The sequence below is a fragment of the Amycolatopsis sp. CA-161197 genome (genome assembly GCF_050942255.1).
GTDB lineage: Bacteria > Actinomycetota > Actinomycetes > Mycobacteriales > Pseudonocardiaceae > Amycolatopsis.
This window is the reverse complement of record NZ_CP192059.1, coordinates 5,853,188-5,967,062: the sequence shown is the minus strand read 5'-3', so window position 1 is coordinate 5,967,062 and position 113,875 is coordinate 5,853,188. Positions and strand designations below refer to the sequence as shown.

105 protein-coding genes, 4 tRNA genes and 6 pseudogenes (1 of these 115 only partly in view) are annotated in these 113,875 nt (G+C 70.8%); 78 read left to right on the top strand and 37 right to left on the bottom strand.

Annotated features, from left to right (window positions below):
- Positions 1–19: 19 nt before the first annotated feature.
- Positions 20–1,636 (top strand): FAD-dependent oxidoreductase, encoded by a 1,617-nt coding sequence (locus ACQPXB_RS27855; protein ID WP_432844961.1) that lies wholly within the window; start codon positions 20–22, stop codon positions 1,634–1,636.
- A gap of 209 nt (positions 1,637–1,845) precedes the next feature.
- Here ACQPXB_RS27855 and ACQPXB_RS27850 read toward each other — a convergent pair whose 3' ends face one another.
- On the bottom strand, positions 1,846–2,037 hold the full coding sequence (locus tag ACQPXB_RS27850) for a hypothetical protein (RefSeq protein ID WP_432844960.1): 192 nt from the start codon (positions 2,035–2,037) through the stop codon (positions 1,846–1,848).
- Positions 2,038–2,473: 436 nt separating this feature from the next.
- On the opposite strand from ACQPXB_RS27850, the gene ACQPXB_RS27845 reads away from it, so the two are divergent.
- From ACQPXB_RS27845 to ACQPXB_RS27795, 11 genes and pseudogenes are all read left to right on the top strand, one after another.
- A complete protein-coding gene (locus ACQPXB_RS27845) occupies positions 2,474–3,313 on the top strand; it encodes a hypothetical protein (protein WP_432844959.1) in 840 nt (279 codons plus the stop codon).
- Between the two features lie 232 nt (positions 3,314–3,545).
- The gene (locus ACQPXB_RS27840; RefSeq protein ID WP_432844958.1) at positions 3,546–4,448 is read left to right on the top strand and encodes a methylenetetrahydrofolate reductase; all 903 of its coding nucleotides are present in this window, start codon (positions 3,546–3,548) and stop codon (positions 4,446–4,448) included.
- A 63-nt stretch (positions 4,449–4,511) separates the two neighbouring features.
- On the top strand, positions 4,512–5,870 hold the full coding sequence (locus ACQPXB_RS27835) for an aminomethyl transferase family protein (protein WP_432844957.1): 1,359 nt from the start codon (positions 4,512–4,514) through the stop codon (positions 5,868–5,870).
- 70 nt (positions 5,871–5,940) lie between these two features.
- On the top strand, positions 5,941–6,618 hold the full coding sequence (locus ACQPXB_RS27830; protein WP_432844956.1) for a cyclodeaminase/cyclohydrolase family protein: 678 nt from the start codon (positions 5,941–5,943) through the stop codon (positions 6,616–6,618).
- Positions 6,609–7,550 carry a bifunctional 5,10-methylenetetrahydrofolate dehydrogenase/5,10-methenyltetrahydrofolate cyclohydrolase gene (locus ACQPXB_RS27825; RefSeq protein ID WP_432844955.1) on the top strand — a complete coding sequence of 314 codons (942 nt, stop codon included), beginning with the start codon at positions 6,609–6,611 and terminating at the stop codon, positions 7,548–7,550. Before ACQPXB_RS27830 ends, ACQPXB_RS27825 begins: the two co-directional genes overlap by 10 nt.
- A 21-nt stretch (positions 7,551–7,571) precedes the next feature.
- Positions 7,572–7,829 (top strand): annotated as a pseudogene (locus ACQPXB_RS27820) (YciI family protein); the annotation flags it as partial.
- Positions 7,830–7,864: 35 nt separating this feature from the next.
- Positions 7,865–8,770, top strand: a complete 906-nt coding sequence (gene purU / locus ACQPXB_RS27815; RefSeq protein ID WP_432844954.1) for a formyltetrahydrofolate deformylase — start codon at positions 7,865–7,867, stop codon at positions 8,768–8,770.
- Positions 8,771–9,089: 319 nt separating this feature from the next.
- Complete coding sequence (gene folP / locus ACQPXB_RS27810; protein ID WP_432856813.1) at positions 9,090–9,896, top strand: dihydropteroate synthase; 807 nt, start codon at positions 9,090–9,092, stop codon at positions 9,894–9,896.
- A gap of 540 nt (positions 9,897–10,436) precedes the next feature.
- A complete protein-coding gene (locus tag ACQPXB_RS27805) occupies positions 10,437–10,718 on the top strand; it encodes a transposase (protein ID WP_432844953.1) in 282 nt (93 codons plus the stop codon).
- 294 nt (positions 10,719–11,012) lie between these two features.
- The gene (locus ACQPXB_RS27800) at positions 11,013–12,278 is read left to right on the top strand and encodes an IS110 family transposase (RefSeq protein ID WP_432844952.1); all 1,266 of its coding nucleotides are present in this window, start codon (positions 11,013–11,015) and stop codon (positions 12,276–12,278) included.
- A gap of 62 nt (positions 12,279–12,340) precedes the next feature.
- Positions 12,341–13,240, top strand: a complete 900-nt coding sequence (locus ACQPXB_RS27795) for an IS3 family transposase (RefSeq protein ID WP_432844951.1) — start codon at positions 12,341–12,343, stop codon at positions 13,238–13,240.
- Positions 13,241–14,060: 820 nt separating this feature from the next.
- Here ACQPXB_RS27795 and ACQPXB_RS27790 read toward each other — a convergent pair.
- Complete coding sequence (locus ACQPXB_RS27790) at positions 14,061–14,243, bottom strand: hypothetical protein (protein ID WP_432844950.1); 183 nt, start codon at positions 14,241–14,243, stop codon at positions 14,061–14,063.
- Positions 14,244–14,649: 406 nt separating this feature from the next.
- On the opposite strand from ACQPXB_RS27790, the gene ACQPXB_RS27785 reads away from it, so the two are divergent.
- Both ACQPXB_RS27785 and ACQPXB_RS27780 read left to right on the top strand, forming a co-directional pair.
- Positions 14,650–15,033, top strand: coding sequence for a cupin domain-containing protein (locus tag ACQPXB_RS27785; protein WP_432844949.1), 384 nt, complete (start codon positions 14,650–14,652; stop codon positions 15,031–15,033).
- A 421-nt stretch (positions 15,034–15,454) separates the two neighbouring features.
- Positions 15,455–16,024 carry a DUF5134 domain-containing protein gene (locus ACQPXB_RS27780; RefSeq protein WP_432844948.1) on the top strand — a complete coding sequence of 190 codons (570 nt, stop codon included), beginning with the start codon at positions 15,455–15,457 and terminating at the stop codon, positions 16,022–16,024.
- A 546-nt stretch (positions 16,025–16,570) separates the two neighbouring features.
- Here the strand turns inward: ACQPXB_RS27780 and ACQPXB_RS27775 are convergent.
- Together ACQPXB_RS27775 and ACQPXB_RS27770 are read right to left on the bottom strand one after the other, a co-directional pair.
- On the bottom strand, positions 16,571–16,669 hold the full coding sequence (locus tag ACQPXB_RS27775) for a hypothetical protein (protein WP_432844947.1): 99 nt from the start codon (positions 16,667–16,669) through the stop codon (positions 16,571–16,573).
- 26 nt (positions 16,670–16,695) lie between these two features.
- The gene (locus ACQPXB_RS27770) at positions 16,696–16,827 is read right to left on the bottom strand and encodes a hypothetical protein (RefSeq protein WP_432844946.1); all 132 of its coding nucleotides are present in this window, start codon (positions 16,825–16,827) and stop codon (positions 16,696–16,698) included.
- A 744-nt stretch (positions 16,828–17,571) separates the two neighbouring features.
- On the opposite strand from ACQPXB_RS27770, the gene ACQPXB_RS27765 reads away from it, so the two are divergent.
- The 3 genes and pseudogenes from ACQPXB_RS27765 to ACQPXB_RS27755 all read left to right on the top strand — a co-directional run bounded on the left by ACQPXB_RS27765 (position 17,572) and on the right by ACQPXB_RS27755 (position 20,482).
- Entirely contained in the window at positions 17,572–18,120 is a 549-nt protein-coding gene (locus ACQPXB_RS27765) for a hypothetical protein (RefSeq protein ID WP_432844945.1), read from the top strand.
- A gap of 712 nt (positions 18,121–18,832) precedes the next feature.
- Positions 18,833–19,611 (top strand): annotated as a pseudogene (locus ACQPXB_RS27760) (transposase family protein).
- 433 nt (positions 19,612–20,044) lie between these two features.
- Positions 20,045–20,482, top strand: coding sequence for a pyridoxamine 5'-phosphate oxidase family protein (locus ACQPXB_RS27755; RefSeq protein WP_432844944.1), 438 nt, complete (start codon positions 20,045–20,047; stop codon positions 20,480–20,482).
- Between the two features lie 86 nt (positions 20,483–20,568).
- On the opposite strand, the gene ACQPXB_RS27750 is transcribed toward ACQPXB_RS27755, so the two are convergent.
- The 4 genes from ACQPXB_RS27750 to ACQPXB_RS27735 all read right to left on the bottom strand — a co-directional run bounded on the left by ACQPXB_RS27750 (position 20,569) and on the right by ACQPXB_RS27735 (position 21,979).
- Positions 20,569–20,835 (bottom strand): hypothetical protein, encoded by a 267-nt coding sequence (locus tag ACQPXB_RS27750; RefSeq protein ID WP_432844943.1) that lies wholly within the window; start codon positions 20,833–20,835, stop codon positions 20,569–20,571.
- 19 nt (positions 20,836–20,854) lie between these two features.
- Positions 20,855–21,100 (bottom strand): GAP family protein, encoded by a 246-nt coding sequence (locus ACQPXB_RS27745; protein WP_432844942.1) that lies wholly within the window; start codon positions 21,098–21,100, stop codon positions 20,855–20,857.
- A 66-nt stretch (positions 21,101–21,166) separates the two neighbouring features.
- On the bottom strand, positions 21,167–21,487 hold the full coding sequence (locus ACQPXB_RS27740; RefSeq protein WP_432844941.1) for a hypothetical protein: 321 nt from the start codon (positions 21,485–21,487) through the stop codon (positions 21,167–21,169).
- Positions 21,488–21,613: 126 nt separating this feature from the next.
- Positions 21,614–21,979 (bottom strand): MFS transporter, encoded by a 366-nt coding sequence (locus ACQPXB_RS27735; RefSeq protein WP_432844940.1) that lies wholly within the window; start codon positions 21,977–21,979, stop codon positions 21,614–21,616.
- Between the two features lie 29 nt (positions 21,980–22,008).
- Between ACQPXB_RS27735 and ACQPXB_RS27730 the strand changes: the two are divergent.
- From ACQPXB_RS27730 to ACQPXB_RS27710, 5 genes and pseudogenes are all read left to right on the top strand, one after another.
- A pseudogene (locus ACQPXB_RS27730) lies at positions 22,009–22,221 on the top strand (hypothetical protein); the annotation flags it as partial.
- Between the two features lie 194 nt (positions 22,222–22,415).
- Positions 22,416–23,639, top strand: a complete 1,224-nt coding sequence (locus ACQPXB_RS27725) for a PucR family transcriptional regulator (protein WP_432844939.1) — start codon at positions 22,416–22,418, stop codon at positions 23,637–23,639.
- Between the two features lie 165 nt (positions 23,640–23,804).
- The gene (locus tag ACQPXB_RS27720; protein ID WP_432844938.1) at positions 23,805–26,135 is read left to right on the top strand and encodes a molybdopterin cofactor-binding domain-containing protein; all 2,331 of its coding nucleotides are present in this window, start codon (positions 23,805–23,807) and stop codon (positions 26,133–26,135) included.
- A gap of 9 nt (positions 26,136–26,144) precedes the next feature.
- Positions 26,145–26,621, top strand: a complete 477-nt coding sequence (locus ACQPXB_RS27715; protein WP_432844937.1) for a (2Fe-2S)-binding protein — start codon at positions 26,145–26,147, stop codon at positions 26,619–26,621.
- 451 nt (positions 26,622–27,072) lie between these two features.
- A pseudogene (locus ACQPXB_RS27710) lies at positions 27,073–28,277 on the top strand (IS110 family transposase).
- On the opposite strand, the gene ACQPXB_RS27705 reads toward ACQPXB_RS27710, so the two are convergent.
- Complete coding sequence (locus ACQPXB_RS27705; protein WP_432856810.1) at positions 28,235–28,468, bottom strand: hypothetical protein; 234 nt, start codon at positions 28,466–28,468, stop codon at positions 28,235–28,237. The pseudogene ACQPXB_RS27710 and the gene ACQPXB_RS27705 sit on opposite strands and share 43 nt — an antisense overlap.
- A gap of 576 nt (positions 28,469–29,044) precedes the next feature.
- Between ACQPXB_RS27705 and ACQPXB_RS27700 the strand changes: the two genes are divergently transcribed.
- Positions 29,045–29,695: an integrase gene (locus tag ACQPXB_RS27700; protein ID WP_432844936.1), complete on the top strand. Its 651-nt coding sequence runs from the start codon at positions 29,045–29,047 to the stop codon at positions 29,693–29,695.
- Positions 29,696–29,744: 49 nt separating this feature from the next.
- Here ACQPXB_RS27700 and ACQPXB_RS27695 read toward each other — a convergent pair.
- The 4 genes from ACQPXB_RS27695 to ACQPXB_RS27680 form a co-directional block, all read right to left on the bottom strand.
- A tRNA-Val gene (locus ACQPXB_RS27695) sits at positions 29,745–29,819 on the bottom strand.
- Between the two features lies 1 nt (position 29,820).
- Positions 29,821–29,891, bottom strand: a tRNA-Cys gene (locus tag ACQPXB_RS27690).
- A gap of 25 nt (positions 29,892–29,916) precedes the next feature.
- Positions 29,917–29,989, bottom strand: a tRNA-Gly gene (locus ACQPXB_RS27685).
- A 127-nt stretch (positions 29,990–30,116) separates the two neighbouring features.
- Positions 30,117–30,542, bottom strand: a complete 426-nt coding sequence (locus tag ACQPXB_RS27680) for an SsgA family sporulation/cell division regulator (RefSeq protein ID WP_005159130.1) — start codon at positions 30,540–30,542, stop codon at positions 30,117–30,119.
- Between the two features lie 385 nt (positions 30,543–30,927).
- Here ACQPXB_RS27680 and ACQPXB_RS27675 point away from each other — a divergent pair.
- The 10 genes and pseudogenes from ACQPXB_RS27675 to ACQPXB_RS27630 all read left to right on the top strand — a co-directional run bounded on the left by ACQPXB_RS27675 (position 30,928) and on the right by ACQPXB_RS27630 (position 41,007).
- Positions 30,928–31,002: transfer RNA gene (locus tag ACQPXB_RS27675), tRNA-Val, on the top strand.
- A 994-nt stretch (positions 31,003–31,996) separates the two neighbouring features.
- On the top strand, positions 31,997–33,574 hold the full coding sequence (locus ACQPXB_RS27670; protein ID WP_432856807.1) for a sugar transferase: 1,578 nt from the start codon (positions 31,997–31,999) through the stop codon (positions 33,572–33,574).
- A gap of 179 nt (positions 33,575–33,753) precedes the next feature.
- Positions 33,754–35,781 carry a threonine--tRNA ligase gene (gene thrS, locus ACQPXB_RS27665; protein WP_432844935.1) on the top strand — a complete coding sequence of 676 codons (2,028 nt, stop codon included), beginning with the start codon at positions 33,754–33,756 and terminating at the stop codon, positions 35,779–35,781.
- Positions 35,778–36,326, top strand: a complete 549-nt coding sequence (locus tag ACQPXB_RS27660; RefSeq protein WP_366576903.1) for an HIT family protein — start codon at positions 35,778–35,780, stop codon at positions 36,324–36,326. Before thrS ends, ACQPXB_RS27660 begins: the two co-directional genes overlap by 4 nt.
- A 167-nt stretch (positions 36,327–36,493) precedes the next feature.
- Positions 36,494–37,024, top strand: a complete 531-nt coding sequence (locus tag ACQPXB_RS27655; protein ID WP_432844934.1) for a MarR family winged helix-turn-helix transcriptional regulator — start codon at positions 36,494–36,496, stop codon at positions 37,022–37,024.
- A gap of 100 nt (positions 37,025–37,124) precedes the next feature.
- A pseudogene (gene pgsA / locus ACQPXB_RS27650) lies at positions 37,125–37,733 on the top strand (phosphatidylinositol phosphate synthase); the annotation flags it as partial.
- A gap of 161 nt (positions 37,734–37,894) precedes the next feature.
- Complete coding sequence (locus ACQPXB_RS27645) at positions 37,895–38,812, top strand: phosphatidylinositol mannoside acyltransferase (protein ID WP_366576899.1); 918 nt, start codon at positions 37,895–37,897, stop codon at positions 38,810–38,812.
- A 16-nt stretch (positions 38,813–38,828) separates the two neighbouring features.
- Positions 38,829–39,974, top strand: a complete 1,146-nt coding sequence (locus ACQPXB_RS27640) for a glycosyltransferase family 4 protein (RefSeq protein ID WP_366577009.1) — start codon at positions 38,829–38,831, stop codon at positions 39,972–39,974.
- Positions 39,971–40,459, top strand: coding sequence for an NUDIX hydrolase (locus ACQPXB_RS27635; protein ID WP_366576897.1), 489 nt, complete (start codon positions 39,971–39,973; stop codon positions 40,457–40,459). Before ACQPXB_RS27640 ends, ACQPXB_RS27635 begins: the two co-directional genes overlap by 4 nt.
- A gap of 35 nt (positions 40,460–40,494) precedes the next feature.
- Entirely contained in the window at positions 40,495–41,007 is a 513-nt protein-coding gene (locus ACQPXB_RS27630) for an XdhC family protein (RefSeq protein WP_366576895.1), read from the top strand.
- Between the two features lie 18 nt (positions 41,008–41,025).
- On the opposite strand, the gene ACQPXB_RS27625 is transcribed toward ACQPXB_RS27630, so the two are convergent.
- Positions 41,026–43,137 carry an elongation factor G-like protein EF-G2 gene (locus ACQPXB_RS27625; RefSeq protein ID WP_366576893.1) on the bottom strand — a complete coding sequence of 704 codons (2,112 nt, stop codon included), beginning with the start codon at positions 43,135–43,137 and terminating at the stop codon, positions 41,026–41,028.
- Between the two features lie 144 nt (positions 43,138–43,281).
- On the opposite strand from ACQPXB_RS27625, the gene ACQPXB_RS27620 reads away from it, so the two are divergent.
- Both ACQPXB_RS27620 and ACQPXB_RS27615 read left to right on the top strand, forming a co-directional pair.
- Positions 43,282–44,721 (top strand): FAD-binding oxidoreductase, encoded by a 1,440-nt coding sequence (locus ACQPXB_RS27620; RefSeq protein ID WP_432844933.1) that lies wholly within the window; start codon positions 43,282–43,284, stop codon positions 44,719–44,721.
- 59 nt (positions 44,722–44,780) lie between these two features.
- Entirely contained in the window at positions 44,781–45,746 is a 966-nt protein-coding gene (locus ACQPXB_RS27615) for a DUF5937 family protein (protein WP_432844932.1), read from the top strand.
- Between the two features lie 4 nt (positions 45,747–45,750).
- Here the strand turns inward: ACQPXB_RS27615 and ACQPXB_RS27610 are convergent, their stop codons facing one another.
- Entirely contained in the window at positions 45,751–46,071 is a 321-nt protein-coding gene (locus ACQPXB_RS27610; RefSeq protein ID WP_366576887.1) for an AzlD domain-containing protein, read from the bottom strand.
- Positions 46,071–46,766 (bottom strand): AzlC family ABC transporter permease, encoded by a 696-nt coding sequence (locus tag ACQPXB_RS27605; RefSeq protein WP_432844931.1) that lies wholly within the window; start codon positions 46,764–46,766, stop codon positions 46,071–46,073. Before ACQPXB_RS27605 ends, ACQPXB_RS27610 begins: the two co-directional genes overlap by 1 nt.
- A 70-nt stretch (positions 46,767–46,836) precedes the next feature.
- Here ACQPXB_RS27605 and ACQPXB_RS27600 point away from each other — a divergent pair, with 70 nt between their 5' ends.
- Positions 46,837–47,400, top strand: coding sequence for a helix-turn-helix domain-containing protein (locus ACQPXB_RS27600; protein ID WP_366577007.1), 564 nt, complete (start codon positions 46,837–46,839; stop codon positions 47,398–47,400).
- A 40-nt stretch (positions 47,401–47,440) separates the two neighbouring features.
- On the opposite strand, the gene pdxS is transcribed toward ACQPXB_RS27600, so the two are convergent.
- Positions 47,441–48,355, bottom strand: coding sequence for a pyridoxal 5'-phosphate synthase lyase subunit PdxS (gene pdxS, locus ACQPXB_RS27595; protein WP_366576883.1), 915 nt, complete (start codon positions 48,353–48,355; stop codon positions 47,441–47,443).
- 453 nt (positions 48,356–48,808) lie between these two features.
- On the opposite strand from pdxS, the gene pdxT reads away from it, so the two are divergent.
- The 3 genes from pdxT (at position 48,809) to ACQPXB_RS27580 (ending at position 51,004) form a co-directional block, all read left to right on the top strand.
- Positions 48,809–49,453: a pyridoxal 5'-phosphate synthase glutaminase subunit PdxT gene (gene pdxT / locus ACQPXB_RS27590; RefSeq protein WP_366576881.1), complete on the top strand. Its 645-nt coding sequence runs from the start codon at positions 48,809–48,811 to the stop codon at positions 49,451–49,453.
- A gap of 60 nt (positions 49,454–49,513) precedes the next feature.
- Positions 49,514–50,269: a YebC/PmpR family DNA-binding transcriptional regulator gene (locus ACQPXB_RS27585; protein WP_360604005.1), complete on the top strand. Its 756-nt coding sequence runs from the start codon at positions 49,514–49,516 to the stop codon at positions 50,267–50,269.
- A gap of 213 nt (positions 50,270–50,482) precedes the next feature.
- On the top strand, positions 50,483–51,004 hold the full coding sequence (locus ACQPXB_RS27580) for a DUF4262 domain-containing protein (protein WP_360604007.1): 522 nt from the start codon (positions 50,483–50,485) through the stop codon (positions 51,002–51,004).
- Positions 51,005–51,038: 34 nt separating this feature from the next.
- Here ACQPXB_RS27580 and ACQPXB_RS27575 read toward each other — a convergent pair.
- A pseudogene (locus ACQPXB_RS27575) lies at positions 51,039–51,484 on the bottom strand (cupin domain-containing protein).
- A gap of 74 nt (positions 51,485–51,558) precedes the next feature.
- Here ACQPXB_RS27575 and ruvC point away from each other — a divergent pair.
- From ruvC to ACQPXB_RS27535, 8 genes are all read left to right on the top strand, one after another.
- Positions 51,559–52,200, top strand: coding sequence for a crossover junction endodeoxyribonuclease RuvC (ruvC, locus tag ACQPXB_RS27570; RefSeq protein ID WP_255638075.1), 642 nt, complete (start codon positions 51,559–51,561; stop codon positions 52,198–52,200).
- Positions 52,197–52,793, top strand: a complete 597-nt coding sequence (ruvA, locus tag ACQPXB_RS27565; RefSeq protein ID WP_366576876.1) for a Holliday junction branch migration protein RuvA — start codon at positions 52,197–52,199, stop codon at positions 52,791–52,793. Before ruvC ends, ruvA begins: the two co-directional genes overlap by 4 nt.
- A gap of 3 nt (positions 52,794–52,796) precedes the next feature.
- Entirely contained in the window at positions 52,797–53,879 is a 1,083-nt protein-coding gene (gene ruvB / locus ACQPXB_RS27560) for a Holliday junction branch migration DNA helicase RuvB (RefSeq protein WP_386944992.1), read from the top strand.
- Between the two features lie 155 nt (positions 53,880–54,034).
- Positions 54,035–54,463 (top strand): preprotein translocase subunit YajC, encoded by a 429-nt coding sequence (gene yajC, locus ACQPXB_RS27555; RefSeq protein WP_386944994.1) that lies wholly within the window; start codon positions 54,035–54,037, stop codon positions 54,461–54,463.
- Positions 54,464–54,668: 205 nt separating this feature from the next.
- Positions 54,669–56,423 (top strand): protein translocase subunit SecD, encoded by a 1,755-nt coding sequence (gene secD, locus ACQPXB_RS27550; protein ID WP_432844930.1) that lies wholly within the window; start codon positions 54,669–54,671, stop codon positions 56,421–56,423.
- A gap of 1 nt (position 56,424) precedes the next feature.
- Complete coding sequence (gene secF, locus ACQPXB_RS27545; protein ID WP_386944996.1) at positions 56,425–57,693, top strand: protein translocase subunit SecF; 1,269 nt, start codon at positions 56,425–56,427, stop codon at positions 57,691–57,693.
- A gap of 5 nt (positions 57,694–57,698) precedes the next feature.
- On the top strand, positions 57,699–58,217 hold the full coding sequence (locus tag ACQPXB_RS27540) for an adenine phosphoribosyltransferase (protein WP_386944998.1): 519 nt from the start codon (positions 57,699–57,701) through the stop codon (positions 58,215–58,217).
- Positions 58,218–58,395: 178 nt separating this feature from the next.
- Positions 58,396–60,759: a RelA/SpoT family protein gene (locus ACQPXB_RS27535; RefSeq protein WP_432844929.1), complete on the top strand. Its 2,364-nt coding sequence runs from the start codon at positions 58,396–58,398 to the stop codon at positions 60,757–60,759.
- Here ACQPXB_RS27535 and ACQPXB_RS27530 read toward each other — a convergent pair.
- Positions 60,735–61,598 carry an alpha/beta fold hydrolase gene (locus ACQPXB_RS27530; RefSeq protein ID WP_432844928.1) on the bottom strand — a complete coding sequence of 288 codons (864 nt, stop codon included), beginning with the start codon at positions 61,596–61,598 and terminating at the stop codon, positions 60,735–60,737. The two genes, ACQPXB_RS27535 and ACQPXB_RS27530, sit on opposite strands and share 25 nt — an antisense overlap.
- Positions 61,599–61,671: 73 nt before the next feature.
- Between ACQPXB_RS27530 and ACQPXB_RS27525 the strand changes: the two genes are divergently transcribed.
- Positions 61,672–62,451 carry an enoyl-CoA hydratase/isomerase family protein gene (locus ACQPXB_RS27525; protein ID WP_366576865.1) on the top strand — a complete coding sequence of 260 codons (780 nt, stop codon included), beginning with the start codon at positions 61,672–61,674 and terminating at the stop codon, positions 62,449–62,451.
- A gap of 27 nt (positions 62,452–62,478) precedes the next feature.
- Here the strand turns inward: ACQPXB_RS27525 and ACQPXB_RS27520 are convergent, their stop codons facing one another.
- Together ACQPXB_RS27520 and ACQPXB_RS27515 are read right to left on the bottom strand one after the other, a co-directional pair.
- A complete protein-coding gene (locus tag ACQPXB_RS27520; protein WP_432844927.1) occupies positions 62,479–63,264 on the bottom strand; it encodes an aminotransferase class IV in 786 nt (261 codons plus the stop codon).
- Between the two features lie 18 nt (positions 63,265–63,282).
- Positions 63,283–64,170: a peptidylprolyl isomerase gene (locus ACQPXB_RS27515; protein ID WP_366576862.1), complete on the bottom strand. Its 888-nt coding sequence runs from the start codon at positions 64,168–64,170 to the stop codon at positions 63,283–63,285.
- Positions 64,171–64,316: 146 nt separating this feature from the next.
- Here ACQPXB_RS27515 and ACQPXB_RS27510 point away from each other — a divergent pair, with 146 nt between their 5' ends.
- Both ACQPXB_RS27510 and ACQPXB_RS27505 read left to right on the top strand, forming a co-directional pair.
- The gene (locus ACQPXB_RS27510) at positions 64,317–64,892 is read left to right on the top strand and encodes an MBL fold metallo-hydrolase (RefSeq protein WP_432844926.1); all 576 of its coding nucleotides are present in this window, start codon (positions 64,317–64,319) and stop codon (positions 64,890–64,892) included.
- Positions 64,893–64,897: 5 nt separating this feature from the next.
- Positions 64,898–65,554, top strand: a complete 657-nt coding sequence (locus tag ACQPXB_RS27505) for a hypothetical protein (RefSeq protein WP_366576858.1) — start codon at positions 64,898–64,900, stop codon at positions 65,552–65,554.
- Here ACQPXB_RS27505 and ACQPXB_RS27500 read toward each other — a convergent pair.
- The 3 genes from ACQPXB_RS27500 to ACQPXB_RS27490 form a co-directional block, all read right to left on the bottom strand.
- A complete protein-coding gene (locus ACQPXB_RS27500; RefSeq protein WP_366576856.1) occupies positions 65,526–65,813 on the bottom strand; it encodes a hypothetical protein in 288 nt (95 codons plus the stop codon). The two genes, ACQPXB_RS27505 and ACQPXB_RS27500, sit on opposite strands and share 29 nt — an antisense overlap.
- 100 nt (positions 65,814–65,913) lie before the next feature.
- Complete coding sequence (locus tag ACQPXB_RS27495) at positions 65,914–67,233, bottom strand: YibE/F family protein (protein WP_432856805.1); 1,320 nt, start codon at positions 67,231–67,233, stop codon at positions 65,914–65,916.
- 973 nt (positions 67,234–68,206) lie between these two features.
- Complete coding sequence (locus tag ACQPXB_RS27490; protein ID WP_432844925.1) at positions 68,207–69,184, bottom strand: GlxA family transcriptional regulator; 978 nt, start codon at positions 69,182–69,184, stop codon at positions 68,207–68,209.
- 98 nt (positions 69,185–69,282) lie between these two features.
- On the opposite strand from ACQPXB_RS27490, the gene ACQPXB_RS27485 reads away from it, so the two are divergent.
- From ACQPXB_RS27485 to ACQPXB_RS27465, 5 genes are all read left to right on the top strand, one after another.
- Positions 69,283–69,984, top strand: coding sequence for a DJ-1/PfpI family protein (locus ACQPXB_RS27485; RefSeq protein ID WP_432844924.1), 702 nt, complete (start codon positions 69,283–69,285; stop codon positions 69,982–69,984).
- 756 nt (positions 69,985–70,740) lie between these two features.
- The gene (locus ACQPXB_RS27480) at positions 70,741–73,701 is read left to right on the top strand and encodes a BTAD domain-containing putative transcriptional regulator (protein WP_432844923.1); all 2,961 of its coding nucleotides are present in this window, start codon (positions 70,741–70,743) and stop codon (positions 73,699–73,701) included.
- A 98-nt stretch (positions 73,702–73,799) separates the two neighbouring features.
- Positions 73,800–74,306 carry a hypothetical protein gene (locus ACQPXB_RS27475; protein ID WP_386945014.1) on the top strand — a complete coding sequence of 169 codons (507 nt, stop codon included), beginning with the start codon at positions 73,800–73,802 and terminating at the stop codon, positions 74,304–74,306.
- A 186-nt stretch (positions 74,307–74,492) separates the two neighbouring features.
- On the top strand, positions 74,493–74,843 hold the full coding sequence (locus tag ACQPXB_RS27470) for an STAS domain-containing protein (RefSeq protein WP_366576846.1): 351 nt from the start codon (positions 74,493–74,495) through the stop codon (positions 74,841–74,843).
- 112 nt (positions 74,844–74,955) lie between these two features.
- Positions 74,956–75,354 carry an SPW repeat protein gene (locus ACQPXB_RS27465; protein WP_366576844.1) on the top strand — a complete coding sequence of 133 codons (399 nt, stop codon included), beginning with the start codon at positions 74,956–74,958 and terminating at the stop codon, positions 75,352–75,354.
- On the opposite strand, the gene ACQPXB_RS27460 is transcribed toward ACQPXB_RS27465, so the two are convergent.
- Both ACQPXB_RS27460 and ACQPXB_RS27455 read right to left on the bottom strand, forming a co-directional pair.
- Positions 75,338–76,771, bottom strand: a complete 1,434-nt coding sequence (locus ACQPXB_RS27460; RefSeq protein ID WP_432844922.1) for a DNA polymerase ligase N-terminal domain-containing protein — start codon at positions 76,769–76,771, stop codon at positions 75,338–75,340. The genes ACQPXB_RS27465 and ACQPXB_RS27460 overlap by 17 nt on opposite strands.
- 50 nt (positions 76,772–76,821) lie before the next feature.
- Positions 76,822–77,571 (bottom strand): SRPBCC family protein, encoded by a 750-nt coding sequence (locus ACQPXB_RS27455; RefSeq protein WP_432844921.1) that lies wholly within the window; start codon positions 77,569–77,571, stop codon positions 76,822–76,824.
- Between the two features lie 120 nt (positions 77,572–77,691).
- On the opposite strand from ACQPXB_RS27455, the gene ACQPXB_RS27450 reads away from it, so the two are divergent.
- Complete coding sequence (locus tag ACQPXB_RS27450; protein WP_432844920.1) at positions 77,692–79,440, top strand: pyruvate dehydrogenase; 1,749 nt, start codon at positions 77,692–77,694, stop codon at positions 79,438–79,440.
- Positions 79,441–79,522: 82 nt separating this feature from the next.
- Here ACQPXB_RS27450 and ACQPXB_RS27445 read toward each other — a convergent pair whose 3' ends face one another.
- From ACQPXB_RS27445 to ACQPXB_RS27435, 3 genes are all read right to left on the bottom strand, one after another.
- Positions 79,523–81,424, bottom strand: a complete 1,902-nt coding sequence (locus ACQPXB_RS27445; RefSeq protein WP_432856802.1) for an ABC transporter ATP-binding protein — start codon at positions 81,422–81,424, stop codon at positions 79,523–79,525.
- A 104-nt stretch (positions 81,425–81,528) separates the two neighbouring features.
- Positions 81,529–83,262 carry an ABC transporter ATP-binding protein gene (locus tag ACQPXB_RS27440; protein WP_432844919.1) on the bottom strand — a complete coding sequence of 578 codons (1,734 nt, stop codon included), beginning with the start codon at positions 83,260–83,262 and terminating at the stop codon, positions 81,529–81,531.
- Between the two features lie 123 nt (positions 83,263–83,385).
- On the bottom strand, positions 83,386–84,039 hold the full coding sequence (locus ACQPXB_RS27435; RefSeq protein ID WP_386945022.1) for a TetR/AcrR family transcriptional regulator: 654 nt from the start codon (positions 84,037–84,039) through the stop codon (positions 83,386–83,388).
- A gap of 237 nt (positions 84,040–84,276) precedes the next feature.
- Between ACQPXB_RS27435 and ACQPXB_RS27430 the strand changes: the two genes are divergently transcribed.
- Together ACQPXB_RS27430 and ACQPXB_RS27425 are read left to right on the top strand one after the other, a co-directional pair.
- Positions 84,277–85,167, top strand: coding sequence for a Ku protein (locus ACQPXB_RS27430; protein ID WP_366576834.1), 891 nt, complete (start codon positions 84,277–84,279; stop codon positions 85,165–85,167).
- A gap of 187 nt (positions 85,168–85,354) precedes the next feature.
- Positions 85,355–85,567, top strand: coding sequence for a hypothetical protein (locus ACQPXB_RS27425; protein WP_285966505.1), 213 nt, complete (start codon positions 85,355–85,357; stop codon positions 85,565–85,567).
- 254 nt (positions 85,568–85,821) lie between these two features.
- On the opposite strand, the gene ahcY is transcribed toward ACQPXB_RS27425, so the two are convergent.
- The 5 genes from ahcY to ACQPXB_RS27400 all read right to left on the bottom strand — a co-directional run bounded on the left by ahcY (position 85,822) and on the right by ACQPXB_RS27400 (position 89,912).
- Positions 85,822–87,297 carry an adenosylhomocysteinase gene (gene ahcY, locus ACQPXB_RS27420; protein ID WP_432844918.1) on the bottom strand — a complete coding sequence of 492 codons (1,476 nt, stop codon included), beginning with the start codon at positions 87,295–87,297 and terminating at the stop codon, positions 85,822–85,824.
- Between the two features lie 95 nt (positions 87,298–87,392).
- Positions 87,393–87,521, bottom strand: a complete 129-nt coding sequence (locus tag ACQPXB_RS27415) for a hypothetical protein (protein WP_366576829.1) — start codon at positions 87,519–87,521, stop codon at positions 87,393–87,395.
- Positions 87,522–87,685: 164 nt separating this feature from the next.
- Complete coding sequence (locus tag ACQPXB_RS27410; RefSeq protein ID WP_366576827.1) at positions 87,686–88,459, bottom strand: GAF and ANTAR domain-containing protein; 774 nt, start codon at positions 88,457–88,459, stop codon at positions 87,686–87,688.
- A gap of 73 nt (positions 88,460–88,532) precedes the next feature.
- Positions 88,533–89,579 (bottom strand): DNA polymerase IV, encoded by a 1,047-nt coding sequence (locus tag ACQPXB_RS27405; RefSeq protein ID WP_432844917.1) that lies wholly within the window; start codon positions 89,577–89,579, stop codon positions 88,533–88,535.
- A 63-nt stretch (positions 89,580–89,642) separates the two neighbouring features.
- Positions 89,643–89,912, bottom strand: coding sequence for a DUF3040 domain-containing protein (locus ACQPXB_RS27400; RefSeq protein ID WP_366576823.1), 270 nt, complete (start codon positions 89,910–89,912; stop codon positions 89,643–89,645).
- Positions 89,913–90,380: 468 nt separating this feature from the next.
- On the opposite strand from ACQPXB_RS27400, the gene ACQPXB_RS27395 reads away from it, so the two are divergent.
- The 3 genes from ACQPXB_RS27395 (at position 90,381) to ACQPXB_RS27385 (ending at position 93,843) form a co-directional block, all read left to right on the top strand.
- Complete coding sequence (locus ACQPXB_RS27395; RefSeq protein ID WP_432844916.1) at positions 90,381–92,195, top strand: serine/threonine-protein kinase; 1,815 nt, start codon at positions 90,381–90,383, stop codon at positions 92,193–92,195.
- On the top strand, positions 92,192–93,025 hold the full coding sequence (locus ACQPXB_RS27390) for an FHA domain-containing protein (RefSeq protein WP_366576819.1): 834 nt from the start codon (positions 92,192–92,194) through the stop codon (positions 93,023–93,025). Before ACQPXB_RS27395 ends, ACQPXB_RS27390 begins: the two co-directional genes overlap by 4 nt.
- A gap of 68 nt (positions 93,026–93,093) precedes the next feature.
- A complete protein-coding gene (locus ACQPXB_RS27385; RefSeq protein ID WP_432844915.1) occupies positions 93,094–93,843 on the top strand; it encodes an FHA domain-containing protein in 750 nt (249 codons plus the stop codon).
- Between the two features lie 16 nt (positions 93,844–93,859).
- Here ACQPXB_RS27385 and ACQPXB_RS27380 read toward each other — a convergent pair whose 3' ends face one another.
- Complete coding sequence (locus ACQPXB_RS27380; protein WP_432844914.1) at positions 93,860–94,339, bottom strand: MarR family winged helix-turn-helix transcriptional regulator; 480 nt, start codon at positions 94,337–94,339, stop codon at positions 93,860–93,862.
- Between the two features lie 98 nt (positions 94,340–94,437).
- Here ACQPXB_RS27380 and ACQPXB_RS27375 point away from each other — a divergent pair, with 98 nt between their 5' ends.
- A complete protein-coding gene (locus ACQPXB_RS27375; protein ID WP_366576814.1) occupies positions 94,438–95,073 on the top strand; it encodes a GTP cyclohydrolase II in 636 nt (211 codons plus the stop codon).
- A 27-nt stretch (positions 95,074–95,100) separates the two neighbouring features.
- Here ACQPXB_RS27375 and ACQPXB_RS27370 read toward each other — a convergent pair whose 3' ends face one another.
- Entirely contained in the window at positions 95,101–96,084 is a 984-nt protein-coding gene (locus ACQPXB_RS27370) for a LacI family DNA-binding transcriptional regulator (RefSeq protein ID WP_432844913.1), read from the bottom strand.
- 164 nt (positions 96,085–96,248) lie between these two features.
- On the opposite strand from ACQPXB_RS27370, the gene ACQPXB_RS27365 reads away from it, so the two are divergent.
- The 5 genes from ACQPXB_RS27365 to ACQPXB_RS27345 all read left to right on the top strand — a co-directional run bounded on the left by ACQPXB_RS27365 (position 96,249) and on the right by ACQPXB_RS27345 (position 101,430).
- Entirely contained in the window at positions 96,249–97,013 is a 765-nt protein-coding gene (locus tag ACQPXB_RS27365; RefSeq protein WP_432844912.1) for a sulfite exporter TauE/SafE family protein, read from the top strand.
- A gap of 84 nt (positions 97,014–97,097) precedes the next feature.
- Positions 97,098–99,362 (top strand): xanthine dehydrogenase family protein molybdopterin-binding subunit, encoded by a 2,265-nt coding sequence (locus ACQPXB_RS27360; RefSeq protein WP_366576809.1) that lies wholly within the window; start codon positions 97,098–97,100, stop codon positions 99,360–99,362.
- Between the two features lies 1 nt (position 99,363).
- A complete protein-coding gene (locus ACQPXB_RS27355; protein ID WP_432844911.1) occupies positions 99,364–99,834 on the top strand; it encodes a (2Fe-2S)-binding protein in 471 nt (156 codons plus the stop codon).
- Positions 99,831–100,646, top strand: coding sequence for an FAD binding domain-containing protein (locus ACQPXB_RS27350; RefSeq protein WP_432844910.1), 816 nt, complete (start codon positions 99,831–99,833; stop codon positions 100,644–100,646). The genes ACQPXB_RS27355 and ACQPXB_RS27350 overlap by 4 nt, the downstream gene beginning before the upstream one ends.
- An 85-nt stretch (positions 100,647–100,731) precedes the next feature.
- Complete coding sequence (locus ACQPXB_RS27345) at positions 100,732–101,430, top strand: flavin reductase family protein (RefSeq protein ID WP_432844909.1); 699 nt, start codon at positions 100,732–100,734, stop codon at positions 101,428–101,430.
- Between the two features lie 21 nt (positions 101,431–101,451).
- Here the strand turns inward: ACQPXB_RS27345 and ACQPXB_RS27340 are convergent, their stop codons facing one another.
- On the bottom strand, positions 101,452–102,402 hold the full coding sequence (locus ACQPXB_RS27340) for a hypothetical protein (protein ID WP_366576802.1): 951 nt from the start codon (positions 102,400–102,402) through the stop codon (positions 101,452–101,454).
- A gap of 183 nt (positions 102,403–102,585) precedes the next feature.
- On the opposite strand from ACQPXB_RS27340, the gene ACQPXB_RS27335 reads away from it, so the two are divergent.
- From ACQPXB_RS27335 to ACQPXB_RS27285, 11 genes are all read left to right on the top strand, one after another.
- The gene (locus ACQPXB_RS27335) at positions 102,586–103,077 is read left to right on the top strand and encodes a winged helix-turn-helix transcriptional regulator (RefSeq protein WP_432844908.1); all 492 of its coding nucleotides are present in this window, start codon (positions 102,586–102,588) and stop codon (positions 103,075–103,077) included.
- Between the two features lie 103 nt (positions 103,078–103,180).
- Positions 103,181–104,398, top strand: coding sequence for an MFS transporter (locus tag ACQPXB_RS27330; RefSeq protein ID WP_432844907.1), 1,218 nt, complete (start codon positions 103,181–103,183; stop codon positions 104,396–104,398).
- Positions 104,399–104,452: 54 nt separating this feature from the next.
- Positions 104,453–104,956 carry a DUF302 domain-containing protein gene (locus ACQPXB_RS27325; RefSeq protein WP_432844906.1) on the top strand — a complete coding sequence of 168 codons (504 nt, stop codon included), beginning with the start codon at positions 104,453–104,455 and terminating at the stop codon, positions 104,954–104,956.
- Between the two features lie 32 nt (positions 104,957–104,988).
- A complete protein-coding gene (locus tag ACQPXB_RS27320) occupies positions 104,989–105,495 on the top strand; it encodes a DinB family protein (protein WP_432844905.1) in 507 nt (168 codons plus the stop codon).
- Positions 105,496–105,578: 83 nt separating this feature from the next.
- The gene (locus tag ACQPXB_RS27315) at positions 105,579–106,508 is read left to right on the top strand and encodes a 2-dehydropantoate 2-reductase (RefSeq protein WP_432844904.1); all 930 of its coding nucleotides are present in this window, start codon (positions 105,579–105,581) and stop codon (positions 106,506–106,508) included.
- A 302-nt stretch (positions 106,509–106,810) separates the two neighbouring features.
- Positions 106,811–107,659, top strand: coding sequence for an ESX secretion-associated protein EspG (locus tag ACQPXB_RS27310; RefSeq protein ID WP_366576792.1), 849 nt, complete (start codon positions 106,811–106,813; stop codon positions 107,657–107,659).
- A gap of 29 nt (positions 107,660–107,688) precedes the next feature.
- Positions 107,689–108,105: a hypothetical protein gene (locus tag ACQPXB_RS27305; RefSeq protein WP_386945038.1), complete on the top strand. Its 417-nt coding sequence runs from the start codon at positions 107,689–107,691 to the stop codon at positions 108,103–108,105.
- A 10-nt stretch (positions 108,106–108,115) separates the two neighbouring features.
- Positions 108,116–110,056: a hypothetical protein gene (locus ACQPXB_RS27300; protein ID WP_432844903.1), complete on the top strand. Its 1,941-nt coding sequence runs from the start codon at positions 108,116–108,118 to the stop codon at positions 110,054–110,056.
- Positions 110,057–110,063: 7 nt separating this feature from the next.
- Complete coding sequence (locus ACQPXB_RS27295; RefSeq protein ID WP_432844902.1) at positions 110,064–110,648, top strand: type VII secretion target; 585 nt, start codon at positions 110,064–110,066, stop codon at positions 110,646–110,648.
- An 84-nt stretch (positions 110,649–110,732) separates the two neighbouring features.
- The gene (locus ACQPXB_RS27290; protein WP_432844901.1) at positions 110,733–111,314 is read left to right on the top strand and encodes a YbaB/EbfC family nucleoid-associated protein; all 582 of its coding nucleotides are present in this window, start codon (positions 110,733–110,735) and stop codon (positions 111,312–111,314) included.
- 232 nt (positions 111,315–111,546) lie between these two features.
- Positions 111,547–113,875: the 5' end (the start) of an RHS repeat-associated core domain-containing protein gene (locus tag ACQPXB_RS27285; protein ID WP_432844900.1), read on the top strand. Its footprint extends 2,687 nt past the window's final position; only the first 2,329 of its 5,016 coding nucleotides appear in the window; its start codon is at positions 111,547–111,549; its stop codon lies beyond the right edge, outside the window.

The window sequence follows — 113,875 nt, the reverse complement described above, 5'->3', positions numbered from 1 at the left end:
GTGACCGAAAGGAATTCCCATGCACGACCACAACGACGTGGCTATCGTCGGGGCAGGCCCCGTGGGGCTGATCGCCGCACACGAGTTGGCCCGCCGTGGCGTCTCGCTCCGCCTTTTCGACAAGCGACCCGGCCCCTCGCATACGACGCGGGCCTTCACCCTGCACGCGCGCACGATGGAGATGTTCGAGCACATCGGTGTCGCACACCGCATCGAGGAAGTCGCGCTGCCGTGTCCCGGCAACGTGTACCACTTCGAAGGAATGAGCGAGGACGAGAAGCCGCGCACGGATTTCCGCAGCCTGCCGACACGTTACCCGTTCTACTACAAGATCAATCAGAATGACTTCGAGCAAGTGCTGCGCGAACACCTTTGCGCCCACTACGGCATCCGACCGGAGTACGGCCAGGAGTTCACCGGCCTGACACAGGACGCGGACGGCGTGACGCTGTCGATCGTGGACAAGGCGTCCGGTGAGACGATCACCCATCGCAGCGCCTGGGTGATCGGCAGCGACGGCGCACACAGCCGCGTCCGGCAGAGCACCGGAATCGACTTCGTCGGGGACCGGGTCGGGGTCATGGCCATGATGGACGTCGAGATCGAGGACTTCGACTACGACGAGTCCTGGGTGAACTACTTCATCGGTGAGTCACTGTTCATGCTGGTCACCAAGCTGCCTGGAAAGCTATGGCGGGTTTACCTCAGCGACGCCGGCGCGATGACCAAGGCGGACGACCCGCGCGAATCGTTCCAGACGGTAGCCGACAAGATCGGAATCGGCATGCGGATCGGGGAACCGCACTGGGCCACGCAGTGGGAGATCCTCAACAGTGCCGCCACCAGCTACCGAGCCGGCCGGGTCCTTCTCTGTGGCGACGCCTCCCACGTGCACTCGCCGGCGGGCGGACAGGGCATGAACGGTTGCATGCAGGACGCGTTCAATCTCGCATGGAAGCTGGCAGCGGTGGTTGACGACGCGGCCCCGGATTCCCTCCTGGACACTTACGAGGCCGAACGGCGGCCCATCGGCGCCCAGATCACCGCCGGCGCCAAATCCACCCACGACATCGTGATGGCCTTCGGGCAGGGCCTCGAGGACCGGATCGCATTGACCCGCGAGCCAGGTTGGCAGCGACGCACCGTCGAGCTGATCTCCGGCCTGTCGCACAACTACCGCGACACCGTGACCGGCCCTGACGTCGAGCCCGTAGCCGGTCCTCAGGCCGGAGATCGCGCACCCGACGCCCAGCTCGTGGTCGAGCCCCGCAAGCGGCTGTTCGACCTGTTCCGGCACTGCGGGTTCACCATGCTGTTCGTGCCACGGCCCGGCGATCCGGAGGACCTCGCACACGCCGCGCGGGTCGCCGAACAGATGCGGGGCGCGTTCGGTGACCGGGTGTCGTCCGTGCTGGTCTCCGCCGACCGCATCGCGGGCTTCGACGAGGATCACCGCATCCCGGACCAGCTGGGCGAGCTGGCCCAGCGATATGCGGTCGGCGAGGGTGAGGCTCGGGCCATCCTGGTGCGTCCGGACATGTATGTGGGCGGGCACTGCCGCCTCGAGGACGCGGAGTCGCTCTTCGAGCTGATCTCTGGCTGGCTGATGCCGCGGACGGCCACGCCCGCGAGCTGACCGGACCCAGAAGGAACGCATGCCGGATCTCACCGCGCAGGTGCTCGGCACGACGGCCGGCGTGGCGCGTCCGCGCGGTGCCCGACGCGCCGGTGAGATATCAGCACATGTTCGTCCGGTAGGCCGTGCTCACCGAGCCCGTGTTGGGTCCCGTGATCGACATCTGCACGGGTGAGCACCTCTGCACGCCACACCGGCAGGACTTCGTGCTACTTGCCGCCATCCTCGGCGTCACGAGGTCGGTCGACGAGCTCACCCGGCGCAGTGACACCGAGGCAGCAGCCCCTGCAGTCGCCCTCCTCAAAACTCGGCACGCCGGGACGCCGGCGCGCCTGTCCGACCTTGATTGCCGCCTCGACCGGCTCCACGGCTCCGCTCGTCACTGCGGCTTCGACGCTCACGGTGTCCGCCTTGGACGCAGGCTGTTGGACGCCGAGCTTCCGCACGGTCGCGGCGCGGGCCGCGCGCTGAGCGGATCCACACTGCACATGCCGAAGTCGGCGACATTGCGAGAGTCGTCACGCCACGGAGGTGGCCACAGCCCATGTGACAATTCGGTCCAGTGGCCGCTGGCCTACTCCCATTCTCTGCAGCGGTCTGAGTCCGGGTCTCGAACAGGCCCGGAACTACGCGACGATGGCGTGCTCACCGACCGCATCATCACCCCAGACGGCCTCGACACAGCCGAGGAGGTCGCGGTGCTCAGTTTTCTTCGCGGTACGCGACGCGCACCTCCCACCTTGATCGGCGCACGGACGACGTCATCACCCACAACATGCACCAGCAGACCTCTCGGGAGAAACCCATGCCCCGCAACAGTTGTCCGGAAACGGAACGATGAAATCCGCGCTGTCCGCTTCCTCACACGTCGTCGCAGGCTTTCTCCGGGCCAAGAACGCGCACGATCCACACGCGACGCACGGGTACTTCCACAGCGATCGCTGTGCCTTCACCGACGCCACCCTCGGTATGCAGTTCCTGGGAAATACCGCAGTGCGAACGCTGTGGGAGCAGTTGTTGCCCCCGCTGCCGGCCGGGGCTCACTCCCGCGCCACCCGCATCGTCGGCGGGCTTTCGAGTTTCATCGTCTTCGTGACCAATAGCCCGGAGATGTTCGGCTCCGAGATCCGGTCCGTGGCAGCTGTCGACGTCGAAGACAACCGGGTCGTCCGATGGGTCGACTACTGGGACGGGCGAACGATGGACGCAGGGCGGATCGATGAGCTGCGTGCTCCCACCGAGGCCTTCCCCACCTCGTTCGGTGAGGCCTTGGTCGTTTCCCGGCCCCAGTCCGCCATCGACATTGCCGCTCGCCATCTGGCGGCGGCGTTGGCGGGCGGTGCCAGTGGTGCTGCGGCGTCGATGATGGCACCGGACGCATTCTTCGAAGACCTCACCCTACGTGTAGCCCTTCGTGGATCGGCCGCCATCGAGCGGTTCCTCGACCGGGCGCTGCCCGACTTGCCCTGGGGAACCGGGGCCCGCCTGCGCCACGTGACGGGTGAAGGCCATGCCGGAGGGTTCGAGTGGATCGGCGACCGCACAGCACCGAACGGGGTGGCCTGCATCGACGTTGACGAATCGGGCCGGATCACCCGACTGACGACGATGTGGGACGGAACGCAACTGCACGTCGGCACCCTCTCCAGCCTGGTCTTGGCAGCCACGACGCCCTGATACCAGGAGCCGAACCCCGCATCGGCGGCCAAAGCCACTTTCGTGACATTTTCGTCACCGCGTCGTCGACACATCGCTGGTGATAAGTCCTAGGGGAGATCTTTCCTATCCTCGATATTTGTTGACACAGAAATGAGATGACCAGTACGTTGAGACCACGCCGGACGCTGAGATGAGGCGCCAGTCGCAACCGGTCAGGTCGAAGTCGGCTCGGACGAGAGGTCTGGCCGGCATGGCGGTTACCAAGCACATCAGAACCTTCATTGACGAAGGGTTTCACGTGACGAATCACGGTTCCCCAGTGTCGGGCCGGTCGATCGGCGCCGCACTCATCCGGTCGGCCAACATCGAGATCATCCCCCTCAAGGGGGCCGAAGCGAAGCTTCGCGCCCTGCCCGTAGGTTCCGGGGTGACGATCACGTGCTCTCCGAAATTCGGCCTCGAGCGAACACTGCACCACGTCGAGAGTGCTGCCGAAGCCGGCTTCCATGTGATCCCGCATCTCGCGGCCCGGCAGGTCACCGATCGGGCCGAACTCGAGCAATTCGTACGCCGCGTGGAGAAGGCGGGTGTGACTGACCTCTACGTGATCGGGGGCGACGCCGACCGCCCAGCCGGGCGCTACTCGGCGGCCCTCGAGGTGCTTCGGGACCTGGCTGACATCGACCACTCGCTCACGAGGGTCGGCGTTGGTTGCTATCCCGAAGGGCACCCCAAGATCGACGACTCGGTGCTGATCGAGGCGCTGCTGGCCAAACAGGGCTATGCCGATTACATGGTCAGCCAACTGTGCTTCGATCCCAACGCCCTGGTGAGTTGGCTGGGCACCGTCCGTGCTGCCGGCGTGCATTTGCCGTTACGGATCGGTTTGGCTGCCCCGATGAGCGTGCGCAAGCTCGCAGAACTGTCCTTCAAGATCGGCGTCGGACAGTCACTGCGTTTCCTCACCAAACAACGCGGCGTCGTCGGGAACCTGATTCTGGGGACCAACTCCTACCGGCCCGAGGATCTCCTTGAGGCAATCGAACCGGAACTCCTCGCCGACCCGCACCAAATCGAGGGCCTCCACCTGTTCTCGTTCAATCAGATCGAGGCGACCGCTGCCTGGCAGCGACAGGTTGTCGACGCAGCCTGAACATGCGCAAACGAATTTCCCAACGCGAGTTGGCAGTGTCGGCAACAAGGAAGGAGCGACCAGATGAGCACGCTGAACCTCGAACAGGTGATTCAGCAGGCCGGCGGCGATGTGGTCGAGATGCTGCGCAATGCGCAGATCGGCAACTTCGCAATTCCGCTGCGGCCCGAGTACACCAACTGGCGGGACGAGCAGGAGGCCTGGGCCACGACGGCGGTGCTGTTCGATCAGTCGTTCCACATGACCGACGTGTACTTCACCGGAACTGATGTCAAGCGGCTGTTCTCGGAGTCGGCGGTCAACAAATTCGACAATTTCGGACGCAACCGGGCCAAGCAGTTCGTGGGGGTGAACGAAGAGGGCTATCTGATCGGCGACTCGATCTTATTCGGGCTGGAGGAGAATCGGTATTCCCTGGTCGGAACCGGCGTGGCCGGGAACTGGATGGCCTACCGTGCGCAGACCGGAGACTACGATGTCGAGGTAGAGTTCGATCTCGCCTCTGCGGTCAACGACAAACCACGACGGATCTTCCGTTTCCAGCTTCAGGGACCCAATGCTCTGAAGGTCGTGGAAAGGGCGCACGGCGGGCCGCTGCCCACGATCAAGTTCTTCTCCATGGGGGAGTTCAGTATCGCGGGGGTACCGATCCGCGCACTCAACCACACGATGGTGGGACATCCCGGGCTCGAGCACACCGGGCTGGAGATGACCGGGCCCTACGAGCAGGGCCCGGTGGTGTGGGCGGCGCTGATCGAGGCGGGGATCGAGTTCGGCCTGTGTCAAGGGGGTGGCCTGGCCTACCCCACCACCGCGGTGGAGACCGGGTGGCTGCCCTTGCCGGTGCCGGCGATCTACACCGGCGATGCGATGAAGGGCTACCGGGAGTTCCTCAGCGCGGCGACTCTGGAGGCCAACTACGCGATCGCGGGCAGCTACGTGCGACCGAGCATCGAGGAGTACTACGTCACGCCCTACGACCTGGGCTACGACCGGTTGATCCGGTTCGACCACGAGTTCATCGGCCGTGACGCCCTTCGCGAGCTTGCCGACCGGCCGCACCGGCGGAAGGTGTGGTTGCGCTGGAACGCCGAGGACTGCGGGCAGGTGCTGGCCCAGAGCCTGTTCGGCGGAAAGGATCGAACGAAGTACCTCGCTCAGCCCTTCAACGAGTACGGCGTTTCCCAGAACGACACGGTGACCATCGGCGGCCGACCCGCCGGTGTGTCGACCTCCTGCTCCTACACTGTCAACATCGGTACGTTCGCGTCCATCGGCCTGATCGATGAGGCCCACGCCCAGGACGGGACCGAGGTCATTCTCACCTGGGGCGAGCCGGACGGTGGTGCTCGCAGGCCCAACGTCGAGCGGCACGTCCAGGCCGAGATCCGAGCGACGGTCAGCACGATACCCCTGACCTGAGCCGAACCGGATCCGCGAGCAGAGGTCGTTGTCCGGATCGACTGCCGTTACAGCGCAGGAAAGATGTGCCATGTCCGAGACTTCACGTAACAGAACAACGACGACTGAACTCACGTCGCGCTCCAGTGCTCAACTCACAGGTGAGCACACCGCCGGAGTGCGGGAGTTCGTCGCAGCGGTCGGCGCTCACGCACCGGCTCCGGGCGGCGGCGCTGCGGCGGCGGTCGTTGCCGCACTGGCGGCGGCGCTGGACGAGATGGCGGCGCGATACACCTTCGGCCACGGATCGGGGACGTTGTCGTTCTCGGACGTGGTTTCACGCGCGGCGCTCCTGCGTGAGCGCGCGCTGCTCCTGGCCGACGAGGATGCGCACGCCTACGAGCGCTACGTCGCCATCCGCCGTCTGGCCAACACCGACTCGGCACGTGATCGCGAGGAGAGGGCGAGGGCTGCGGAGGATGCCGCCGCGGTACCGGGCGAACTGGCAAACCTCGCGCTCGAGGTGACTGATCTGAGTGAGCGGCTCATGGAGGCGGGGAATCCGCGCCTTCGCTCGGATGCCTGCATAGCGGTGTTGCTCTCGGCAGCCGTCGCGGGCAGCGCGGCAGTCCTCGTTACCCAGAACCTCAGCGCCGACCGTGGCGACAAACGAATCACCGAGGCACGTCGGTGGGCCCAGGCGGCAGCCAAAGCTGCATTCCGGGTCAGCAACGGTCTCGGACTCATCGAGGAGGGTGAGTGGCGGTGACTGCCGAGATCATCGACGGGGTCAAGATCGCGGCCGAGTTGGAGGAGCAACTGCGCCGCGAGGTGGCCGCGCTCCCAGGTGGTCGGCTGGACGGGGCCCTGGCAACCGTGTCCGTGGGCGAGACCTTCCAGTCCACCGCATACCAGCGCAGGCTCCAGCGGCTCGCCCGCCGGCTCGACCTGCCCTACGAGCACCACGGTCTCCCCGCCGCCGCGACCGAGCAGTCGCTCATGGACACGATCGCGGTGCTGGGTGACGACCCGAAGGTGGCCGGGATCCTTCTGCTGAGACCGCTGCCCGCGCACATTCGCGAATCGTCGGTGTTCGCCGCGCTGCTTCCGGAGAAGGATGTCGAGGCTGTGCACCCGGAGAACGCGGGCATGCTCGCTCTCGGGACCCCCCGCTTCGTCCCCTCAACCGCAGCGTCCGCGTATCACGTCCTCGACACGTGGCTCGATCGCGTCGGCGAGGATCGGGTCCGCTTCTACGAGAACGCGACCATCGTTGTCGTCGGGCGCTCAAACAATGTCGGCAAACCCGCGGTGTCCCTGGCCTACCAGCGGCATGCCGCGGTGACCTCGATCGACGAATGGTCCGGCCGAGGCAGCCGGCTCGGCTTCCACACCCGGCGGGCCGACGTCCTGATCGTCGCTGCGGGCGTGCCTGGGCTCATCGGTGCCGAACACGTCCGTGAAGGTGCCATCGTCCTCGACATCGGGATCAACCCCGCTCCCTCGAAACACAGCAGCGACGTGCGCATCGTCGGCGACGTGGCCTTCGCCGAGGTGCTGGACCGGGCACGGGCCATCACCCCCGTTCCCGGCGGCATCGGCCCGGTCACCGACGTGCGGCTATTCCAGAATGTCGTCCTCGCTCAGCACAACCGCGTACCAGGCCCGACGTGTCAGGACCCGGTTCGGACACCTCGATGAGCGCGCGTCTCGGCGACCACACAACAATGGCTGGCCGGGCTCGAACCGCAGGGACGGTTGATCGCCGCCGGTCCGCTTCTCGACGACGACCACCGGTCGTCCGGGTCCGGAGTTGTCTTCGTCGGAGCTGCATCGCGGTACGAGGCGGCGCACCTGCTCGACCAGGATCCCTTTAACGCCTGCGGCCCGCGGACCTACCGGCTGAACCCGTGGCGGATCAACGAAGGCGTCCTGCGGGCGACCGTCACCCTGTCCGACGGCTCAGCCGACCTGACCTGACTTACACGACCGCACTCGCGGAAGGAACGAGCGCCATGACGACGACGTCAACACCGCACCCCCCGGCGGCGCCGATCTCCACTCGGACCGACGACCTCATCCTGACCTTGTCGTGTGCGGACCGGCCGGGGTTGGTCTTCGACATCTCCCGGCTCCTCGTCGACCAACGCGGCGATATCGTCGAAAGCCAGCAGTTCAGCGATCGGGTCTCATCCAGGTTCTTCATGCGGCTGCGCTTCGGATCGATCGATGGGTCACCGCTCGACCGCGAGACGCTGTCCAAGGGTCTGCAAGCGCTCGCGCGCCACACCGACATGAGCTGGCGAGTCTCCGCCGCGGCGAACCGGCCGCGAGTGCTGATCATGGTGAGCAAGTACGGCCACTGCCTCAACGACCTGCTCTTCCGGACAGCCAACGGGGACCTACCCATCGATGTCGCCGCGGTCGTCTCGAACCACCCTGACCTCGGCGCCCTGGCCGACAACTACAACGTCCCGTTTCACCACGTGCCTGTCACGTCCAGCGGCAAGCCAGCTGCCGAGGCACGACTGCTCGACCTCGTCGATGACCTGGACATCGACCTGGTCGTCCTCGCCCGGTACATGCAGATCCTGTCGACGGAGCTGTGCAAGCGTATCGAGGGCCGGGCGATCAACATCCACCACTCGATGCTGCCCAGCTTCAAAGGCGCCCGGCCCTACTTTCAGGCCAAAGACCGTGGGGTCAAGTTGGTCGGAGCGACTGCTCACTATGTCACTGCCGACCTTGACGAGGGCCCGATCATCGAGCAGGAGGTCGCCCGAGTCGACCACACACTGACCGCAGAGGACGTTACCGCACTCGGGCGTGACAACGAATGCCTGGCCCTGGCTCGTGCGGTGCGCTGGCACGCGGAGAACCGGGTCCTGCTCGACGGGCATCGCACGGTCGTCTTCCGATGAGGAACTGCGACAACCCGCTTTTCGCCCTCGCCTCAGCTGAGGAGTACCTGAACAGTCCACTGTTCACGGTGACCGTGTGCGGGACACCGGCTCCGTGCGCGATGCCGTCCGCCTCCCTCGCCGCCGCGCTGCCCAGCGTACGGGCGGCGGGGCTCATCGCCGCTCCAGCAGGCGTCCTTCCGGCTGCCATGGTCCCAGCCGGAGCCGACGGGCCGTGCGAGGGCCTCTCTGCGGAGCCGGGGTAGCGGTGAACCCCGAGCAGTTCGGGCGGCTCGGCGCCTTCACCGGCGCAATCGGGAGGTCGAGGCGATGCCTGGTGATGGGCATTCTCAACGTCACACCCGACTCCTTTTCCGACGGTGGTCGATACTCGTCCACCAAGGCTGCGGTCGAGCACGGGCTCGCGATGGCCGCCGACGGTGCCGACATCATCGACGTGGGCGGTGAGTCCACCCGCCCAGGGGCCAGACGCATCGCGGTCGACACCGAGCTGGCCCGGGTCTTGCCAGTGGTGCGCGACCTCTCGCGCTGCGGTATCACGGTCAGCATCGACACGACCCGCGCAGTCGTGGCGGACGCGGCAGCCAGAGCGGGAGCCTCAATGGTCAACGACGTCAGCGGGGGACTGGCCGACCCCGCTATGGCCGAATGCATCGCCGCTGCCGGGCTTCCCTACGTCGCGATGCACTGGCGCGCCCCCAGCCGCACCATGGCACAGCGCGCTTTCTACCGCGATGTGGTGACTGAGGTGGTCGGAGAGCTCCGCGCCCGCGTCGAAACTCTCGTCACCGCGGGAGTCAAACCGAACCGAATCATCCTTGATCCCGGCCTCGGATTCGCCAAGACCGCCACGCACAACTGGCAGCTACTCGGCCGCATCGAGGAACTCATAGCCTTGGGGCATCCCGTCCTCGTCGGCGCGTCTCGCAAGTCCTTCCTCGGCGAGCTGCTCGGAGGGAGGGCGGCGGCCCCACCGGCTGCTCGGGAGGCGGCGACGATGGCGACCTCAGCGCTCGCTGCCGCTGCAGGTGCCTTCTGCGTCCGGGTCCACGATGTCGCGACCTCACTCGATGCTGTCCGAGTCGCCGACGCCTGGGCAGCCGCCTCCGGGGCCAACCGCTCATGAGCCATGAGCCCTATTGCTGCAGTACTGAACGGGCGGGACAAAGTAGTGACCGCGCAGCAGCCTGCACTCGGACGCCGGGCAAGAGCTGGAATCGGCAGCCGATCGGCAAAGGGCGTCTTCTCCCACTTCCGTCGCTGATTTCGGGACTGTCCGCGTCACCCGAAGTTCGACCTCAAACCTTCGAGGCGGCATCACCTTCATACCGGCAACCGTGCGAGCGACTTGCAAGATCGACGGTCCCCGCAGTCCGGTCAGCCGCGCGATCTCAGCACCGAACGACTCCAACCCTGGCGAATGCTTGATCACCGACAACACTCGTGCCGAAATCATCGAGTAGTTAAAAGTCGACACAGTTGATCGTAGAGCAGTCGGGGCGGAGGTATATACGAAAAGTTCGAGGCAAAACTGGTACGCAGGTGGGCGGGCCGTGGAGGTCCGGGACGTGGCGAACCGGACGCCCGCGGTGGTCCGTGGTGGACATGCGCACAGATTGAGCTTCCCCCAAGATCGTGGAGGCATGGACTATGAGGATCATGTGTCATGTCCGAGAAGAGGCGGAAGTTCGAGCGGGAGTTCCGTGAAGGAGCTGTCCGGATCGTCCGCCAGACGAACAAGCCGATCGCTCAAGTAGCTGCTGACCTGGGGATTCATGCCGGAACTCTGGCGAACTGGGTCGAGCAGGACAAGATCGACCGTGGCGAGTGTGAAGGCCTGAGCGGCGACGAGCGGGCTGAACTGGCTCGGCTTCGGGCGGAGAACGCCGAGCTGCGGATGGAGCGCGATGTCCTAATAGGTCTTGTCGGTGGACGGGCCGCCTGGTGATGTCTTAGCCCGTTGAGGCTTTGCTTGAGACCGGCGCGTATCGGCGTGTCTGGCCCGTCCTCGGCGGTGTGGTGATCAAGGGTTCGGTCATGGTTCGAGCCGCTTGCAGGGTGACGTCCTTGATGTGCTGGGCCGGTGAGCCCTCTGCTGAGAACGACGACGTCCCTGCGGGGTGCTGGGGTCGTGAACGGCTCTATCGGAGGTCAGGCCCTCGAGCCTTGCTATTAGGTCGCCGCACGTTCTCACCGGTGCTCGGACCGGACGGTGATTTCCCTTGCTGTGTAAGGAGATTCGGTGTCGGTGTTCTGCGGCGTGGACTGGGCCGAAGGTCATCACGATGTTGCGCTGGTGGACGGGGAGGGCAGGCTGGTTGCGAAGCGGCGGATCAACGAGACGCCGGAGGGGTTCGCGGAGTTCACCGCGATGCTGGCCGAGGCCGGCGACTGCGCGGAGCAGCCGATCCCGGTCGCGATCGAGACCCCGCGCGGCCTGCTGGTAGCCGCGTTACGCGCCGCCGGGAGGGCGGTCTATCCGATCAACCCGCTGGCGGTGGCCCGATATCGGGAGCGCACCTCGATGTCAGGAAAGAAGAGCGACCACCACGATGCAATGGCCCTGGCCAACATCCTGCGCACCGACGCGCATCTGCACCGCCAGCTGCCCGACGACACCGACCTGGCCCGGTCGATCAGCGTGCTCGCGCGGGCGCACCAGGACGCGGTGTGGCGACGCACCAAGCTGGTGCAGGAACTGCGGGCCCGGCTGCGCGAGTACCACCCCGGGTTTCTGGCCGCGTTCGGGCCGGGCTCAGGCGCGGGATCGGGGATGTCCACCACCCAGCTGGCCAGCAACGACGCCCGGGCCGTGCTCGCGCTCGCGCCCAGCCCGGCCGAGGCGCAGCGCGCGTCGACCGAGCGAGTCGAGACGGCGCTGCGCCGCGGCGGCCGACAGCGCAATATCCCGGCCCGAGCCGCCGCGATCGTGGCGGCGTTGCGTGTCCCGCAGTTGCGCCACGACCGGCTGGTCGAGCAGGCGTTGCGCGTCGAAGCCCTGGCGCTGCTGGACGTGTTGAACGCCGTGTGCCAGTCGATCGAGCAACTCGCTGCCGCGGTCACCGAGGCATTCCGCCAGCACCCGGACTACACGATCATCACCAGTTTTCCCGGCCTGGCCGACATCAGCGGCGCGATCGTGCTCGCGGAAGTCGGTGATGACCGTGCCCGGTTTGCCGACGACCGGGCGTTGCAGGCGTTCGCCGGCTCGGCGCCGGTCACCCGCGCCTCGGGCAAGTCCCGCAGTGTCGTGCGACGACGGACCAAGAACAACCGGCTCGCCGCGGTGGGATTCTCGTGGGCGTTCACCGCAGCCGCGCGACCGTCCCCGGCCCGCGAGCATTACCTGCGTCGCCGTGAGCGCGGTGATGGGCACCCCGCCGCGCTGCGGCACTTGTTCAACCGCATGCTCGGCCAGCTCCACCACTGCCTGCAGACCGGCCAGACCTATGACCCCGTGAAAGCCTTCCCGCACCGCCCGACACACGTTGAGCCCCTAGCCGCTTGACAAGTTGGCGACATCGGAGGTCTCAAGCGATCCGTGGTCGGGTGGGTGAAGGAGGCGACGCGGTGAGCCTGGCCGCGTTCATCGCCGACCAGAGGACCAGCCACGACGTGCCGCACGCTGTCGCTTGCCGGGCTCTGACCGTGTCGGAATCGTGGTTCTACAAGTGGAACTCTCGTCGACACCAGCAGACGCCGACGCTGGCCGAACAGCGGCGGACGGAGGTCGACGCGGCCGTCGCGGAGGCGTTCGAGACCGCCTACGGCTTGCATGGGTCACCGCGTATTCACGCTGATGTACGCGCTGCGGGGTGGGTGGTGAGTGAGAAGACGATGGCGAACTCGATGGCCCGCCAAGGCCTGGTCGCCCGAGCGAAGAAGCGGCGGAAGAATCTGACTCGGCCGGACAAGCGGGCGGTGCCGTTCCCGGATCTGGTGAAGCGGGACTTCACCGCGTCAGCGCCGAACACGAAGTGGGTCGGCGATATGACCGAAATCCCGACCGGCGAGGGCAAGCTCTACCTGTCGACGGCGATCGATCTGTTCTCCCGCCGGCTGCTCGGCTACGCCACCAGCGTCCATCCGGACGCTGAACTCGCAGGTGAGACCATCAAAATGGCCGTCGTCGCCCGCGGCGGAAGAGAACGGCTGGCCGGTGTGATCTTCCACTCCGACCGCGGTTCTACTCACACCGCGCACGATTTCACTGTGCTCTGCAACAAGGTCGGTATTCGACAGTCGATGGGCAGGACCGGGTCATGTTTCGACAACGCCGCGGCTGAGTCGTTTTTCTCAACCTTGGAACACGAAGTCCTCTCCCATCATCATTTCAGAACCCGGAAAGAAGCGCAACAGACTATTGTTGTATGGGTCGTCGACTTCTACAATCGACGACGTCGCCACAGTTCCTGTGACATGCAGTCCCCGATCGACTACGAGACCGCTGCGGCCGACCGAGCCGCATAGAGGAGCCCTCCACGGTTCGGGGGGAAGCTCAGGGACTCCACGAAACCAGGGGCAGACCAATGCCTCCATCGACCCGGGGCGGGACAGTGTACGGGTTGTTCCCCGGGCAGGGTGGTGCGTTTGTATGCCCGGGGCTGGCAGCCGGCCAGCCCGAGTTCGCGGAGGGACAGGGCTTCTGACCTGCGGTTTCGGCTGGTGCGCGCTACTAGGATTGAACCAGTGACCTCTTCCGTGCCAGGGGAGTGTGACGCGCGTTTTGACCTGGCGAAACGCCTATCGTCGCAGGTCGTTGGGGCCCGTTGGTCCCCGGAGGGTCGCGTTCGGCGCTATCGCGGCGGGTTCCCTCGCCGAGGAATCGCCAGATGGCGGGGTGTGTCGTGTGCCGCCTGGCGGTCTGAGCGCTCTTTGGTTGTGGCCCGTTCCGAGGTCGGGCAGGGGCTCCGAGTATCGAGGTCGACGTGAAGATCGTGTTGATGCGAGTGCTTCGCGTCCGCGTCCGCTGTGACTCGTGCGGCCGGCGAGTCCGGGTTTAGCGCTGGCAAGACTGCGGAAGCCCACGCGCTAAGGTTATCGACCGCGAGTAGGCGGCGCTTTGTGTGCTGGTGCAGCCTTGCGCAGCCGTACCAGACTGCCACCGCGTGTGGGTGTTCGTGTTCGTGGTGGCGGCCGGGACCGAACAGTAGGCCAGCAAGCCGGGGGCGCGCCAGCTGCGGACCATGCGGCCGATCACAGCCGGGCCAGTACCGTCGCGGTCGGCGTGTCCAGCTCGGCCAGGCCACGGGGGACGCGCTCCCTTGGACACGTCGCCTGGTCGGCGTCTTCACCGGAAATCCCGCGACGCCGAGGCGAGGCTTTTCAGGTCGAGTGGCGTGACATGGTCGGCGACCAGCGACACGGTGCCCTGCCCGACCTGGGCTATCCCGCGCGCGAACAGCGCGGAGTTGTTCAGCCACGCCTGACGCGCCGAGCCCCATGATCCGACCGAGACCACGACGTTGCACACCCAGGTCTCGTCCTCGAGGTTGAGGAAGGTGATCCCGCCGGCGGTGGCGGGCCGTTGTTTGGGGGTGACCGCGCCGCCGACCTTGATCCGCGTGCCGTCGGGGACGTCGAGCAGCGCACCGGCGGGGGGGGATGGCGCCGAGCTGGTCGAGGTGGGCGCGCAGGAATTGGATGGGATGGCGGTCGGCGCTGATGCCGTTGGCCCACAGGTCCGCCGAGACGTTCGACACAGGGTCGCGATTTAGTGAGCTGTCACATCCGGAGGGGCTACCTCGTCTCCCTGACGAGACGGAAACGGGACCTTCACCGCTGAGGTCTGTGTTGCCGAGTTCGGAACGTGGTGAAGTCTCGATGAAGACAACAGATAGATTCAGTTGAAGAGGACGAAAATGCCTACTGTCACCAACATGCTCCAGAAGGATCTGCTGGAAATTGTGCCGCCGTCCATCGCGGCGGGTTCCTCCGCGATGATCCGGATCCTGGAGCTGCCGCCGGGGGACCCTGGTATCGCTCCCCACCGTCACTCCGGCCCGGTTTTCGGCTACATGCTCGAGGGCGAGATGCTGTTCGAGCTCGAGGGTGAGGCGCCTTATCCGGTCAAGGCTGGCGAGGCGTTCTGGGAACCGGGTGGTGATGTCATCCACTACACGATCGCAAACCTGCTCCCCGACAAGACGACTCGCCTCGTCGTCGTCGCGATGATGACCCCTGGGGTCCCGATGCTCACCATGGTCAGCGATGAGGAGCTCGCGGCCAAGGCAAGCGAACGGATTCCGGCACCGGGCCGGTAGTCCTGCAGCCTGACCGATCGGCATGGCCGATCGCAGGCAGAGCCAGCTGCCAGGTCGGGGTCCGCAGGTCGGTGGCTGCGCCGCTCCAGGTGGCCGGTTGGCCGCGGCCGCTGGAGTTCGCGATGCAGCTGGCGACGTCCGGTACGCGGGCAGGCCGAGCAGCTGGAGATCGGCGAAGCCTTGAGCGCGGCGACGAACTCGTCGTTGCGGTGGGACCCGTGGTCTGGGACCCGTGGTCGCGGCACGCGGGGACGCATTCGGGCTCGGTCGCTTTCGCCCCCGTTTGTTCACCCTGCGCGCTGAGCCTGGCGCGGTAAGAAGAGGCGTTCGGAGTAGTTGTTGTGGGGCACCGGGTTTCACCTTTTGTTGGCTGGTGCCTGGAGCGAGAGCATGTCCCGCCCCCCCTGTCGGCTGGCTCGCCGTGAACGGGCCGCTGCTGCTCGCGTGGCTGCTCACAGGGGTGTTCGCGCTGCTGACGCTGTCGTGCGTGCTGCGGCTCGTGCGACTCGACTACGCACGGCTGGGCCAGGACCTGCGCCAAGCCGACCTGGCCGAGCTACTGCTCGTGGTCGCCATGGTGGCGATGGTCTCGCCCATCGGCGGTCCGATTCCCGCAGCGGGCTGGCAGGCGGTGCTCGTGCTCACGGCGGCCTGGTTCGGGTTCGCCTGGTGGCGCGGGCGCGGCCAGGCGCCCACCGCCGGCTGCGGGCACCACGCGATCTCGGCCGCGGCGATGCTGTACATGGTGACCGCGATGCCCCACGACGGCATGGTGCACGGACCGTGGCTCACGATGCCCACGATGGCAACCGGGCCCGCGTTGCCGCTGGTCGCGATCGTCAGCGCGGGTTACTTCCTCGTCGACGCCGCGCGGTCGGGGGTCGCGGCTGTCCGGACTCGAGGGGTGGGCGCGCCGGGGTTGACGTCGCGGAAGGTGTACCGCGCAGTGATGGGTGCGGGTATGGGATACGTACTGCTGGCCGCCACGTAACCGTCTGTTGCCGGACGCGGCGTCAGCCGATGTGCCGTACTTCGCCGTAGTGCGGGGGGATTCAGGTCGGTCACCTGCCGCACCTTCACCCACGCGTCGCTCCGCCCGGGCCGGTACCGGGACTCCAGCAGCTTGGCCGCGCCCTCCTCGATCCCACGCCGGTGACCTGCGGAGGCATCCACGCCAGCATGACATCGCGGGCTGCGGCGCTCGGCACCGGTTCGGGTTGCCGGACATCCCGCGGAAAATCCAACGGAATAGCCACTGACCAGCGCGAACGCGGCCATTTTGAGCTTGTGCACTTTCGTCGACGGCAGGCGGCGTCGTAGAACACCTGGTCATCCTGCCCACCCTCGAGCCCAGGTGAGGCACAAACGATCGTTTCCGAGACCCAACCCGTCGTTGCCAGCCAATGACTGGCGACGACGGTAAGACGGCCAGCCAGCGCAGATTCAGCATCCGGGCCGTGTGAACGCGCTCGCCGGGCCGTGGCCACGGCGAGAACGCGGCGTTTCCGGTGCCCTGCCCGATCAGCCGGCTCAGGGATCACCCCGCTGATCCGGCAGGTCCCCCGGCCTCGGCGCTGCGCCGACCCACCAGCAACCACAGCAGTGGCCCGAGAAACGGCGCACAGAACGCAAACACGACCCAAACGAGTCTTATGCCGCCGGTTAGCGGGCTGTCGAGATGCTGATGAGCGCGGCCACGAAAAGGATCAAGGGGAGCAGGATCAGCGCTGCGATTCCGACAGCCGTGGCGATGTGCGCGCCGTCGGTTGCGGCCAGTGCGGTGGGGAACTTCATTGGTTCCTTTCTCTGGTCCTCGATCCGCGGTGTCCTCCACGCAGTCACGACCTGGGCCCAAGGCATCGTCGGCACACTTCAAAATCGGTTGCGGAGTCGCGGCCCAGCCGAGGGGGAGGGTCGCGGCCGTGGCCCAGCGCCGGACATCCGCGGTCGGCCTCCCCCAGGTGAGCGATCATGACCTTGAGTTACCCCGCCGCCGAGCGCCTCAAGCGTGGTTTGTCACCGTCTACCCGGACCGTGCAAGCTCGCCGACCGCGATCTTCGCGCCGTTCGTTTCGTTCGCAGGTACGGCTTCAGCGTTTCCGCAACCCGAGTACTTCCTGACGCTGGGTGACTCGCCGGCGGTCGGTTTCTCATCGCCCAGCGGCGCGGGCTGGGCCGACCGAACTGGGCTGCCCGGGCGACTACGTCGATGCTTGCCCGGCGGCAGCTGCCACGGCACGACTTCGCAGGTCAGCGCCGCTGAGCGGTTCCTCGCCGCCCAACGCGGTCACACACGGATGGTCACGCTCGTGCTCGGCGCGAACGACGTCGAGGACTGCGCGACGGCGACCGGGATCGACCTCGCTTGCATACAGCAGGGGATCGCGGCCGTGCGGAAGGACCTGCCCGTGATCGTCAGCCGTGTCCACTGGGCTGATCCGCGCGCCAAGGTCGTAGGGCTGAACCTCTACGACCCGTTCCTCGCGTTCTTCCGTGCAGGGCCCGGCGGACCAGGACCTCGCTCGGCAGTCCGTGCACTTGCCGCAGCAGGTGAACGCGGTGCTCGGCGGAATCTACTCGCAGGCCCGGGTGCCGGTGGCCGCCGTGGAGTCGGCGTTCCACGCCACGGACTTCACACCGGCGTCGGCGCCGCTGAACGTGACCACGATCTGCGCCGGCAAGTTCATGGGCCGAGCTCATCCTGACGACGCTGCGGACCTCAACGGAACCTTCGATCTTGTCCTCCAAGTCGTCAACCGGTGTGCGCGAATGGAACCGTCCGACACCACACTGCAGATCGTCGAGTTGCTGCTCGACGCCGGGGATGCGGCTGTCGCCGCGGCGATCCGGGAGGTTGCGGCGGTGCTGAGGGGTGCGATGCCGGAACCGCCGGCGGATCCGGACGCTTTGTTGACGTCGGAGCAGGTGGGGGAGTTGCTGCAGTTGTCGCCGAGGACGTTGAAGGACCAGACGGCTGCGAAGCTGGTGTCGTTGTTCCCGCATCTGCGGTCTCGATGGGGGCCCGGGTCTGGGGCCATCGCCGGATCACCGCCGTCTGACACTGAAGCCCCGCCCCTCTGGGATTGAACCAGTGACCTCTTCCGTGTCAGGGAAGTGCGACACGCGGTTTGCGCTGGTGAAATGCGTGTTGTCGTAGGTCACAGGCCCGCGTTGCTCCCCGAAGGGGCGGTTTCGCCGCCGCTGCTTCGGGTTATCGTCGCCGCGAAAGCGCCAGGTTGTCCGGACGCGGTGTGACAGGGCGTGCCCCGGGATTTTCTCCCGACTACGTGCTCCGTCAGGCCCGACCGTCCGCGGTCCCGTGTGGGCGGTGTCCGTCGCCGATGACCTGTGCGGCATCTCCAGCGGATACGTTAGTCGGTTGAGCCAGGGGGACGCCGAAGTGCCATGCTGCCGCACGCCTTCTGAACGCCTTGGAAGGCGCGGCGGCACCAGGGGCTCGCGGGGTAGGCGTCGCAGGTGCGCTGTTCGACTGGCGAAGCCTGCTCCAGCAGGAAGTTCGCGACTCGCCGTGGATCGGCGGGTGTTTGGTTCGGGTCCAAGCGGGGCCAGGGCGCAGGCCTGGGCACTGCCACTCACGGGTAGGGCGAAGTAGGGGCTACGAAAGTTCCGCGGTCCAGTGCTGGTTCGTCACGGGTCACCCGTCACCAGCCCTCGTCGCCGGGCGGATAGCCGATCAAAAGGTCACGATTTGGTAATGCTGTCGTTCGTCTGACGCTGGCTAAGGGCTGTCTCGTAACCCGCTGTGAGTCGGTTGGGTGTGTTGGTTGATCATGGTGTGGTGCAGGTGATCTCGGCGTCGCGGTCGGAGTGGATTGCCCCGTTTACGGGGTTGGAGCCGGGGCAGTTCCGGAAGTTGGTGCGGGTCGTGGCGAACCGTGGTGGTGACGAGATCGCTGATGGCCGTCCTGGCGTCAGTGGCGGCTTGATCTGGCTGATCGTGTGTTGCTGGTGGCGACGTACTGGCGGACGAACCTGACGATGCGCCAGATCGGACCATTGTTCGGCGTGTCGCATTCCGCGGCACGCCGGGTGATCGACACGATTGGCCCGCTGCTGGCGCTGGCCCCTGTCCGCAAGCGGCGGATCGACTCGGTCGCGATCGTGGACAGGACCTTGGTGCCGACGCGGGATCACCGGCTGGCGGCGCCGTCGAAGAACTACCGGTACTCGGCGAATGTGCAGGTCGCGATCGACGCGGACACCCGGTTGGTGATCGCCACCGGCAATGTCCATCCGGGCAACCGCAACGACTGCACCGTCTACCGCGACTCCGGTATCGAGCAGGAACTGGCGGGGCGCCCGGTGATGGCCGACGGTGGCTATCAAGGCAACCCGGCCGTGATCACGCCCTACCGCAAACCCCATGACGGCAGCGATCTCCCGGGCTGGCAGGAAGACCTCAACGCCGGCCATCGCAAGATCCGTGCCCGCGTCGAACACGCCCTGGCGCGGATGAAGTGCTGGAAAATCCTGCGCGACTATCGCCGCGCCGCCAGCACACTCAACGCCACGGTCTCCGGCATCGCGCATCTGCACAACATCCTCCTCGTCGACTGATCCGCAACACCAGTCCCGCCAACCACAAGAGTAGTTACGAGACATCCCTTAGTGGATCAGCCGTGGATGCGCATCGCCGCTTGGGTGATGGAAGTTGATCGCTCCTGGTACCTGGTTGCCAAGGACGATCAAGCTATCTCGCCTGGTTACGAGCGGTTTGGGGCCCCTGTCGCACACATGCACCGTCGGAGTGGCCGGCTCGCACGTGATCAAGCCGACCGCGCGGAGTTTCGTGCCCCTGAAGTTCGAGGCGCTGAGATCACCCGACGATTCCAACAATGCGTCGGCGCGCGGCCGGCTCTCGCCGCCAGCCGACCTGACCTGGGCGCGGACGACTGTCCCGAGAGTGAAGGACTTCTTGCCCTGACTCCGCCGCTTGCAGCTGGGCACACTCGACGGTAATCCATTGTTCCGCAGACTACTGGGATCAGCGATGACCGAGTTGCGCCCCTTGGGCACACGGGAATGCCTCGACCTGCTGTCGACTCAGCCGGTGGGCCGGCTGGTGTTTTCCGAGAACGCGCTGCCCGCCATCCGGCCGGTCAACTTCTTCGTGCACGAGGGAAACATCATCGTCCGGAGCAGCCGCACGGGGTCGATCGCCACGCTCTGCGACGACTTAGTCGCGTTCGAGGTGGACAGCATCGACCCCACCACGCGTACCGGATGGAGTGTTGTCGTACTCGGCAAGGCGAATCCGGTCACCGAAATCGACGAACTGGTGGCGCTGGCCGAACCCCGCTACCGGCCGTGGCCCGGTGGAGAACGTTCACACTTCCTGCGGATCCCGATAGAAGTCATCAACGGGCGAATGTTCCAAGTGCCGGATGGCGGCGCGGCTCAGCGCTGCCGGAGGGGGAGCCAGGAATAGGTTTTCACGTCGCGGAATCCTCGGCCCCGCTGGTGAGCAGTTCGTCCGTGTGCTCATTGTTACTGCTTTCGGATAGTCGGCGACGATCACTCGTGTTGCTCCTTATCGGTGTTGGCGCTGGTCGGGTCGTGGGCCGCGACGGTTCGCGTGCCCGCGGTGACGGTGAGAATCACGGCAAGGCCGAGGAACCCGCCGCCGAGGGTGGCGGCGGCCGCGATCGCGCCGACGATGAGGAGGCCGGCGGCGTCGCCGAGTTCGCGGCCGACCTCGGCGGCGCCCATGGTCTGGCCCAGGCGTTTGGTCGGGGTGGCGGCGGCCAGGTGCGCGAACCCGAGCGGGGTGGCCAGCCCCACGTCTGGGACCGGCTGTCGATTACACGAGGTGGGCGATGCCCGAGCCGATGAGGAAGATGCCGTAGCCGGCCGCCACGACGACGATGATGGTGCGGCCGTGTCGTGCCAGCCACGCGTTCACGGCGGTGACCCAGCGGATCGTCGTCTCCGGCCAGATGGCGTGGGCGATGATCGGTATCTCGATCAGCAGCATGTAGATCACGGCGACGAGGATGATGCTCAGCGACGCGTTGTTGGTGAACAGCAACGCGGCGCTTTGCACCAAGCCAGCAAAGCCTGAACGCGGGCGACGTACGCGACCGGCGCAGCACTGAGCATGATCGGACTGAGGCTACTGACGAATAACCCCGTACCGGCGCCGGCGAGGAATGCGCCGGCGATCGAGCGGGAGAGGGGTACTCATTGCAACCGTGAGCTGGCCTGCGCCGACCACGACCAGCGCAACCAGTCCGACCAGGCCAGGACGGGCGCCAGCGCCACGCTTGCTGACCAGCAGCGTCGAGGTGATGGTGCCGAAGCTCTGCGCGCCGACCAATACACCGGTGAAGCTCGGCTTCCAGGAGTGTTCGCGGGCGAGCAGCGGAATGAGGATGCTCGCGAACGGCAGGAGGAGCCCGGCAGCTCCAGCGACGAGAAGCAGCGCCGAGCGCACTGCCAGGTCGTCAGCGCCAGCCGCACGCCCTCCGCGGCTTCCCGCAGTATGTGCTTGCGCTCCTCGAGTGGGCCTGGTGCGAATCGTGGACGATCCGAATCAGAACGACCAGCACAATCGCGAACGTCAGCGCATCGGCGCCCGCCGCAGCGGGTGCCCGGCAAAGGCGGCCAAGACTCCGCCGAGCGGCGCACCGACCATCGACACCAACTGGGTCCCGTTCTGGCGCAACGCCAAGGCCCGCACGAGCTGATAGCCGGCCACCAGCAGCCGCGGCATCGATCCCTGCGAGGGAACATATAAGGCGCCGTTCGTGCCGATGATCAGCGCCGCAACGATCAACAAGACCGGCGGCGTGCCCACCCAGTTCGCCGTGATCGCAACAGCCACCGACACGACCAGCATGACGGAGTCGCCAACGATCATCACCCGCCGCGCCCCGACGCGGTCACCCACAGCGCCGCCCACCAACAGCAAGATCGTCCGGGGCAACGACAGCGCTTCACCAAGCTGAACCTCCGCCGGTGCGCAAGATCCCGGTGCTCGTCGGGGGCGGCGGCGAACAGAAAACCCTGCGCCTGGTGGCCCGACACGCGGACATCTGGCACTGGTTCTCCTCCGGCGCGGAATTCGCCCGCAAGAAGCAAATCCTGGCCGACCACTTCGCCGCGATCGGACGCGACCGAAACCGCCCTGCTGGAGCGAGGCGTCACCACTTTTCACCACCGAGGTGACGGCCCCGAGTTCGACTTGTCCGCGGCCCGTGTCTGGGCGGCGTGGCGGGACAGGCTGGGCTGACGCCGTCGAGTGACGGCGTACCGGATCTGCGGTCGGTGAACCGCTGGCTGATACTTGGTGGGGCCCGTCCGCGGGCCACGCGCCGGGATTGTCACGGCGTGTGCGGGGTCGTCGAGCGGCGATACGAGTGGTGGATCGGAGAGGGGCGGGCGAGGTGCAGGCGGCGGCGCACTCTCTGGCCGGCAGCGTGCTGGGCAGGGTGAACGACCTGACCGACGAACTCGTCCGCGTCATCAACGAGCAGAACCCGGGCTACCAGCAGCTCCACGTCGTGCCCGAAGCCGACCTTTGGCAGTCGTGCCACGACAACCTCGAGCGTGTGCTGCAGCTGCTCAGCCAGGGTTGCGACGGGGCGGACCGCGTCGCACAGTTCTACGACGCCGCACGGGCGACCGGGCAGCGGCGGGCGCAACAGCGGCTGCCGCTGGACGACTTGCTGCGATCGTTCCGCATCGGCGGGCGGATGGTCTGGCAGGCGCTGATCGCGCAGGCCCGCGCGGAGCACGTGACGGACACCGACGATCTGCTCGACCTCGCGACCCTGGTCTGGGAACTGGTGGACGCGCTCTCGTCCCAGGTCGCGGCGGCCTACCACGTGGCCGAGCGGGCACTGGTCCGCGCCGACGAGCAACGCCGCGCGGCACTTTGGGAAGGTCTCCTGCAAGGCCGGGCTTCCGATGCGGCATTCGCCTACGAGGCAAGCCGGATCATCCGGCTGCCCGTGGAGGGGCCGTACATGGCTGTCGCGGCGGAGGGCCGGTTCGCCACGAGCGACCTCACCGAGACACTCGGGCGCAAGCTTGACGACTCGGGCCTGCGGTCGGCGTGGCAGGTTCGTGCGAACGCTCTCGTGGGCTTGGTGTCTCTGCCGGGGTGCGACACCGCGGAGCTGATGAAGGCTCTTCCCGCCGTCCGCGGGGCGGTGGGTGTCTCGCTGGTGGTCGATGGACTGGCCGAAGTGCACACCGCGTACCGGCAAGCGGTGCTCGCGTTGCGGACCGTCCCGCACGGTAAGCCGGCAGTCGTCTGCCTCGCCGAACGGCTGCCGGAAGCGCTGTTGCTCAGCTCGCCGGAGCTCACCGGCTCCCTGGTGCAGCAGTGGCTGCGCGGCCTGCTGGACCTGCCCGATGAGGAGCGGCGGATCCTCCTGCAGACGCTCGCGTCCTGGGTCGAGACCGGCGGATCGGCCACCCGGGCGGCGCAAGATCTACACTGCCACCGCAACACGGTGCTCAACCGCGTGCGCCGGATCGAAGCGCTGACCGGGCGCTGTCTGCCGGGTGGTGAAATCCCGATCGAGCTGGCCCTGGTCGTGCGCGCCCTCCCTTTTCTGCCGTCCCGTCGGCGATCGTGACTCCCTTCGCATTGTGCACTGCGCCCAACGACATTGCGGCAAACGTAGGCACGCGGTGCATGGTCGCGGCGAGGGATGTTGTGTAACACTGCGGCCCAATCCGAACACTCCCCGCATTCTCCGAGCACTTCTCCGACACCGTCGTTCGAGAGGAACCCGCAGTCCATGGCACAGCAGGACCACGACGCCCGGCCCACGCCGGACGCGCCGCGGCACATCGACCGGCGCCGTTTCCTGGGCTTCGTGCTGGCGGCACCGACGCTCGCCGTCGCCGCGCAGATCACCCAGGCCGGAGTAGCGCCGCAGGCGGCCGACGCCGCGCTTCCGTCCCTCCCACAGCCCGAGGACCTCTTCGACCTCGGTGACCTGCAGAACCTCGCCGCCGCACCCACGTCCGGCCTGATCAGCGTCCAGATCGGGACGGACGGGCGCGCGTCGTTCGCGGTGCCACGGACCGAGGTGGGCCAGGGCATGACCACCGCGGTGGCGATGATGGTGGCCGAAGAGCTCGACATTCCGCTGTCGAAGGTCGACGTCACGCTCGCCGACGCCCGCCCGGAGCTGCTGATGAACCAGCTCACGGGCGGCTCCAACTCGATGCGGAGCATCTTCACCCCGGTCCGCACCGTCTCGGCGATCGCCCGGGCCCGGCTGGTCTCGGCGGCCGCCGCTCAGTGGGGGGTGTCCGAGTCGGAGCTGCGCACCGCCGACGGGATGGTCCACCACACCAGCGGCAAGCAGGCGTCGTACGGCTCGCTCGCGAAGGCCGCCGCCGCCGTGAAGACCACCAGCGCCACGGCGGAGCTCAAGTCGCGGGCGGACTTCAAGGTGCTCGGCACCGCGCAGAACCGCATCGACGCCTACGAAGCCGTGACCGGGCGCAAGAAGTACACCCTCGATCACGACGTCCCCGGCGCTCTGCCGACGATGGTCGCCCGGCCGCCCACGATCAACGGCACGGTTCGCTCGATCCAGAACGAGGCCGACGTCAAGGCAATGCCCGGCGTCACCGACATCGCGGCGATCTCCCACGGCGTGGCCGTGCGGGCCGAGACGTTCGGGCAGTGCATCGACGCCATCCGCGCGCTGAAGGTGGACTGGGGTCCTGGCACCGTCGACGGTGAATCCGACGCGACTGTGCTGAAGAAGCTCAAGGCCGCGCAGCTGCCGCTGGTCGTGCCGGGAGTGCTGACGCAGTCATTCGACGCGGAGTTCACCTTCGCGTTCGCCAGCAACAGCCCGCTCGAGACCGGCTCGGCGATTGCCGACGTCCGTTCGGACCGCGCCGAGATCTGGTCGTGCTTGAAGGTGCCGATCGTCGCGCAGCAGCAGATCGCGCAGGCGGTGGGTCTGCCACAGAGCGCCGTTACCGTGCACGTGACCCAGGGCGGCGGCTCGTTTGGCCGGCACCTGTTCCACGACGCGGCGCTCGAAGCCGCCGAGGCGTCGAAGAAGATGGGCAAAGCGGTCAAGCTCATGTGGTCGCGCACCGACGACTTCCGGCAGGGCCGAGTGCACCCCATGTGCGTTTCGCGGGTGCGCGCCACCTACGCCCTCGGCAACGTGGTGAGCTTCGAGCAGCGGCACACCAGCGTTCAGACGGAGTTCAGCCACGGCCTCGGCGAGATGCTCACCTCCACCACGGCGAAGCTGCCAATCGCGGGCAACCTGAGCTTCGCGGAGTCGATCTTCGAGCTGACGCAGTCTTCGCCCTACAACTTCGGCGTGACCACGCAGCTGCTCAACGAGATCCCGTTGAAGTTCAACACCGGCAGCATGCGCAACATCTACTCGCCGAACGTGGTGACAGCCGAAGAGCTGGTGGTCGACCAGCTGGCGAAGAAGATGGGCAAGGACCCGGTGCAGTTCCGGCGCGAGTTCCTCAAGGACGCCCGGCTGCGCGCGGTGCTCGACAAGGCCGTCCAGGTCGGTGCGTGGGGCCGGTCGATGCCGACGGGCACCGCCCAGGGCATCGCGTTGCACTCGGAGTACAAGGGCGCCGTGGCGGTGCTGGTGGAGATCGACTGCCGCCCGGAGACGGTGAACCGGAAGGTCCGCGAGGCGGTGACCGGGCCGCGCGTGACCAAGGCGCTCGTCGTGGTCGATCCCGGGTTCGCGATCAACCCGCGTGGCCTCGAAGCGCAGATGATCGGCGGCCTCAACGACGGCATCGCAATGTGCCTGACCTCCAGCCTCCACATCAAGGACGGCATCCCGCTCGAAGGCAGCTGGGACAACTACTTCTACACGCGCGAGTGGAACACCCCCGTCGAGACGCAGGTCGTGATCATGCCGAACACCTCGGACACCCCGAGCGGCGCCGGGGAACTGGCGGTCGCGCCGTCGTTCGCCGCCGTCGCGTGTGCCTATGCCCGTGCCACCGGGAAGATGCCGACCTCGTTCCCGATCAACCACGGCACGCTCTCGTTCGAGCCGCTGCCGTTGGACCCTTCCACGCCGCCTTCCCCCGTCGACGGTCTCGACTACGCCTACTAGGAGTTCTCCGTGCCACAACATACCTTCAAGCTCAACGGTGAGCAGGTCACGGTCGAAGCCGAGGACACCGAACGGCTCCTGTGGGTGCTGCGCGACCGCCTCGGTGTGAAAGGCCCGAAGTACGGCTGTGGGCTCGACGTGTGCAAGGCGTGCACGAGCCACATCAACGGCAAGGCCTTCAACCCATGCTCGGTGCCTGTTTCGAAAATCGCGCCCACTGACGAGATCACGACGATCGAAGGCCTGCCCGCCACTGTCGGCAAGGACCTGCACCCGATGCAGGAAGCGTGGCTGCAGCAGGACGTCGCCCAGTGCGGCTACTGCCAGCCCGGGCAGATCATGGCCGCGGTGGCCAAAGTCCGCCAGGCCCGCGCAGCCGGCCGCGGCCTCACCGACGACGACCTCGACGACATCCGCAACATCTGCCGGTGCGGCACTTACGCCCGGATTCGGGAGGCCATTGTGGATGGTGCGAAGAACATGTGAGCGCCGTTCTGAGCGTGTCGCCGGTTGGCCGGCGACACGCTCCGGCGGACCGAAGCTCGCACCGTTGTGACGATCGGCGTGGCCGACGCGACCTCACCTCGGCGTCGGCCTGTGAGGAACGGCGCGCACGTGCGTTCGTCGGCCCCGGATCACAGCCACTGGGCCTGCCAACCGTCGCCGGGGTGCCCCGACAGCCAGTCCGGGACGACGCATGCTCCCCCGCTACCTTCTTCGTAGCTCCTGATCAAGGAGTTCGTGGTCGCCGGGCCCGGCATGACTTAGTCCCCCAGCCGAACCCATGATCCGGCGGGTGGTGTCACCGGGTTTGATCGCATCGAGGGACCGCTGAATAGGGACACGGCCACCAACTGGTAGGTCTCGTCGTAACGTGGGTGCCGGCCATCGATGCCCAACCCGGTGACCACGTCGCGGCGAACGAACGGCATGGTGGATGAGCAGCAGTTTGGGGGTGTTCCTCGGCCTGGATGTCGGCAAAGGTGACCACCACGCGGTCGGCCTGGACCCGGACGGGAAGCGGCTGCACGACGGGCCGATGCCCAACACCGAACCCAAGCTGCGGGCCTTGTTCGACAAGCTCGCCCAGCACGGACCGCTGCCGGTCGTGGTCGACTAGCCGGCCACGATCGGGGCGCTGCCGGTCGCGGTCGCTCGTGCGGCTGGTCATCAGGTGGCCTACCTGCCCGGGCTGGCAATGCGCCGCATCGCCGATCGCTACCCGGGCCGGGCGAAGACCGATGCCCGGGACGCGTTCATCATCGCCGACGCCGCCTGCTCGCTGCCCCACACGCTGCGTCCGGTCGACGTCGGCGACGAAGCCTTGGCCGAGCTGGCGGTGCTGGTCGGGTTCGACAACGACCTGGCCGGCGAGGCCACCCGGATCGCCAACCGGATCCGCGGCCTGCTCACCGGCATCCACCCCGCCCTGGAGCGCGCTATCGGACCCAGGATCAGTCACCCGGCCGTGCTGGAAATCCTCTCCCGCTGCGGCGGATCGGCCGGCATCGCCAAAGCGGGCCGCCGCAAACTCACCGCGATCGCCAAGGTCCACGCGCCCCGCATGGGCGACACACTCGTCGACGCGATCATGACCGCTCTCGACGAGCAAACGGTCACCGTTCCAGGCGCCGCAGCCGCAGACACCGTGCTGCCCCGGCTCGCGGACAGCCTGAAAACCGTGCTTCAGCAACGCAAAACCGTCGCCGAGCAGGTCGAGGGGATACTCGATGCGCACCCTCTTGCCAGGGTCCTGATCTCGATGCCCGGCATCGGGGCCAGGACCGCAGCCCGCATCCTCCTCGAAGTCGGCGACGCCTCCAACTTCGCCAGCTCCGGGCACTTGGCCGCCTACGCGGGCATCGCCCCCGTCACCCGCAGTTCTGGGTCTTCGATCAAGGGCGAGCATCCAGCGCGGACTGGCAACCGCAAACTCAAACGCGCCTTTTTCCTCGCCGCGTTCGCCGCCCTGGCAGATCCGACCAGCAGGACCTACTACGACCGCAAACGCGCCGAGGCAAGAAACACAACGCCGCCCTCATCTGCCTCGCCCGCCGCCGCTGCGACGTCCTCTACGCCATGCTCCGCAACAGCACCCACTACCGCCACCCCCAACCAGCACCAGTCCCGGTCGCGGCTTGACAACCACATAGGGACACCCCCCGCCGGATGTGCACCACTCGCGCGCGGCGGTGGCCTGCTGGCCACTCGGCACCATGCCCGGTGCGGATCCCCAGATCCCGGCCGGCTTCTGCGAAGCAGACGGCGCCGGACATGCCGTTGTGGTCGGTCAGCACGACGGCGTCCAGGTCCAGCTGCACCGCTTCTTCCACGAGCGCTTCGGGGGACGAGACGCCGTCGAGGAACGAGAAGTAGGAGTGCGTGTGCAGCTCGGAGTAGGGCACGCGGTCGGCCCCGACTTCTGTAGCGGGGTGGCGCCGCAGGCCGTCGGGCGGGCGGTAGCCGTTGCGTTACGCGACCACGCTGGCGAGTCCCCGCCATCCCCCTGCACCGACGGCGCGGCGCGACCCGACGCCAGGCGCTCGATCTCCCGCCACGGCCCGCAGGGTTGTTGAACGCGGCCATGCGCAGCTCCCCGCACCTCTTCGCCAGGAGCAGCTTGCTCGAACAAGTGTTCGACTTGCGCCTCTGACGTGCACTGATCGCAACATGATCGTCGTCAATGCTCGGCCAGGCGGCCGCGTAGACCTCGGCGGGGCGAGTTGTCCACAGCTCGCCGAACGGCCTGTCTCCGCACTGCTAGACGTCGCAGTGTCGAGGACATGGAGCCGACCTTCATTCTGCATGCCGGACTGCTAGCCGCCGTCGTGCCTGTACGCCGACCCTCGCGTCCCGGACCATGAGCGCTCCTTCCTAGCCGTGTGGTGGCTTGACCAGCATTTCCAGCTGTGGGCCCTGAGATCGGTGGGAAGGTCTACAAGGGCGACCGGAAGAGTGATCGCGATCGCTCACCGGGCCGGCAGCGGCCTCCCGCACGGCGCGGGAACGCCCGGCCGAAGAAGGGGCGGACGAAAACACCGGCGGGTACTCGCTTCGTGGCGCTGCCGCCCGGGATCGCGGTGTTGTACGAGGAGCTGATGGACAGCCATCGGCATCCCTTTGTGTTGTCCACGCCGGAGGGGCACCCTTGGCGGCGGTCTAATTTCCGGTTCCGGTTCTGGCGGCCGGCGTGGGACGGGGTCGAGCTGGACGACGCTGGGGCGGGGGAGCGGCGACCGCCGATTCTGCCCATGTTCACCTTCCACGAAGGCCGGCACACCCACGCCACGTGGCTGACTGAGGACGGGATCCCGGAGGTCGCGCGGCGCGCCCGGCTGGGCCAGAAGATGAAGGGCGTCGCGCGGGTCTACGACCATGTGACCCCGGCGATGGTGAACGAGATCCTGGACGCGCTAGAGGAGCGATGGCTGCGGTCGCTGGCTTCTCTGTACCCGGGGGAGCGGGCCAAGCTGGTGTCCTGGTTCCCGCACCTAAGGTCCCGGCGGGGGCTGGACCCGGGTTCTGGGCCGATCGCCATTTCATCGCCATCTGACGACTGAAGCCCCGCCCCTCCGGGGAGGGACAGGGCTTCTGACCTGCGGTTTTAGCTGGTGCGCGATACTGGGATTGAACCAGTGACCTCTTCCGTGTCAGGGAAGCGCTCTCCCGCTGAGCTAATCGCGCGAGGTGGAGACGGGATTCGAACCCGTGTACACGGCTTTGCAGGCCGTTGCCTCGCCTCTCGGCCACTCCACCGTGCAAGGCCTCGAAGAGCCTTTCGAGCGGACGACGGGATTCGAACCCGCGACCCTCACCTTGGCAAGGTGATGCGCTACCAGCTGCGCTACGTCCGCACTCTCCGCGGGTCCTGAGTGCCTGGTCAGTGGCCTGGCACCCCGTCGCCGTGGTGTGAGAGAACCATATCGGACCCCGAAAACCGCCCCGTCACCGGGGGGCCATCTGCCGGTTGCGGGGCTGTGATCAGGCGAGATCGTTGGGGATGAGGTGGGTCAGGGCGTCGTCGACGTCGACCCACAGGTGTTCGTTGCCGGGGAGCACCACGTCGTACGTGCGGTCGAGGAAGTCGGCGAGCTCCTGGGCGGAGGCCTCGAACATGGCGTGCCCGGAGGGGGAGTTGAGCTCGATGAGCACGGACTCGGGGTCTTCGACCGACGGGCGGATCCGCACGTCGCCGTCGCCGGCGTCGGCGAGGAGGCCGTCGGCGAGGAGGTCGCGGGCGTAGACCCACTCGACCCAGCCCGCGCGGCCGGTGCGGAAGGCGGCGACGACCGCGTAGGGGTCGCGAGTGTCGTAGCGCAGTTCAACCTTGACCGGAACCGCCGGGGTCCGCGGCGCCAGCAGGTCGAAGACCGCCGTCGAGCGGAGCGTCACGTGATCGTTGCGCATCGTCCTACCCTTCGTCTCCCTTCCCGGCCCGGACGACCGAGGACGACGATGAGACGCTCCGGGAAGCCGATTCCGTCGCGGGTTCTCCGGAGATCACCCGTCCGTGGTCGGCAGTACCGTTCCGTCCGTCGTCGCCCGCGCCGCGCAGCCTTCCGCGGGCGCCCGCTGGGCAGCCACACGTACATACTGCGCGGTTCGACCGCCGCGCGATAGCACCGTCGCACGGATGTCGAAGCCGGGCGCGAGCGGCCCCACCGCGGCACAACCCTGGCTAGCTCGGGGTTGTTCGCTCCGTATTCGCTGGTAGACGGAGGGTGTTCGGCGCCAACCACCCGTTTGCAGGCCCTCGAAAGTCGTGTTGTAGAGTTGTCTTTACTCCACGAGCGGGCGATTAGCTCAGGGGGAGAGCGCTTCGTTCACACCGAAGAGGTCACTGGTTCGATCCCAGTATCGCCCACCACATCGAGGCTCCGGATCTCACGATCCGGGGCCTCGACTGTTTTTCGCGCAAGAATCTTCGCAGGTCAGCACCTCGCGACGGCCCGGACCGGCGCGGCGTCCGGGGGGATCCGGCCCGACCTGGTCGATCACGGCTCCACAACGGTCTCGGCACGGCTTCCTGACCTGCAATTTGCAGGTCGCACGCGGACAAATGACCTTCGCCGTACGGCTCGCGTCGGTTTTGTGGCACGAGGACTCCGTGAGGCACTTTGAGTGTGATCCTGAGCACTTTCTCGATCATGTCAGGATTCGAACCACCCGAACGGCCGCACGCAGTTCGCCGCAACTCCGGCCGCGGGCCGGCGGCGCGGTCCGCCGACGTTCGAAGGTTTCCGTCCGGGGCGCGGCCGTTCCGGTGAATCTGCCGCGCTTCCGAGGCGCCCCCACAGCCTCTGGTATCGGCGGGCCCGGTTCGGCAAGACGGGTGAACGCGGCGATTCCGCGGTGGGAGCACGGCGTGATCGGTGCGCCGGCCCGCGCACCCCGGGGGAGTATGGCGCCCGGCCGGCGCCTCACGTGCGACGAAAACCCGACGCCGTGACACCGCGAAGCAGAATGTCACCGCCGGCGCGATCCGATCCGCCGAGCCTTCGGGGAAATCCACTGTGGACGCGTCCGGACCGGAGTGTCCACAGTGGAACATCCCGGTGGCCGGGACGCCCCGCCCCGCCGCGGACAGTGGTGGAACATTGACTACATTCCGTAGTTATCGGTGGGTTGCCACTTATTACTCATCGTCATCATCCTGTTATCTTCAAGCCATTCATTTGCGTGAAGCAGCCGCAGGATGTGGCTGGAAATCCTTGTAACGAGTCCCGGATAGCCGCCGATACCTTGGCGTGTGTCGCTCCTTTGGTGGCTGAATCGGGTAAGGTCATGATCACGCTCCGAGATCAAACTCGTTCACTCAGCGTGCCGGCGGAGACCTTCGAACCATGCTCCTGGGAGGTCTGATGGAAGAGTCGGTGCGGCCCACATCCACGGTCAGCGGACCGCCGCCGCACATCGACCTCCAGGCGATGCCGGAGATCCCCGCACCCGCCGGCGCGAGGACCGGGAAAACCGCGACCGCGCACCCCGTGCCGGCCGTGAACGCACCGGGGCCCGCGCCCGTCGAGTCGACCACGGCGAAATCGCATCCCGCTTCGTGGGAGAAGCGTTACCGCGCCTGGGTCATCGCCAGTGACATCGTCGCCGCCTTCGTGGTGATCGGCGTCAGCGCCTTCGTGATCGACCGCGTGGCGCCGCAGGACATGCACGCGTTCGGCACAGCACTGGCGGTGCTGTGCGCGCTGCCGGTCAGCCGCGCGTGGAGCCCGCGCGTGCTCGGCGAAGGTCCCGAGGAGTACCGGACGCTCGGCCGCGGCCTCATCACCGCCGCCGTGCTGGTGGCGCTCGGCGGCCTGCTCTTCCGCGCGCTCGACGTGCAGCCGTGGGTGTTCATCGTGGTGCCCGTGATCGCGCTCTTCGCCTTCCCGCAGCGGTACCTGCTGCGCCAGGTCCTGCACCGCCAGCGCCGACGCGGCCTGTGCCTGCTGCCCGTGATGGCGGCCGGCAGCCCCGGGACGGTGGCCGACCTCATCGCCCGCACGAAGACCGAGGCGCACGTCGGCTGGCGCGTGGAAGCGGTCTGCACGGTCGACGGCGGGGGCGCCGGCTCCGGCAGCGGCGAGATCGACGGCGTGCCCGTGGTCGGCCGGCTCGAGGAGCTCTCCCGCCACGTGCGCCGCGGCGGCTACCGCGTCGTCGCCATCACCGCCGACCAGTACTGGACGCCGAAGCGGCTCCAGCGCCTCGCGTGGGACCTCGAAGGCACCGCCGCGGAGCTGGTCGTGGCGCCGGTGCTGATGGAGGTCGCGGGGCCGCGGCTCAACGTCTCCGGTGTGCTCGGCATGCCCCTGCTGCGGGTCACGGCGCCGCGGTTCACCGGTGGCCGCCGGCTCGTGAAGGAGGCCGTCGACCGCTGTGGCGCGGCGTTCCTGCTGACGCTGTTCTCCCCGCTGCTGCTGGCGATCGCGCTCGCCGTGAAGCTCGGCGACCGAGGCCCGGTGATCTACAAGCAGCGCCGCGTCGGCAAGGACGGCGAGAACTTCACGATGCTGAAGTTCCGCACGATGGTCCCCGACGCCGACAAGATCCGGCAGAACCTCGAAGAGGCCAACGAAGGCGCCGGGCCGCTGTTCAAGATGAAGCGCGACCCGCGCGTGACCCGCGTCGGCGGGCTGCTGCGCCGCTACTCGCTCGACGAGCTGCCCCAGCTGTTCAACGTGCTCTACGGACGCATGTCGCTCGTCGGGCCCCGGCCGCCGCTGCCGGAGGAGACGCGCCAGTACGCGCCCGACGCCCGCCGCCGCCTGCTCGTGAAGCCCGGCCTCACCGGCCTGTGGCAGGTCAGCGGCCGCAGCGACCTTTCCTGGGCCGACAGCATCCGGCTCGACCTGCGCTACGTCGAGGACTGGTCGCTCGCGCTGGACCTGGTGATCCTGTGGAAGACCTTCCGGGCCGTCGTCGGCGGGGACGGCGCCTACTGAGCCGGGCCACGCCCTGCGGAGCGGCCGCCGACCACCCGGTCGGCGGCCGCTTCCGCGGTGCAGGGAGACGAGCCCGGCCGGGCCGTCGCGGTTAGCGCCGACACGCGTGAGGCGCCCGCGGGCCGACGACTAGCATCGACCGGAGTCATCCCCGTCACTTGCCCCAGAAGGAGCCGATCGTGTCGCATCCGCCGTCAGCCGCCGCCGTCCCCGCCGAGCGCGTGGTGGTCCCGGCGGGTACTACGGCGGGAGCCGCGGTCCGCGAGGCCGGGCTGCCGACCAAGGGCCCGGACACGATCGTCGTGGTGCGCGACGCCGAGGGCAAGCTGCGCGACCTCGCGTGGGCGCCGGAGGCCGACGCCGAGGTGGAGCCCGTCGCGGCCAACACCGAGGACGGCCGCAGCGTGATCCGCCACTCGGCCGCCCACGTGCTGGCCCAGGCCGTGCAGCAGGAGTTCCCTGACGCGAAGCTCGGCATCGGGCCGCCGGTCAAGGACGGCTTCTACTACGACTTCGCCGTCGACAAGCCCTTCACCCCGGAAGACCTGCAGGCGCTGGAGAAGCGTATGAAGCAGATCGTGAAGGGTGCCCAGCAGTTCTCGCGCCGCGTGTTCGACTCCGTCGACGAGGCCAAGAAGGAGCTGGCGAACGAGCCGTTCAAGCTCGAGCTGGTCGACCTCAAGTCCGAAGTGGACACCGACGAGGTGATGGAGGTCGGTGGCGGCGAGCTGACGATCTACGACAACCTCGACCCGCGCACCAAGGAGCGCGTGTGGAGCGACCTCTGCCGCGGCCCGCACGTGCCCACCACCAAGTTCATCCCCGCGTTCAAGCTCACCCGCGTGGCCGCCGCCTACTGGCGCGGCAGCGAGAAGAACCCGCAGCTGCAGCGGATCTACGGCACCGCGTGGGAGTCGAGCGAGGCGCAGGACGCGTACCTGGAGCGCATCGCCGAGGCCGAGCGCCGCGACCACCGCCGCCTCGGTGCCGAGCTCGACCTGTTCTCCTTCCCGGAGGAGATCGGTTCCGGCCTGCCGGTGTTCCATCCCAAGGGCGGCATCATCCGCCGCGAGCTGGAGAACTACTCGCGCCGCCGCCACGAGGAGGCCGGCTACGAGTTCGTGAACACGCCCCACATCTCCAAGGGCGAGCTGTTCCACACCTCCGGCCACCTGCCCTACTACGCCGACACGATGTTCCCGCCGGTCAAGTTCGAGGACGAGGACTACTACCTCAAGGCCATGAACTGCCCGATGCACAACCTGATCTTCCGCTCGCGCGGGCGGTCGTACCGGGAGCTGCCGCTGCGGCTGTTCGAGTTCGGCACGGTGTACCGCTACGAGAAGTCCGGTGTGGTCCACGGCCTCACCCGCGTGCGCGGCCTGACGATGGACGACTCGCACATCTACTGCACCAAGGAGCAGATGCCCGGCGAGCTGCGCTCGCTGCTGAAGTTCGTGCTCGACCTGCTGGCCGACTACGGGCTGTCGGACTTCTACCTGGAGCTGTCCACCCGCGGTGACTCCGAGAAGTTCATCGGTGAGGACTGGGAGTGGGAAGAGGCCACGGAGACGCTGCGGCAGGCCGCGATCGACTCCGGCCTCGAGCTCGTGCCCGACCCGGGCGGCGCCGCCTTCTACGGCCCGAAGATCTCCGTGCAGGCGCGCGACGCCATCGGCCGGACCTGGCAGATGTCCACGATCCAGCTGGACTTCAACCAGAACAAGCGCTTCAACCTCGAGTACACCGCCTCCGACGGCTCGCGCCAGCGCCCGGTGATGATCCACCGCGCGCTGTTCGGCTCGATCGAGCGGTTCTTCGGTGTGCTGACCGAGCACTACGCCGGCGCGTTCCCCGCGTGGCTCTCGCCGGTGCAGGTCGTGGGCATCCCGATCACCGCCGACCAGGTCGAGTTCCTCGACGGGGTGCAGAAGGCGTTGCGCGCCAAGGGGATCCGGGCCGAGGTCGACGCGAGCGACGACCGCATGCAGAAGAAGATCCGCACCCACACCACGCAGAAGGTGCCGTTCCTGCTCCTGGCGGGCGCGAAGGACGCCGAGGCGGGCGCGGTGTCGTTCCGCTTCCGCGACGGCGGCCAGATCAACGGCGTGTCCGTGGACACCGCCGTCGACGCCATCGCCGAGTGGGTGGCCGGCCGGGAGAACGCCTCGCCGAGCGCGGAGGCCGTGGAGAAGATCCTGCGGTGAGCGACGCGGACGGTCCCGAGATCGTCGAGCAGGACGGAGTGGGGGTCCCGGACGCGTTGCAGCGACTGTGGACCCCGCACCGGATGGCCTACATCAAGGGGCAGGAGAAGCCGGACGACGACGAGTCCGACGGCTGCCCGTTCTGCCGCATCCCCAGCCTCGACGACGAAGCGGCCCTGATCCTGGCGCGCGGCGAGACGGTGTACGCGGTGCTGAACCTGTACCCGTACAACCCCGGTCACCTCATGGTGGTGCCCTACCGCCACGTGGCCGACTACACCGACCTGACCGAGGCCGAAACGCGCGAGCTGGCCGAGTTCACGCAGCACGCCATGCGCGTGGTGCGTGAGGTGTCGGCAGCGCACGGGTTCAACATCGGCATGAACCAGGGCGTGATCGCCGGCGCGGGCATCGCGGCGCACCTGCACCAGCACCTGGTGCCGCGCTGGGGCGGCGACGCCAACTTCATGCCGGTGATCGGGCACACGAAGGTGCTGCCGCAGCTGCTCGGCGAGACGAGGAAACTCCTGGCCGACGCGTGGTGAAGACCACGGGGCGCGCGAGTGTACCGACGCGGTCTGTGCCGATCATTACTCACCCGACCACAGTCACGGCCGAATGGCTTCGTAGCAACGGTTACGTGCCGCCAGGGGGTCGGCCTACCTTTGGCCGGATGAGTAATTGAGCACTCAATCAGGGGTAGCATGGAGGTATGTCCGAACCTCGCTGGCTTTCCGAAGACGAGCAACGCGTCTGGCGTGATTTCTCCCAGGCCGCCGCGCTGTTGCAAGCGCACCTCGAAGGCCAGCTGCAACACGACTCGGGCATGCCGCACACGTACTACGAGGTCCTGGTCGCGCTGTCGGAGGCCGACGGGCGCCGACAGCGGATGAGCGAGCTCGCCGAAGCGCGCGGCTCCTCGCGCAGTCGGCTGTCCCACGCCGTGGCGCGCCTGGAGGGCAAGGGCTGGGTGCGGCGCGAGTCGTGCCCCACCGACAAGCGCGGCGCGTGGGCGGTGCTCACCGACGCGGGGTTCGCGGCGCTCGAAGCGGCCGCCCCCGGCCACGTCGAGGCCGTGCGCGAGAGCCTCTTCGACCGGCTGACACCGGAGCAGGCGCACCAGCTGGGCGAGATCAGCTCGGCGATCCTCGGCGGTCTGCGGCCCCAGTGCGCGGCCGCGATCGCCGCCGAGGGGGCGGGCGAATTCGTGGCCCCGGTCGTCGAACTGCCGAAATCAGGCTGATCGCCCGGCGGGTCGCGGGGCGGGACGTCGGGCCCGTGACGGCGGGTCGATAGGCTTTCGTGGCCCACCCACCCCCGAGCCAGGTGCACCAGACGACGAGATGCTCAACATTTTCGCCCGTGCCTCAGTATCCCGCGTCACCGATCCGATCGGTCGGACGCTGGTCCGTGCCGGACTGACTCCGAACGCGATGACCGTGATCGGCACCGCGGGTGCCGTGGCGTGCGCGCTGGTCTTCTTCCCGCAGGGACTCCTGCTGTGGGGAACCTTCACCGTGTGGGGGTTCGCCATGCTCGACCTCCTCGACGGCGCGATGGCCAGGGCCCGCGGCTACGGCACCCCGTTCGGAGCCGTCCTCGACGCCACGTGCGACCGCCTGGTGGACGGCGCGCTGTTCGCCGCCATCGCGTGGTGGTGCTTCGTGGTCGACCACAACAACCGCGCGGCGGCGGCCGCCCTGATCTGCCTGGTGCTCGCCCAGGTCATCTCCTACGTGAAAGCCCGCGCCGACGCATCGGGCCTCGAAGCCGACGGCGGGCTCGTCGAGCGGGCCGAGCGGCTGATCATCGCGCTCGTCGGCACCGGCCTGCACGGTCTCGGCGTGCCCTACACGGTGGAGATCACGCTCTGGCTGCTCGCCGTGCTGTCGGTGATCACGCTGCTGCAGCGCGGTGCCGCCGTCGCGAAGGCCGCGCGAGCCGTGGCCGAGCAAGCGAAGCAGACCGCGCAGGCCGGCCAGGCCACGCAGACCGAGGAACCCACCCGCGCCGAGCAACCCGCGCAGGCCGAGAAACCCACCCAGGCCGGGCAAGCCGCCGCGCCGGCCGAGCAGGCCACGACCGGCGACGTGCAGACGGGCGGGGCGCAGCCGTGAGCGCGCTGTCCCAGCGGCTCGGCGAGTTCGGCTACACGGCGGGCTGGCAGCTCGCCCGCCGGATGCCCGAGCCGATGGGGACGGCGGTGTTCGCGCTGGGCGCCGACCTCGCCACCCGCCGCGGCGGCGGGGGCGTGCGGCAGCTGCGCGCCAACCTCGCGCGGGTCGTGCCGCAGGCCGACGAGACGGAGCTCGACGAGCTCGTCCGCCGGGCCATGCGGTCGTACTCGCGGTACTGGTACGAGACGTTCCGGCTCCCGTCGATGGACCGCGCCGAGGTGATCTCCAAGGTCGGGGCCGCGATCACGGGGGTCGAGAACATCGACGCCGCCCTCGCCGAGGGCAACGGCGCGGTGATCGCGCTGCCGCACAGCGGGAACTGGGACGCGATCGGGGTGTGGCTGGCCGACCGGCTCGGCGGGTTCACCACGGTCGTCGAACGCCTGAAGCCCGAGTCGCTGTTCAACCGGTTCGTGGCCTACCGCGAGGCGCTCGGGTTCGAGATCGTGCCGCTCACCGGCGACAGCGCGGCGATGCGCCTGCTGCTGAAACGCCTGCGCGAGAACAAAGTCGTGTGCCTCGTCGGCGACCGCGACCTCACCGCGAGCGGGGTCCCCGTGCGGTTCTTCGGCGAGCGCACGCGCATGCCCGCGGGCCCGGCGCGGCTCGCCGCCACGACCGGGGCGGCGCTGCTGCCCGTCGGCTCGTGGTTCAGCGAGGACGGCTGGCAGGTCCGCGTGCACCCGCGCATCCGCGTCACCGCGCGCGCCGAGGTCCCCGCGGCCACCCAGGCGCTGGCCGACGCGTTCGCCGGCGACATCGCGGCGCACCCGGCCGACTGGCACATGCTGCAGAAGATCTGGCTCGCCGACCTCGAGGCCGGCGAACGCGCCAGCCTCGAAGAAGTGGGCTGACCCGGTGGTGGGCGGGCTGAAGATCGGGATCGTGTGCCCCTACTCGTTCGACGTGCCGGGCGGGGTGCAGGGCCACGTGATCGACCTCGCGCGGGCGCTCATCGCGCGGGGACACCACGTGTCCGTGCTGGCGCCGGCCGACGAGGACGCCGTGCTGCCCGACTTCGTGCACCCGGCGGGCAAGGCGCTCGGCATCCCGTACAACGGCTCGGTCGCACGGCTGCAGTTCGGGCCCGTCTCCTACGCACGGGTGCGCCGCTGGATCCGCGACAACGGGTTCGACGTGCTGCACCTGCACGAACCGGCCGCGCCCAGCCTGTCGCTGCTGGCCCTGAAGGTGGCCGACGGGCCGATCGTCGCCACCTTCCACACGGCGACCACGCGCTCGCGCACGCTGGCGGCATTCCAGCCCGTGCTGCGGCCGCTGCTGGAGAAGATCACCGCGCGCATCGCGGTGTCGGCGCTGGCCCGGCGGGTGCAGGTCGAGCACGCCGGCGGCGACGCGGTGGAGATCCCCAACGGCGTCGACGCCGAATTCTTCGCCCGCGCCACGCCGCTGGAGGGCTACCCGCGCGCGGGCGGCACGGTCGGGTTCGTCGGCCGGTTCACCGAACCCCGCAAGGGCATGGACGTGCTGCTGGAGGCGTCGCGCCGGTTGCTGCCGGAGTTCGAGGACCTGCGGCTGCTCGTGGTCGGCCGCGGCGACCCGGACCAGCTGCGGCGCATGGCCGGGCCCGAGCTGTGGCCGCACGTCGAGCTGCTCGGCCAGGTCGACGACGCCACGAAGGCCCGCGCGCTGCGCAGCGTCGACGTGTACTGCGCGCCGAACACCGGCGGCGAGAGCTTCGGCATGATCCTCACCGAGGCCATGGCCGCGGGCACGCCCGTGCTGGCCAGCGGGCTCGACTCGTTCCGCCGCGTGCTCGACGACGGCAAGGCCGGGCAGCTCGCGGCGACCGGTGACGCCGGCGCGCTCGCCGACGGCCTGCGCGAGCTGCTCGGCGACCCGGCGCGGCGCGCGTCGCTGGCCGCGGCGGCGGGGGAGCGCGTGACGGGGTACGACTGGTCGGTCGTCGTCACCCAAGTGCTGCGCGTGTACGAGACCGCGATCGCCGCCGACCCGAGGCTGGTCGTCCCCGCGGAACGGGAGTTCGCGCGGTGAGCTGGCTCGCGTGGCTGATCCCCGTGCTGGCCGCGATCGTGGTGCTGGGCGGGCTGTTCCTCGTCGCGACGGCCAACCGCCTCGACCGCCTCCACGTGCGCATGGACGCCGGCTGGGCCGCGCTCGACGCGGCGCTGGCGCGGCGGGCGGTGGTCGCGCGGGCCGTCGCCGCGCTGCTGGACGGCACCGGTCCCGGCCTGCACGCCGCGGCCGAGCGGGCCGAACGCGCGGCCCGCGCCGAACGCGAGGCCGACGAAAACGAGCTGACCCTGAGGCTCGGCGCGATCGACCGGACAGCGCTGCCGCCGGCGCTGGCCGAGGAGCTCACCGACGCCGAGCACCGCGTGGTCATCGCGCGCCGCGTGCACAACGACGCCGTGCGCGACACGCTCGCGCTGCGGCGCCGGCGGAAAGTGCGGTATTTCAAGCTCGCCGGGACGGCGCCGCTGCCGGAGTACTTCGAGTTCGCCGAACCCGACGTGTGACCGGAGTTCGGGGTGACGGCGGCAGACTGAGCCGCATGACCGTCGAACCGGATGCCTGCGCCGTCGCCCACGGTGCTCCCGAAGCGAACCCCGACGCGCGGACGCTGGTCGCCGTGTTCGCGTCGCCGGTGGCCCGGTACCTGCTGAGCTACGCCGCCGACCTGGGCTACCACACCGTGCTGTTCGAGCCGGACGCCGCGCGCGCCACCGACGTGCAGTCCGCGTGCGACATCCGCACCTCGATGCCGTCGGTCGACAAGACCGCGGACGTCGTGGTGACCGACCACCACCGCACCGAGCTGGGCCCGGTGCTGCGCGACGCGCTCGCCGAGGAGGCCCGCTGGGTCGGCGTGCTCGGCAACCCGCGGCACGAAGGCCCGCACGTGGCGGCCCTGACGGCGCTGGGCGTGCCGGCCCCGGACATCGCGCGGGTGCACCGCCCCGTGGGGCTGAACATCGGCTCGCGCAAGCCGGCGGAGATCGCCATCGCCGTGCTGGCCGGCCTCATCGCCGACCGCAACGGCAAGCCGGGCGGCTTCGAGTTCTGACCGGTGTGACCACCGGGTTCACAGGGGCATCGCCGCTCCTTCCGGCAGCGGTTCGAACCGGGCGTGGACGCGGGTGAACGTGGCCGTGCCCGAGCTCAGTGAGCGCAGGTCGATCGCGTAGCGCAGGAGCTCCGCGGCGGGCACCTCGGCGTTGATGACCGTGCGGCCGCCCTCGCCCGACTCGGTGCCGAGCACGCGCCCCCGCCGCGACGACAGATCGCCCAGCACGGTGCCCAGGTGCTCGTCCGGGAGCGTGATGGCGACGGTGTCGAGGGGTTCCAGCAACGTGATCCGGCTGGCCGCCGCGGCTTCCCGCAGCGCGAGCGCCCCGGCGGTCTGGAACGCCGCGTCCGACGAGTCGACGCTGTGGGCCTTGCCGTCCACGAGCGTCACGCGCACGTCGACGACCGGGTGCCCGTCCATGAGCCCGCGCTTGAGCTGCGCGCGCACGCCCTTCTCGACACTCGGGATGAACTGGTGCGGCACCGAGCCGCCGACGACCTTGTCGACGAACTCGAACCCACTGCCGCGCGGCAACGGTTCCACCTCGATGTCGCACACGGCGAACTGGCCGTGGCCGCCGGACTGCTTCACGTGGCGGCCGTGGCCGCGGGCGGGTTTGCCGAACGTGGCGCGCAGGCTGATGCGCACCGGTTCGGTGTCCACGTCGGCGCCGCCGGCACGCAGCCGCGACAGGACGACGTCGGCGTGCGCCTCACCCATGCACCAGAGCACGAGCTGGCCGGTTTCGGCGTTGCGGTCGAGCCGCAGCGTCGGGTCTCCGGCCACCAGCCGCGAAAGGTTGCGGGAGAGCGTGTCCTCGTCGCTGCGGGTCTTGGCGATGATGGCGACGGGCAGGAGCGGCTCGGGCATGCGCCACGGTTTCATCACCAGCGGGTCGTCCGGCGACGAGACGGTGTCGCCCGTTTCGGCCGAGCCGACCTTGGTCAGCGCGCACAGGTCGCCCGCCACGCAGTAGGGAACTTCGCGCAGCGCGGATCCGAGCGGTGAATAGAGGTGCGCCACGCGTTCGTCGGCGTCGTGGTCCTCGTGCCCGCGCTCGGCGAGGCCGTGCCCGGACACGTGCACGGCGTTCTCCGGCCGCAGCGTCCCCGAGAACACTCGGACGAGCGACACGCGGCCGACATAGGAGTCCACGGCCGTGCGCACGACCTCCGCGGCGAGCGGCCCCGCGGGGTCGGCCGTCAGGTCGCCGTGCGGGCCGCCGTCGGGAGTCGTCACGCCCGGCAGCGTGTGTTCCAGCGGCGACGGGAACGCGCGCACGATCCCGTCGAGCACCTCCGCGAGCCCGATGCCGCTGGTGGCGCACACGGGGATGACGGGGTGGAACGACCCGCGCGCCACCGCCGTCTCGAGGTCGGCGATGAGCGTGTCCTCGGAGATCTCCTCGCCGCCGAGGTAACGCTCCATGAGGGTCTCGTCCTCGCTCTCGGCGATGATGCCCTCGATGAGCTCGTTGCGGGCGTCCTCGAGGCCGGCGAGGTCGGCCGGATCGGGCTCGCCGATCCGCGGCGGGTAGCCGGCGGAGTAGTCGAAGTAGCGCTGGGTGATGAGACCGACCAGCCCGTCGCGAGCCGGGAGGTACAGCGGCAGCACGCCCGCACCGAACGCGGCCTGGCAGGCGGCGATCTCCGCGAGTGCGTCGGCCCGGTGGTGGTCGAGGCGGGAGACGATCACGGCCCGGGGCATCCCGACCGACGCGCACTCCTCCCACACGGCGACCGTCGCGGCGTCGACGCCTTCGGCCGCGCACACCACGAACAGCGCGGCGTCCGCGGCGCGCAGCCCCGCGCGCAGCTCGCCGACGAAATCGGCGTAGCCCGGGGTGTCGATGAGGTTGATCTTGTGGCCCTGGTGCAGCACCGGGGCCACCGACAGCCCGACGGACCGCTGCTGGCGCACGGCGGCCGGGTCGTGGTCGCACACCGTGGTGCCCTCGACGACCGAGCCGGCGCGCGGGACGGTGCCCGACGCCGCGAGCAACGCTTCGGTCAAGGTGGTCTTCCCGGACCCCGAGGGCCCCACCAGCACAACGTTGCGTACTCGGGCGGGGTCGGCCACAGCGACGGCGGCCCCGGTGTCGGTACTCCTGCTCTGTTTGTCGGCCATGGCGACTCCTCGGCGAACGGCTGGTGTACGCGATGTGTCCTCGATCACACACCCGCTACCCTGCGCAGGGCAAGGCAGGGCCGGGGGGACCACGCGTTTGCTCCCCGGTGTGTTCCGGCTTCGGGCCGGGTGGCGGGGGACGGGATGACGATCAGCAGGCGCACGTTCCTGTGGGCGTCCGGGGCGGCGGTACCGGTGGCGGCGGGCCTGGGGGCCACCACGGCGGACCGGTGGGCGGCCCTGCGGCGACGGCTTTCGGGGACGTTGCTCGTACCCGGCGACGCGGGGTACGAGGCCGCTCGTCACGGTTATTTCACGCTGTACGACCACCATCCGGCCGCGATCGCCGGTTGCGTGAGCGAGGCGGACGTGCAGGCGTGCGTGGACTTCGCCGCGCAGCACGCCATCCCGGTGGCCGCGCGCTCGGGCGGGCACAGCTACGTCGGATACTCCACTGTGGACGGCGGACTGGTGGTGGACGTCGGGCGGCTCGCCGGGATCCGCGTCCTCGACCACGGACGGGCCGTGGTGGGGGCGGGTGCGCGGCTGGGCCCGGTGTACCAGGCGCTGGGGACCGCGGGGCGGGCGCTGGCCGCGGGCACGTGCCCGACCGTCGGCATCGCCGGGCTGACGCTCGGCGGGGGAGTCGGGGTGCTGGGCCGCAAGCTCGGGCTCACGTGCGACCAGCTCGAGTCGGCGCGGGTCGTGACGGCCGACGGCGTGGCGCGCACGGTGTCGGCGCACCAGGACGCGGACCTGTTCTGGGCGTTGCGCGGCGGCGGGGGCGGCAACTTCGGCATCGTCACGTCGTTCACCTTCCGGACCGCCCAGGCGCCGGCCCTCACGTCCTTCAGCCTGCAGTTCCCGCCCGAGACGGCCGCGACGCTGCTCGCCGAATGGCAGGACTGGCAGCCGCGGATGCCCGACGAGCTCTGGTCCGACCTCGGGCTCGGCGCCACGGCGGCGAACTTCGGCGGCTGCTTCGTGGGTCCGCGCAGCCGGCTGAAGCCGATCCTCGACGATTTCGTCCGCCGGGTCGGCGCGGCGCCGCTGAAACGGGAGGAGCCGGAGACGGATTTCCTCGGCGCGATGCGGTACTTCGCCGGTTGCCCGGACCTCGCGGGTTCGGGGTGCGGCCCCGGCTGGGGTGGTGGCACGGGCAAGATCGGGACCGCCGCGTACGTCGCGACGTCACTGATGCTGATGCGCCCGGCGCAGGACCCGGCCGCGGTCCTGGAACTGCTGAGCGAGGACCCGGATTCTTACACGATCGTGGACGGTGGCGGCGGCGCGATCGCGCGCGGCGACTCGGCTTTCCCGCACCGCCGGGCGCTCGCGAGCTTCCAGTTCACCCACGGGCTGGAGCACGCGACCGAGGCCGCGGCAAGGCGCGCGATCGGGCGAATTCGCGACGGGCTCGGGCCGGAATTCGGCACCACCGGTTACGTCAACTACCTCGATCCGGAAATGCCGGAGTGGGGCCAGGCCTATTACGGCGGCAACCTGCCCCGGCTGCGCGCAGTGGCCCGGCGCTACGACCCGGACCGCGTGTTCTCCTTCCCCCAAGGGGTAGCCCCGGCCTGACTGTCCACAACGGATCGTTTTACACTTCTCCGATTCCCGTTTTTTCGAGGAGGAGGAACGTGCTTGAGCTGGCGTGGTCGGCGGACGAACTCGCGCGAACGAGGCTCGCGTTCTCCCCGCTGTGGGAAATCGTGGCGAGCGTCCGGGTGCTGGCCCGCCCGGGCGAGCACGCGCTGCACCTGCCGTGGGTGCGCAAGGCGTCGGGCGCGCTGGCCGACGCGGGGATCGACGTCACGCCACTCGCCGATCTCGTCGCCGGCCGCTCGGTGCCGCGGTTCCTCACGCCCGCACCGGCTTCGCCCGTGCCGCAGCTGGCCGACGAGCTCGCGGACCTGCGCGACGTCGCCCCGCGCGCGGTGCGGCGCGAGCTGGAGGCGATGGACCCGCCGCGCTCGGCCGCGCTGACCCGCCTGCACCGCGACCCGGAGGCCGGGCTCGACCGGCTCGCGGGGCTGATGGAGCGGTACTGGGCGGTGGCGCTGGCGCCCGCGTGGCCACGCATGCGGGCGCTGCTGGAAGGCGACGTGCTGCACCGGTCGCGGCTGCTCGCCGCCGGCGCGGCGGAGGACCTGTTCCACGACCTCGCGCCCGCCGTCCACTGGGCCGAGGGCGCGCTGATCGTCGCCCAGCGGCTCGTCCCCGCCACGGGCGCGCCGCACGGCCACGGGCTCGTGCTGGCGCCGTCGGTGTTCGTCTGGCCGCGCGTGATCTCACGAACCCACGCGGGCCGGCAGCCCGTGCTGCGCTATCCGGCCCGCGGCGTCGCCGGCCTGTGGGAAGCCGGTGGTACCTCGTCGTCGGCCGCCCTGCGCGGAGTGCTCGGCCGCAGCCGCAGCACGCTCCTCACCTCGCTGACCACGGCGGCGGACCTCGGCGAGCTGGCGCGCCGCACGGGCCTGAAGCAGGGCGTCGTCGCGAAGCACCTCCAGCTCCTGCGTGCCGCGGGCTTGATCGCCACGGCCCCCGACGGCGTCCACTCGCGAACGGTCGCCGCCGACGCCGTGGTGACCGCGGCCGACGACTGAGGGCTCAGGGCACCCCGGCCAGCCGCAGCAGCGCCGCCGTCGCCGCGGCGGCCACGACCACGGCCACGAACGGGGCCTTGCGCCACGCGAGCACCCCGCCGACCAGCACCCCGGCCGGGCGGGCGATGCCGGCGAACGCGTGCCCTTCCGTCAGCGCGCTCGTCGCGACGAGCGCGGCCAGCAGGACGACGGCCGAGAGCGCCATGAGCCGCTGGGCACGGGGGGAGAGGTGCACGCGCGTGCGCAGCACCGGCCCGGCGAAGCGGAAGGCGAACGTGCCCGCCGCGAGGACCACGGTGGCGATCAGGAGCTCGACGCCGTCCATCAGTGGGCTCCTTCCAGCGTCTTCGGTTCCTTGGCCGCCACGCCGACGAGTACGCCGGCCAGCGCCAGCAGCACCGGCAGGCCCGCGGGCAGGAACGGGGTGGCCGCCAGGGCGACCACCACGCCCACGGCGACGGGCAGCCGCGTGGCGCGGTCGCGCAACGACGGCAGGACGAGGGCCAGCAGCACGGCCGGGAACGCGGCGTCCAGGCCGAACGCGGCGGTGTCACTGATGGCGGTGCCCGCGAACGCACCCGCGACGCAGCCGGCGTTCCACGCGACGAACAGGCCCGCGCCGCACGCCCAGTAGGCGGCACGCCGGCGCCCCGAATCGCGCTGGGCCAGGGCGAAGGCCACCGACTCGTCGATCATCAGGTGGCTGCCGGCGATGCGGGCGGCCCACTTCGGGCCGAACACGTCGCCGATCGCGAAGCCGAACGGCAGGTGCCGCGCGTTCACCAGCAGGCCCGCGACCACGGCGGCCAGCGGGTTGCCGCCGCCGGCGATGATGCCCACCAGCATGAACTGCGACGCGCCGGCGAAGACCAGCAGCGACAGCAGCATCGGAGCCCACAGCGGGAACCCCAAGCCCACCGCGATGGCGCCGTAGGAGACGCCCACGAGGCCGTCGGCCAGGCAGACGAGCGCGATGTCCCGGGTCAGCTCCCGGTCGAGTGTTCGCCAAATCGAACGCATAGTGTCTTATGCTGAACACAGAACCGGGTGTTCGTCAAGGCGAACGGAAAGACTGATGGAGCGAACACAGATGTCGCAGGAGACCGGCGGCGCGCCGCTGGAGATCATCGCCGCGTCGCTGCGGCGCGAGCGCACCCGCGCGGGCCTGTCGCTCACCGAGGTCGCGCGCCGCGCCGGCCTGGCGAAGTCGACGCTGTCGCAGCTGGAGTCGGGCTCGGGCAACCCGAGCGTCGAGACGCTGTGGGCCCTCGGCGTGGCGCTCGACGTGCCGTTCTCCCGGCTCGTGGAACCCGAACGGCCCCAGGTCCGCGTGATCCGCGCGGGCAAGGGGCCGACGGTGTTCGCCGAGCACGCCGACTACGCGTGCACGCTGCTGTCCGCGTGCCCGCCGTCGGCGCGCCGGGACCTGTACGTGATCCGCGCGGAGCCGGGCACTCCGCGCAGGTCGGACCCGCACATGAACGGCGTGGTCGAGCACATCGTGATCTGCGCCGGGCGGGCCCGCGTCGGCGTGCGCGACGACCCGGTCGAGCTCCTGCCCGGCGACTACATCTGCTACCCCGGGGACGTGCCGCACATCTTCGAGGCGCTGGAGCCCGGCACGTTCGGGGTGGAGATCTCCGAGTACTCGTGAGAAGCGGTACCCGGGAACCCCGCGGTGAAAAACCCGGGGCCTACCAGCCGCGCTCGGCGAGGCGGTGCGGCTCCGGCAGCTCCTCGACGTTGATGCCGACCATCGCCTCGCCCAGGCCGCGCGAGACCTTGGCCAGCACGTCGGGGTCGTCGTAGAACGTCGTCGCCTTGACGATGGCCTCGGCGCGCTGCGCGGGGTTGCCGGACTTGAAGATGCCCGAGCCGACGAACACGCCCTCGGCGCCGAGCTGCATCATCATCGCCGCGTCGGCCGGGGTCGCGATGCCGCCCGCGGTGAACAGCACCACCGGCAGCTTGCCGTTCTGCGCGACCTCCTTGACCAGCTCGTACGGCGCCTGCAGCTCCTTCGCCGCGACGAACAGCTCGTCCTCAGGCAGCGAGGACAGCTTGCGGATCTCGGCGCGGATCTGGCGCATGTGGGTGGTGGCGTTGGAGACGTCGCCGGTGCCGGCCTCGCCCTTGGAGCGGATCATCGCCGCGCCCTCGGTGATCCGGCGCAGCGCCTCGCCCAGGTTGGTCGCACCGCAGACGAAGGGGACGGTGAAGGCCCACTTGTCGATGTGGTTGGCGTAGTCGGCGGGCGTGAGCACCTCGGACTCGTCGATGTAGTCGACGCCGAGCGACTGCAGCACCTGCGCCTCGACGAAGTGGCCGATGCGGGCCTTCGCCATGACCGGGATCGAGACGGTCTCGATGATGCCGTCGATCAGGTCCGGGTCGCTCATGCGCGCGACGCCGCCCTGGGCGCGGATGTCGGCGGGCACGCGCTCGAGCGCCATGACCGCGACCGCGCCGGCGTCCTCGGCGATCTTCGCCTGCTCGGCGGTGACCACGTCCATGATCACGCCGCCCTTGAGCATCTCCGCCATGCCGCGCTTGACCTTGGCGGTGCCGGTGACGGACTGGGGTTCGGGGGTGGTCTGCTGCTCGGACACCTCGGGGCCTTTCTCGGGACGGACTGCTGCGCCTTCGAGCGTAGGGGCGCGGTGGACCGGTGAACCAGGCCAGTGCCCGGCTATCTCGGCAGTCCACTTTTCGCGTGGCCACCACCTGCGGATCCGCTCGCCGCCGGGCGGTGTCGGGCGCGTCACGTGCCGCCGGATCGACGCTGACCTGCACCGGCGCCGGCGGGGTATCCTGGAGGTATCTGTGGGGGCGGCCACGCGGATTCCCGCTGCCGCCCGGCCCGCGGGTGTGCTGAGCTCCGGCAAGATCCCCCTCGAGGTGGCCACTCGGCGACGTTTCGAGAAGGCCACTCGGCGGGGCCGGGGTCCGGTGGCCGGCCCCGTCGCTCGGGTGGGTGACAGCCGGCCGACTGCCCGCTGACCTGGCCGGGAGGCCCGCGAGGCGTCCCCCTAAGCTGAGCAGAACGTCTTTCGGGAGGTCGGGTGGCGACAGCTTCGGGAGCACGGCCGACGGTCGGCGTGCTCGCCCTGCAGGGCGCCGTGCGCGAGCACGTCGCGATGCTGGAGCGCGCGGGCGCGCACGCCGTGCCCGTGCGCCGCGCGGCGGAACTGTCCGAAGTGGACGGCCTGGTGCTCCCCGGCGGGGAGTCCACCACCATGTCGCGGCTGCTGGAGAGCTTCGAGCTGCTCGAGCCGCTGCGGGCGCGGATCGCGGACGGGATGCCCGCCTTCGGCTCGTGCGCCGGGCTGATCCTGCTGGCGCGCCAGGCGCTCGACGGGCGCCCGGACCAGCAGCAGCTCGGCGGGCTCGACGTGGTCGTCCGGCGCAACGCGTTCGGCCGGCAGGTCGACTCGTTCGAGGTGGACCTCGACTTCGCGGGTGTCGAAGACGGGCCCGTGCACGCGGTGTTCATCCGGGCCCCGTGGGTCGAGAAGGCGGGGGCGGGGGTCGAGGTGCTGGCCACCGTGCCGGCGTCGCTCGTGCCCGACGACCCCGACGGTGGCGGGCGCGAGGCTAGGATCGTCGCCGTCCGGCAGGGGTCGGTGCTGGCCACGGCGTTCCACCCGGAGATCACCGGGGACGAGCGGGTGCACCGGTTGTTCGTCGAGCTCGTGCGAGAAGCCTGAGCAGGGATTGCGGCGTGCGCGCGACGCGAGTCGGGGGCACGCGGAACAAATGGAGGAAAGATGAGCGGCCACTCCAAGTGGGCCACGACGAAGCACAAGAAGGCCAACCTCGACGCGAAGCGTGGCAAGCTCTTCGCCCGGCTGATCAAGAACATCGAGGTGGCCGCCCGGACCGGCACCGGCGGTGGGGACCCCGACGGCAACCCCACCCTCTACGACGCCATCCAGAAGGCGAAGAAGAACTCGGTCCCGCAGGACAACATCGAGCGCGCGCGCAAGCGCGGCGCCGGTGAAGAGGCCGGTGGTGCCGACTGGCAGAACATCACGTACGAGGGCTACGGGCCCAACGGCGTGGCGGTGCTGATCGAGTGCCTCACCGACAACAAGAACCGTGCCGCCATGGAGGTCCGGACCGCGCTCACGCGCAACAACGGCTCGCTGGCCGACCCGGGCTCCGTCGCGTACATGTTCAACCGCAAGGGCGTCGTGATCATGCCCAAGGGCGAGGCGACCGAGGACGACGTCCTCATGGCCGTGCTCGACGCGGGTGCCGAGGAGGTCAACGACCTCGACGAGAGCTTCGAGATCGTCTCCGAGGGCGGCGACCTGGTCCCGGTGCGCAAGGCGCTGCAGGAGGCCGGGTTCGAGTACGAGTCGGCGGAGCTCACGTTCCTCCCGACGGTCTCGGTGCCGCTGGACGTCGACGGCGCGAAGAAGGTCTTCAAGCTGATCGACGCGCTCGAGGACTGCGACGACGTGCAGAACGTCTACGCGAACTTCGACGTGTCGGACGAGGTCATGGCCTCGGTCGACTGACGTCGGCCCGCGGCGGGTTTTCCCGCCGCGGCAAGGAATTCGGCGGCACACCGAGAGTAGAGCGTGCCGGCGAACGGCCCCGGTCGGGTGCGGGAGAGTCCGCGTCCGGCCGGGGCCGTTTCTCGTGTGATCAGCGGAGCGTAGTCGGATTCCTTGCTGTGCCCGGAAATTCGCGGCTGTCGGCACTGGGCTCAGCCGCGCGGGTACGGCACAATGGCCGCCGTGACGACCTCAGCCCTCACCGCCGAAGAGCAGCGCCTGATCGACTGGATCGAGTCCCAGGCGAAGGAACGGGGCAACGCGGTCATCGCGGTCCCGCAGGACGACCAGGGCGCCGGCTTCTGTTTCACCGCCTGCGCGTGGGCGCTGCACAACGTGCCGGAGGCCGTGGTCGTCGGCCTGCCCGGCGACCTGGGGCCGATCCTGCTCGACGCGTACGTCGACCGCGCCGCCAACGGCGAGATCTTCGAGGTCGGCAAGCGCTACGACGACTTCTTCCAGGGCAGTGCCGTCGTGTTCGAACGCGTCGCGAAGGGCCACTACCCGGAGTACTTCGGCTCGGCGTTCCTCGTCTACCCGGACGGCGACTTCCCGGCACTGCAGGTCCTCGTCGCCACGGCCGACGGGCACTTCCCCTGGCAGGACACGGCTCCCGAAGGGTTCGCCGAGTGGCAGCCGGTGCTCACGGAAAGCGGTGTGCCCGAAAGCTGGACCCCCGGCGTCGACGGCCCGTGATCAGCCACGGCCGGTGATCACCGCCGGCCGCTGATCACCGCGGCAAGGCCCGCAGATCCGCCGCCGCGCCGGGAAACCGCGCGGCGAGCGTCTCGACGTCGGCGAACTCCACGCAGTCGTCGGTGTAGGCGGCACCACCACGGTGCCGAGCAGAGACCACTCGCCCAGCGGTACCGTCGCCTGCCACGTGCCGGCGGGCACCACGACCTGCGGCCGTTCGCCCGCGGCGACGTCGGTGCCCAGCACCGGCCGCGTGACGGTGCCGTCCGCATGCAGGAGCAGCATCCGCGCCGGCGCTCCGGCGTGGTGCACGAAGACTTCGACGCGGTCGAGCCGGTGCGGCGCCGAGAACTGCGGCGCCACCAGCAGGTAGTAGATCGCGGACCCCTCTTCGGAACGCCAGCTCTGCGCGAAGAGGCCGCCTTCGACGGGCAGCGGCGACAGACCCAGGTGGCGGATGAATTCCGGCGGCTGCGGCATGGCGACCATCCTGCCGGGCCCCCGCCCAGTAGCCTGCACCTCGAACGGATGTTCGCGCGGGCGAAGGAGAAGGTGTGCGGGTGCTCGGGGTCGACCCCGGTCTGACCAGGTGCGGTCTCGGCGTGGTCGACGGTGGCAAGGGCCGGGTCGTCCGCGCGGTGGCCGTGGGTGTCGTGCGCACCCCGCCGGAGGACGATCTCGCCCACCGGCTGCTCGGCATCGCCGACGAGGTCGAGGTCTGGCTGGACCGCTACAAGCCCGAGGCGATCGCGGTCGAGCGCGTGTTCGCGCAGCACAACGTCCGCACGGCCATGGGCACCGCGCAGGCGGGCGGCGTCGTCGCGCTGGCCGCGGCCCGGCGCGGGCTGCCGGTCGTCTTCCACACCCCGAGCGAGGTCAAGGCCGCGGTCACCGGGTCGGGCCGCGCGGACAAGGCACAGGTCACCGGGATGGTGATGCGCCTGCTCAACCTCGAGGTGAAGCCGCACCCCGCCGACGCGGCCGACGCGCTGGCGCTGGCCATCTGCCACCTCTGGCGCGAGCCGATGCGCGTCCGTCTCGCCGAGGCCGAGGCGCGCGCGGCCGAGCTGGCCCGCGCGCACAAGGCCAAGCTGGCGGCCGCCGCGAAACAGGCGGGCGCCGCCACCCGCACCCCGGTGCGGCGCGCGGCCCGCCGGACCCCCAGCAAGCTGGACGACACTGGAGCACCCCGATGATCTCCTCCGTACGCGGTGAAGTGCTGTCCGTCGGCCTGGACCACGTCGTGGTCGAGGTCGGCGGCGTGGGCTTCGCCGTGCAGGCCACCCCGGCGACGCTCGCGACGCTGCGCCGCGGCGAGCAGGTGCGGCTGCACACCGCGCTGGTCGTGCGCGAGGACTCGCTGACGCTGTTCGGGTTCGCCGACGAAGACGCGCGCGAGCTGTTCGGCCTGCTGCAGACCGTGTCGGGCATCGGCCCGCGGCTCGCGCTCGCCACGCTCGCCGTGCTGGAGCCCGACAAGCTGCGCGCCGCGCTCGTGGAAGGCAACATCACCGTGCTCACGCAGGTGCCCGGCATCGGCCGCAAGGGCGCCGAACGGCTCAGCCTCGAGCTGCGCGACAAGGTCACCGCGCTCGGCGGCACCGGCGAGATGCCGGCCGTGTCCGCGCCCGGCGCGTTGCGCGCCGAGGTCGTGGAAGCGTTGGCAGGACTGGGTTTCCCGGCCAAGCAGGCCGAGCAGGCGGTGGACCGAGTGCTGGCCGAGGGCGACGGCCACACCACCGCCACGGTGCTGCGCTCGGCGCTGGCCACCCTCGGGCGCAAGCGGTAGCCGGTGGACCACGAAGTGACCGAGTTCGAAGCCGGCAGCGACTCCGACGAGACGCTCTCCGCGCTCTCGCAGAACGGCGAGCGCGAGGTCGAGACGACCCTGCGGCCGCGCAAGCTCGACGAGTTCGTGGGCCAGCCCCGCGTGCGCGAGCAGCTGGAGCTGGTGCTGGAGAGCGCCCGGCGCCGCGGCGTGCCGCCCGACCACGTGCTGCTGTCCGGCCCGCCCGGCCTCGGCAAGACGAGCATGGCGATGATCGTGGCCGCCGAGCTGGGCGCGGCCATCCGCATCACGTCCGGTCCGGCGCTGGAACGCGCGGGCGACCTGGCCGCGATGCTGTCGAACCTCGCGCCCGGCGACGTGCTGTTCATCGACGAGATCCACCGCATCGCCCGGCCCGCCGAGGAGATGCTGTACCTCGCGATGGAGGACTTCCGCGTCGACGTCGTGGTCGGCAAGGGACCGGGCGCCACGAGCATCCCGCTCGAGATCGCGCCGTTCACGCTGGTCGGGGCCACCACGCGGTCGGGCTCGCTGACCGGGCCGCTGCGCGACCGCTTCGGCTTCACCGGGCAGATGGAGTTCTACTCCGACGCCGAGCTGGAACTCGTGGTGCGCCGCGCCGCGACGATCCTCGACATCCCCATCGACCGCGACGGCTGCTCGGAGATCGCCCGCCGCTCGCGCGGCACGCCCCGGATCGCGAACCGCCTGCTGCGCCGCGTCCGCGACTACGCCGAGGTCCGCGCCGACGGCACCGTGACCAGGGACGTCGCGCGGGCGGCGCTGAAGGTCTACGACGTGGACGAACTCGGTCTCGACCGGCTGGACCGGGCCGTGCTCACCGCGCTGACCCGCTCGTTCGGCGGGGGACCGGTCGGCATCTCGACGCTCGCCGTCGCCGTCGGTGAGGAGGCGACCACGGTGGAAGAGGTCTGCGAGCCCTACCTGGTCCGCGCGGGTATGCTCGCCCGGACTCCGCGTGGCCGGGTCGCGACCGCGGCCGCGTGGGAGCACCTCGGCCTGGTGCCACCGCCTGACGCAGGGCGGCCGGACCAGGGCGGTCCCACGTTGTTCGACCAGAGCTGAACCAGGGCTGACGGGGACGTCGGACACCGGCCGGCGGGAGCGCAACGGACGGTGGGTGCTGGCGATTTCGCGAGCACCTGGCACACTCGAAGACAGCACATCCGTCAAAACCGGACGTAAGCACCGACGACGCGACGTCCGTCGAATGGAGAGTCATGAACAACTTACTGCTGCCGTTGCTGCTGCTGGTCGTGGTGGCCGTGCCGCTCGTCCTCGGTACCCGCAAGCAGAAGAAGCAGCAGGCAGCCCAGCAGGACCTGCAGAAGAGCATCGCCCCCGGCGACCGCGTGATGACCACCTCGGGCCTCTACGGCACCGTCGCCGACGCTTCCGGCGACGACACCATCGACATCGAGATCGCCCCGGGCGTCGTCACCACGTGGCTGCGCATCGCGGTCCGCGAGAAGGTGCAGCCGGCCGTCGAGACCGACGAGACCGAGGTCGACGCCGAGGACACCGCCGACGAGACCGTCGGCGGCGTCGCCTCGACCACCGCCGAGGCGCCCGCCCAGGAGTCCATCGCGGACGAGGGCGAGAAGTCCGGTGCGCAGATCGCGCCCCCGCTGGAGCACGGCAAGAAGTGACCTGCTTCTTCCCCGGGCAGTGACACGCGCGTAGCCGACGAAAGTCGGTACGGGCGAACGCAGGGCTCACGCAGCACCGAGTACTGTCTCGGTGCTGCGTGCGTGTCCGCCGCCATAGTCATGCCCAGCAGCGTGCCGGGAGCACCGTCCCGGCTCGCTCACCGAACCAGTTGGGGTCCACCCAGTCCGAGGAGACCGAAGCACCGTGGCACCATCGGCCGGGCATCTCCGCCCGGGACGCTATCTCGCCTTCTTCGCCCTGATCGTGGTCGTGCTCTACGCCCTGGTGTTCTTCACCGGCAGCGGCAAGCCCACGCCGAAGCTCGGCATCGACCTGCAGGGCGGCACCCGGGTTACGCTCACCGCGCGGACGCCGGACGGCGGCCAGCCCACGCGAGACTCGCTGAACCAGGCGCGCCAGATCATCGAACAGCGCGTCAACGGGATCGGTGTCGCGGGCACCGAGGTCGTGCTCGACGGCAACAACGTCGTGATCACGGTCCCCGGCGCGCAGGGCGACCAGGCGAAGTCCCTCGGCCAGACCGCGAAGCTCGGCTTCCGCAAGGTCATCACCTCGCAGCCGAACACCCCGGCCGCACCGCCCGCCTCGGGCAACCCGGCGGCCCCGCCGGCTTCGGGCACGGCGGCGCCCCCCTCGGGCAGCCAGGCCCCGCCGCCCTCCTCGGGCGCGCCGTCGAGCACGCCGAACGGCGGCGGTGGCGCGGCCGGTGCGCCGGCCCAGCAGCCGCCGAGCACCACGCCGTCGGCCCCGCCGGCCTCGAACACGCCGGCGGCCGGTGGCCAGGCGCAGACGCCGATCCAGCAGGCACAGGCGATCCGGCAGAACCCGGATCTGGTCTCGACCGACCAGGCCAAGGCGCAGGCCGCGCAGCAGGCCGCCCTGGCCTCGCTCACCTGCGCGCCGAACGTCGGCGACCCGCTCGAGGGCAACGACCTCTCGGACAAGCCGCTGGTGGCGTGCGGTGACAAGGACGCCACGAAGTACGTGCTGGGCCCGCAGTTCCTGCCCGGCACCGAGATCTCCAGCGCCAACTCGAACTACGACCAGCAGCGCGGCCAATGGGTCGTCGACCTGACCTTCAACGGTTCCGGCAGCAAGACCTGGGGCGACTTCACCTCCGCCAACGTCGGCACACAGGCCGCGTTCGTGCTCGACACGCAGGTCGTGTCGGCGCCGACCATCCAGGGCGCCATCCTCGGCGGCAACACGCAGATCACCGGCCAGTTCACGCAGGCCGACGCCAAGAACCTCGCCGACGTGCTGAAGTACGGCTCGCTGCCGCTGTCGTTCGACTCCTCCGACGCCACCACCGTGTCGGCGACGCTCGGCTCGGCGTCGCTGCAGGCGGGCCTGCTGGCCGGCGCGATCGGCCTGATCGTGGTCTTCATCTACTGCCTGATCTACTACCGCCTGCTCGGCATCCTCACGATCCTGTCGCTGGCGCTGTCCGGCCTGCTGATCTACGCGGTGCTGGTCCTGCTCGGCCGGTGGATCGGCTACACGCTCGACCTCGCCGGCATCGCCGGCCTGATCATCGCGATCGGCATCACGGCGGACTCGTTCGTCATCTACTTCGAACGGCTCAAGGACGAGATCCGGGAAGGGCGCACGTTCCGCTCCGCGGTGCCGCGCGGCTGGGCTCGCGCCCGGCGCACGATCCTGGCGTCCGACGCGGTCAGCTTCCTCGCCGCGGCGATCCTGTACGTGATCGCGGTCGGTGACGTGCAGGGCTTCGCGTTCACCCTCGGCATGTCGACGGTGCTGGACCTCGTGGTGGTCTACCTCGTCACGCACCCGCTGGTGGCGATGGTGTCCACGTCGAAGTCGACGTTCCTGTCCAACCCCCGCAACCTCGGCCTCGGTGCCGTCCAGCGCCTGGCCTCGGAGCGCAGGTCCGCCCGCCCCGCCGTCGGCCGCACGAACGTGAAGGAGGCCTGACGTGGGCGTCGAAGACCTGGGCACGGACGCCGAGGCGGGCGCCGGCAAGGCCACCCCGTCCGGCAAGACCCCGTCCGGCAAGAAGGAAAGCGTCTTCCACCGGCTCTACGTCGGCACGGGCGCGTTCGACATCGTCGGCGCGCGCAAGCGCTGGTACATCTTCTTCGCGGCGCTGGTGCTCGTCAGCATCCTTTCGATGCTCATCCGCGGCTTCAACTTCGGCATCGAGTTCGAGGGCGGTACGCAGATCCAGCTGCCCGCCCACGGCGCGCACGGCGAGATCACCACTTCGCAGGTGACCGAGTCGTTCACCAAGGCGCTGGGCAAGGAGCCGTCGGAGACCCAGAGCGTCGGCACCGGCAACGCGAAGACGATCCAGATCCGCTCCGAGGCGCTGCCCGTCGACCAGGTCACGAAGGTGAAGCAGCAGCTGTTCACCGACCTGGCGCCCGAGGGCACCAACGGCCAGCCGAGCGCGCAGGCCATCAGCGACAGCGCGGTGAGCGCGTCGTGGGGCGGGGAGATCTCGCGGCAGGCGCTGATCGCGCTCGCGGTCTTCCTCGTCGCCGTGGTGATCTTCCTGGCGATCTACTTCGACACGCGGATGGCCGCGGCGGCGCTGATCTCGCTGATCCACGACATCGTGGTCACGGCGGGCGTGTACTCGCTCGTCGGCTTCGAGGTCACGCCGGCGACGGTGATCGGCCTGCTGACCATTCTCGGGTTCTCGCTGTACGACACGGTGGTGGTGTTCGACAAGGTCCGCGAGAACACGCGCGGCCTGCTCGGCCTCACCCGCCGCACGTACGCCGAGGCGGCCAACCTGGCGTTGAACCAGACGCTGATGCGGTCTTTCAACACGGCGTTCATCGCCCTGCTGCCGATCCTCGGCCTGCTCATCGTCGGGTACGTCCTGCTCGGCTCGGGCACGCTGCAGGACCTGGCGCTCGTGCAGCTGACGGGCACCCTGGTCGGCGTGCTGTCGTCGGTCGCGCTCGCGACGCCGCTGCTGGTCGACTTCAAGATGCGTGAGCCGAAGTACCAGCAGCAGGCGCAGCGCGTCGCGGCCCGCCGGGCCAAGGCCGCCGCTCGCGAGGCCGAGGGCGAGGACTTCGACGCGACGGACGACGACGCCCTGGCCGCCGAGCTGCGCAAGGAGAAGGCGATGGCCGCGGCGGCCGGCGTCCCGGCCCGCACTCCGAAGGCGCGTCCGCAGAACAAGCCGCGCCGCGCCGGTGGCGGCGTGTCGTCGGCGAAGCGGAAGCGCTGAGCCGGATGGAGCTGGAAAAGGCCCTCGGCCTGATCGCCGAGGTGCCGGACTTTCCCGAGCCCGGCGTGCTGTTCCGCGATCTGAGCCCGCTCTTCGCGGACGGCCCCGGGTTCGCCACGGTCGTCGACGCGCTGGCCGGCACGCTCACCCCCGGGGTCGAGCTGCTGGCCGGCGTCGAGGCCCGCGGTTTCCTCCTCGCCGCGGCCGTCGGGTACTCCCGCGGCCTCGGCGTGGTGCTCATCCGCAAGCCCGGCAAGCTGCCGTCGGTGGCCGGCCGGGTCGACTACGCCCTCGAATACGGCACCGCCAGCGTGGAGCTGCCGGCCGGCGTCGTGCACCCCGGCCAGCGCGTCGGCGTGATCGACGACGTCCTCGCCACCGGCGGCACGGTCGCCGGGACGGCCAAGCTGCTCGAAGACGCCGGCGCCGTGGTCGACGGCGTGTCGGTGGTGCTGGAGCTCGCGGCGCTGGGCGGCCGCGGCGTGCTGGCGGGCCGCCGGGTCGAGGCGCTGCAGGTCGTCTGACCCCGCGTCACCAGCGCGAACGGCCGGGAAGCCGGGACGCGCGTGCTGCGTTGAAGAAGTCGTGGTCCCGCCGGTACTCGGCGGCGCGCCGTCTGCCGATCGGACGTAGGCGGCGAGGCCACGCGGTCGAACGGCTACCCTGGGGGTTCGAAGGCCGCACGAGCAGCAGGAGGTGCGGGTGAGCCAAGAGCTCGACGCCGCGGTGCCCGCGAAGCCGGTGCTCGCGAAGGATGGCTCCGGTGCGCGCGGTGCGCAGTCGGTACCGCCGCCGAAGGCGAACGGGGCCGCGCCCAACCCGTCGGCGACCCGCCGGGTGCGAGCCCGGCTGGCCCGGCGCATCACGGCCCAGCGGGCCGCGCCCGTGAAGCAGGTGCTCGAGCCGCTCGCCGTGATCCACCGCGAGCTGCACCCCAACGCGGACCTCGCGCTGCTGCAGCGCGCCTACGACGTCGCCGAGGAGCTGCACCGCGACCAGCGGCGCAAGTCCGGCGACCCGTACATCACGCACCCGCTCGCCGTGGCCACGATCCTCGCCGAGCTGGGCATGGACACCACCACGCTCGTCGCGGCGCTGCTGCACGACACCGTGGAGGACACGGGCTTCTCGCTCGACCAGCTGAAGGCCGACTTCGGCGACAAGGTCGGCGAGCTCGTCGACGGCGTCACCAAGCTGGACAAGGTCAAGCTCGGCATGTCGGCCGAGGCCGAGACGATCCGCAAGATGGTCATCGCCATGGCGAAGGACCCGCGGGTGCTCGTGATCAAGCTGGCCGACCGGCTGCACAACATGCGCACCATGCGGTTCCTCCCGCCGGAGAAGCAGGCCCGCAAGGCCCGCGAGACGCTGGAGGTGCTCGCTCCGCTGGCCCACCGCCTCGGCATGGCGACGGTCAAGTGGGAGCTCGAAGACCTCGCGTTCGCGATCCTGCAGCCGAAGAAGTACGACGAGATCGTGCGGCTCGTCGCCGATCGCGCACCGTCGCGCGACACCTACCTGCGCAAGGTGATCGCCGACCTGACGGGCAACCTCGTGTCGTCGCGGATCACCGCGAAGGTCGAGGGCCGGCCGAAGCACTACTACTCGATCCACCAGAAGATGATCGTGCGCGGGCGCGACCTCGACGACATCCACGACCTGGTGGGCGTGCGGATCCTCGTCGAGGACGTGCGCGACTGCTACGCCGCCATGGGTGTCGTCCACGCGCTGTGGCAGCCCGTGCCCGGCCGGTTCAAGGACTACATCGCCCAGCCGCGGTTCGGCGTGTACCAATCGCTGCACACCACCGTGATCGGGCCGGACGGCAAGCCGCTCGAGGTGCAGATCCGCACCTACGAGATGCACCGCACCGCCGAGTACGGCATCGCCGCGCACTGGCGGTACAAGGAAACCAAGGGCACCCACAGCGGCAACTCGATGGACGTCGACGAGATCGCGTGGATGCGCCAGCTACTCGACTGGCAGCGTGAGGCCGCGGACCCGGGTGATTTCCTCGAATCGCTGCGCTACGAGCTGGCCGCGCGCGAGATCTTCGTGTTCACGCCGAAGGGCGACGTGATCACGCTGCCGGCGGATTCCACGCCGGTCGACTTCGCCTACGCCGTGCACACCGAGGTGGGGCACCGCTGCATCGGCGCCCGCGTGAACGGCCGTCTCGTGGCGCTCGAGCGCAAGCTGGAGAACGGCGAGAACGTCGAGATCTTCACGTCGAAGGCGGAGAACGCCGGCCCGAGCCGCGACTGGCTGCAGTTCGCCGGTTCGCCGAAGGCGCGCGCGAAGATCCGCCAGTGGTTCGCGAAGGAGCGCCGCGACGAGGCGATCGACGCGGGCAAGGAAGCAATCACCAAGGAGATCCGCAAGGTCGGGCTGCCCATCCAGCGGCTCGTCTCGGCGGAGTCGATGGGCTCGGTCGCCAAGGAGCTGCGCCACGGGGACATCTCCTCGCTGTATGCGGCCGTGGGGGAGGGCCACACCAGCGCGAAGCACGTGGTGCAGCGGCTGGTCGCGCTCATCGGCGGCGTCGACGAGGCGGAGGAGGAGCTCGCCGAGCGGGCCACGCCGTCCACCGTCACGCGGCGGCGCGGGTCCAACGACGTCGGCGTGATCGTGAAGGGCGCCAGCGACGTGTGGGCCAAGCTCGCCCGTTGCTGCACCCCGGTGCCGGGCGACGAGATCCTCGGGTTCGTCACGCGCGGCGGCGGCGTGAGCGTGCACCGCACGGACTGCACCAACGCCGACGACCTGCGCACCCAGCCCGAGCGGCTGGTCGAGGTGGAGTGGGCGCCGTCGTCCTCGTCGGTGTTCCTCGTGGCCATCCAGGTCGAGGCGCTCGACCGGCACCGGCTGCTGTCCGACGTCACCAAGGTGCTGGCCGACGAGAAGGTCAACATCCTCTCTGCGTCGGTCACGACCTCGCGCGACCGCGTGGCCGTGAGCCGGTTCTCGTTCGAGATGGGCGACCCGAAGCACCTCGGCCACGTGCTGAAGGTGGTGCGGGGCGTCGAGGGTGTGTACGACGTCTACCGGGTCACGTCGGCTTCCTGATCGGCGAAGAACGAACGGAGCGCCTCGGTCACTTCGGCGGGGCGCTCCATCGGCGGCAGATGGCCGGTGTCGGGCAGGTCGAGCCGGGCCGCACCGGGGATTTCGTGCTCGAACCGGTCGGCCAGTTCGAGCAGGCCTGAGCCGTCCGCGAGGCCGATGATCACCAGCGTGGGCGCGGTGATCTCGGCGAGGCGGTGGCGGGTGTCCGGGACGTCCTCCGTCCACTTCGGATCGGTCCACTCACGGCGGTAGACGCCCTCGCACAGGGTGAGGGCGCGGGTGTAGAAGTCCTGGCCCACGTCCGCTCGTGTCCGATGTGGACCGACGACGAGGTAGCGGACGTTGGCGTCGGCGATGGCCCGGACGTCCTCCTCGTCGACGCGTTCGGCGGTGTGGTCGAGGTAGCGCTCGAGCTTCTCCCGCGGCACCGCGGCGAGCATGGCTTCACGGCTGTCCGACGCCATGGGCTCGGGCCACTCGTGCCCGGACAGCCCGGCGCCGACGAGCGCGATCCGGGTGACGCGTTCGGGCGCGGCCAGCGCGGCGTCGAGCGCGTAGGCGCCGCCCATCGACGAGCCGGCGAGCGCGGCCCGGTCGATGCCGAGCGCGGACATCAGCGCGAGCAGGTCGCGGTGGTGGGAGACGGTGCCTTCGGCCGCCTGCGAGTCGCCGTGGCCGCGGCGGTCGTAGCGGATCACGCGGTGGTGCTCGGCCAGGGCCGCGAACTGGTGATCCCACATGCGCCGGTCGGCGAGTCCGGCGTGCAGAAGTACCACCGGCGGGCCTTCGCCGGCCTCGTCGTAGCCGAACCGCACGCCGTCGACCTCGATCATCCCCATGGCGGCCACGCTAGCGCGGCGAGCTGGTCACAGACGCGGGTTTCGCGCAGGGCGATCCCGCTAGGGTGCTGGCATGACCGACGGATTCGAGTTCACGCGCGACGGTGAGGTCGCGCGGCTGACGTTCGCCCGGCCGGAGAAGATGAACGCCATCACCTACGACATGTGGTCGGCCATCCCGGGCGTCGTCGCCGAGGTCGAGGCCGACCCGGCGCTCAAGGTCCTCGTGCTCACGGGCGCGGGCAAGCACTTCTCGGCCGGCGCCGACATCAGCGAGTTCCGCGACCTGCGCTCCACCGCCGACGGCGCGGCCACCTACGACAAGGCCGTCGACGGCGCCGTGGCCGCCCTGACCTCGATGCGCAAACCGTCCGTCGCCATGATCCAGGGCAACTGCATCGGCGGCGGCTGCCAGCTGTCGGTGGCGTGCGACTTCCGCTTCGCCTCGGAAGACGCGCGCTTCGGCATCACGCCCGCCAAGCTGGGCATCGTCTTCCACTTCGACTCGACCCGCCTGCTGGTCTCCCTCGTCGGCCCCGCGAACGCCCGGTACCTCCTGCTGTCCGGCGAGCTCATCGACGCCGTCCGCGCCCGCGAGATCGGCCTCGTCAACGATCTCCACGCCGCCGAAGGCCTCACCGCGGCCACCGCGGCCTTCGTGGAAACGCTGTGCTCGCGTTCGCAGGCCTCGATCCGCGGCATGAACCGGATCATCGAGAAGATCGTCGCGGGCCAGCAGACCCCGGACGACGAAGTGGACGCCATCCGCCTCGCCGCCCTGCACGGCGAGGACTACGCGGAGGGCGTCGACGCGTTCCTGAACCGCCGGCCGCCGAAGTTCACGTACCGCTGAGCACGCTGAGGGCGCTGGGGGCGCCGCTCAGATCTCGTCCCAGGGCGCACTTTCGTACGCCTCGGTCAGCAGCCGCGCGGCCGCCGGATCGCTGCGCAACGCCACCCCGTCGACCGACGCGACGGGCCGTCCGATCGTTTCGGAGTTGGTGAGGAACACGGCGTCGAAACCGGAGAGCTCGCGGGGGTGGACCGGGCGGGTCACCTGCGCGACGCCTGCGGCGCCCAGCCGTTCCTTCAGCAGCAGGTAGGTGATGCCCGGCAGCACCGCTGCTTCGGGCCACACGATGGTGTCGCCTTCGAGGAACCCGAGGTTCCAGATGGATGCTTCGCTGAGGTGTCCACTGTGGTCGATGAACACCGCGTCGTCGTAGCCCGCGAGCGCGGCCTGGCGCGAGTGGTGGATCAGGCCGAACGTGCCGGTGTGCTTCACCTCGGGCAGGTCGCGTTCATACCGCACCGACTTCAGCCGGATCGGGTCGGCGACGTGCTCGTGCGGGGGACCGGTGCGCACGAGGATTTCGGGCGCCATGACGGGAGCTTCTTCGCCGGCGTAGGAAGAGATGTGCACGCGCACGGACAGCGCGCCCTGCCCGGCGACGAGTTTGCGGACGTAGCCGCGGACCTGATCGAGGTCGAGTTCGCTGCCGAACAGCAGGCGAGTGCTCGAGGCCAGGCGCGTGAGGTGCAGGTCGAGGCCGCGGACTCGGCCGGCGCGGACCTGCATCGCGGTGAAGTGGCCGTAGCCGCCCAGAAAACGAGCGAGCTGAACGGCGCCGGGTTCGGCGCCGTTCAGCTCGAACGGGAAGGACACTGAGCCTCGAGAGAACAATCAGGCCGCGACGTTGACGGCCGTGAACTTGACCTGCTTCTTCGGCTCGCCGGTCGCGCCGTCCTGGCCGACGGTGCCGATGCCCGTCTTGGCGATCGCGTCGAGGACCTTGAGGCCGTCGTCGGAGATGCTGCCGAAGATGGTGTAGTTCGGGGGCAGCTCGGCGGTGCCGTAGACCATGAAGAACTGGCTGCCGCCCGAGTTGGGCTGGCCCGTGTTGGCCATGGCGAGGATGCCGCGGCCGTACTTCTCGCCGTCGATGAACTCGTCCGGGATGGTGAAGCCGGGGCCGCCGGTGCCGTCGGTCGTCACGTCGCCCTTGGCGTTCGGGTCGCCGCACTGCAGCATCTGCAGGTCGGTGACGCCGAGGCGGTGGCAGATCGTGTCGGTGTAGAAGCCCTGCTTCGCCAGGCTCACGAACGCTTCGACGGTGCACGGCGCGAGCGCGCGGTCGAGCGTGATCGGGATGTCGCCGACGGTGGTCTTCATCGTGATGTCGACCTTGCCCTGCGACGACACGTTCTTGCCGTCCGGCGCCGTGGTCTTCTTCGGCGGCGGCGCGCTCGTCGTGTCGGCCGGGTACGAGCACGTGGTCGGGTTCGGCAGGGCCTTCGGCCGCGTCGGCAGCGCCGTGCGCTGCGTCGGGATCTGGCCGACGGTCGGCACCGGCGGCGCCGAGCTCGACGGCGGCGGGGTGGCGGCCGCGGTGGCATCGTCGCCACCGCCGCTGTTCACGACCCACACGACTACGCCGGCCACGATGAGGACGACACCGCCGACCACTCCAGCGCCCACGATCTTGCGTCGCTTGGCCCGGTCCCGCCGGCGCTCGATCTGCCGCTCGAGTTTCCGCTTAGCGGCTTCACGGCGCTGCTGGTTGGTCGCCACCCGCCCTCCAGTTCAGGCTCGATGTCACACGTCTGAGGTAGCGGCAGTGTATGGGCACAGCCTGTGAGGACTCTGTACAGGGGCCGCTAGTCTCGATCCGATCGTGATCGGCGCCGCTTCGCAAACACCGGGACTGGAGGGGTTTGGTGCTCGTCGTCGGGTTCGCCGCGGGTCCACTGCGCGTCAACTGCTACCTGCTCGCCCCCGCGTCCGGCGGCGAGTGCGTGGTGGTCGACCCCGGGCAGGAGTCCGCGGAACCGCTCGCGGCCGCGCTGGCCGAGCACGGGCTGACGCCGGTCGCGCTGCTCGCCACCCACGGTCACCCCGACCACGTCGCCGGCGCCGCCGGCCACGACCTCCCGCTGCACCTGCACCCGGCCGACCGCGAGTGGTTCGCGGGACCGTCGGTGCCGCTGGCCGAAGGCTCGCTCGAAGTGGCGGGTCTGGTGCTCGACGTCGTGGCCCTGCCCGGCCACACGCCGGGGTCGGTCGCGTTCGCCGGGCAGGCGAGCGAAGGTGGCAGGCTGGTGCTCACGGGGGACACCTTGTTCGCCGGGTCGATCGGGCGCTCCGACGGCTCCGGCGCCGACCTGGAGAGATCGTTGCGCACGAAGCTGCTGACCCTGCCCGACGACACCGTCGTGCTGCCGGGCCACGGGCCCGCCACGACCATCGGGCGCGAACGCGCGACCAACCCCGCGCTCACGGTGGCGGAGGCGTGACGGGCATGACCGAGCAGGACGGCGTCAAGGGCGCCCCGGAACGGCTGCCGCTGTTCGCCGAGGACGCGAAGCTCACGCGCCGCCGCGCGTGGTCCGGGTTCGTCGGCGCGGTGATCGTGGCCGCGGCGTTCGGGGGCATCGCGGGCCTGATCGGCGGCCAGCTCGCCGGCCTGATCGTCGCGGTGGTCGTGGCGCTTCCCCTGCTGTACATCGTGCTGTACACGCTGCGCCGCCGGATCTGGCTGGAAGGCACGACGCTGGTGGTGCGCACGTGGGGCGTCCGCCGTATCGGGCTCGTCGAGGCGGAGCGGCTCGACATCGTGATCGGCGACGTGCGCGGAACCCGCACGGTGAGCCTGCTCGTGAACGCGGGCAAGCGGCGCAAGACCGTGAAGGTCGACCTCGCCGTGTTCGCCGGCACGGGCGGGCGCGAGCTGGGTGCGCTGCAGCTGCGCCGCGTCGCCGACGCGCTGCTGAACAACACCGAGGCGAACGGTCTGGTGTTCTCCGAGCTGCTGGTCGCGGAGCTGCGGTCGGAAGCGCGCGGCGACGCCGTGGCCGAGCGGCCGCTGTACCGGCTCGCGTCGGCCGCCCCGGCCGGGCGCTACATCCAGCGGTTCCCGATGGAAGCCGTCAGCCGCTTCGTCGCGACGCTGGAGTGACCGCCGGGGTGACGCGGTCCTTCGAGGCCTCTTCCATGCCGTCGACGCGCGCGCGGATCTGCTCCACCTGGTCGGCGAGGTCCGGCAGCTCCTCGGCGACGTAGGCGAGCAGGCGCTCGAGGTGGCGCAGCGTCGCCCGCACGTCGTCGAGCGCGGTCGCGATCCGCGGGACGGTCTCGGCCGCCTCCAGCACCGCCGAAAACAACCGCCGGACCAGGTGCACGGTGACCCGCGGTCCCGCCAGTACGGCTGAGAACACGACCCCTCCTCGGGTACGGATGTACTCGCCTCGGTCGCGGACTTCGTACCGCAGCCACCGGGTCGGGTTCCGGCCGGGGTTCGCTGTGTTACTGGTGTGACTACGGCGTATTCGTGGTGCTCACGAGGTGGTCGACGGGCTCGCGCGCCGCGATCAAGGCCGCCAGGATCGTCGTCACCGGCACCGCCGCGACGATGCCCACGGAGCCCGCGAGCGTGCGGATGATCTCCGACGCGATGTCCTCGCTGCCGAGCAGCGCGCCGAGCCCGACGCCGGAGATCGACGAGTAGAGCAGCACCGGCAGCGCGGCACCGGCGTAGGCCATCACCAGGGTGTTCACGGCCGAGCCGACGTGGTCCCGGCCGATGCGCAGGCCGGAACGGTAGAGCTCGCGCCAGCCCAGCGCCGGGTTCGCGCGCCGCAGCTCCCAGACGGCGCTGGTCTGCGTCACCGTCACGTCGTCGAGGACACCGAGCGCGCCGATCACGATGCCGGCGAGCAGCAGGCCGCGCGCGTCGATGCCGTGGCCGAGCGAGCCGATGAGCGTGGACGTGCTGTCGTCGAGGCCGGTGAGGGAGGCGCCGACGGAGAAGATCGCCGACAGGATGCCGATCAGCGCGAGGCTCACCAGCGTGCCGAGCACCGCGACCGACGTTCTCGCCGACAGCCCGTGGGTCAGGTACAACGCGACGAACATGATCGCGCCGGCGCCCGCGATCGCGACCAGCAGCGGGTTCTCGCCGGCGAGGATCGAGGGGAGCACGAACAGCACGATCACCACGAAGCTCAGCACCAGCGCGACGAGCGCCGCGAGCCCCTGCCAGCGGCCGAGGACCAGCACGGCGAGGGCGAACAGCGCGGCCAGCAGCACGAGCGGCGTGCCGCGCTGGAAGTCGACGAGCTGGAACGACGCCGGGTCGGTGGCGTTGCCGCCGTTGTAGGCGAGGACCACGTCGTCGCCGGTGGAGAAGCGCGGCGTGCTCGGCTCGATCGGCACGATGAGCCGCAGCGGTTTCCCGTTGCCGGGGCCGTCGGTCATCGTCAGGTCGACGGTGAGGCACGGCTTCTGGTCGGGATCGGTGTCCGCGCCCACCTGCACCTGGCCGTTCGCGAGGCACGGCCCCGTGGCGGTCGCCGTGATCGACGCCTGCACCGGCGTGCCCTGCGGCACCACACTCGTCGGCGACGCCTTGCCCCACGGGTACAGCACGATCATCCCGACGACCGTCGCGAGGGCGAGCGGGATGAGCAGCACCATGAGCAGCTTGCGCACCCGGGTGGAGGCAGGGGCGGCGGGGCCGTGGCCATGTCCGTGCCCATGACCGTGGCCGTGCGCTTGGGCGGTGAGCGCGGCACGGAGGCCCTTGCGGGCGGTGGGTTCGGGGGTGGCGTCGGGTTCCGGCGCGTCGCCCGGGCTCACGGCGGTGCGAGGGCGGCGGCCGGTGGGGGGAGGCGTGTCACCGGTGCGGCGGCCGGTGGCCGGCCGGCCGCTCTCGGCGTCGAGTGAGAAGGATTCGCTTGGGGCGTGCGCGGTTTCGCTGTCGCGGCGCGCTTGTCCCTGGGCGCGGCGGGTGGGTGGGAGCGGGGTTTCGCCGGTGTGGCGGCCTGTGGACGGCGAGCCGCCGTCGGTGTCGGGTGGCCAGGATTCGCTGGTGGTGCGCGGGGTTTCGCTGTCGCGGCGTGCCTGCCCTGGGGCGCGGCGGGTGGGTGGCAGCGGAGTTTCGCCGGTGTGGCGGCCTGTGGACGGCGAGCCGCCGTCGGTGTCGGGTGGCCAGGATTCGCTGGTGGTGCGCGCGGTTTCGCTGTCGCGGCGCGCCTGCCCTGGGGCGCGCCGGGTGGGTGGCAGCGGAGTTTCGCCGGTCCGGCGCGAGGTTTGACCGCCCCGGCGGCCGGTCGGCGGCGGGGTCTCGCCGCGGCGGCGTGGGGGCGCTGGGGTTTCGCCCGTCTCGCGGCCGGCGGGGGTTCCCTCGGCGTCGCGGGACGGCAGCGGAGCTTGCCCGGTTCGGCCGGCTCGAGGGGATTCGCCCGTGCGGTGGCTCGCCGGGGGTGGGGTGTCCCCGGTGCGGCGGCGGGCCGGCGTCTCGCCGGCGCGGCGTGGTGGCAGGGGGGTTTCGCCCGTGCGGCGGCCGGCCGGGTTGTCGCCGGAGCGGGGCGTGGCGCGGCGCACCGGCTCTTCGGCGCCGGGCCAGGCGGGTTCGTCGCCGGTGCGGGGGCGGCGGGGCCGGGCGGGGGGCGCGGAGGAGTCGTCGGCGACGCGGCGGATGGGGCCGGTGTCGGCGGCGTCGTCGAAGTCGGCGGGGTAGTCGGGCGGTGCCACGGCGCACATCCTGCACTCCGGCCGTGGCCGTCACTCGTACCGGGTGGGGACGACCCGGTCGTATCCGGCGTTTCGCTCAGCCGAGGGCCTGGCGCAGGTGCACGCGGCGGTAGGCGGATGGTGGGGTGTCGAAGTGGTCGAGGAAGGCCTGGCGCAGTGTCTCGGTGGAGCCGAAGCCGCAGCGGCGGGCGATGGCTGCCAGGGGCAGGTCGGTGCCCGCGAGGAGGCGGGCGGCGTGCTCGGCGCGGACGGTGCGCACGTACTTGCCGGGCGTGGTGCCGAGGTGGGCGTCGAACAACCTGGTCAGCTGGCGGGTACTGATGCCGGCCTGCCGGGCCAGCACGGGCGTGCCCAGGTCGTCGCCCAGGTGTTCGGCGACGAACGCGGTGAGGTCGCGCACCTGGCGGTGCTCGGGCGGCGGGCCGGACAGGAACATGCTCACCTGCGACTGGTTGCCGGGGCGCTGCAGGTACGTCACGAGGGCGCGGGCGGCTTCGCGGGCGAGCGTCGGGCCGTGGTCCTCCTCGACGAACGCCAGCGCGAGGTCCAGTCCGCTGGTGACGCCGGCCGAGGTGTAGACGTCGCCGTGGCGGATGAACAGCGGCACCGGGTCCACCCGCACCGACGGGTACTTCGCGGCGAGCTGCGCCGCGTACGCCCAGTGCGTGGTCGCGCGGCGGCCGCTCAGCAGGCCGGCGGCGGCGAGCACGGTCGAGCCGGTGCAGACCGACGCCGTGCGCGTGCTGTCGCGGGAGAGCCGGCGGACGTGTTCGAGCAGGCGCTCGTCGGCCGCGGCCGCGCGGTGACCGGTCCCGCCGGAGACGACGATCGTGTGCAGCGGCCCCGAAACCTGGTCGAGGCGCACGTGGGGCGTCAGCGTGATGCCGGACTGGCAGCGGAACGGGTGTCCGTCCACAGTGGCCAGCCGCAGGGCGTAGCCGGGGCGCGCGCCGAGCCGGTTGGCGGCGTCGAGCGCGTCGGAGACGCACGCGATGTCGAGCAGCTCGGCGTCGGGGTACCCGACGATCACGACCTGCCGTTCCGGCCCCGGCATGATCGAACGTTAGCAGGTCAGCAGGCCGATCGACATGGTTCGCAGGATTACGGACATCGCCCTCCCGTCCGCGCGCTCGCGGGGGCACGGTGGGAGGCATGACCGAGAAGACGTTCGCCTTTGTCCTCTACCCCGGCCTCACGGTGCTCGACCTCGTGGGCCCGCTCCAGGTGCTGAGCGCGTTCGCCACGGCGGATCACGACTTCCGCGTGGTGGTCGTGGGCGAGACCCTCGACCCGATCGGCACCGACACGCCCCTGCGGATCGCGCCCAGCCACACGTTCGCCGACGTCCGCGAGCCCTACGGCGTCCTCGTCCCGGGCGGCTCCGCGCCGACCCTGGAGGCGCTCGCGAACCGGCCGCTGATCGACTACCTGGCCACGACCGCGCGCACGGCCGAGCTCATGACGTCCGTCTGCACGGGCGCCCTGCTCCTCGGCGAGGCCGGCCTCCTCGACGGCCGCGAAGCCACCACCCACTGGATGTTCCGCGACCTGCTGCGCGCCTTCGGCGCCACCCCGGTCGCCCGCCGCTGGGTCGACGCCGGCCCCGTGATCACCGCCGCGGGCGTCTCGGCGGGCATCGACCTGGCCCTGCACCTCGTCGACCGCCTCGCCGGCCCCGACGTCGCCCGCACTGTCCAGTTCGGCATCGAATACGACCCCGAGCCGCCACTGGGCCCGCTCGACTGGGAGACCGCGCCGCGCGGTGCGCTGAAGCCGTTGCTGGAACACACCCTGGGCGACCACGTGCTGGCCGACCGGCCCGACCTCAAGGCGAAGCTGCTCGCACACGCCTGAGCCGGACGCCGGTGTGGGGGGACCGTCCACGCCGACGCCCGGTCGGGGGCGCTGTGACGGTGGCCGGCTGACTCGGCGGCGGCCGCGGCGCGGCGGGAGTGAGCGCGGCGGGACCGCTCGCGCGGGCCGCACAGGATCGTGGGGCGTGGCACGGCGCTCGGCGAACGGCCGCTCGCCGAGCGGTGGTCGAGCGCGACGGCACGATTCGCGGTGAGCCACGTCGGCCGGGCGAGCCGCGTAGCCCACCAGCCGGCCTGTCGGCCGTGGGCTGGCGCGAAGGGACCGTTCGCGCGGACTGCTGAGGCTGGCCACTGTGCGAGGCGCATGCTCACCTGGGTGTGGACGAGGGCCGGAGTGAGCGGACGGTTCGCGCTTGACCGATCGGGCCGACCACCGCGCGAGGCGCACGCGCGCCCGGCCTGCTGGCCAAGGGCTGGCGTGAAGGGACGGTTCGCGCCCGGTTGATCAGGCTGAGCGCGGCCCAAGGCGCGTGCCTGCGCGGGTGCAACGGCGAGTCGGGCCGAAGGGACCGTTCGCGCCCAACTGATCGGACCGGCCATCGCGCGAGGTGCATGCTTGCCTGGGTGTAGGCAAGGGCCGGCGCGAAGGGACCGTTCGCACCAACCCTGCCCCGAGCACCCTTCCAACGGGGTGGGCCATCCGGGTGAGGGCCGCCCGAAGCGGCGGGAACGGAGGGTCGCGCAGGTACTTTCGGGTCGCTCGATCAGGTGACGTGCGGCCCGTGGGGAGCTTGCGGTGCGGTTCCAGGTCCTCGGTCCGCTGGCGGCGACCGTCGCGTTGCCGTCGGCGGCGCAGCCGCGGCGGTTGCTCGCGTTGTTGCTCGCGCGGCCCAACGAGGTGGTCGGGCGGGCGACGATCGTCGACGAGCTGTGGCCCGACGGGGCGCCGCCGAGTGCGGCGGCGATCGTTCAGGTGACGGTGTCGAAGCTGCGCAAGGCGTTGTCGCCCGGGCTGGCGGCGGACGACCCCGCGCAGCGGCTCAGGTCGGGGCCGCGCGGGTACGCCCTGAGCGTGGCCGAGGGGGAGCTCGACGCGGCGGAGTTCGTCGCGCTGGCGTCGGCCGGGCTGGCGGCGGAGGACGCGAAAGCGAAGCAAGAACTGCTCACCCGGGCGCTCGCGTGCTGGCGGGGTGGGGCGTTCTGCGACGTCGCGACGGGACCGCTCGTCGAGGCGCAGGAGGTGTGGCTGGAGGACCGCCGCCGGACGGTCCTCCTGCAGCTGGTGGACCTGCAGCTCGCCGAGGGCGACGGGCAGGCCGTGGTGTACCGGCTCGCCCCCGTCGTGGCCGCGCGGCCCGCCGACGAACGGCTCGCCGGCCGCCTCGCCGGGGCGCTGGCGGGGTTGGGCCGCCGCGACGCCGCGCTCGACGTGCTGCGCCGCACGCGCCGCGCGCTGTGGGACGAGGCCGGCGTGGTGCCGGGGCCGGAGCTCGACGCGCTGTACCGCCGCATCGCCGGCGCCGAGTGGACGGCAGGCGGCCCGCCCGCGCAGCTGCCCGCACCGGTGCCCGACTTCACGGGCCGCGCAACGGAACTCGCGGCCGTCTCGCGGCACTTGCGCGCGCCCGCGCCGGTCGTGGTCCACGGCGCCGCCGGGGCGGGCAAGAGCGCGCTCGCCGTGCAGGCCGCGTGGCGGGCGCGGCGCCGCTTCCCCGACGGGCAGCTCGTGGCCGACCTCGCCACCACCGAACCCCGCGACGTCCTCGTCGCCTTCCTGCGCGCCCTCGGCGCCGCCACGGCCGAGCTCACCGGCGACCTCACCGCGCTCGTGGCCGCCTGGCGCAGCCACACCGTCGACCGGCGCCTGCTCGTCCTGCTCGAAAACGCGCGCACCGAGGCCCAGATCCGCCCGCTGCTGCCGAGCGGCTCCGGCTGCGGCGTCCTCGTGACGGCGCGGCGGCCGTTGCCGGGATTGGTGGCGGCAAGGCCCGTTCCCGTCGGTGAACTGTCCACTGTGGACGCCACGACGCTGCTCGCCGCCGTCGCCGGCGAAGCGCGGATCGCGGCCGAGCCCGCCGCCGCCGGCGAAGTGGTCGCGCGCTGCGCCGGGCTTCCCCTCGCGCTGCGCGTCGCGGGGCTGCGGCTCGCCACCCGGCCCCATCTCCGGATCGCGGACCTCGCCGCCCGCCTCGGCGACGACCGTCGCGCCCTCGACGAGCTCGCCGCCGGCGACGTCAGCGTCCGCGCGGCCGTCCTCCCGGCCCTGCGCGACTGCCCGGGCGAAGACCGCGATCTCCTGCGCCTGCTCGGCTTGTTCCGCCGGCCCGTGCCCGACTGGTGCGCCGCCGCGCTGCTCGCCACCCGCCCCGCCGAAGCCCGCGACCGCCTCGAAACCCTGGCCGACACCCACCTGCTGGTCGCCGACGAGCACGGCCGCCACGGCGTGCCCCGCTTCGTCCGCCTCGGCCTCGCCCGGCTGCCCGGTGAACCCGACCCCGCCGCGGTCGACCGCGCCCTCGAAGCCGTCCTGGCCCTCGCCGAACGCGTGCTTTCCGTACTGGACAAGGGTTTCGAACCGGCCGGACCGCCGTTCGCGCAGCCGGACGCCGCCGCGGCCCGGCTCGCCACCGCCGACCCCGACGCTTGGCGCCGCCGGGAAACCGAGCTCGTCGCCACGGCCGCCCGGCTCGCCGGCCGCCACCACCGGCACGCACTGGCCGCCCGCCTCTCCGACGCGTGCGCGGCCCTGGCCGGCACGCCGTGGCTCGGCCGCTCCGCGAGGGCGGTCTCGGTCGTCGGCCTCGCCGCGGCCCGCCGCCTCGGCGACCGCCCGGCCGAGGCGGGCAAGCTGTTCACCCTCGCCTCCGTCCACTGGCAGCTCGGCCGCTCGCGCCAGGCCCGCACCTACTTCGCCCTGGCCGGCGCGCGCTTCAAAGCCCTCGGTGACCCGCGCGGCCGCGGCGCCGCCCTGGTCGCGCTGGCCGACCTCGACGCCGACGCCGGCCAGGCCGAGCTCGCCGTCGAAGAGCTGCGCGAAGCCCTGGAACTCCTGCGTGCGTGTGACGACGTCCGGGGCCAGGCCATCGCGGCCGCGCAGTTCGGCGGCCTGTCGGAAGACCTCGGCGACGTCCGCCGGGCCGTCGAGAGCTTCGAAGCCGCGCTCCTGCTCGCCGGCGACTGCGCGGGCCGCTGGCACGACCAGGTCGCCAAGCGCTACGCCGACGTGCTCCGCCGCCACGGCCGCACCGACCGCGCGGCCGACCTGCTGACGGGCGCGCTCGGCGGCGCCGTCCGCACCCGCGAACGCCACTGGGAGGCCCACGTCCTGCGCAGCCTCGGCGACCTCCACACCGACGCCGGCGAGGTCGCCGAAGGCGAACGCTGCCTCACGCGTTCGCTCGACCTGTTCGAGCAGATCGGCCACCGGCACGCGGCCGCCTACACCCACCGCAGCCTCGCCGAGACCCGCCTGCGCGCGGCCGACCCGGCGGGCGCGCAGCAGCACCTGCGCCGCGCCATGGCCGTGTTCCGCGACCTGCGCGACCGCCGCGGCACCGGCTACGCGCTGCTGAGCCTCGGCAAGCTTCAGGCCCGCGCGGGCGAAGCACCCCGGGCCCTCGCCGGCGCCGCGGACGTCTTCCGCGAGCTCGGCTTCCCGCTGTGGGAGCTGCGCGCGTTGCGCGAGCTCAACGCCGCTTCGAGTGATTCACCCGCCGGCGACCGGGCCCGTGAAGTCTTGGCGAAGATCAGGATCTGACGCACACCCCGGCGTCGCCGCGGCACCGGCGTTTGGCGTTCGTATGGAGCCGCGCACTTGGCTTCCCCTCGTCGAAAGTCCCCACGAGGAGGCAAGTCATGCGCGTTCCTCCGATGCTGCCCCAGGCGGCCGTCGGACTGGCCGCCGCGGCGGCCATGACGGTGCTCGGCACGGCCGCGGCTTCGGCCGCGCCCGCCGTCACCAAGCTGACGCAGGCCCAGGCGGCGTCGCAGCTGTCCGCGGCGGGTGTCACGCACTCGTCCAGTGGCGGGTGCACCACGCGGTCGAACTCCACCTGCACGTCGTTCGAGCAGATCAACCAGACCACCGTCAGCGGCGTGATCACGCTCAAGCGCGCCAGCGGCTGCGCGATCAACATCACCGGCGGCACCGAGGTCGGCCACGCCTCGGGCACCTACAGCCACTACAACGGCTACAAGGTGGACATCTCGCACAACAGCTGCATCGACGGCTACATCAAGAACAACTTCTCCTACATCGGCCTCCGCGGCGACGGCTACCCGCAGTGGCAGGCCCCCTCCAGCAATCTCTACTGCGACGAGGGCAACCACTGGGACATCACCTACTACACCACCGGCGGCTGATCGGACCGGCCGCGCGGCCGGCCGGGGACTGCCCACCACTGAGGGCGATGGGCAGTCCCCGGCCCGGCCCAGCAGCACCGATGACCGTTCCGCACCCGTTCGCTCACTCTGGGTGATTCGTGAGGTCGCCCACGCGTGCGCCGCACGGGGGTTGACCGCATCCGCGGAGCGCGTACCGTCGAACCAATGCCCCAGCGCCGAGGGGATTCCGGCCTCACCCTGCTCACCACCGTCCGCGACGACCTCGTGCTCGTCACCGCCGCGGGCGAGATCGACGCGGCCTCGGTCGGCGACTTCCGGACGGTGCTCGCCGAAGCGTGCGTGGTGGGGGAGAAGCTCGTGGTCGACCTCTCGCGCGTCGGGTTCCTCAGCTGCGCCGGCCTGCGCGTGCTGGAGGAGACGAGCCGCACGCGCCCCGCGTTGTCCGTGGTCGCGACCGGACGCCTCGTGCTGCGGGTCTTCGACGTCACGGGCGCCGCCCAGGCCCTGGACGTGCGGCCGCGGCTCGTGGACGCCTGCGCGGCCGCCCGCGCCTAGACCGGCCGCCGAACGGGTGGAGATCACCCGGGCCCGTGCGAGCCCCGCCGATCGTGGGTACTCCACCCGTGAACCCGATCAAGGGAACCCGACTACGGCGAGGTGATCCGGGATGTCCACCACGACCGAACGCACCGGCGCGAACGGCGCCGTCGGCGCACTGGTCGGCGGCGCCGCCGGGCTGGCCGTGCTGGCCGGCCTGTACTTGATCATCGGCCCGTGGCTCGCGCGGTTCGGCGGCGCCGCCGAGCTCGCGATCAGCAACACGGTGGCCGGTCTGGCGATCATCGTGCTCGCCGCCGTGCGAGCGCGCACCACGCGCCCGCAGGCCCTCACGTGGGTTCTGCCGGTGCTCGGCGTCTGGGCCGCGGTGTCCCCGCTGGTCCTGCGCTACGGCGACGAGACCGCGCCCTCGGCAGGCGCGCTGACGGGCAACCTCATCGCCGGCGCCGTCGTGCTGCTGGCCGGCATCGCGCTGTGCCTGCGCCGCCCGGCTACCCGGGCTCGCTGAGCAGCCCGCGCCAGCGCGGCGCGGACTTCGGCCCGTGCACGACCTCCGCGGCGAGCACGGGCCGCACCCAGCGCGCGTCGGGGTGGTCCGGCACGTCGGCGAACGGCGGCTCCGGTTGCTCCAGCTGCGCGAGCGCTGCGGCGAGCGAGCCGAGTTCCTCTTCGGAGAAGCCGACTCCGACACTGCCCGCGTAGCGCAGGCCGGCGCCGTCGGGCACGGCCAGCAGCAGTGACCCGAACGTCCGTGCTCGCCGGCCGCCGCCGGGGCGCCAGCCCGCAATGAGCACCCGGCGTACGTCCGGCGACTCCACGAACAGCCAGTCCGTGTTCGCCCGGCCCGGCCGGTACGGGCTGCTCCGGCGTTTCGCGAGAAGGCCGGGCAGGCCGTGGTCGCGGCTCGCCCGCGCGACCGCGCCCCCGTCGCCGAGGTGGGTCGGCGGCACCTGCCAGTGGTCGCCGGCGAGGCCCAGGTCGTCGAGCAGCTCGCGGCGTTCCACGTAGGGCAGGTTGAGCCGCGAGCGGCCGTCGAGGTGCAGCACGTCGGAGACGAAGAAGAACGCGGGATGCCGGTCCCCGAGCCGGCGCGCCGTCGCGGGGTCCGCTTCCGCCCGGCGGCGCAGCCCCTGCGGGTCCGGCCGGCCCGCGGCGAACACCACGATCTGCCCGTCCAGCAACGCTTCCGTGGAGCCCAGCTGCGCGGCGAGACCACGTAGCTCCGGGTAGCGCGCGGTCACGTCGGCGCCGGTCTCGTCGACGGCGGTCACGCGTGCGCCGCCCGCGCGCACGAGCGTGCGCCGACCCGGCCACGCGAACTCGTAGGCCCAGTCCCCGTCCTCGGCCGCCGGCGGCATGCGTCCCGGCCGGGCGGGCATCGGCGCCAGGAAGCGCGGCGTCTCCTCGTGGCCGGGCTCGGCGGGGTCGAGACGGCGCAGCCGCCAGCCGTCCGTCCCGTCGGCCTCGGCGCCGCCGCGGTCGAGCTCGTAGCGGCCGCGCAGGCGTTCGCCGTACAGCACGAACTCGATGTGGTGGTCCTGCCAGCGCACGGTTTCGTAGCGGCCGCGGTCCCACGTCTCGACCGTTCCGGCGCCGTACTCACCGGCCGGGATCTCGCCTTCGAAGTCCGCGTAGTCCACCGGCCGGTCGTCGATGCGGATGGCGAGGCGCCCGCGGCCGGGGGAGCGGGGCAGGCCGCGGGGGACGGTCCACGACGTGAGCACGCCGCCGCGTTCCAGGCGGAAATCCCAGTGCAGCTGCGACGCGCGGTGCTCCTGGACCACGAACACGCCACTGTTCTGGACCGGGTGCCGGTCGGCAGGATGCGTCTCGACGGGATGGTGGTCGACGGGGTGTTCGAGGACCGGTTCGGAAGCCTGGCCGAGTGCGCGTCGGCGCCGGCGTTCGGCGAGTTCGTCCGCCATCGCAGGCGTGGCACCCCCGTCCCTTCGGGTGCGCCCACTTTAGCGCCCGCTCACGCCAGTACGCGCTCCAGCCACGCCTGCCAGGCCTTGCTTTCCTGGTCGACGTCGGCGTCGGCGGCGAACAGGTGGTGCCCGATCGCGATCGGCATCCCCAGTCCCGACCGCTCGTGGAAGCGGTAGAGCGCGTCCGGGGTCCGGATGCCCGCGTAGTGCGGGGTCGTGTAGTCGAGGATTCCGTCGACCGTCCCCACGCCGTCGACCGCGAACCGCACCGGCCGCCCGGCCTCGGGTGTGTCCGGCAGTCCCAGCGCGTGCACGAGCTTCTGCCAGGCATCGAGCGAAGCCGACGGCTCCGGGCCGCTCGCGATCACGAACCGCGCGCGGCGGCCGGGGAAGTGCCGCAGGAGCTGGCCGAGCGTGTGCAGGTACATGTCCCAGCCGCGGCTGAAGCCCTCGTGGTACTCCCCGCCCCAGTCCTGCGCGGTGAAGCCGTGGTGGATGAAGCGCAGCACCGACGTGCCGCCCTCGGCCGCCTCCACGAGGAACTCGAACGCGTCGAAGCTGCCGTCGGGCGCCGGCGTGGCGCGGTAGGCGAGGCGCCGCGGCGGCTCCCACGTGGTGATCTCGGCTTCGCTGGTGAACTCGCCCATGGTGAAGCGGACGCGCCGGGCCTGCGCGTCGACCTCGTGCTTGCCCATGAACCACGAGTCGATGCCCGGCCCGGTGGCCACGGCGTCCCACACGTCCTCCGGGGGCGCGGGCAGACGGACCTGCTTGGTTACGTCGAACTCGTGGGTCATGACCGGTTCCTCCTCACCTGACGGGAATCCCACCGTGTCATTGACAAGAATAGTTGTCAAGGGCGAGCGACGTTCACCGGGAGGTGCGAGACTGCCGGTGAACCGAGGAAAGGACCGCTCATGGCGACCGTGGCCGACCAGCTGATCGACGTTCTCGTGCAGTCCGGCGTGCGCCGCATCTACGGCGTGGTGGGCGACAGCCTCAACCCCGTGGTCGACGCCGTGCGCCGCACCGGCGGCTCGGCGCGCGGCGGGATCGACTGGGTGCACGTGCGCAACGAGGAGGCCGGCGCGTTCGCCGCGGCCGCGGAGGCGCAGCTCACCGGCGAGCTGGCCGCGTGCGCGGGCAGCTGCGGCCCGGGCAACCTGCACCTGCTGCAAGGGGTCTACGACGCCCACCGCTCGGGCGCGCCGGTGCTCGCGCTCGCGTCGCACATCCCGTCGACGCAGATCGGCACCGGCTTCTTCCAGGAGACGCACCCGCAGCAGCTGTTCGCGGAGTGCTCGCACTACTGCGAGCTGGTGAGCGGACCGGAGCAGATGCCGCGGCTCGCGCGGATCGCGGTGCAGAACGCCGTGGGCCGGCGCGGCGCGGCCGTGCTGGTGCTGCCAGGCGACGTCTCGCACGAGTCCGCCGTGAACCCGACGGGCGTGTCCGCGCCGCTGGGCACCCCGCCGGCCATCGTGCCCGCCGCGGCCGACGTCGACCGGCTCGTGGAGCGGATCAACCGCGCCGAGAAGGTGATGATCATGGCCGGTGCGGGCTGCCGCGATGCCCACGAAGACCTCCTCGCGCTGGCCGACACGATCGGCGCGCCCGTCGGGCATTCCCTGCGGGGCAAGGAATACGTGCAGTACGACAACCCGTTCGACGTCGGCATGAGCGGCCTGCTCGGCTACGGCTCCTGCTACGACGCGATGCACGAGGCCGACCTCGTGCTGCTGCTCGGCACCGACTTCCCGTACGACACGTTCCTGCCGCAGCGCAACACCGTGCAGGTGGACATCGACCCCGCCCGCATCGGCCGCCGCTCGGTGCTCGAGTTCGGCGTGCTGGGCGACGTCGGAGCCACGATCCGCGCCGCGCTGCCGCGGCTCCGGCGGCGGGAGGACCGCGCGTTCCTGCACAGCATGCTGCACAAGCACGAACGCAGCCTGCAGCGCGTGGTCGACGCGTACACCAGCGACGTCGCTCAGCGCGTGCCGCTGCACCCGGAGTACGTCGCCGACATCCTCGACGAGGAGGCCGCCGACGACGCGGTGTTCACCGTGGACACCGGCATGGGCAACGTCTGGGCGGCCCGCTACGTCACGCCCAACGGCCGGCGCCGGCTGATCGGCTCGTTCGTGCACGGCAGCATGGCCAACGCCCTGCCCCACGCCATCGGCGTGCAGTCGGCCGCGCCGGGCCGCCAGGTCGTGGCTATGTGCGGTGACGGCGGGCTGGCGATGCTGATGGGGGAGCTGCTCACGCTGAAGACCCACGCGCTGCCCGTGAAAGCCGTGGTGTTCAACAACTCCTCGCTCGGCATGGTGAAGCTCGAGATGCTCGTGGACGGCCTGCCGGAGTTCGGCACCGACCACGACTCGGTCGACTTCGCCGCCATCGCCCGCGCGTCCGGCCTGCATTCGCGCCGCGTCGAGAAGCCGGCCGATGTGCGCGACGGTATCCGCGAGATCCTCGACCACGACGGCCCCGCGGTGCTCGACGTCGTGACCGACCCCAACGCGCTGTCGATCCCGCCGAACATCACCGCCGCCCAGGTGCGCGGCTTCGCGCTCGCCGCGAGCCGCACCGTCCTCGGCGGTGGCGTGGGCAAGATGCTGCAGCTCGCGAAGTCCAACCTGCGCAACGTGCCCCGCCTGTAAAACACGGCCCGGAAAAGAGTCCGGGGCGGCGCCGCCGTGGTTCACCACAGCGGCACCGCCCCGGACCGAGCACCTCGAACGATCAGTCCGTCTCGGCCATCGCCTCGGCGAACTGCGCCGCGTACAGGCGGGAGTACGCGCCGCCCGCGTGCAGCAGGGTTTCGTGGTCGCCCTGCTCCACGATGCGGCCCGCTTCCATCACGAGGATCACGTCGGCGTCGCGGATCGTGGACAGGCGGTGGGCGATCACGAAGCTCGTGCGGCCCTCGCGCAGCGAGTTCATCGCGCGCTGGATGAGCACCTCCGTGCGCGTGTCCACCGAGCTGGTCGCCTCGTCGAGGATGAGGATGGCCGGTTTCGCGAGGAACGCCCGCGCCACCGTGATCAGCTGCTTCTCGCCGGCGCTGACCGAGCCGCCCTCGTCGTCGAGCACCGTGGCGTACCCGTCGGGCAGGGTGCGCACGAAGCGGTCGACGTACGTCGCCGTGGCCGCTTCGACGACCTGCTCGTGGGTCACCTCGTCGGCCCCGTAGGCGATGTTCTCCTCGATGGTGCCACCGAACAGCCACGCGTCCTGCAGGACCATGCCGGTCTTCTCGCGCAGCTCCTCGCGGTCCATCTTCGCGATGTCAACACCGTCGAGCGTGATGCGCCCGCTGTCGATCTCGTAGAACCGCATGAGCAGGTTCACCAGCGTGGTCTTGCCGGCACCGGTCGGGCCGACGATCGCGACGGTCTGGCCCGGCTCCACCGTGAGCGAGAGGTCCTCGATCAGCGGGGTGTCCTCGAGGTAGCGGAAGGACACGTCGTGGAACTCGACCTTGCCGTGCACCACGGCCGGGCGCTGCGGGTCCGCCGGCTCGGGCTCTTGCTCCTTCGCGTCGAGCAGCGCGAACACCCGCTCGGCCGAGGCGACACCCGACTGCAGCAGGTTCGCCATGCTCGCGATCTGGGTCACCGGCTGGCTGAACTGGCGCGAGTACTGGATGAACGCCTGCACGTCGCCCAGCGTCAGGCTGCCCGACGCCACCCGCAGCGCGCCGATCACGGCCACCAGCACGTAGTTCAGGTTGCCGATGAACATCATCGCCGGCTGGATCGTGCCGGAGATGAACTGCGCCCGGAAGCTCGCGTTGTACAGCGTGTCGTTCTGCTCGCGGAACGTCGTTTCCGCCTCTTCGCGCCGGCCGAAGACCTTCACCAGCGAGTGGCCGGTGTACATCTCCTCGATGTGCGCGTTGAGCTTCCCGGTCGTCGCCCACTGCTTGATGAACTGCGGTTGCGCGCGCTTGCCGATCTTGGCCGCGATGAACACCGACGCGGGCACGGTCAGCAGCGCGATGACCGCGAGCAGCGGGGAGATCAGGAACATCATCACCAGCACGCCGATCACCGTCAGCACCGACGTGACGATCTGCGAGAGCGTCTGCTGCAGCGACTGCGCGAGGTTGTCGATGTCGTTGGTGACGCGGCTGAGTACCTCGCCGCGCGGCTGGCGGTCGAAGTAGCGCAGCGGCAGCCGCGCCAGCTTCTCCTCCACGTCGCGGCGCAGCGAGTACACCGCGCCCTGCACGAGGCTCGTCGTCAGGCGCGCCTGGATCAGGCCGAAGAACGACGCGATCACGTACAGCGCCAGCACGATCAGCAGCACCTGGCCCACGGCCGTGAAGTCGATGCCCTGGCCCGGCACGATGTCGGCGCGCGCGAAGATGTCCGCCAGCGTGGTGTTGCCCTGCGCCCGCAGGCCCGCGACCACCGCGTCCTTCGTGACGCCGGCGGGCAGGTTCTTGCCGATCACGCCCGCGAAGATCAGGTCGGTGGCGCGCGCGAGGATCTTCGGCCCGATCACGGTCAGCGCGACGCTCAGCGTGCCGAGCACCAGCACCCCGATCAGCGCCGCGCGCTGCGGCCGCAGCAGGCGCAGCAGCCGGGCCAGCGACCCCTTGAAGTCCATGGCCTTCTCCGGCGGCATGCCGCCGGCCATGAACCGCCCCGGCCCCGCGGCCGGCGCGACGTTCTTGTTGCGCGCCGCCGTCGGCCGTTCGCCGACCTCCGTCGCGACGGCTCCCGTGGTGCCCTCTTCCTCGCTCACGCCGCCTCCTGCTCGGTCAGCTGCGAAAGCACGATCTCGCGATACGTTTCGTTGCCGTCCATCAGTTCGTGGTGGGTTCCGGTGCCGACGACGCGCCCGTCGTCGAGGACGATGATGCGGTCGGCGCCGCGGATGGTGCTCACGCGCTGCGCGACGATGACCACCGTCGCCTCGCGGGTCTCGTCGGTCAGCGAGCGGCGCAGCGCCGCGTCGGTGGCGTAGTCCAGTGCGCTGAACGAGTCGTCGAACAGGTAGATCTCCGGTTTGTGCACCAGCATCCGCGCGATGGCGAGCCGCTGGCGCTGCCCGCCCGAGACGTTCGTGCCGCCCTGGGCGATCGGGGAGTCGAGCCCCTGGGGCATCTTCTGCACGAAGTCCTTGCCCTGCGCCACTTCCAGCGCGTGCCAGAGCTCCTCGTCGGTCGCGTCGGGGTTGCCGTAGCGCAGGTTGCTCGCCACCGTGCCCGCGAACAGGTACGGCTTCTGCGGAACCATCCCGACGGCCGAGGCGAGCACCGCCGGGTCGAGCTCGCGCACGTCGACGCCGTCCACGCGGACGGTGCCGGCGGTGGCGTCCATGAGCCGGGGGATCAGGTTGAGCAGCGTGGTCTTGCCGCTGCCGGTGCTGCCGATCACGGCGGTGGTCTCACCGGGGCGCGCGAGCAGCGAGATGTCGCGCAGCACCGCCTTCTCCGCGCCGGGGTAGCAGAACTCGACGCCGGTCAGCTCCAGGACGCCGTGCACGCGGCCGGGGGAGACCGGCTTCAGCGGCGGGCGGACGCTCGACTCGGTGTCGAGGACCTCGGAGATGCGCTCGGCGCTCACCTCGGCGCGCGGCACCATCATGAACATGAACGTGGCCATCATGACCGACATCAGGATCTGCAGCAGGTAGGCCAGGAACGCGGTGAGCGCGCCGATCTGCATCGAGCCGCTCTCGATGCGGTGCCCGCCGAACCACAGGACCGCGACGCTCGAGACGTTGACCACCAGCATCACGGTGGGGAACATCAGCGCCATCAGCCGGCCGACGCGCAGCGACACGGTGAGCAGCTCGTCGTTGGCCTGGCCGAAGCGCTCGCGCTCGCGCTTGTCGCGCACGAACGCGCGGATCACGCGGATGCCCATGATCTGCTCGCGCATCACCTGGTTGATCTTGTCGATGCGCACCTGCATGAGCCGGAACGCCGGGCGCATGCGGGCGATGATCAGCCCGACGGCGACGCCCAGCACGGGCACGATCACCAGCAGCAGGGACGAGAGCGGCACGTCCTGGTTCAGCGCCAGGACGATGCCGCCGACGCACATGATCGGCGCCGACACCATCAGCGTCAGCGTCATCAGCACGAGCATCTGGACCTGCTGCACGTCGTTGGTCGTGCGGGTGATGAGCGAGGGCGTGCCGAACTGGCCGACCTCGCGGGCGGAGAAGTCCTGGACCCGGTGGAACACCGAGCCGCGCACGTCGCGGCCCAGGGACATGGCGGTGCGCGCGCCGAAGTAGACGGCGCCGATCGAGCCGGCGATCTGCACGAGCGTGACCAGCAGCATCATCCCGCCGATCCGCATGATGTAGCCGGTGTCGCCCTTCACGAGCCCGTTGTCGACGATGTCGGCGTTGAGCGTCGGCAGGTACAGCGCGGCGAGGGTCTGGATCAACTGCAGGACGACGACCAGCCAGATGGCCGTCTTGTAGGGGCGCAGATGACTGCGCAACAGGCGGATCAGCACGGGTCGGTTCTCCCCCAGGGTGGTGTTCTGTGGTGGTGTGTCCGGTTCAGACGGTTCGGTTGTGGAATTGTCGTGCGGTTCGGGCGGTTCACGACGCCGGGTGGTTCATGAAACCCCGGTGTTTCATGAAGCTACGGTGCGTGCCGTGGTGGTCGCGGCGGCCGCGGTCAGCGTGGGCATGCCCGCAGATGCTTCCCGCAGCAGGTTCACGAACGTGGGCAGGAACTCGGTGTCCGGTCCGGAGGTCAGCCACGTGTGGAACGAGATACGGAAAGCGCTCTGTACGATCCCCGCGAGCATCCTCGCGTGCAACGGATTTGCGGTGCTGCCCGCCCGTTCGGCCACGGCTTCGGCCAGCACGCGTTCCACGGTGGCGTGCGCGCGCAGCATTTCGGCGAACAGCCCCGCGTTGCGGAGCATGTCCCGCATGCGGTGCACGTCCTCGCGCCGGGGCGCGCCGTCGCGGGTGGCCTGCACGACCGCGGCGTTGATCACGGCCTCCCACAGCGGCTCGTGGGCCGGCCGGGCCCGCAGTGCCTCCCGGATCCGCTCCTGCTGCGCGACGATGAACGAGCAGACGGCCTCCTCCTTGCTGGAGAAGTAGTTGTTGAAGGTGCGCGGCGACACGCCGACCTCGCTCGCGATGTCCTCGACCCGCAGCTGGTCCAGGCCGCGTTCGAGCGCGAGCCGCAGCGCCGCGGAACCCAGCGCCTGCCGGGCCGCCAGCTTCTTGCGTTCGCGCAGCCCGAGCACGGGCTCCGCGGGTTCGGAGGTCATGCGAGCCAGCGTAGCAAAAGTGCGGGGCACGCAATAAACTGCGTGCCCCGCACTTTTGTGCGGCGGGAGTTTTCGGCGCGGCCGCTACCCCGGGTGACCGGCTCGGGCGGGTCACCGCAGGTCAGGCTGGGCCGGTCGGGACCCGCGCCGACCGGCGGGACTGTCGGGATCGGATGATCCGGGCTACGGTTGTTACCGAGCGTGAGTGGAGGACCGGCGGACGGCGGAGGAGCGCGCATGCGGTCGATGTGGAAGGGCTCGGTCTCGTTCGGGCTGGTCAGCATCCCGATCCAGCTGTACGCGGCCACGGAGAACAAGAACGTCTCCCTGCGCCAGGTGCACGAGTCGGACGGCGGCCGCATCCAGTACAAGCGCTTCTGCTCGGTCGACGGGCAGGAGGTGCCCTACGCCGAGATCGCCAAAGGCTACGAGCTGCCCGACGGCGAGATGGTCGTGATCACCGACGCCGACCTGGCCGACCTGCCGCTGGCCACGCAGCGCACGATCGACGTGCTGGAGTTCGTGCCGCTCGAGTCGATCGACCCGATCCAGTTCGACAAGACCTACTACCTCGAGCCGCAGAAGAACGCCGTCAAACCGTACGTGGTGCTGCGCGACGCGCTGCACAAGGCCGGTCACGTTGCAATCGCCAAGGTCGCCGTGCGCCAGCGCGAGAGCCTGGCCCTGCTGCGCGTGGTGTCCGACGTCCTCGTGATGACGACGATGCTCTGGCCGGACGAGGTGCGTACGCCCGATTTCCCGTTCCTGCGCGAAGATCCGCCCCAGGTGCGCCCGCAGGAGCTCACCATGGCCGGCTCGCTCATCGATTCGCTGGCGGAACCGGTGTTCGAGTCCGAAAAGTACACCGACGGCTACCGCGAGGCGCTCGAATCCGTGATCGAGGCCAAGGTCTCGGGTAACGAGACGACGAAACCCGGGGCGGTGGCGGCGAAAGCCGACGTGGTCGACCTCATGGCGGCACTGGAGGCGAGCGTCTCCGAAGCCCGCAAGTCGCGCTCGGCCGCGCCGGCCAAGAGCACCTCCTCGCGTTCGCGCAAGGCCGCACCGGACGAAGAGAAACCGGCCAAGAAGGCCGCCCCGCGCGCCCGCCGGCCGAAGAGCGCCTGAGCGCAGTTTTCCCGCCGAGCCGCCGAAATCCCCGCCGGTCCGAGATCACCGGACCGGGTGCGGCGACACGCCGCCCGTATGCCAGACTCTGGCGCTCACCGGTGGTACCAAGAAGCTGTCCGGTCCGAGATGAGCCGGGTTCGAACAGCACCGGTTCGAGAGCACGAGAGCGGAAGGCGGCCTGAGCATGGAGTGCGCGTTCTGCACCAGCGGAATCGACCACTGTCACGGCACCCTGGTGGTTCACCCGGACGGCGGGTTCGCCGAGTGCACGGACGAGAGCTGCGCGGACCTCGACCGCGTCCGCCACGCCCTGATCATCGACTGCCACACCGTCGACGCGGAGTGCTCCTGCACGCTCGCCGTCGAGGTGGAGGCGGAGCTTCGGCAGGCTTCCTGAGCCCTCCCGCGGCCCAGTGACCGTGAAGGCCTCGTTCCCCGGCAGCCCGGGGAACGAGGCCTTCACGGTTTTCCGCCGAAGGATTCCCCTCGGCCCCCGATCCTTACCCGATCGTGTATGCAGCTGTGTACACCGGCTTGACGATGTGCTAACACTAACGAGGTCCTTCGGCTCTCCCTCCCCCTCGGAGCCGGAGGACCCCTTATTTCCGGCCTCCGGTCTCCGCCGGGGCGGCCCGGGCCCGTAGCGGTGGCTCAGTAGCGGTAGTGCTCCAGCTTGTACGGGCCGGCCGCGTCCACGCCGATGTACTCCGCCTGCTCCTTCGTGAGCTTCGTCAGCTTCACGCCCAGCGCGTCGAGGTGCAGCCGCGCCACCTTTTCGTCGAGCAGCTTCGGCAGGCGGTGCACGCCCACCGGGTACTCGCCGGGCTTGGTGAACAGCTCGATCTGCGCGATCGCCTGGTTCGCGAACGAGTTCGACATCACGAACGACGGGTGCCCGGTGGCGTTGCCGAGGTTCATGAGCCGGCCCTCGGACAGCACGATGATCGAGTGCGCCGGGCGACCGCCGTCCGCGGGGAAGGCCCACTCGTGCACCTGCGGCTTGATCTCCAGCTTGCGGATGCCCGCCACCTTGGCGAGGCCGGCCATGTCGATCTCGTTGTCGAAGTGGCCGACGTTCGCGACGATCGCGTTGTGCTTCATCCGCGCCATCTGCGCGGCGGAGATGATGCCGAAGTTGCCCGTGGTGGTGAGGAAGATGTCGCCGCGCTCCACGACGTCGTCCAGCTCGACCACGTCGAGGCCCTCCATCGCCGCCTGCAGCGCGCAGATCGGGTCGATCTCCGTGACCACCACGCGGGCGCCCTGGCCGCGCAGCGCCTCGACGGCGCCCTTGCCGACGTCGCCGTAACCGCACACGACGGCGAGCTTGCCGCCGATCATCACGTCGGTGGCGCGGTTGAGGCCGTCGACCATCGAGTGGCGGATGCCGTACTTGTTGTCGAACTTGGACTTCGTCACCGAGTCGTTCACGTTCATCGCCGGGAACAGCAGCGTGCCCTCGGTCGCGAGCTTGTAGAGCCGCTTGACGCCGTTGGTGGTCTCCTCGGTCACGCCGCGGACCTCGCCGGCGATGCGCGTGAAGCGCTTCGGGTCGGCGGCGAGGCACTCGGCGAGCGTGCGCAGGACGATCGCGTACTCCTCGGCGTCGGCGTCCGTGGCGGCCGGCACGGCGCCCGCGGCTTCGAACTCGACTCCCTTGTGGACGAGCAGCGTCGCGTCGCCGCCGTCGTCCAGGATCATGTTGGGGCCCTGGCCGTCGGCGAAGCGGAAGAGCAGATCGGTGCACCACCAGTACTCGTCGAGCGTCTCGCCCTTCCACGCGAACACGGGCGTGCCCTCGGGCCGTTCGGCCGTCCCGTTCGGGCCGACGACGACGGCGGCCGCCGCCTCGTCCTGGGTGGAGAAGATGTTGCAGGACACCCAGCGCACGTCGGCGCCCAGCGCCACGAGGGTCTCGATCAGCACGGCGGTCTGCACGGTCATGTGCAGCGAGCCGGCGATGCGGGCGCCCTTCAGCGGCTGCGCCTCGGCGAACTCGCGCCGGATCGCCATCAGGCCCGGCATTTCGTGCTCGGCCAGGCGCAGCTGCGTCCGCCCGGCCTCGGCGAGCGCCAGATCGGCCACCGCGAACTCGAGTCCGCCGACGTTCTGCAGTTTCGGGCTCATCGTTGTTCCGCTCCCATTCGGTGTGGTTTCTGTTTCAGGGCACGGGGAATCGCGGCACCACCGGGTTCGGCGGCACCGGGCTCACCCGGGAGGGTTCAGGAGGTGCGGGGGCCGTCCGCCGGCTTTTCCTTCGGCGGCAACGGTTTCGTCGACAACTGCTGTGACGACAACGGTGTGGTCGCCAACGGCGTGGTCGACCACGGTGTCATCAACAACTGGGTCATCAAAAAAGGCACCTCCTTCGCAGGAGACGCCCTTGTTCCGGAACTCGCGGGCCGAGCGTGGCGGAAACCCCTCGGCTTCCGTCGCAGCGCCTCTCGGCCCGGAGTGCGCCTCGACGGCGCACGGTTCTACCGGTTCCCACCATGGCAAGGTGGGCCGGAGACTGTCAAGCGCGCGGACCGGGCAGGTCGAGCTCGGTGTGGCGGGTGGCCAGGGTCTCGGCCAGCACGGCGAGCTTCACGTTGAGGTCCTGTGACGTGCGGCGCAGGATGTCGAACGCCTCGTCGGCCGAGATGCCGCGCCGCTGCATCAGGATGCCCTTCGCCTGGCCGATCACGTCGCGCGAGTCGATGGCCTTGCGCAGGTGCGCGCGCTGCAGGTCCGCGGCGGTCACGGCGTTGGTGGTCGCCAGCGCCAGCGATCCGTGGGTGGCCAGCAGCAGCGCGAGGTCGCGGTCGGTGGGCGTGAGCGCGCCGGCTTCGCGCGCGTAGACGTTGAGCGCACCGGACAGCTGCGGCTCGCGGGCGTCGGGCAGCAACGCGATGGCGAGCATCGAGCCCATGCCGCGTTCGGCCGCGGCCGGCCCGAACTTCGGCCACGCGGGCTCGTGGGCGAGGTCCTGGCTCTCCGCGTGGGCCGGTCCGTCCGGGCGTGCCGCGTCGAGGCACGGGCCCTCCCCGGTGCGGTACTGCACCTGGTCGAGCTCCACGGCGATCGGATCGGTCTCGATCGGCGTGTAGAACAGCCCGTCGGGTGAGCGCAGCGTGACGCTGACGACGCTCGCGACGGGGATCACCCGGACCGCCGCCGTCACCAGCTGCTGCAGCACGCCCCCGACGGTCGTGACCTCCAGCAGCGACCGAGTGAGGTCCCGGAACTCGCCGCCCAGCCCGCCGAACCGGTCGTCGGAACCGGTCGCGGGAAAGCCGTTTTCGGACATGCCTCACCTCACTCGTGTGCCGGAGCGCCGGTTACCCCGCCGGGGCGCCGCCAAACGCGCACCCGCCGTCGGGTCACGCGGGCGGGTGGGGGAACTCCGCTCGAACGCCGAGCAGGCGGATCGGCTTGCCGAGCGTGAACATCCCGAGCACCTCGCGGGCGGCGCGCCCGATCGCCGCGGCGTCCGACGTCGGTTCCGGCAGCGTGATGCTGTGGGTGTGCGTGTGGAACGGCGCGAAGCGCACCTTCACCGCGACGCGCGCCGCCGGGCGGCCTTCGTCCACGACGTCGTGGGCGACCCGCACGGCGAGGGTGTCGATTTCTTCCGCGATGCGAGCCGGATCGGTGAGATCCTGCTGGAACGTGGTCTCGCGGCTGCGGGAGCGCGCGACGTACGGCGTGGCGGTGACCTCGGCGTCGCCGATCCCGCCCGCCAGCACCCGGTACCACGGGCCGAGGCGTGGGCCGAAGCGGGCGGCGAGGTCGTCCGCGTCGGCGCCGGCCAGCTGCAGCACGGTGGTGAACCCGGCTTCGGCGAGCTTCTTGGCGGTCTTGCGCCCGATGCCCCACAGCGCGTCGGTGGGCCGCTCGGCCATCACGGCCCACCAGTTCTCCTGCGTGAGGCGGAAGATCCCGGCGGGTTTCGCGAACCCGGTGGCGAGCTTGGCGCGCAGCTTGTTGTCGCCGATGCCGACCGAGCACGAAAGCCCGGTCTCGTCCTCGACCGCCCGGCGGACCTCGGCCGCGAACGCCTCGGGGTCGTCGGTGCCGAGGTTGTCGGTGTCGAGGCCGAGGAACGCCTCGTCCCACCCAAGGACCTCGACCACCACCGGCAGCTCGCGCAGCCGCGCCATCACGCGGTCGGAGACTTCCTGGTAGACGGGCGCGTCGGTGGCCAGGAACACCGCGTCGGGACAGCGTTTCGCGGCCAGCCGCAGCGGCATGCCGGACTGCACGCCGAACTCGCGGGCCTCGTAGGACGCGGTGGCCACCACGGCACGCTCGGTGGGGTCGCCGTTGCCGCCCACGACCACCGGCCGGCCGCGCAGCTCGGGCCGGCGCGCGATCTCGACCGCGGCGATGAACTGGTCGAGATCGACGTGCAGGACCCAGGCGGACACCCCACCAGTGTGCGGTGCGGACCTCGGTCGACGCACGTCGGACGCGCCGCGGGCGCCGCCGCGTCAGGAGCGGCCGTGCCCGCGCACGATGTGCAGCGCCACCCCGCCGCCGGCGGCGAGCAGCGCGCACAGCGTGAAGGCGGGGCTCGTGGTGACGAGACCGGTCACGAGGAACGCGACGGCCGAGACGTCGAAGAGCACCGCGAAGAAGGTGAGCAAGCGGCGTTTCGGGGCCGGCTTGCCCCGCGAGAGCGCCGCCGCCAGTTCCGGATCGCTGAACTCGAACCAGCGTTCGATCTTGTCCAGCTCGCTGCGTTCGTGGTGACTGAGCATGGAAGTCTCCTTCGGCGGCGCGCCTGCCGTCACGTCCGCCAGATACCCCCGGCCACCGTGATCCAACCGCGGATCCGGGCGCTGCCCGGCGGATTCACCCGGCCGCACCCATCCGTATAACGGTCTATACGTCGAATCCTGGACCACCGTGCCGGTTTCGGTGTCCTCTGTGGACACTTGATCGGCCGGACGGGTGACCCCGGCGCTCACGCAGCGCAGTGCGCTGCGGTGCCGGTTCCCGTTGGCGCGCAAGGGAATCGGGACCGACGTCACGGCTCGGGCCCGACGTAACCTGCGCGGGACGATTTGTCGATCCCGACCTCGCAGTGGACGGCCGGGTCGACGTGGTTGCCCTCGGGGCGGCGGGGGAGTGGTCCCGATCCGGGGCGCTTCCTGCCATCGGACGTGATGCAGTATCGTTACTGCGCGTTACCTCACAGAGGTCCGACCACGCCGAGGGGAGCGTCGGTGCAGGGTGACCAGCTGATCGCGCAGCGCTATCGACTGCTCGAGCGGATCGGCACCGGCGGCATGGGCGTGGTCTGGCGTGTGCACGACGAGCAGCTCGACCGCGAGGTGGCGCTCAAGCAAGCCCGGCTCTCGGACGCGGTCAGCGGCCGCACGTTGCGTCGCGAAGCCCGGCTCGCCGCCGGCGTGCAGCACCCGAACGTGGTGACCTTCTTCGACGTCGTCGCCGAGGGCGACGAGCTGTGGCTCGTGATGGAGTACGTGCCCTCGCGCAGCCTCGCCGAGGTCCTCGCCGCCGAGGGCAGCCTGCCCGTGCGCACGGTCGCCGAGATCGGCGTGCAGGTCGCGGGCGCGCTCGCCGCGGTGCACGAGGGCGGCGTGGTGCACCGCGACGTGAAGCCCGGCAACGTCCTCATCACCGACGACGGCCGCGCCAAGCTCACCGACTTCGGCATCTCGCGCTCGGTCCGCACGGACGAGACGGTCACCGACTCCCCGCACATCGGCGGCACCCCCGGTTACCTCGCGCCGGAGGTCGCCCAGGGGCACCCGCCGACCGCCGCGTCCGACGTCTTCTCCCTGGGTGCCACGCTGTTCTCCGCCGTCGAGGGCGCTCCGCCCTTCGGCGGCGGCAACGAGTACGCGACCATCCGGCGCGCGGCCGAGGGTGCGGTCCCGCCGCCGCGCAAGGCCGGTGACCTCACACCCGTGCTGGCCGCGTTGATGCGGACGGCTCCCGAAGACCGGCCCACCGCCTCCGCCGCGCACGACCTGCTGGCCGGCAGCGTGGGCGGGCTGCCTCCCGCACCGCCGCTGCGCCGTTCCGGCGGTCGGCGCCGGTTCATGATCGCGGGGGCGGTCGCCGCCGTCGTGGTGCTCGCCGCGGTGACCCTGGTCCTGCTGCCCGACAGTGGCCAGGCACCGGCCCCTGCCGCGGCTTCGAAGGTGCCGGCCGCGCCGGCGAAGCTCGGCATCGGCAAGGACCCGCACTCGGCCGATCCGTGCCGGCTCGTGGACGCGGTGCCGCTGCGCCCGTTCGGTGAGCCCGAGGTCGATCCCGACTACGGCAACTTCGACCGCTGCGACGTGATCCTCAAGCGGGGCAACGATCTGCAGGCCGACGTGAAGGTCGAGCTGGAAGACCCGCCGTCCGACGGCGCCGCACCGGAGGGGCAGCGCTCGCGCTCCGGCCCGTTCGACGTGTTCGGCGACCCCGCGCAGGACGGCGCCTGCGTGCGCCTGATCCAGCTGCAGGACAAGTACCTCGTTCGCGTGACGGTGTCCGACGACGACGGCGACAACCTCGACACGTGCAAGCCCGCCGACGTCGCCGTCGCGTCGGCGACGAAGGTGCTCGCCGTCGCGGGCGTGCCGGCGCGGACCTCGCCGGTCCCGTCCGGCTCGCTGTCCGAAGTGGACGCTTGCTCGCTGCTGAGCTCAGCTTCGCTCGGCACCACCGCCCGCGTCACGGCGCCGGTGCAGGTGACGCCGGGCTACGGGAACTGGACCTGTGACTGGGACAGCTCGGCGTCGGACCGCGCGGTCACGGTGATCTTCGATCGCGACCAGCCGCCGGACGGCGACTCGGGCCAGCTCGTGAAGGTCTCCGGGCACGACGCGTACCTCGCGACCGACGACTTCGCCGACAACACGTGCCAGGCGCTGCTGGTGTACCGGACCTACACGGACGCGCACGGGGAGGCCGCGGTGGAGCAGATCAAGGTGGTGGTCCACGGCGACCCGCCGTCGCAGGGCCTCTGCGGCCCGGCCACGTCGCTGGCGGGCGACGTCGTCGCGAAGCTGCCGCAGGCATGACCGCGCTGCGATCCGGCGGGCCGGCCGAGTCCCTCGGCGCCGACCACGGCAGCCTCGCCTACGGGGTGCCGCCCGCGGCGCCGGGCACGATCTTCGCGCTGGCCGTGACCGGCGGCGTGCGCATGCCGCCCCGCGACGGCCGGGAAGTCCTCTTCGGACGCAACCGCGAGGACGTCCACGTGTGCGTGGGGGAGGACGACCGGAAGGTCAGCCGCAAACAGGGTTTCCTCGTGCGCCGAGGCGACGCGTGGTGGATGCACAACACCGGGCGGCAGCCGATCCGCCTGCCCGGCTCGCGCCTGTTGTTCCCCGACGAGGAGCCCGTGCCGCTCGCGGAGGGTTACACGGCGGTGTTCGTGCGCGGTTCGGCCGACCGCGAGCACCTGCTGGAGCTGTACGTGTCCGGGGCGGACGGCCGCCGGCCGGAGTCGCGCCCGCAGGACGTGACCGAGCCCCCGCGCATGTGGCGGCTGAGCCCCGAAGAGCGGCTCGTGCTCGTCTCGCTGGCCCAGCGTTACCTGCTGCAGCAGCCGTACCCGCAGCCGATGGCGTGGCGGCAGGTTGCCGAGCAGCTCTCGGAGCTGGCGCCCGGCAGCCGCTGGACGCCCAAACGGGTGGAGCACCTCGTGGTCGCCGTGCGGACGCGGCTCGCGCGCGCCGGCGTCGCGGGCCTCACGCGCGAAGAGGTCGGCGAGCCGGTGGGCAACTCCCTCAACGACAACCTCGTGAAGGAGCTCCTGCTGTCCACTTCGCTGGTGCCGCCGGACCTCGCGTTGCTCGAGCCACCCGACGAAGCCGCTCCGGGAGGGGTCCCGGCTCCGCCCGGTTAGCCTCCCGGCGCGCGGTGGGGCAGGCCCCGCGCCGGGAACGGGCGGGGGACGAGGTGACGGGTGAGGGGATGCGGGCTCTGCCCGCCGGGCATCCGAGCCTGGCGCGGGGCTTCGCGTCACCGCCCGGCACGCTGGTCGTGCTCGGGCTCGCCGGGGGAGTGCTGGTGCCGCCCTCGGCGCCGGGCCCGGTGACGTTCGGGCGCAACACCGCGGAGGTCTCGGTGCCGGTCGGGGAGGACGACCGGCGGGTGAGCCGCCGCCACGGCGTGCTGGAGCACCACCGCGACCGCTGGTGGGTCCGGGCGACGGGCAAGGTCCCGTTGCGGCTGCCGGAATCGCGGCTCTTGTTCACCGGCGCGGCGCCGGTCGCGCTGCCCGCGGGGTACCTGCCGTTGTTCGTGCACGGCTCGCGCGGGCGGGAGCACGTGCTGGAGGTGCACGTGGCCGACGGCAGGCCCGCCGTGCCCACCGTGCCACCCGTGCCGGACGGAACCCTCGACGCGCGCGAACGGCTGGCGCTCACCGTGGTCGGCCAGAGCTTCCTGCGCTGGGAGGCGCAGCCCCGGGCGGTGCCGGCGGAGCGGGCGGCGGCTCAGCTCGCGCTGCTGGACCCCGGCGGCGACTGGACGCCGCCGGGCGTGCGGGCCGCCCTCGACGGCGTGCGGGCCCGGTTCCACCCGGCGAGCGGAAACGACCGGTTGCTCGGTGCCCTGCTCGCCGCGGCCGTGCTCGTGCCGCCGGACCTGGCGTTGCTGGCCGCCGAGCCGGTTCCGCAACCGCGCGTGCCCGACTGGACACAGAGGACAGTCGGCTCGTAATGCGGGGTGCCGAGCGTCACACGGCGGTTCGCTGCGGCGCCTGGGCGCCGCGCAGCCGGGACTCCAGGGTGTCGAGCACGGTGCTGAACGCGCCGAACTGCTCGGGCGTCAGCGCGTCGACGAGCAGTTCGCCCACCAGCGCGGCGTGCCCGGCGGCGGCCTCGCGAAGCTGTGACCAGCCCAGATCGGTCAGGAACGCGATCACGCCGCGGTCGTCGGACTCGCACGAGCGGCGCCCGACGAGCCCCGTCTTCTCCAGCTGGCCGACCTGGTAGCTCAGCCCGCTCTTGGACGTGAGAGCCGCGCCCGCCAGCTCCGTCATGCGCAGGGCGCCGCCGGCGGCGGCGAGGCGCGCCAGAACTTCGTACTGTGGGTGCGAAAGCCCCGCGTCGTCGCGAAGCTGCTGTTCGACGCGACGGGTGAGCTGTGAGCTCACCGCCAGGAAGGCCTGCCAGGTCTTCAGCTGGCGATCCGTGAGCCATCGGGGGTCGGCCATGCGCCCATGGTAACGCAGGTTGTTCGAATTTGAACCATGTTGTAGGGTCGATCAAGTCGTGGTTCGAATTTGAACCACCTGGGAGAACGGAGCAGCCGATGGCGACGGTGGCGGAGGTGCGTACGCGGGTGCGGATCCCGCTGCGGCTGGGTGACGACGTCTCCGTCGACGCGGAGGCCGTGACGTTCCGCGGCCTCGCCGACGGGCTGGAGCACCTCGCGTTCGTGCTCGGCGAGCCGGGCCCGGTGCCGCTCGTGCGGATGCACTCCGAGTGCCTGACCGGCGACGTCTTCGGCTCGGCCCGCTGCGACTGCGGCCCGCAGCTGCGTGAAGCGGTCGCGCGGATCTCCGAGACCGGCGGCTACCTGCTCTACCTGCGCCAGGAAGGCCGCGGCATCGGCCTGTACAACAAGCTCGACGCGTACGCGCTGCAGGACGGCGGCCTCGACACCTACGAGGCCAACGCCGCGCTCGGCCTGCCCGAGGACGCCCGCGACTACACCGCCGCCGCGCAGATGCTCACCGCGCTCGGCGTGAGCCGGCTCGACCTGCTGTCGAACAACCCCGACAAGGCCGCGCAGCTGACCGCCCACGGTCTCGACGTGCGCGACCGCGTGCGCACGGGGGTGTTCGCGACGGAGACCAACGTCCGGTACCTGCGCGCGAAGGTCGAGCACACCGGGCACAGCCTGGTGCTGCCCGCCGGGTTCGGCCACGCCGGCCTCGCCAGCTGAATCCGTCCACATCGGACGTCGTTCGCGTCAGGGCGCCGACTCCCGCACCACCAGCTCGGTCGGCAGCACGGTCATCCCTTCGAGCGGTGAGTCGCCGGTCAGCTTGCCGAGCAGGCGGCGGGCCGCCGTTTCCCCGAGGGCGCGCAGCGGCCGGCGCACGGTCGTGAGCGGCGGCTGCGTGAACGCCGCGAGCGGCTGGTCGCCGAACCCGGCCACGGCGACGTCCCCGGGCACAGTGCGGCCGGCTTCGCGCAGTCCGGTGAGGACACCGGCGGCCACCACATCGTCACAGGCGAACACGGCGTCGAACCCGACGCCCGAGGCGACGAGCCGCCGCACTGCCGCGCGGCCGCCGGCCGCGGTGGAAACCGCCTCGGTGACGGCGTTCCCGGTGAGCGTTGAACCGGCTTCTTCGAGAACGGACCGGAATCCGGCGAGCCGGACGGCCGCGTGCTCGTCGGGACCCGTCACCACGGCGACGCGGCGCCGGCCGCGCGCCAGGAAGTGCCGGGCGACCGCGGCCGCTCCCGCGGCGTCGTCGCCGGTCACCGAAGGGAATGCGGAACGCGACCCGTCGACCACCACCACGGGCAGGTCGGAGTCGCGCAGCGCGTCGTTGTCCGTGACGGCGGCCGGCGGGTCGAGCAGCAGCAGCCCGTCGAAGGCGTGCGCCCGCACCTGGTGGGTGAAGCGCTCGAGCGAATCCGCGCCCCGGGCGGCGGTGCTCAGGAGCAGGCCGTGGTCACTCGCCTCGACGATGTCGGCCACTCCCTGCAACACCTCGCCGACACCCGGCGGCGAGAGGCCCGGCACGAGGACCCCGACGAGCCGGGTCCGGCCTCTCGCAAGGCCGACGGCCCCGGCGCTCGGGATGTAGCCCGTCGCGGCGATCACCTCGCGCACGCGCACGGCGGTGGCGGCGTCCACGTCGGACTTGTTGTTGAGCACCCGGGACACGGTCGTCTTGCTCACCCGCGCTCGGCGGGCGACCTCCGCGATCGTGACGCGCATCGGTCCTCCAAGGGGAATCCGAGCACCGGGCGGGTTGCCTTCCCCTCAACGTACTCGCCTGTCCGCCGGTCGCCGGGCGTCCGTTCGGCGGTGTCCGTTCAACCGGAAGTGACTTGTATAACAACCTATACGGCGGCGCGAGAACGCGTGTTCTGATGGCGGGCGTGATCATCGACGCGGGCGAGTTCCTCCTCCTGCTGCTCGCCGGAGCGGGCGCCGGCCTCGTCGGCGCCACCGCCGGACTGGCCTCGCTCGTGTCGTACCCCGCGCTGCTGGCCGCCGGGATGCCGCCGGTGGTCGCGAACATGACCAACACCGTCGCGATGCTCGGCACCACCGCGGGCGCGGCCGCCGGCGCGCGGCCCGAGCTGAAAGGGCAGTGGCGCCGCCTGCTGCCGCTGTGCCTCATCACCACGGCCGGCGGCGGGTGCGGCGGGCTCGTGCTGCTGCTGACGCCGCCCGGCGCGTTCACCGTGGTGGTCCCGTGGCTGATCGGCGGCGCGTCGGTGGTCCTGTTGGCGGGTCCGCGGTTGCGCCGGTTGGCGGAAGGCTCGGAGCGCCACGGCATCGGCCCGGTCACCGGCGCCGCGGCGTTTCTCGTCGGCGTGTACGGCGGTTATTTCGGTGCCGCTGCGGGCGTTCTGATGCTCGCGCTGCTCACCACCGTGTGGACACAGCCGCTGGCCCGCACGAACGCGGCGAAGAACATCGCCACGGGCACGGCGAACCTGATCGCCGCGGCCGTCTTCGCGTTCACCGGCCGCGTGCTCTGGCCCGCGGCGCTCGCGGTGTGCCTGGGTTCGGTGGCGGGTTCGTGGCTCGGTTCGATTCTCGTGCGGTATCTTCCCGCGACCCCGTTGCGGATCGCGATCGCGGCCGGCGGGCTCGTGCTCGCGGTGGTGCTCGCGCGGGAGGCCTACGCCGGCTGATCGCAGCGGATTCGTTGCCGGACCAGGCTGACGCGCGGGTACCTCAGGGGGCATGATCGGCGGGGTACCCGAGCAGGAGGCCAGATGAGCATTGTCGGCACCCGCGTGGTGCGCGTCGAGGACGAGAAGCTGATCACCTCGGGCGGAACGTACGTCGACGACTTGCGGGAGGCGGCGCTCACCGGCGCGGTCCACGCGGTCTTCGTGCGCAGCCCGATCGCCCACGCGCGCATCTCCGGCATCGACACCGAAGAGGCGAAGCAGGCACCGGGAGTCGTCGGGGTTTTCACGGCGGCGGACCTCGACCTCGCGCCTCGCCAGACCGGTCCCGTCACCGAACCGTTCCTCGCCACGGACGTCGTGCGTTACGTCGGCGAACCCGTCGCGCTGGTGCTCACTGAAGAGCGCTACCAGCTGGCCGACGCGGCGGAGCTGGTCGACGTGGACTACGACCCGCTCGACGCGGTGGCGAGCATCGACGCCGCGCTGGCGGGGGAGACCGAGCTGTTCCCCGGTGCCGGTGACACCGGCAACGTCATGCAGGTGAACGGCGCCGCGGAGTTCGACGACGCGGTGTTCGCGGACTGCGACGCCGTCGTCACGCAGACGATCCTCAACCCTCGCGTGGCCCCGGCGTCGCTCGAAGTGCGCGGCGGATCGGCGGCGTGGGGCGAGGACGGGCGGCTGACGCTGTGGCTGTCCACGCAGAACGCCCAGATCGCCCGGACTTCGGTGGCGAGCGCCCTTGAGCTGGACGAGGAACGGGTGCGCGTGATCGCGCCGGACGTCGGCGGCGGCTTCGGCGCCAAGATCGGCGCCGACCCCGAGGCGAGCCTGCTCGGCTGGGCCGCGCGGGCCGTCGGGCGGCCGGTGCGGTGGACCGAGTCGCGCAGCGAGAACCTCACGGCGATGACCCACGGCCGCGCGCAGCAGAACACCGTGACCATCGGCGGGAAGCGCGACGGGACGGTGCTCGCGTACCGGATCGACGTCGTGCAGGACAGCGGCGCCTACCCGCGCGCCATGTTCCTGCCCACGCTGACCGAGATGATGGCGCCCGGCGTGTACCGCTTCCCGGTGGTGCAGACGCGCAGCCGCTGCGTGGTCACGAACACCACGCCGATCGCCGCCTACCGCGGCGCGGGCCGGCCCGAGGCGACGGCCGCGGTCGAGCGCGCGATCGACCTGTTCGCCGCCGAGATCGGGATGGATCCCGCCGAGGTGCGGCGGGTCAACTTCATCCGCCCGGAGGAGTTCCCGTACACCACGCCGACCGGCGGGGACTACGACACGGGCGAGTACGCGGCGGCGCTGGACAAGGCGCTCGAAGCCGCGGGCTACGCCGAGCTGCGGGCGGAGCAGGAGCTGCGCCGTGCCGCGGGCGACCCGGTGGCGCTGGGGCTGGGGATCGCGGCCTACGTCGAGATCACCGGCGGCGACGCGAGCGGCGAGAGCGGCCGCGTCGACATCCACGAAGACGGCTCGGTCACCGCCTACACGGGCAGCTCGCCCCACGGCCAGGGGCTGGCGACGTCGCTGGCGATGCTGCTGTCCGACCAGCTCGGCGTGCCGCTGGAAAAGATCACCGTGAAGCACGGCGACACCGACGAGGTCCCGCGCGCGGTCGGCACGTTCGGCTCTCGGTCGCTGCAGCTCGGCGGCTCGGCGATCCGGCAGGCGGCCGACGAGGTGATCGCCCAGGCCCGCGAGCTCGCGGCCGACCTGCTCGAGGCGGCGCCCGAGGACCTGGAGCTCGACACCGAGCGCGGGGTCTGGCAGGTGCGCGGCGCGCCGTCGAGCACCACGCTCGACTGGGCGCGGGTCGTGTCCTCGGCCGAGAGCACGGCGCTGTCGGCGAACGTGTGGTTCGGCGACGGCAAGCCGACGTTCCCGTTCGGCGCGCACCTCGCCGTGGTCGAGGTCGACACGGAGACGGGCAAGGTCGAGGTGCGGCGGCTGGTCGCGGTCGACGACGCCGGGCCGGTGGTGAACCCGCTGACCTTCCGCGGCCAGCGCCACGGCGGGCTCGGCCAGGGCATCGCGCAGGCGCTGCTGGAGGTCGTGAACTACGACGACGACGGCAACCCGACCACGGCCACGCTCGCGGACTACTCGTTCGTGACCGCGACCGAGCTGCCTGACTTCGAGCTCGTGGACATGGCGACGCCCACGACCCGGAACCTGCTGGGCGTCAAGGGGATCGGCGAGGCCGCGACGATCGGGTCGACGCCGGCGGTGCACAACGCGGTGGTCGACGCGCTCGCCCACCTCGGCGTGCGGCACCTGGACATGCCGGCCACCCCGATGCGGGTCTGGGCGGCCCTGAACGACGTGAGGAAGGCGGACTGACGTGCGGGTCTCCATCGAGGTGAACGGCCGGACCACGGCCGGGGAGGTGCCGGACCGGACGCTGCTGGTGCACTACCTGCGCGACACCGTCGGGCTCACCGGCACGAACATCGGCTGCGACACCACTTCGTGCGGCGCCTGCACGGTCCTGCTCGACGGCGAGTCGGTGAAGTCGTGCACGGTGCTGGCCGCGCAGGCCGAAGGCCACGAAGTGACCACAGTGGAGGGTCTGGCCGGCGACGACGGCGAGCTGCACCCCGTGCAGCGCGCGTTCCGCGAGCAGCACGGGCTCCAGTGCGGGTTCTGCACGCCGGGCATGATGATGGTGTCGGTGTCGTTGCTGAAGGAGAACCCGCGGCCGTCGCGACGCGAGGTCCGGGAGGCGCTCGAAGGGAACCTGTGCCGCTGCACGGGTTACCACAACATCGTGAGCGCCGTCGTCGAAGCGTCGGGCCAGGAGGTGGACCGGTGATCCCCGCCGAGTTCTCCTACCGCCGGGCGTCCACTGTGGACGAGGCACTGGCGCTGCTGGCCGAGCACGGCGAGGACGCGAAGCTGCTCGCCGGCGGGCATTCGCTGCTGCCGCTGATGAAACTGCGGTTCGCGGCACCCGAGATCGTCGTGGACATCGCGCCGCTCGACGAGCTGAAGTTCGTGCGGCTCGACGGGAACGAGGTGGTGATCGGCGCGCTGACGCGCTACCACGACCTCGAAGGCGACCCCGTGCTCGCCGAGCACGCACCGCTCGTCGCGCACGCTTCGGGCGCCGTCGGCGATCCGCAGGTGCGCCACCGCGGCACGCTCGGCGGTTCGCTGGTGCACGCCGACTCGGCCGCCGACCTGCCCGCGGTGATCCTCGCGTCCGACGGCGTGCTCGTCGCGCGCGGCCCGGCGGGGGAGCGGCGGATCCCGGCCGCGGAGTTCTTCCTGGGCCCGTTCACCACGCCGCTGGAACCGGACGAGCTGCTGACCGAGATCCGCCTGCCCAGCCAGGCCGGGCTCGGCTGGGGCTTCGAGAAGTTCACGCGCCGCAACATCGACTGGGCGATCGTGGGCGTCGCGGTGGTGGGCAAGTCCGTCGGGCTGATCAACCTCGGCGGCACCCCGCTGCGGGCCGCGGCGACGGAGAAAGCCTTGGCCGACGGCGCTTCGGCCGACGAGGCCGCGGCGCTCGCCGCCGAGGACACCTCGCCGCCCGACGAGCCCCACGCGTCGGCGGAGTACCGCCGGCACCTCGCACGCGTGCTGACGCGGCGCGCACTGCTGGCGGCGGGCATCGCCTGAACCGTGCGGCCGGCGGGGAACGGGCGTGATCGCGACGTCCGTTTCCCGCCAGCCGCGGGGCCCTCGCGTGCGCAGACTGGGGGACGTGACCACGACGTTTCCCTTGCACACGGCCATCGAGCCCGGAATCCTGTACTTCGGCACCCCTGTGGTGCTGATCTCCACGACCAATGAGGACGGTTCGGCGAACCTGGCCCCGATGTCCTCGGCGTTCTGGCTCGGCTGGCGAGCCATGCTCGGCCTGGGCGCGCGCTCGAAGACCACCCAGAACCTGCTCCGCACGCGTGAATGCGTGCTGAACCTGCCTTCTTCCGCTCTCGCCGCGGCCGTCGACCGGCTCGCGCTCACGACGGGTTCGGACCCGGTGCCACCGGGCAAGCAGCAGCGCGGTTACTTCCACGTCGCCGACAAGTTCGGCCGCGCGGGGCTGACTCCGGTGGCGTCCGAGACGGTCGCGCCGCCGCGCGTGGCCGAGTGCCCGGTGGCCATGGAGGCCGTCCTCGAGGCGACCCACCCCTTCGCCGCCGACGACGAGGCCCAGCACGGCTCCGTCCTGGGCCTGGAGGTCCGCGTCCAGCGCGTCTTCGTCCACGACGACATCCGCCTGCCCGGCACCGAGGACCACGTGGACCCCGACGCGTGGCGCCCGCTGATCATGAGCTTCCAGAAGCTCTACGGCCTGGGCCCGCAGGTGCGCGAGTCGACGCTGGCGTCCATTCCGGAGCGGCTGTACCGGGGTCCGGACATCGACCGGGCCCGGCGGGCCGTGGTCCGGACCGACTGAGAGCTTCCGGCCGCCGACCGGTCAGCCCGCGGTCCAGGCGGCCAGTGCCGGCGCCAGGGCCTTGATGCCCGCGGTCACCGCGGCGCGGCCTTTCGCCGACGACGTGGCGGCCGGCTGCTGCGTCAGCAGCACCACGACGTAGCGCGAGTCGACGATCCCGGTGGTGTTGAGCACGAGGGCCGAGCGCAGGATCATCCAGCCCTGCTTGATTTCCCACGTCGCGCCGGGCAGGCCGTCGGGGATGCCGAAGTACTGGGGGTAGCCGTCGTCGGCGGGCTGGCGCGCGTCGGCCATCGCGGTGAGCAGGGGCTGCGCCGTGGCATCGGGCACGGTGTCGGTGAGGTAGCGGTAGGTGGTGACCACGTCGTCGGGGCTCATCTTCGTCATGCCCCACTGGCCAGGGTCCGTCGGTTCGAGCGTGTGCGAAAGCCCGATGAGGTCGGCCATCCGCCCGACGATCGCGGTCCCGCCGTCGGCTTCCCACAGCTTGTCGGCGACGGCGTCGTTGCTGCCGGAGATCATGTCGGTGAGCTCGTCGGCGGTGTCGTCGGTGGGGACCTGCCAGGTGCCGTCGTCGTACAGCGAGTCGAGCGCGATGAGCAGCTTCACCACGGAAGCCGTGTAGTACGGGGTTTCCGGGTCGGCGAGCGCGAGGGTCTTGCCCGTCTTCGTGTCGTACACCGCGAGCCCGACCTTCGTGCCCTTCGACGCGGCGCTCACCGCGTCGGTCACGTCGTCGGCCACGACCGAGGGGTCGGGCAGGGGAGTCTCCGAAGTGGCCGGAGCCGACGGGGTCGTCGAGGACGTCGGCGGTTCGCTCGTGGTCGGCGGCGAGGAGGAGGGCGGCGGCAGCGTCTGCGCCGCGGGCATCGTCGTCATGTGCCGCGTGCTCGCGGTGACGACGACCGCTGTCGTGAGGACCGTCGCGGTGAGCCCCGCGGCGGCGAGCGTCCATCTCAGCCGTCTTGCCATACCGGGACAACGCCGCGGAACCCCTGCGTTGCACCGGATTCCACCTGTCTGTTTCCTGTGTGTTGCTGTGAAGCCGCTGTGCCCGGCCGAATGGTCCAGTCCGGCTCGTCCCGTGCTACGGTCGGTGACGGCTTGCGCCGCGAAAGGCAGCGAACGCGGTGCGGCGGAAGGAAGGGAGCGGTGATGGCCCGACGCATCCAGTGGTCCGGACACGCGTGCCCGATCGCCCGGGCGGTCGACGTGCTCGGCGAACCGTGGACGTTGCTGATCCTGCGCAACGCCACCACCGGCACCACGCGCTTCGACGAGTTCCGCGACGAGCTCGGCATCGCCGACAACGTGCTGACGACCCGGCTCGCCAAACTCACCGAAGCGGGACTGCTCACGCGCGTGCCGTACCGCGAAGGCGGCCGCACGCGTCACGAGTACCGCCTGACGAAGGCCGGCGCCGACGCGCTGCCGGTACTGCTGTCCCTCGCCGAGTGGGGCGACGAGCACACCCGGTCCGACCCGCCCGCGGAACCCATGCTGATCGTCCACGACGCCTGCGGGGCGCGCACCCGCCCGGGCACGATGTGCGACGAGTGCGGCGAACCGATGCGGCGCGAGGACATGCGCTGGTATAGGCCGTGGCGCTCGCCCGAACCCGTGCCGCTTGCCGAACCCGTGAGCTGACCCCGTTTCCCGGGGCGTCCGCGCACCCGCCGGGCGCCCCTTGGTCGTTCTCGTGGCCTGAAGCTGGCTTGCGCGGAACAAGTCAACGTTCTACCGTGCGGGCATGTCGCAGCCACGTCTGGCGGAGGTGCCCGTTTCCGCCGCGCGCGGGGCGTTCGCCGCCGGTGCGGCGACGCTGGCCGCGCTGTACGTGGGCAACAACCTGCCGAGTGCGCTGTATGCCTTGCTGCGCACCACGTTCGGCTTCTCCGCGCTGATCCAGACCCTGCTCTACGCGGTCGCGGTGGCCGTGATCGTGCCGGCGCTGCTGGTGGCCGGGCCGCTGTCCGACGCCGTCGGGCGCCGGCCGCTCATGCTGTGCGGTCTCGTCGCGTTCCTCGCCGGCGACCTCGTCTTCGTGCTCGCCACGGGCACGGGCTGGCTGTTCCTGGCCCGCGTGCTGCAGGGGCTCGGCATGGGTGCCGGCGCGGCGGCGGCGCAGGCGATGCTCAACGACAGCGCCGGGCAGGACGCGCGCGGCCAGCGCCGGGCGGCGCGGACGGCGACGGCGTGCGTCACGTTCGGGCTCGCGCTCGGACCGCTGGCGGGCGGGCTGCTCGCGCAGTACGGCCCGCTGCCGCGGCAGCTGTCGTTCCTGGTCCACGCGGTGGCCGTCGCCCTGGTGGTGCTGCTCGTGGTCCGGACCCCGCGCGCGGCGGGCTCGGGGACGAAGCGCCGGTGGCGGCCGCGGCTCGGCGTGCCGCCCGTGGTCCGGCGGACGTTCCTCATCGCCGGCGCGTGCTCGTTCCTGGCGTGGGCGGTGCTCGGGATGTTCTCCGCCGTCGTGCCCTCGCTCGTGTCGGGCCTGCTCGGCTCGGCGAACCTCGCGATCGCGGCGGGCGCGCTGACGCTGATGATCGCCACGTCCGGGTTCGTCCAGCTCGGCGCGGGCAGGCTCGCGCCCACGTCCGCGCAGGCGATCGGGCTCGTTGTGCTCGCCGCGGGCCTGGCGCTGCTGGTCGTGGCGAACGAGGCCGGCGTCGGGTGGCTCGTGGTGCCGGCGATGCTCGGCACGGGAACCGGCCACGGGCTCGTGTTCACCGGTGCGCTGGCCGAGCTCACCGCCGTGACGCCGCCGGCCGAACGCGGCGCGGTGATCGGCAGCTACTTCGTGGTCAGCTACCTCGGCCTCGGCGGCCCGGTGATCGGCGTCGGCCTGCTCTCGCTCGCGCAAGGGCTGGCCGCGGCGACCGTGCTCGTCGCGGCCGTGGTCGGCGGGTGCTGTCTCGTGCTGGCCCCGCTGGTGTTCCTGGAGATCCGCCGCCGCGCCAGTCCACAATAGACAGTCCGTAACAGACAGTCCACAGCAGGCAGTCCACAGGGAACGGGAGGGCTCATGTCCGTACGCCGGGTCGCGCACGAGGCGGTGCGGCTGGAGGTGCCGGTGGCGGCGCCGTTCGCGCAGTTCCGCGCGCGGTACGAAGAGGCCGTGCCCAAGCTGCCCGGAGACGAGCTGGCGCGGCTCGTGGCCGAGAGCCCGAGCTGGACCGAGGTCCGGGCGGCCGCCGACGCGAGCACGCCCTTCGGGTTCCTGCGGTACTGGCAGACCGACGTCGGCGCGCTGATGAGCCTCGCCGCACCCGCGCGCCCGTGCACGGAGTACCTGATGGGCAACCACACGATCGCGCAGCGGATGTTCGTCCACCAGCCCGGCGTGATGCTCTACGCGCCCCTGCGCACCACGATCCACGAGGACGCCGACGGTGCCACGTGGTTCACCGTCGACCTCCCGAGCAGCCGCTTCGGCAGCTTCGGCAACCCGGCGGTGACGGCCGTCGGCCGGGAGCTCGACGACAAGGTCGCGGCCCTGCTGGAGCACCTCGACGCGCCGGTAGCCTGAGGCCGGACGGGCCATCGGGTTAAGGGGGAGCCGTGGCGACGGAACGGATCGGGCCGCCGGCGATCGCGGGGGAGCGGGAAATGCTGCGTGCGTTCCTCGACTTCCACCGCGCGACACTCGCGATGAAGTGCGACGGGCTCTCCGACGAGCAGCTGCGCCGGCAGTCGATGCCGCCTTCGACGCTGTCGCTGCTGGGGCTCGTTCGCCACCTCGCCGAGGTCGAGCGAGCCTGGTTCCGTCGCGTGATCGGCGGCGAGGACGTGCCGCTCGTCTGGTCGGCCGACGGCGACTACCAGGCCGCCTACGACGCCACCGACGGCACGCGGGCCGAGGCCTTCGCCGCGTGGCAGGCCGAGGTCGAGCACTCGCGGCGGATCGAGGCGGCCGCCGAGTCGCTCGACCTCGTCGCGTACAACGCGCGGTGGGGCGAGGACGTCTCCCTGCGGCTGGTGATGCTGCACCTGATCCACGAGTACGCCCGGCACAACGGCCACGCCGACTTCCTGCGCGAGGGCGTCGACGGCGTCGTCGGCGTCTGATCCGAAGACCCCGGCGAAGCTCGAGGTGTGACTGCGCCGACCCTGACTTGTCCTAGGCAAGCCAGGGGCCTAGTGTCGGACGGGTGACGAGCGCGAAGCGAATCCTGGTGGTGGGTGCCGGCGCGACCGGCGGGTTCTTCGGCGGCCGGCTGGTGCAGGCCGGCCGGGACGTGACCTTTCTGGTGCGCCCCGGGCGCGCGGCGGCGTTGATGGAACGCGGCCTGCGGATCACCGGGCTCGGCGAGGAGACCGTGCTCACCCCGAAGCTCGTGCGCGCCGGCGAGCTCACCGAGCCGTACGACCTCGTGCTGTTCACGGTCAAGGCCGCCGGGCTCGAGCAGGCGATCGAGGACGTGGCGCCGGCGGTCGGGCCGGACACCCTCGTGCTGCCGGTGCTCAACGGCCTGCGCCACCTCGACGCGCTCGTGGCCCGCTTCGGCGAGGAGCGGGTGCTCGGCGGCGTCGCGATCGTGATGACCACTGTGGACGGTGCCGGCGACATCCGCCGCCTGTTCGACCTCCAGTCGCTGACCTACGGCGCCCGCACCGAGCCGGCGCCGGCCGGGCTCGCCGAGGTGCACGAACTGCTGTCGGGCGCGGGCTTCGACACGGCGCTGTCCCCGGACATCACGGCGGCGATGTGGGCGAAGTGGGTGTTCATCGCCTCGATCGGCGCCGTGACCTCGCTCATGCGCGGCACCGTCGGCGACGTCGCCGGGCAGCCGGGCGGGATCGCGTTCGCCGAGGCCGTGGTCGCCGAGTGCGCGGCCGTCGCGGCGGCCTCCGGGCACCCGCTGGACGCGGCCGCCCTGGAAAACGCCCGCGGCTCCGTGACCGAGGTCGGCTCCCCGCGCGCGCCCTCGCTCTACCGCGACCTCACGGCCGGGCTGCCCGTGGAGGGCGAGCAGATCTTCGGCGACCTCGTGGAGCGGGCGCACGCGCTCGGGGTGTCCGTACCACTGCTGGAACTGGTCCGGCTCAACCTCCGCGTGTACCAGGCACGGCTGGGCTGAGGCCGCCGGAACGAACCTGAACGAACCCCGTTTCGGCGCCTCCTGGGAAGTCCGCGAACTTTTTCCCGGCAGCGGTGAACCGAATCGGCTCCGGCCCACGTGATGGGTGCGGAAGGGCACGAAGGCCGTGCCCGGGTTGACACGGACGGATGGTCTTTCGGGCACCGGTTCGAGTGGTGATTTCCCGCCACACCAGGACTGCTACGCTCCGATCAGTGACATCTGCGCCCCTTTTGGCGCAGGTGTCCGGACCGCGGCGCAGCGCCGTGCACGACCCGCCGTGGGGAAGGAAGCTCTCGGGTATGGCGGACAGGTTCGAGTTCGTTCTCGACGTCTTCGAAGCTCTTGTGGTCAGCCAGGCAACCGGCGGTGACATCCGCCAGTACCCGTTGCGAATCGGCACGGTGCCTTCGGATCCCATCCGGTTCGTCCGCGTGGCGACCCAGGTCTACCGGGCGATGGAGGACAAGCGGCTCTCCACCCACGGCGAGCTCAGCCCCCATGTGCAGACGGCGTTCGGGCTGCTCGCCCGGCCGCGCGTCTCCGTCGCGGTGGCGGGGGTCGACGGTGTCGGCGCCGACATCGCGGTGCTCGCGCTGAGCGACGGCCGGCAGGCGCTCGGGATCACGCAGAACCCGCGCACCGACGAACTGCTGTTCTCGCTCTTCGCCGACGAGGACCTCGTCGACGTCGTCACCGGCGTGCTGCCTCCGGCGCGCGCCGCGACGACCGGCGCCCACACGGTCAGCCGGCAGGCGACGCGCGCCGTGTCCGCGATGACCGCGCGGCGCATCGCCGAGGCGGCCGAGGACGAGGAAGAGACCGACGCGTTCGGGATGATCGAGGTCCGCGGGACCGTGCGGCCCAGCCGCACCGACCCCCGCGTGACGCCGACGCCCGGCAGCACCGAGGTGCTCGAGCGCGTCATGGCCGCGCCGCGCCTCGGCGGCGGCCACCTCACCGTCACCGGCTGGGGCCGGCACGGCGAGCTGCGTGCGGCCGACCCGCTGAGCTGGCTCGACACGCAGGACGGCCGCTACCTGGTCCACACCACCGCCGGCGAGGCCGGTGAACTGAGCGCGAAGTACGTCCCCGCAGGGCGGTCCGAAGTGGCCCGCGCCGTGCAGAACGCCATCGCCGCCGTCTACTGACGCGCGCGCACCAAGAGGAGGGAGACCCGGTGGCCGACGACGCGACCCCGGCGAAGATGACTGCGCGTGAAGTGATGCCGCAGTTGTCCGGGACCGAGCTGAAGCGATTGGCGCAGACCGGAAGTTTCGCGGTGGACGACACCACCGGCAACCAGATGATCCAAGCGCTCGAAGGTGTGATCGACACCCTTCAGGCGCGGTGGGACGCTTTGCAGAAGCTGGGCACGGCCCCGGCCATGTCCTCCACCGCGACCGGCAAATGGGTGTCGACCCACATGCTGAACACCGCCAGCGACGCCCAGGGCCTGCTCACGCAGCTGCAGGCCGCGCGCGACGAGTTCCCGACGTATGTCGAGGCGATCAAGCTGGCGAAGCAGAACTACAGCAACACCGAAGCCGGGACGCGCGACACGATCAACCGTCTCCCCGTCGACGAGCTGACCTGAGGAGGATCTCGTGGCCACGACAACCGACCCGTCCACCTCGGCGGTCTCAGACCCGTCGTCACCGGACTACGACCCGCACAGCCCCTACTACGACGTGACGGCCGACTCGTCGTCGAAGTACTACGTCGGCCCGGTCAAGCCGGACGACGTCGCCTCCGGTGACCAGATCCGCGCCGAGGCGACCAAGGAGATCGACGACGAGATCGCCCAGGGCTGGCTCGGCCCCGTCGTCGACCCGAACGTGCGCAACCAGAAGATCCAGGAGCTCTACGAGCAGCGGCTCGTGGAGGCGAAGTCCGGGCTCCACGACGGTCTCCAGCTGCGCCAGAACGACGGCGCGCCCTACACCGACTGGTCGCAGGCGACGCACGAGCAGATGCAGCAGGCCATCACCCAGCAGGCGAACTCGGCCACCGTCGCCGAGTCGTCGGAGGAGTGGGTGCGCGTCGGCAACGACCTGGCCACGCACCAGCAGAACCTCGCGAACGCGATCAACGCGAGCACGAGCAACTGGCAGGGTGCCGGCGGCGACGCGGCGCGCGAGCACCTCGCGAACGTCGGCAAGTGGCTCGGCACCACCGCCCAGGGCGCGACCCTGGCCGGGCGCCAGCAGGAGATCCACTCGCAGGCGCTGAACGAGACGCAGATCGCGATGGCCGCGAACCCGCCGGTGCAGTTCGACGTGCAGCAGGCCAACGCGCAGCTGCAGCAGATCAAGGACCCCACCGAGTACGCCGCGCAGGCGTCCAAGGCGATGGCGACCTTCACCGAGCAGCAGGCCGCGCGCCAGCAGGCGGCGCAGCTGATGACGCAGTACGACCACACGATCGGCGCGGCCGTCGTCACGCCGGCGTTCGCGGCTCCGCCGAAGCTTCCTGGCTCGACCGGCGCGAACGGCGGCGGCGGCGCGGGCGGCGCCGGCGGTGGCGGTGCCGGGAGCCAAGGTCTCCCGGTCGGCCCCGACGGGCGCCCGATCGGCCCCGACGGCCTGCCGATCGGCGGCGCCGGAGGTGGTGCTGCCGGCGGCGGCGCGGGTGGCGGTGCCGGCGGTGGCGCGGGTGGCGGCTTCAACCCGCCTCCGCTCAACGTGCCCGACGGCCCGGGTGGTGTCGGTGGCGGCGGCCTCGGCGGCGGTTCCGGAAGCGGCGCCGGCGGCGGTGCGGGTGGTGGCGGTGGCTTCAACCCGCCTCCGCTCAACGTGCCCGACGGCCCCGGTGGCGTCGGTGGCGGTGGCCTGGGTGGCGGCGGCTTCGGCGGCGGCTCCGGCCTGCCGGCCGACGAGACCACGAAGACCTCGGGCTTCACGCCCCCGCCGCTGAACGTGCCCGACGGTCCCGCCGGTGGCGGGGTCGGCGGCGGAGGCGGCTTCAACCCGCCGCCGTTCAACCCGGGCAGCGGTGTCGGCGGCGGTGGCCTGGGCGGCGGTTCGGGTTCGGGCACGGGCTTCACCCCGCCGCCGTTCAACCCCGGCACGGGCGTCGGCGGCGGTTCGCTCGGCGGCTCCGGTGGCGGCATCGGCGGCGGCTCGGGCAAGATCCCGACCATCGGCCGTGGTGGCGGCATCAACGGCGAGAGCATCAGCAGCCGCCTCGGTGGTGGCGGCGGTGCCGGTGGCGGCGGGATCGGCGGCATCGGTGGTGGCGCCGGCATCAAGGGCGCGGGCCTCGGTGGCGCGGGCTCCGCGGCGGGCGCGGGTGCCGGTTCCGGCGCCGCGGCGACCGAGGAGGAGCTGGCCGCGCGTGGCGGTGCCGCGCAGGCGGGCGCCAAGGGCGCGGCCGGGTCGCCGGGCATGGGCGGCATGGGTGCTGGCCAGAAGGGCGGCAAGGGCCCGGAGGACAAGGAGCACAAGATCGCCGACTACGTGGAGTCGGACGACCCGAGCTTCTTCGCTCCGGACGAGGTCGTCGCGCCGCCGGTGATCGGTGACTGGAAGAACAAGGACTGGAAGTGAGGCGGGGATGACCAGCGGAGGCTTCGACGTCGAACCCGACGAGCTGACGGCGCACGCCAGCCACCTCGACGGGCTCGTGGACCGGCTGAACAACGCCGTGCAAGCGGCGGACTACGCGTTGAGCGACGACGCCTACGGCCTGCTGTGCGCGTTTCTCCCGCCGATCGTGAACCCGACGGGGCAGCAGGCCAAGGACGCGGTGAGCGCCGCGGCCGAGGGCATGCAGACCACGGCGGACAACGTCCGCACCACGGCGCAGGCGTACCAGGACGGCGACTCCCAGGAGGCGCAGCCGTTCCTCAAGCAGCTGGCCGGCAGCGACGACGCCGCGGGCCTGACCAACGGGGGCTCGGACGGCTACTCGTCGAGCAGCTACCCGTCCGGCAGCGAACCGCTGTCGCCGCGCATCGGGACGACGATTCCGAGTGAGCCGTTGCAGGAGCCGCTGTCGCCCCGCATCGGTACGACGGTGCCGAGGGAGGCCGCGGAGCCGCTCGCGCCCGAGCAGCCGAGGTTCCGGGTCGGCACCACGGTGCCCGACGAGCCCGTGGTGAACCCGTCGTCGTTCCGGATCGGCACGGTCACCGAGTAGCGGGTGACACCGTGGCGCCGGGCGAGGTCCGCCCGGCGCCACCCGAACAGTTCAGCAGCAGGCAGATCGAGGAGTACGAACACCATGACCAGTGCGGGAGGGTTGGGTGACCTGATCAGGGAGCCCGACGAGGCGATCCGGCGGATGGACGAGTGGGCGGCGGGCTTCGCCCGCAAGGCCGAGCGCTACGCGGCGGCCCAGCAGGAGACCGAACGGCTGCGTCTCACGGCGTCGAGCCCCGACGGCACCGTCAGGGTCACCGTCGGCGCCGACGGGGTCGTGTCCGACCTGGTCTTCGGGTCCAAGACGCGGACCATGCCGCCGGAGGAACTGGCCCGCATGGTGCTCGACACCATGCGGCGCGCCCAGTCGGGCATCACCCAGCGCGTGGCCGAGGTCATGACCGAGAACCTCGGCGACGAGGACCAGGACACCCGCTCCGCACTGCTCGGCAGCCTCCGCAGCCGCTTCCCGGACCTCGACGAGCCCGAAGACGGCCCGGGCGAGCCGGAGCCGCCGGCCCCGACCCCGCCGGTGCCGCCCGCCCCGTCGGCCGGCGGTGCCGCGACCCCGCCGCCCGCCGCCCCGCCGGGCCCGGCCGGTCCGGCCGCGCCGCGCCGCCGGGGTGGCATCGACCCGGACGAGCAGGACAACAACCCCTGGTGATCCCCGCTGTCCACTGAGGACAGTGGATTCGTGTTGGGTCCGGGTGCTCCGTGGTTGCGGCCGGCTTGTCCGGCCGGCCGCAATCACGATTGAAACGACGGTCGCGGATGTCGGCCGAAGAGAAACTGCCGAATTCCCGGTTGCCGTGTTGGCCGGAATCATGTGCAGTTTTTTCTGCGCAATTTCTTTTTTCCCGGCAGGGTTCGCTCGCCGGCATAGGAGGGGTGTCGAAGTGAGCAATCCGTTGATCGCGCAGACCCAGGATTCGACGAAGGCGTATTCGGGGATTTCGCTCCTGGAAACCGCCAACGACCTGTCCACGGCGATCGAGTCGGGCGACTGGGCGTCGGTCGCCATGGGTGCGGTGGGAACCGCGCTGGACGCGTTGTCCGTGGCGATGGACCCGTTCGGTGCGATCCTCGCGGCCGGGGTCAGCTGGCTGATGGAGCACGTCGGTCCGCTCAAGGACGCGCTCAACGGGCTGACCGGCAACGCGGATCAGATCAAGGCCCAGTCGGAGACGTGGGCCAACGTCGCCAAGGAATTGGGCTCCGTTTCCTCGGACCTGACCGACGCGATCAACGCCGACCTGCAGTCGTGGTCCGGATCGGCGTCGGATGCCTACCGGCAGCGCGGGCAGGATCTGGCCACCTCCTTGCAGGCGGCGCAGAAGGGCTGCGACGGCGCCTCATCCGGGGTGAAGACCGCGGGTGAAGTGGTGGCCGCGGTCCGCACTTTGGTGCGCGACATCATCTCCGAGCTGATCGGGCACCTGATCAGCTGGGCGCTGCAGGTGGTGTTCACCCTCGGCATCGGCCTGGCGTGGGTCGTGCCCCAGGTCGTGAGCGCCGTGGCGAAGACGGCCTCGCAGATCACCGGCCTGGTCACCAAGCTCGTCAAGGCGTTGAAGGCCCTGGTCCCGTTGCTGAAGAAAGCCGGGACGCTGTTCGAGGACGCGGGCAAGGCGTTCAAGGGTCTCAAGGGCGGCAAGGTCGCTCCGCCGCCGAAGGCCGGTGACCTCAGTGGCACTCCGAAGGCGCCGCCGGTGAAGACCCCCGGTGGTGACGGTGGCGGCACGCCCAAGGGCGGCGGCTACGAGGGCACGCCCAAGGACTACACCCCGCCCCCGGGCAAGTCGAGTGGCGACGATTCCACGCATTCCTCCAGCGCCGGCGACACCCCGCCACCGCCCAAGAGCGACCCGCCGCCCCCGCCGAAGGGCGACGATTCCACGCATGCCTCGAGCTCGGGTGGTGGCGGCACCCCGCCGCCGCCGAAGAGCGACCCGCCTCCGACGCCCAAGAGCGGTCCGGACCCGGCTCCCACCCCCAAGGGTCTCGACGCCAGCCCGGCCCCCGGAGGTGGGGGGACCCCGAAGGGGCTGCCCAAGAGCGGTGGCAAGGGCGGTGAGACGGGGCCGAGTTCGGTCAAGGACGCCAACACCGATCCGAAGGCGAACGACAAGCCCGCCGACACCAAGCCCACCTGTGGTGACCCGGTCGACGTCGCCACGGGTCAGATGATCATGACGCAGCAGGACGTCGAGCTGAGTGCGGCGTTGCCGCTGGTGCTGGCCCGGACCCACCTGTCGACGCATCGGCTGGGCGGGTACTTCGGCGCCGGCTGGGCGTCCACGGTGGACCAGCGGCTGGATGTGGAGCCGGACGGGTTCTACTTCGCCGCGGACGACGGGATGCTGCTGAACTACAGCACCCCGTTGCCCGAAGGTGACGGCCTGGGGGTGCTGCCCGATTCCGGTCCGCGCTGGCCGTTGCTGCGCACCGAGGGCGGGTACGCCATCGCCTGCTTGGACCGCGATCGCCTGCTGCATTTCCAGGACGACGGCACGGGCCGGCTGGCGATCAGCGGGATCCGGGACGGCGAAGGCAACCAGATCGAGTTCGTCCGCAACGAGGACGGCACGCTGGTCGGGATCGCCCATTCGGCGGGGTACCGGATCGCGGTGGACACCGGCGACGGTCTGATCGAGACGCTGCGCCTGCTCCCCGCGGACCCGGCGGACGAGGACTCGGACGTCGTGTTGGTGCGCTACGGCTACGACGAGCAGCGGCGGCTGGTCGAGGTGGTCAACTCCTCCGGGCAGTCGCTGCGGTTCGGCTACGACGCCGAGGGGCGGGTCATCCGCTGGCAGGACCGCAACGACATGTCCTACCGCTACCGGTACGACGCTGCGGGGCGTTGCGTGGAGACCGAAGGCAAGGACGGCTACCTCAGCTACACCTTCGACTACGACCGGGAAAACCTGCTCACCCGGGCGACGGACTCGCTGGGTCAGGTCACCACCTTCGAACTGGACGAAAACCTGCGGGTGGTCCGGCAGACCGATCCTCTGGGCCACGTCACCGCTTCGGAGTGGGACGAATACGGGGCGCTGCTGTCGAGCACCGACCCGCTCGGGCGGACCACGCGCTACGAGTACGACGAGGCGGGGCGCCCGGCCGCGGTGGTCCGGCCGGACGGCAGCCGCTCGCGTTCGGAGTACGACGCAGCGGGCCGGCGTGTGACCTTCGTGGACTTCGACGGTGCGGTATGGCGGCGCG

Excerpts from the sequence above, each read along its gene's own strand:
- ACQPXB_RS27655 (WP_432844934.1), top strand. The coding sequence starts at position 36,494 with ATGTCCGAACCTCGCTGGCTTTCCGAAGACGAGCAACGCGTCTGGCGT.
- ACQPXB_RS27435 (WP_386945022.1), bottom strand. The coding sequence starts at position 84,039 with ATGACCTCCGAACCCGCGGAGCCCGTGCTCGGGCTGCGCGAACGCAAG.
- ACQPXB_RS27475 (WP_386945014.1), top strand. The coding sequence starts at position 73,800 with ATGCGCGTTCCTCCGATGCTGCCCCAGGCGGCCGTCGGACTGGCCGCC.
- ACQPXB_RS27290 (WP_432844901.1), top strand. The coding sequence starts at position 110,733 with ATGACCAGTGCGGGAGGGTTGGGTGACCTGATCAGGGAGCCCGACGAG.
- ACQPXB_RS27360 (WP_366576809.1), top strand. The coding sequence starts at position 97,098 with ATGAGCATTGTCGGCACCCGCGTGGTGCGCGTCGAGGACGAGAAGCTG.
- ACQPXB_RS27465 (WP_366576844.1), top strand. The coding sequence starts at position 74,956 with ATGTCCACCACGACCGAACGCACCGGCGCGAACGGCGCCGTCGGCGCA.
- ACQPXB_RS27585 (WP_360604005.1), top strand. The coding sequence starts at position 49,514 with ATGAGCGGCCACTCCAAGTGGGCCACGACGAAGCACAAGAAGGCCAAC.
- ACQPXB_RS27325 (WP_432844906.1), top strand. The coding sequence starts at position 104,453 with ATGTCCGTACGCCGGGTCGCGCACGAGGCGGTGCGGCTGGAGGTGCCG.
- ACQPXB_RS27425 (WP_285966505.1), top strand. The coding sequence starts at position 85,355 with ATGGAGTGCGCGTTCTGCACCAGCGGAATCGACCACTGTCACGGCACC.
- ACQPXB_RS27505 (WP_366576858.1), top strand. The coding sequence starts at position 64,898 with ATGACCGAGCAGGACGGCGTCAAGGGCGCCCCGGAACGGCTGCCGCTG.
- ACQPXB_RS27610 (WP_366576887.1), bottom strand. The coding sequence starts at position 46,071 with ATGGACGGCGTCGAGCTCCTGATCGCCACCGTGGTCCTCGCGGCGGGC.
- ahcY (WP_432844918.1), bottom strand. The coding sequence starts at position 87,297 with ATGAGCCCGAAACTGCAGAACGTCGGCGGACTCGAGTTCGCGGTGGCC.
- ACQPXB_RS27310 (WP_366576792.1), top strand. The coding sequence starts at position 106,811 with ATGGCGGACAGGTTCGAGTTCGTTCTCGACGTCTTCGAAGCTCTTGTG.
- ACQPXB_RS27340 (WP_366576802.1), bottom strand. The coding sequence starts at position 102,402 with ATGGCAAGACGGCTGAGATGGACGCTCGCCGCCGCGGGGCTCACCGCG.
- ACQPXB_RS27295 (WP_432844902.1), top strand. The coding sequence starts at position 110,064 with ATGACCAGCGGAGGCTTCGACGTCGAACCCGACGAGCTGACGGCGCAC.
- ACQPXB_RS27485 (WP_432844924.1), top strand. The coding sequence starts at position 69,283 with ATGACCGAGAAGACGTTCGCCTTTGTCCTCTACCCCGGCCTCACGGTG.
- ACQPXB_RS27830 (WP_432844956.1), top strand. The coding sequence starts at position 5,941 with ATGTCCGAGACTTCACGTAACAGAACAACGACGACTGAACTCACGTCG.
- ACQPXB_RS27385 (WP_432844915.1), top strand. The coding sequence starts at position 93,094 with ATGCGGGCTCTGCCCGCCGGGCATCCGAGCCTGGCGCGGGGCTTCGCG.
- ACQPXB_RS27855 (WP_432844961.1), top strand. The coding sequence starts at position 20 with ATGCACGACCACAACGACGTGGCTATCGTCGGGGCAGGCCCCGTGGGG.
- ACQPXB_RS27410 (WP_366576827.1), bottom strand. The coding sequence starts at position 88,459 with ATGTCCGAAAACGGCTTTCCCGCGACCGGTTCCGACGACCGGTTCGGC.
- ACQPXB_RS27840 (WP_432844958.1), top strand. The coding sequence starts at position 3,546 with ATGGCGGTTACCAAGCACATCAGAACCTTCATTGACGAAGGGTTTCAC.
- ACQPXB_RS27845 (WP_432844959.1), top strand. The coding sequence starts at position 2,474 with ATGAAATCCGCGCTGTCCGCTTCCTCACACGTCGTCGCAGGCTTTCTC.
- ACQPXB_RS27445 (WP_432856802.1), bottom strand. The coding sequence starts at position 81,424 with ATGGCCGGCGGCATGCCGCCGGAGAAGGCCATGGACTTCAAGGGGTCG.
- ACQPXB_RS27490 (WP_432844925.1), bottom strand. The coding sequence starts at position 69,184 with ATGCCGGGGCCGGAACGGCAGGTCGTGATCGTCGGGTACCCCGACGCC.
- ACQPXB_RS27600 (WP_366577007.1), top strand. The coding sequence starts at position 46,837 with ATGTCGCAGGAGACCGGCGGCGCGCCGCTGGAGATCATCGCCGCGTCG.
- ACQPXB_RS27335 (WP_432844908.1), top strand. The coding sequence starts at position 102,586 with ATGGCCCGACGCATCCAGTGGTCCGGACACGCGTGCCCGATCGCCCGG.
- ACQPXB_RS27630 (WP_366576895.1), top strand. The coding sequence starts at position 40,495 with ATGACCGTCGAACCGGATGCCTGCGCCGTCGCCCACGGTGCTCCCGAA.
- ACQPXB_RS27540 (WP_386944998.1), top strand. The coding sequence starts at position 57,699 with ATGGAGCTGGAAAAGGCCCTCGGCCTGATCGCCGAGGTGCCGGACTTT.
- ACQPXB_RS27430 (WP_366576834.1), top strand. The coding sequence starts at position 84,277 with ATGCGGTCGATGTGGAAGGGCTCGGTCTCGTTCGGGCTGGTCAGCATC.
- ACQPXB_RS27835 (WP_432844957.1), top strand. The coding sequence starts at position 4,512 with ATGAGCACGCTGAACCTCGAACAGGTGATTCAGCAGGCCGGCGGCGAT.
- ruvA (WP_366576876.1), top strand. The coding sequence starts at position 52,197 with ATGATCTCCTCCGTACGCGGTGAAGTGCTGTCCGTCGGCCTGGACCAC.
- ACQPXB_RS27785 (WP_432844949.1), top strand. The coding sequence starts at position 14,650 with ATGCTCCAGAAGGATCTGCTGGAAATTGTGCCGCCGTCCATCGCGGCG.
- ACQPXB_RS27620 (WP_432844933.1), top strand. The coding sequence starts at position 43,282 with ATGACGATCAGCAGGCGCACGTTCCTGTGGGCGTCCGGGGCGGCGGTA.
- ACQPXB_RS27670 (WP_432856807.1), top strand. The coding sequence starts at position 31,997 with ATGGAAGAGTCGGTGCGGCCCACATCCACGGTCAGCGGACCGCCGCCG.
- ACQPXB_RS27455 (WP_432844921.1), bottom strand. The coding sequence starts at position 77,571 with ATGACCCACGAGTTCGACGTAACCAAGCAGGTCCGTCTGCCCGCGCCC.
- ACQPXB_RS27375 (WP_366576814.1), top strand. The coding sequence starts at position 94,438 with ATGGCGACGGTGGCGGAGGTGCGTACGCGGGTGCGGATCCCGCTGCGG.
- ACQPXB_RS27580 (WP_360604007.1), top strand. The coding sequence starts at position 50,483 with ATGGCCGCCGTGACGACCTCAGCCCTCACCGCCGAAGAGCAGCGCCTG.
- ACQPXB_RS27390 (WP_366576819.1), top strand. The coding sequence starts at position 92,192 with ATGACCGCGCTGCGATCCGGCGGGCCGGCCGAGTCCCTCGGCGCCGAC.
- ACQPXB_RS27625 (WP_366576893.1), bottom strand. The coding sequence starts at position 43,137 with ATGGCCGACAAACAGAGCAGGAGTACCGACACCGGGGCCGCCGTCGCT.
- ACQPXB_RS27525 (WP_366576865.1), top strand. The coding sequence starts at position 61,672 with ATGACCGACGGATTCGAGTTCACGCGCGACGGTGAGGTCGCGCGGCTG.
- ACQPXB_RS27450 (WP_432844920.1), top strand. The coding sequence starts at position 77,692 with ATGGCGACCGTGGCCGACCAGCTGATCGACGTTCTCGTGCAGTCCGGC.
- ACQPXB_RS27605 (WP_432844931.1), bottom strand. The coding sequence starts at position 46,766 with ATGCGTTCGATTTGGCGAACACTCGACCGGGAGCTGACCCGGGACATC.
- purU (WP_432844954.1), top strand. The coding sequence starts at position 7,865 with ATGACGACGACGTCAACACCGCACCCCCCGGCGGCGCCGATCTCCACT.
- ACQPXB_RS27530 (WP_432844928.1), bottom strand. The coding sequence starts at position 61,598 with ATGGGGATGATCGAGGTCGACGGCGTGCGGTTCGGCTACGACGAGGCC.
- ACQPXB_RS27770 (WP_432844946.1), bottom strand. The coding sequence starts at position 16,827 with ATGAAGTTCCCCACCGCACTGGCCGCAACCGACGGCGCGCACATCGCC.
- ACQPXB_RS27370 (WP_432844913.1), bottom strand. The coding sequence starts at position 96,084 with ATGCGCGTCACGATCGCGGAGGTCGCCCGCCGAGCGCGGGTGAGCAAG.
- folP (WP_432856813.1), top strand. The coding sequence starts at position 9,090 with ATGGGCATTCTCAACGTCACACCCGACTCCTTTTCCGACGGTGGTCGA.
- ACQPXB_RS27680 (WP_005159130.1), bottom strand. The coding sequence starts at position 30,542 with ATGCGCAACGATCACGTGACGCTCCGCTCGACGGCGGTCTTCGACCTG.
- ACQPXB_RS27755 (WP_432844944.1), top strand. The coding sequence starts at position 20,045 with ATGACCGAGTTGCGCCCCTTGGGCACACGGGAATGCCTCGACCTGCTG.
- ACQPXB_RS27400 (WP_366576823.1), bottom strand. The coding sequence starts at position 89,912 with ATGCTCAGTCACCACGAACGCAGCGAGCTGGACAAGATCGAACGCTGG.
- ACQPXB_RS27470 (WP_366576846.1), top strand. The coding sequence starts at position 74,493 with ATGCCCCAGCGCCGAGGGGATTCCGGCCTCACCCTGCTCACCACCGTC.
- ACQPXB_RS27330 (WP_432844907.1), top strand. The coding sequence starts at position 103,181 with ATGTCGCAGCCACGTCTGGCGGAGGTGCCCGTTTCCGCCGCGCGCGGG.
- yajC (WP_386944994.1), top strand. The coding sequence starts at position 54,035 with ATGAACAACTTACTGCTGCCGTTGCTGCTGCTGGTCGTGGTGGCCGTG.
- ACQPXB_RS27380 (WP_432844914.1), bottom strand. The coding sequence starts at position 94,339 with ATGGCCGACCCCCGATGGCTCACGGATCGCCAGCTGAAGACCTGGCAG.
- ACQPXB_RS27720 (WP_432844938.1), top strand. The coding sequence starts at position 23,805 with ATGGCACAGCAGGACCACGACGCCCGGCCCACGCCGGACGCGCCGCGG.
- ACQPXB_RS27415 (WP_366576829.1), bottom strand. The coding sequence starts at position 87,521 with ATGACCCAGTTGTTGATGACACCGTGGTCGACCACGCCGTTGGCGACC.
- ACQPXB_RS27805 (WP_432844953.1), top strand. The coding sequence starts at position 10,437 with ATGTCCGAGAAGAGGCGGAAGTTCGAGCGGGAGTTCCGTGAAGGAGCT.
- ACQPXB_RS27460 (WP_432844922.1), bottom strand. The coding sequence starts at position 76,771 with ATGGCGGACGAACTCGCCGAACGCCGGCGCCGACGCGCACTCGGCCAG.